101 protein-coding genes, 4 tRNA genes, 1 pseudogene and 1 riboswitch (2 of these 107 cut by a window edge) are annotated in these 115343 nt (G+C 70.7%); of the genes and pseudogenes, 58 read left to right on the top strand and 48 right to left on the bottom strand.

Features of this window, described 5'->3' with window-relative positions; translation table 11 throughout:
* A protein-coding gene (gene xerC, locus ACFQ9Z_RS13700) for a tyrosine recombinase XerC (RefSeq protein ID WP_383015744.1) crosses the window boundary here: on the top strand, positions 1-865 show its 3' portion. 371 nt of this gene lie to the left of the window's left edge; only the last 865 of its 1236 coding nucleotides appear in the window; its start codon lies beyond the left edge, outside the window; the stop codon is at positions 863-865.
* A gap of 257 nt (positions 866-1122) precedes the next feature.
* Positions 1123-1872 carry a hypothetical protein gene (locus ACFQ9Z_RS13695; RefSeq protein WP_383015741.1) on the top strand — a complete coding sequence of 250 codons (750 nt, stop codon included), beginning with the start codon at positions 1123-1125 and terminating at the stop codon, positions 1870-1872.
* A gap of 218 nt (positions 1873-2090) precedes the next feature.
* Here ACFQ9Z_RS13695 and ACFQ9Z_RS13690 read toward each other — a convergent pair.
* Both ACFQ9Z_RS13690 and ACFQ9Z_RS13685 read right to left on the bottom strand, forming a co-directional pair.
* A tRNA-Arg gene (locus ACFQ9Z_RS13690) sits at positions 2091-2163 on the bottom strand.
* 195 nt (positions 2164-2358) lie between these two features.
* Positions 2359-2449, bottom strand: a tRNA-Ser gene (locus tag ACFQ9Z_RS13685).
* A 170-nt stretch (positions 2450-2619) separates the two neighbouring features.
* Between ACFQ9Z_RS13685 and ACFQ9Z_RS13680 the strand changes: the two genes are divergently transcribed.
* Complete coding sequence (locus ACFQ9Z_RS13680; RefSeq protein ID WP_383015738.1) at positions 2620-3222, top strand: SSI family serine proteinase inhibitor; 603 nt, start codon at positions 2620-2622, stop codon at positions 3220-3222.
* Positions 3223-3572: 350 nt separating this feature from the next.
* Complete coding sequence (locus tag ACFQ9Z_RS13675; RefSeq protein WP_383015735.1) at positions 3573-8057, top strand: PAS domain-containing protein; 4485 nt, start codon at positions 3573-3575, stop codon at positions 8055-8057.
* 93 nt (positions 8058-8150) lie between these two features.
* On the opposite strand, the gene ACFQ9Z_RS13670 is transcribed toward ACFQ9Z_RS13675, so the two are convergent.
* Together ACFQ9Z_RS13670 and ACFQ9Z_RS13665 are read right to left on the bottom strand one after the other, a co-directional pair.
* The gene (locus ACFQ9Z_RS13670; RefSeq protein ID WP_383015732.1) at positions 8151-9809 is read right to left on the bottom strand and encodes a long-chain fatty acid--CoA ligase; all 1659 of its coding nucleotides are present in this window, start codon (positions 9807-9809) and stop codon (positions 8151-8153) included.
* 142 nt (positions 9810-9951) lie between these two features.
* Complete coding sequence (locus ACFQ9Z_RS13665) at positions 9952-10509, bottom strand: SigE family RNA polymerase sigma factor (protein ID WP_383015729.1); 558 nt, start codon at positions 10507-10509, stop codon at positions 9952-9954.
* Between the two features lie 574 nt (positions 10510-11083).
* Here ACFQ9Z_RS13665 and ACFQ9Z_RS13660 point away from each other — a divergent pair.
* Complete coding sequence (locus tag ACFQ9Z_RS13660) at positions 11084-11950, top strand: bifunctional DNA primase/polymerase (protein WP_383015726.1); 867 nt, start codon at positions 11084-11086, stop codon at positions 11948-11950.
* Positions 11951-12045: 95 nt separating this feature from the next.
* Here the strand turns inward: ACFQ9Z_RS13660 and ACFQ9Z_RS13655 are convergent, their stop codons facing one another.
* Positions 12046-12312 carry a hypothetical protein gene (locus ACFQ9Z_RS13655; RefSeq protein ID WP_383015723.1) on the bottom strand — a complete coding sequence of 89 codons (267 nt, stop codon included), beginning with the start codon at positions 12310-12312 and terminating at the stop codon, positions 12046-12048.
* A 123-nt stretch (positions 12313-12435) separates the two neighbouring features.
* On the opposite strand from ACFQ9Z_RS13655, the gene ACFQ9Z_RS13650 reads away from it, so the two are divergent.
* A complete protein-coding gene (locus tag ACFQ9Z_RS13650; RefSeq protein ID WP_383015720.1) occupies positions 12436-12846 on the top strand; it encodes a VOC family protein in 411 nt (136 codons plus the stop codon).
* 455 nt (positions 12847-13301) lie between these two features.
* On the opposite strand, the gene ACFQ9Z_RS13645 is transcribed toward ACFQ9Z_RS13650, so the two are convergent.
* Positions 13302-13607: a putative quinol monooxygenase gene (locus tag ACFQ9Z_RS13645; RefSeq protein ID WP_383015717.1), complete on the bottom strand. Its 306-nt coding sequence runs from the start codon at positions 13605-13607 to the stop codon at positions 13302-13304.
* 136 nt (positions 13608-13743) lie between these two features.
* On the opposite strand from ACFQ9Z_RS13645, the pseudogene ACFQ9Z_RS13640 reads away from it, so the two are divergent.
* Both ACFQ9Z_RS13640 and ACFQ9Z_RS13635 read left to right on the top strand, forming a co-directional pair.
* Positions 13744-13926 (top strand): annotated as a pseudogene (locus tag ACFQ9Z_RS13640) (HNH endonuclease); the annotation flags it as partial.
* A gap of 172 nt (positions 13927-14098) precedes the next feature.
* On the top strand, positions 14099-14413 hold the full coding sequence (locus ACFQ9Z_RS13635; RefSeq protein WP_383015714.1) for a YrhB domain-containing protein: 315 nt from the start codon (positions 14099-14101) through the stop codon (positions 14411-14413).
* Positions 14414-15001: 588 nt separating this feature from the next.
* On the opposite strand, the gene ACFQ9Z_RS13630 is transcribed toward ACFQ9Z_RS13635, so the two are convergent.
* Both ACFQ9Z_RS13630 and ACFQ9Z_RS13625 read right to left on the bottom strand, forming a co-directional pair.
* A tRNA-Ser gene (locus ACFQ9Z_RS13630) sits at positions 15002-15088 on the bottom strand.
* A gap of 109 nt (positions 15089-15197) precedes the next feature.
* Positions 15198-16781, bottom strand: a complete 1584-nt coding sequence (locus ACFQ9Z_RS13625) for a S1C family serine protease (protein ID WP_383015711.1) — start codon at positions 16779-16781, stop codon at positions 15198-15200.
* Between the two features lie 326 nt (positions 16782-17107).
* On the opposite strand from ACFQ9Z_RS13625, the gene ACFQ9Z_RS13620 reads away from it, so the two are divergent.
* From ACFQ9Z_RS13620 to ACFQ9Z_RS13610, 3 genes are all read left to right on the top strand, one after another.
* Positions 17108-17935 (top strand): glycerophosphodiester phosphodiesterase, encoded by an 828-nt coding sequence (locus ACFQ9Z_RS13620; protein WP_383015708.1) that lies wholly within the window; start codon positions 17108-17110, stop codon positions 17933-17935.
* Positions 17936-18137: 202 nt separating this feature from the next.
* Entirely contained in the window at positions 18138-18776 is a 639-nt protein-coding gene (locus ACFQ9Z_RS13615; RefSeq protein WP_383015705.1) for an ATP-binding protein, read from the top strand.
* A 144-nt stretch (positions 18777-18920) separates the two neighbouring features.
* Positions 18921-19886 carry a DUF5926 family protein gene (locus ACFQ9Z_RS13610; protein WP_383015702.1) on the top strand — a complete coding sequence of 322 codons (966 nt, stop codon included), beginning with the start codon at positions 18921-18923 and terminating at the stop codon, positions 19884-19886.
* Between the two features lie 244 nt (positions 19887-20130).
* Here ACFQ9Z_RS13610 and ACFQ9Z_RS13605 read toward each other — a convergent pair whose 3' ends face one another.
* Positions 20131-20742 carry a hypothetical protein gene (locus tag ACFQ9Z_RS13605; RefSeq protein ID WP_383015699.1) on the bottom strand — a complete coding sequence of 204 codons (612 nt, stop codon included), beginning with the start codon at positions 20740-20742 and terminating at the stop codon, positions 20131-20133.
* A 55-nt stretch (positions 20743-20797) separates the two neighbouring features.
* Positions 20798-21463, bottom strand: a complete 666-nt coding sequence (locus tag ACFQ9Z_RS13600; protein ID WP_383015695.1) for a bifunctional DNA primase/polymerase — start codon at positions 21461-21463, stop codon at positions 20798-20800.
* A gap of 604 nt (positions 21464-22067) precedes the next feature.
* On the opposite strand from ACFQ9Z_RS13600, the gene ACFQ9Z_RS13595 reads away from it, so the two are divergent.
* The gene (locus ACFQ9Z_RS13595) at positions 22068-23498 is read left to right on the top strand and encodes a PP2C family protein-serine/threonine phosphatase (RefSeq protein WP_383015692.1); all 1431 of its coding nucleotides are present in this window, start codon (positions 22068-22070) and stop codon (positions 23496-23498) included.
* Positions 23499-23723: 225 nt separating this feature from the next.
* A complete protein-coding gene (locus ACFQ9Z_RS13590; RefSeq protein WP_383015689.1) occupies positions 23724-25211 on the top strand; it encodes an aminopeptidase P family protein in 1488 nt (495 codons plus the stop codon).
* Between the two features lie 97 nt (positions 25212-25308).
* Here the strand turns inward: ACFQ9Z_RS13590 and ACFQ9Z_RS13585 are convergent, their stop codons facing one another.
* Both ACFQ9Z_RS13585 and ACFQ9Z_RS13580 read right to left on the bottom strand, forming a co-directional pair.
* A complete protein-coding gene (locus tag ACFQ9Z_RS13585; protein WP_383015686.1) occupies positions 25309-25881 on the bottom strand; it encodes a GNAT family N-acetyltransferase in 573 nt (190 codons plus the stop codon).
* A 44-nt stretch (positions 25882-25925) separates the two neighbouring features.
* A complete protein-coding gene (locus tag ACFQ9Z_RS13580; RefSeq protein WP_383015683.1) occupies positions 25926-26375 on the bottom strand; it encodes an ATP-binding protein in 450 nt (149 codons plus the stop codon).
* 242 nt (positions 26376-26617) lie between these two features.
* Here ACFQ9Z_RS13580 and ACFQ9Z_RS13575 point away from each other — a divergent pair, with 242 nt between their 5' ends.
* From ACFQ9Z_RS13575 to ACFQ9Z_RS13535, 9 genes are all read left to right on the top strand, one after another.
* On the top strand, positions 26618-27448 hold the full coding sequence (locus tag ACFQ9Z_RS13575) for a hypothetical protein (RefSeq protein WP_383015680.1): 831 nt from the start codon (positions 26618-26620) through the stop codon (positions 27446-27448).
* Between the two features lie 174 nt (positions 27449-27622).
* Positions 27623-28363, top strand: a complete 741-nt coding sequence (locus ACFQ9Z_RS13570) for a YcnI family protein (protein ID WP_383015677.1) — start codon at positions 27623-27625, stop codon at positions 28361-28363.
* 90 nt (positions 28364-28453) lie between these two features.
* A complete protein-coding gene (locus ACFQ9Z_RS13565; RefSeq protein ID WP_383015674.1) occupies positions 28454-29107 on the top strand; it encodes an SCO family protein in 654 nt (217 codons plus the stop codon).
* Entirely contained in the window at positions 29104-29580 is a 477-nt protein-coding gene (locus ACFQ9Z_RS13560; RefSeq protein WP_383015671.1) for a copper chaperone PCu(A)C, read from the top strand. Before ACFQ9Z_RS13565 ends, ACFQ9Z_RS13560 begins: the two co-directional genes overlap by 4 nt.
* A gap of 13 nt (positions 29581-29593) precedes the next feature.
* A complete protein-coding gene (locus ACFQ9Z_RS13555) occupies positions 29594-31522 on the top strand; it encodes a copper resistance protein CopC (protein WP_383015668.1) in 1929 nt (642 codons plus the stop codon).
* A gap of 8 nt (positions 31523-31530) precedes the next feature.
* Positions 31531-32829, top strand: coding sequence for an iron uptake transporter deferrochelatase/peroxidase subunit (efeB, locus tag ACFQ9Z_RS13550; protein WP_383015665.1), 1299 nt, complete (start codon positions 31531-31533; stop codon positions 32827-32829).
* Between the two features lie 102 nt (positions 32830-32931).
* On the top strand, positions 32932-33864 hold the full coding sequence (pheA, locus tag ACFQ9Z_RS13545) for a prephenate dehydratase (RefSeq protein ID WP_383015662.1): 933 nt from the start codon (positions 32932-32934) through the stop codon (positions 33862-33864).
* Between the two features lie 563 nt (positions 33865-34427).
* Positions 34428-35705 (top strand): serine--tRNA ligase, encoded by a 1278-nt coding sequence (gene serS, locus ACFQ9Z_RS13540; RefSeq protein WP_383015659.1) that lies wholly within the window; start codon positions 34428-34430, stop codon positions 35703-35705.
* Entirely contained in the window at positions 35702-36505 is an 804-nt protein-coding gene (locus tag ACFQ9Z_RS13535) for an HAD family hydrolase (protein WP_383015656.1), read from the top strand. The genes serS and ACFQ9Z_RS13535 overlap by 4 nt, the downstream gene beginning before the upstream one ends.
* A gap of 66 nt (positions 36506-36571) precedes the next feature.
* Here ACFQ9Z_RS13535 and ACFQ9Z_RS13530 read toward each other — a convergent pair.
* The 6 genes from ACFQ9Z_RS13530 to ACFQ9Z_RS13505 form a co-directional block, all read right to left on the bottom strand.
* Positions 36572-36656: transfer RNA gene (locus ACFQ9Z_RS13530), tRNA-Ser, on the bottom strand.
* Positions 36657-36930: 274 nt separating this feature from the next.
* Positions 36931-37170, bottom strand: coding sequence for a hypothetical protein (locus ACFQ9Z_RS13525; RefSeq protein ID WP_383015650.1), 240 nt, complete (start codon positions 37168-37170; stop codon positions 36931-36933).
* A gap of 91 nt (positions 37171-37261) precedes the next feature.
* Positions 37262-37981 (bottom strand): ABC transporter permease subunit, encoded by a 720-nt coding sequence (locus ACFQ9Z_RS13520; protein WP_383015842.1) that lies wholly within the window; start codon positions 37979-37981, stop codon positions 37262-37264.
* Between the two features lie 10 nt (positions 37982-37991).
* Positions 37992-38903 (bottom strand): ABC transporter ATP-binding protein, encoded by a 912-nt coding sequence (locus ACFQ9Z_RS13515; RefSeq protein ID WP_383015647.1) that lies wholly within the window; start codon positions 38901-38903, stop codon positions 37992-37994.
* Positions 38900-39817, bottom strand: coding sequence for an ABC transporter permease (locus ACFQ9Z_RS13510; protein WP_383015644.1), 918 nt, complete (start codon positions 39815-39817; stop codon positions 38900-38902). The genes ACFQ9Z_RS13515 and ACFQ9Z_RS13510 overlap by 4 nt, the downstream gene beginning before the upstream one ends.
* The gene (locus ACFQ9Z_RS13505) at positions 39807-40772 is read right to left on the bottom strand and encodes an ABC transporter ATP-binding protein (RefSeq protein WP_383015839.1); all 966 of its coding nucleotides are present in this window, start codon (positions 40770-40772) and stop codon (positions 39807-39809) included. The genes ACFQ9Z_RS13510 and ACFQ9Z_RS13505 overlap by 11 nt, the downstream gene beginning before the upstream one ends.
* 239 nt (positions 40773-41011) lie before the next feature.
* Between ACFQ9Z_RS13505 and ACFQ9Z_RS13500 the strand changes: the two genes are divergently transcribed.
* From ACFQ9Z_RS13500 to ACFQ9Z_RS13480, 5 genes are all read left to right on the top strand, one after another.
* Positions 41012-41854, top strand: coding sequence for a M24 family metallopeptidase (locus ACFQ9Z_RS13500; RefSeq protein WP_383015641.1), 843 nt, complete (start codon positions 41012-41014; stop codon positions 41852-41854).
* Positions 41851-43605, top strand: coding sequence for an SDR family oxidoreductase (locus ACFQ9Z_RS13495; RefSeq protein WP_383015638.1), 1755 nt, complete (start codon positions 41851-41853; stop codon positions 43603-43605). The genes ACFQ9Z_RS13500 and ACFQ9Z_RS13495 overlap by 4 nt, the downstream gene beginning before the upstream one ends.
* Positions 43606-44029: 424 nt before the next feature.
* The gene (locus ACFQ9Z_RS13490) at positions 44030-44578 is read left to right on the top strand and encodes an RNA 2'-phosphotransferase (protein WP_383015635.1); all 549 of its coding nucleotides are present in this window, start codon (positions 44030-44032) and stop codon (positions 44576-44578) included.
* A 109-nt stretch (positions 44579-44687) separates the two neighbouring features.
* Entirely contained in the window at positions 44688-45590 is a 903-nt protein-coding gene (locus tag ACFQ9Z_RS13485; protein ID WP_383015632.1) for an LLM class flavin-dependent oxidoreductase, read from the top strand.
* 109 nt (positions 45591-45699) lie between these two features.
* On the top strand, positions 45700-46587 hold the full coding sequence (locus ACFQ9Z_RS13480; RefSeq protein WP_383015629.1) for a Cof-type HAD-IIB family hydrolase: 888 nt from the start codon (positions 45700-45702) through the stop codon (positions 46585-46587).
* A 100-nt stretch (positions 46588-46687) separates the two neighbouring features.
* Here the strand turns inward: ACFQ9Z_RS13480 and cydD are convergent, their stop codons facing one another.
* From cydD to hisC, 4 genes are all read right to left on the bottom strand, one after another.
* Positions 46688-50209: a thiol reductant ABC exporter subunit CydD gene (gene cydD, locus ACFQ9Z_RS13475; RefSeq protein ID WP_383015626.1), complete on the bottom strand. Its 3522-nt coding sequence runs from the start codon at positions 50207-50209 to the stop codon at positions 46688-46690.
* 59 nt (positions 50210-50268) lie between these two features.
* The gene (gene cydB, locus ACFQ9Z_RS13470; protein ID WP_383015623.1) at positions 50269-51273 is read right to left on the bottom strand and encodes a cytochrome d ubiquinol oxidase subunit II; all 1005 of its coding nucleotides are present in this window, start codon (positions 51271-51273) and stop codon (positions 50269-50271) included.
* A 15-nt stretch (positions 51274-51288) separates the two neighbouring features.
* Positions 51289-52797: a cytochrome ubiquinol oxidase subunit I gene (locus ACFQ9Z_RS13465; RefSeq protein WP_383015620.1), complete on the bottom strand. Its 1509-nt coding sequence runs from the start codon at positions 52795-52797 to the stop codon at positions 51289-51291.
* A 282-nt stretch (positions 52798-53079) separates the two neighbouring features.
* Positions 53080-54159 carry a histidinol-phosphate transaminase gene (gene hisC, locus ACFQ9Z_RS13460; protein ID WP_383015617.1) on the bottom strand — a complete coding sequence of 360 codons (1080 nt, stop codon included), beginning with the start codon at positions 54157-54159 and terminating at the stop codon, positions 53080-53082.
* A 430-nt stretch (positions 54160-54589) separates the two neighbouring features.
* Here hisC and ACFQ9Z_RS13455 point away from each other — a divergent pair, with 430 nt between their 5' ends.
* From ACFQ9Z_RS13455 to ACFQ9Z_RS13445, 3 genes are all read left to right on the top strand, one after another.
* Positions 54590-55702, top strand: coding sequence for a LacI family DNA-binding transcriptional regulator (locus tag ACFQ9Z_RS13455; RefSeq protein ID WP_383015613.1), 1113 nt, complete (start codon positions 54590-54592; stop codon positions 55700-55702).
* A gap of 307 nt (positions 55703-56009) precedes the next feature.
* Positions 56010-57086, top strand: coding sequence for a metallophosphoesterase (locus tag ACFQ9Z_RS13450; RefSeq protein WP_383015610.1), 1077 nt, complete (start codon positions 56010-56012; stop codon positions 57084-57086).
* A 181-nt stretch (positions 57087-57267) separates the two neighbouring features.
* Entirely contained in the window at positions 57268-58131 is an 864-nt protein-coding gene (locus tag ACFQ9Z_RS13445) for a hypothetical protein (protein WP_383015607.1), read from the top strand.
* 148 nt (positions 58132-58279) lie between these two features.
* Here ACFQ9Z_RS13445 and thiC read toward each other — a convergent pair whose 3' ends face one another.
* Positions 58280-60064 (bottom strand): phosphomethylpyrimidine synthase ThiC, encoded by a 1785-nt coding sequence (gene thiC / locus ACFQ9Z_RS13440; RefSeq protein WP_383015604.1) that lies wholly within the window; start codon positions 60062-60064, stop codon positions 58280-58282.
* A riboswitch (TPP riboswitch) is annotated at positions 60057-60232 on the bottom strand. (Overlaps the previous gene by 8 nt.)
* Before the next feature lie 71 nt (positions 60233-60303).
* Between thiC and ACFQ9Z_RS13435 the strand changes: the two genes are divergently transcribed.
* Positions 60304-61704 carry a YibE/F family protein gene (locus tag ACFQ9Z_RS13435; protein ID WP_383015600.1) on the top strand — a complete coding sequence of 467 codons (1401 nt, stop codon included), beginning with the start codon at positions 60304-60306 and terminating at the stop codon, positions 61702-61704.
* A 101-nt stretch (positions 61705-61805) separates the two neighbouring features.
* On the opposite strand, the gene ACFQ9Z_RS13430 is transcribed toward ACFQ9Z_RS13435, so the two are convergent.
* From ACFQ9Z_RS13430 to ACFQ9Z_RS13415, 4 genes are all read right to left on the bottom strand, one after another.
* On the bottom strand, positions 61806-62243 hold the full coding sequence (locus ACFQ9Z_RS13430; RefSeq protein ID WP_143630291.1) for an SsgA family sporulation/cell division regulator: 438 nt from the start codon (positions 62241-62243) through the stop codon (positions 61806-61808).
* A 101-nt stretch (positions 62244-62344) separates the two neighbouring features.
* A complete protein-coding gene (locus ACFQ9Z_RS13425; protein WP_383015596.1) occupies positions 62345-63142 on the bottom strand; it encodes an IclR family transcriptional regulator in 798 nt (265 codons plus the stop codon).
* 312 nt (positions 63143-63454) lie between these two features.
* The gene (locus ACFQ9Z_RS13420; protein ID WP_383015593.1) at positions 63455-63667 is read right to left on the bottom strand and encodes a DUF5326 family protein; all 213 of its coding nucleotides are present in this window, start codon (positions 63665-63667) and stop codon (positions 63455-63457) included.
* Between the two features lie 165 nt (positions 63668-63832).
* On the bottom strand, positions 63833-64150 hold the full coding sequence (locus tag ACFQ9Z_RS13415; RefSeq protein ID WP_383015590.1) for a cupin domain-containing protein: 318 nt from the start codon (positions 64148-64150) through the stop codon (positions 63833-63835).
* 57 nt (positions 64151-64207) lie between these two features.
* Between ACFQ9Z_RS13415 and ACFQ9Z_RS13410 the strand changes: the two genes are divergently transcribed.
* The 6 genes from ACFQ9Z_RS13410 (at position 64208) to ACFQ9Z_RS13385 (ending at position 68965) form a co-directional block, all read left to right on the top strand.
* Complete coding sequence (locus ACFQ9Z_RS13410) at positions 64208-64585, top strand: phage holin family protein (RefSeq protein WP_365297558.1); 378 nt, start codon at positions 64208-64210, stop codon at positions 64583-64585.
* Between the two features lie 7 nt (positions 64586-64592).
* Positions 64593-65084 (top strand): low molecular weight protein-tyrosine-phosphatase, encoded by a 492-nt coding sequence (locus ACFQ9Z_RS13405; protein WP_383015586.1) that lies wholly within the window; start codon positions 64593-64595, stop codon positions 65082-65084.
* Positions 65081-66229 carry a cystathionine gamma-lyase gene (locus ACFQ9Z_RS13400; protein WP_383015582.1) on the top strand — a complete coding sequence of 383 codons (1149 nt, stop codon included), beginning with the start codon at positions 65081-65083 and terminating at the stop codon, positions 66227-66229. The genes ACFQ9Z_RS13405 and ACFQ9Z_RS13400 overlap by 4 nt, the downstream gene beginning before the upstream one ends.
* A gap of 214 nt (positions 66230-66443) precedes the next feature.
* Positions 66444-67349: a LysR family transcriptional regulator gene (locus ACFQ9Z_RS13395; RefSeq protein WP_383015579.1), complete on the top strand. Its 906-nt coding sequence runs from the start codon at positions 66444-66446 to the stop codon at positions 67347-67349.
* An 86-nt stretch (positions 67350-67435) separates the two neighbouring features.
* Positions 67436-67918: an NUDIX domain-containing protein gene (locus ACFQ9Z_RS13390; RefSeq protein ID WP_383015576.1), complete on the top strand. Its 483-nt coding sequence runs from the start codon at positions 67436-67438 to the stop codon at positions 67916-67918.
* 180 nt (positions 67919-68098) lie between these two features.
* Positions 68099-68965, top strand: coding sequence for a GNAT family N-acetyltransferase (locus ACFQ9Z_RS13385; RefSeq protein ID WP_383015573.1), 867 nt, complete (start codon positions 68099-68101; stop codon positions 68963-68965).
* Between the two features lie 54 nt (positions 68966-69019).
* Here the strand turns inward: ACFQ9Z_RS13385 and ACFQ9Z_RS13380 are convergent, their stop codons facing one another.
* On the bottom strand, positions 69020-69439 hold the full coding sequence (locus tag ACFQ9Z_RS13380) for a heme-binding protein (protein WP_383015570.1): 420 nt from the start codon (positions 69437-69439) through the stop codon (positions 69020-69022).
* Positions 69440-69563: 124 nt separating this feature from the next.
* Complete coding sequence (locus tag ACFQ9Z_RS13375; protein WP_383015567.1) at positions 69564-70772, bottom strand: MFS transporter; 1209 nt, start codon at positions 70770-70772, stop codon at positions 69564-69566.
* A gap of 144 nt (positions 70773-70916) precedes the next feature.
* On the opposite strand from ACFQ9Z_RS13375, the gene ACFQ9Z_RS13370 reads away from it, so the two are divergent.
* Together ACFQ9Z_RS13370 and ACFQ9Z_RS13365 are read left to right on the top strand one after the other, a co-directional pair.
* Positions 70917-71375: a MarR family winged helix-turn-helix transcriptional regulator gene (locus tag ACFQ9Z_RS13370; protein WP_383015564.1), complete on the top strand. Its 459-nt coding sequence runs from the start codon at positions 70917-70919 to the stop codon at positions 71373-71375.
* 9 nt (positions 71376-71384) lie between these two features.
* Positions 71385-71837, top strand: coding sequence for a GNAT family N-acetyltransferase (locus ACFQ9Z_RS13365; RefSeq protein WP_383015561.1), 453 nt, complete (start codon positions 71385-71387; stop codon positions 71835-71837).
* A 55-nt stretch (positions 71838-71892) separates the two neighbouring features.
* Here ACFQ9Z_RS13365 and ACFQ9Z_RS13360 read toward each other — a convergent pair whose 3' ends face one another.
* Entirely contained in the window at positions 71893-73281 is a 1389-nt protein-coding gene (locus tag ACFQ9Z_RS13360) for a serine hydrolase domain-containing protein (protein ID WP_383015558.1), read from the bottom strand.
* Between the two features lie 85 nt (positions 73282-73366).
* Positions 73367-74845, bottom strand: coding sequence for a replicative DNA helicase (dnaB, locus tag ACFQ9Z_RS13355; RefSeq protein ID WP_199211212.1), 1479 nt, complete (start codon positions 74843-74845; stop codon positions 73367-73369).
* A gap of 459 nt (positions 74846-75304) precedes the next feature.
* Between dnaB and ACFQ9Z_RS13350 the strand changes: the two genes are divergently transcribed.
* Complete coding sequence (locus ACFQ9Z_RS13350; protein ID WP_383015554.1) at positions 75305-76642, top strand: MATE family efflux transporter; 1338 nt, start codon at positions 75305-75307, stop codon at positions 76640-76642.
* A gap of 139 nt (positions 76643-76781) precedes the next feature.
* Here ACFQ9Z_RS13350 and rplI read toward each other — a convergent pair whose 3' ends face one another.
* The 4 genes from rplI to rpsF all read right to left on the bottom strand — a co-directional run bounded on the left by rplI (position 76782) and on the right by rpsF (position 78485).
* Positions 76782-77228, bottom strand: a complete 447-nt coding sequence (gene rplI, locus ACFQ9Z_RS13345; RefSeq protein ID WP_143630260.1) for a 50S ribosomal protein L9 — start codon at positions 77226-77228, stop codon at positions 76782-76784.
* Positions 77229-77246: 18 nt separating this feature from the next.
* The gene (rpsR, locus tag ACFQ9Z_RS13340) at positions 77247-77483 is read right to left on the bottom strand and encodes a 30S ribosomal protein S18 (protein ID WP_003949403.1); all 237 of its coding nucleotides are present in this window, start codon (positions 77481-77483) and stop codon (positions 77247-77249) included.
* Between the two features lie 41 nt (positions 77484-77524).
* The gene (locus ACFQ9Z_RS13335; RefSeq protein WP_383015550.1) at positions 77525-78121 is read right to left on the bottom strand and encodes a single-stranded DNA-binding protein; all 597 of its coding nucleotides are present in this window, start codon (positions 78119-78121) and stop codon (positions 77525-77527) included.
* 73 nt (positions 78122-78194) lie between these two features.
* The gene (rpsF, locus tag ACFQ9Z_RS13330; RefSeq protein WP_004985983.1) at positions 78195-78485 is read right to left on the bottom strand and encodes a 30S ribosomal protein S6; all 291 of its coding nucleotides are present in this window, start codon (positions 78483-78485) and stop codon (positions 78195-78197) included.
* Between the two features lie 284 nt (positions 78486-78769).
* Between rpsF and ACFQ9Z_RS13325 the strand changes: the two genes are divergently transcribed.
* From ACFQ9Z_RS13325 to ACFQ9Z_RS13315, 3 genes are all read left to right on the top strand, one after another.
* Complete coding sequence (locus ACFQ9Z_RS13325) at positions 78770-79087, top strand: hypothetical protein (protein WP_383015545.1); 318 nt, start codon at positions 78770-78772, stop codon at positions 79085-79087.
* A gap of 168 nt (positions 79088-79255) precedes the next feature.
* Positions 79256-80377 (top strand): lipid II:glycine glycyltransferase FemX, encoded by a 1122-nt coding sequence (locus ACFQ9Z_RS13320; RefSeq protein ID WP_383015542.1) that lies wholly within the window; start codon positions 79256-79258, stop codon positions 80375-80377.
* Between the two features lie 84 nt (positions 80378-80461).
* Positions 80462-81493, top strand: a complete 1032-nt coding sequence (locus ACFQ9Z_RS13315; RefSeq protein WP_143630251.1) for an alanine racemase — start codon at positions 80462-80464, stop codon at positions 81491-81493.
* A gap of 102 nt (positions 81494-81595) precedes the next feature.
* On the opposite strand, the gene ACFQ9Z_RS13310 is transcribed toward ACFQ9Z_RS13315, so the two are convergent.
* Both ACFQ9Z_RS13310 and ACFQ9Z_RS13305 read right to left on the bottom strand, forming a co-directional pair.
* Positions 81596-83128: a glycosyltransferase family 87 protein gene (locus tag ACFQ9Z_RS13310; protein WP_383015538.1), complete on the bottom strand. Its 1533-nt coding sequence runs from the start codon at positions 83126-83128 to the stop codon at positions 81596-81598.
* Between the two features lie 131 nt (positions 83129-83259).
* Complete coding sequence (locus ACFQ9Z_RS13305) at positions 83260-85890, bottom strand: transglycosylase domain-containing protein (protein WP_383015535.1); 2631 nt, start codon at positions 85888-85890, stop codon at positions 83260-83262.
* A gap of 363 nt (positions 85891-86253) precedes the next feature.
* Here ACFQ9Z_RS13305 and ACFQ9Z_RS13300 point away from each other — a divergent pair, with 363 nt between their 5' ends.
* From ACFQ9Z_RS13300 to ACFQ9Z_RS13290, 3 genes are all read left to right on the top strand, one after another.
* Entirely contained in the window at positions 86254-86937 is a 684-nt protein-coding gene (locus tag ACFQ9Z_RS13300) for a PadR family transcriptional regulator (RefSeq protein WP_383015532.1), read from the top strand.
* Between the two features lie 43 nt (positions 86938-86980).
* Positions 86981-88063, top strand: a complete 1083-nt coding sequence (locus ACFQ9Z_RS13295; RefSeq protein WP_383015529.1) for an inositol-3-phosphate synthase — start codon at positions 86981-86983, stop codon at positions 88061-88063.
* 110 nt (positions 88064-88173) lie between these two features.
* A complete protein-coding gene (locus ACFQ9Z_RS13290; protein ID WP_383015526.1) occupies positions 88174-89490 on the top strand; it encodes an MFS transporter in 1317 nt (438 codons plus the stop codon).
* Between the two features lie 49 nt (positions 89491-89539).
* Here ACFQ9Z_RS13290 and ACFQ9Z_RS13285 read toward each other — a convergent pair whose 3' ends face one another.
* Complete coding sequence (locus tag ACFQ9Z_RS13285) at positions 89540-91006, bottom strand: CCA tRNA nucleotidyltransferase (protein WP_383015523.1); 1467 nt, start codon at positions 91004-91006, stop codon at positions 89540-89542.
* Positions 91007-91259: 253 nt separating this feature from the next.
* Between ACFQ9Z_RS13285 and ACFQ9Z_RS13280 the strand changes: the two genes are divergently transcribed.
* The 7 genes from ACFQ9Z_RS13280 (at position 91260) to trxA (ending at position 101049) form a co-directional block, all read left to right on the top strand.
* On the top strand, positions 91260-93629 hold the full coding sequence (locus ACFQ9Z_RS13280) for a DUF6049 family protein (RefSeq protein WP_383015520.1): 2370 nt from the start codon (positions 91260-91262) through the stop codon (positions 93627-93629).
* Between the two features lie 46 nt (positions 93630-93675).
* Complete coding sequence (gene murJ / locus ACFQ9Z_RS13275; RefSeq protein ID WP_383015517.1) at positions 93676-96030, top strand: murein biosynthesis integral membrane protein MurJ; 2355 nt, start codon at positions 93676-93678, stop codon at positions 96028-96030.
* A 118-nt stretch (positions 96031-96148) separates the two neighbouring features.
* Positions 96149-97849, top strand: coding sequence for a serine/threonine protein kinase (locus ACFQ9Z_RS13270; protein WP_383015514.1), 1701 nt, complete (start codon positions 96149-96151; stop codon positions 97847-97849).
* 22 nt (positions 97850-97871) lie between these two features.
* On the top strand, positions 97872-98597 hold the full coding sequence (sigM, locus tag ACFQ9Z_RS13265) for an RNA polymerase sigma factor SigM (protein ID WP_383015511.1): 726 nt from the start codon (positions 97872-97874) through the stop codon (positions 98595-98597).
* A gap of 533 nt (positions 98598-99130) precedes the next feature.
* A complete protein-coding gene (locus ACFQ9Z_RS13260; RefSeq protein WP_383015508.1) occupies positions 99131-99526 on the top strand; it encodes a hypothetical protein in 396 nt (131 codons plus the stop codon).
* A 170-nt stretch (positions 99527-99696) separates the two neighbouring features.
* Positions 99697-100668: a thioredoxin-disulfide reductase gene (gene trxB / locus ACFQ9Z_RS13255; RefSeq protein ID WP_383015505.1), complete on the top strand. Its 972-nt coding sequence runs from the start codon at positions 99697-99699 to the stop codon at positions 100666-100668.
* Positions 100669-100716: 48 nt separating this feature from the next.
* On the top strand, positions 100717-101049 hold the full coding sequence (gene trxA / locus ACFQ9Z_RS13250; RefSeq protein ID WP_143630226.1) for a thioredoxin: 333 nt from the start codon (positions 100717-100719) through the stop codon (positions 101047-101049).
* Here the strand turns inward: trxA and ACFQ9Z_RS13245 are convergent.
* The 4 genes from ACFQ9Z_RS13245 to ACFQ9Z_RS13230 all read right to left on the bottom strand — a co-directional run bounded on the left by ACFQ9Z_RS13245 (position 101036) and on the right by ACFQ9Z_RS13230 (position 104247).
* Complete coding sequence (locus ACFQ9Z_RS13245) at positions 101036-101230, bottom strand: hypothetical protein (protein ID WP_383015836.1); 195 nt, start codon at positions 101228-101230, stop codon at positions 101036-101038. The two genes, trxA and ACFQ9Z_RS13245, sit on opposite strands and share 14 nt — an antisense overlap.
* Positions 101152-101769, bottom strand: a complete 618-nt coding sequence (locus ACFQ9Z_RS13240) for a GNAT family N-acetyltransferase (protein WP_383015501.1) — start codon at positions 101767-101769, stop codon at positions 101152-101154. The genes ACFQ9Z_RS13245 and ACFQ9Z_RS13240 overlap by 79 nt, the downstream gene beginning before the upstream one ends.
* Positions 101770-102079: 310 nt before the next feature.
* Positions 102080-103177 (bottom strand): ParB/RepB/Spo0J family partition protein, encoded by a 1098-nt coding sequence (locus ACFQ9Z_RS13235; protein WP_383015498.1) that lies wholly within the window; start codon positions 103175-103177, stop codon positions 102080-102082.
* Entirely contained in the window at positions 103174-104247 is a 1074-nt protein-coding gene (locus ACFQ9Z_RS13230; RefSeq protein ID WP_383015832.1) for a ParA family protein, read from the bottom strand. Before ACFQ9Z_RS13230 ends, ACFQ9Z_RS13235 begins: the two co-directional genes overlap by 4 nt.
* Positions 104248-104703: 456 nt before the next feature.
* On the opposite strand from ACFQ9Z_RS13230, the gene ACFQ9Z_RS13225 reads away from it, so the two are divergent.
* Positions 104704-105051: a hypothetical protein gene (locus tag ACFQ9Z_RS13225; RefSeq protein WP_383015495.1), complete on the top strand. Its 348-nt coding sequence runs from the start codon at positions 104704-104706 to the stop codon at positions 105049-105051.
* A 77-nt stretch (positions 105052-105128) separates the two neighbouring features.
* Here ACFQ9Z_RS13225 and rsmG read toward each other — a convergent pair whose 3' ends face one another.
* The 6 genes from rsmG to rpmH all read right to left on the bottom strand — a co-directional run bounded on the left by rsmG (position 105129) and on the right by rpmH (position 108662).
* Entirely contained in the window at positions 105129-105845 is a 717-nt protein-coding gene (rsmG, locus tag ACFQ9Z_RS13220; protein WP_360665902.1) for a 16S rRNA (guanine(527)-N(7))-methyltransferase RsmG, read from the bottom strand.
* 115 nt (positions 105846-105960) lie between these two features.
* Positions 105961-106473 (bottom strand): R3H domain-containing nucleic acid-binding protein, encoded by a 513-nt coding sequence (locus ACFQ9Z_RS13215; RefSeq protein WP_143630216.1) that lies wholly within the window; start codon positions 106471-106473, stop codon positions 105961-105963.
* Positions 106474-106488: 15 nt separating this feature from the next.
* Entirely contained in the window at positions 106489-107766 is a 1278-nt protein-coding gene (yidC, locus tag ACFQ9Z_RS13210) for a membrane protein insertase YidC (RefSeq protein WP_383015490.1), read from the bottom strand.
* 3 nt (positions 107767-107769) lie between these two features.
* The gene (yidD, locus tag ACFQ9Z_RS13205) at positions 107770-108135 is read right to left on the bottom strand and encodes a membrane protein insertion efficiency factor YidD (protein ID WP_383015487.1); all 366 of its coding nucleotides are present in this window, start codon (positions 108133-108135) and stop codon (positions 107770-107772) included.
* The gene (gene rnpA, locus ACFQ9Z_RS13200; RefSeq protein WP_281295470.1) at positions 108132-108503 is read right to left on the bottom strand and encodes a ribonuclease P protein component; all 372 of its coding nucleotides are present in this window, start codon (positions 108501-108503) and stop codon (positions 108132-108134) included. Before rnpA ends, yidD begins: the two co-directional genes overlap by 4 nt.
* A gap of 21 nt (positions 108504-108524) precedes the next feature.
* Complete coding sequence (rpmH, locus tag ACFQ9Z_RS13195; protein ID WP_003956500.1) at positions 108525-108662, bottom strand: 50S ribosomal protein L34; 138 nt, start codon at positions 108660-108662, stop codon at positions 108525-108527.
* Between the two features lie 396 nt (positions 108663-109058).
* On the opposite strand from rpmH, the gene dnaA reads away from it, so the two are divergent.
* The 4 genes from dnaA to recF all read left to right on the top strand — a co-directional run.
* Positions 109059-110981, top strand: coding sequence for a chromosomal replication initiator protein DnaA (dnaA, locus tag ACFQ9Z_RS13190; RefSeq protein WP_383015482.1), 1923 nt, complete (start codon positions 109059-109061; stop codon positions 110979-110981).
* A 1051-nt stretch (positions 110982-112032) separates the two neighbouring features.
* Positions 112033-113163 (top strand): DNA polymerase III subunit beta, encoded by a 1131-nt coding sequence (gene dnaN, locus ACFQ9Z_RS13185; RefSeq protein WP_383015478.1) that lies wholly within the window; start codon positions 112033-112035, stop codon positions 113161-113163.
* 209 nt (positions 113164-113372) lie between these two features.
* The gene (gene gnd / locus ACFQ9Z_RS13180) at positions 113373-114248 is read left to right on the top strand and encodes a phosphogluconate dehydrogenase (NAD(+)-dependent, decarboxylating) (protein ID WP_383015475.1); all 876 of its coding nucleotides are present in this window, start codon (positions 113373-113375) and stop codon (positions 114246-114248) included.
* Between the two features lie 52 nt (positions 114249-114300).
* On the top strand, positions 114301-115343 hold the 5' portion of the coding sequence (gene recF, locus ACFQ9Z_RS13175) for a DNA replication/repair protein RecF (RefSeq protein ID WP_383015472.1). Its footprint extends 79 nt past the window's final position; only the first 1043 of its 1122 coding nucleotides appear in the window; it begins with the start codon at positions 114301-114303; the stop codon falls past the right edge of the window.

Below are 115343 nucleotides of genomic sequence, written 5' to 3'. Positions count from 1 at the left end.
GACCAAGCTGGCCGGCATCTGCCAGTGCTGCGCCCAGGGCAAGGACGCCAAGCGGGCCGAGCCGCGGCAGCGGTGCTGTGCGGTCGGGGAGTGCTGTGAGGCCTATCCGTCCCGGCGGGTCGTCCAGGCCGCCCGTGACGCCCTGCGGGCCGCTCTCACGCACGCCGTGACCGAGGAGGAGATCAGCAAGAACGTGGCCTCCCTGGTCAAGGTGCCCAAGCCTCGGCGGCGCCGGATCAAGCCGTGGTCCGTGGTCGAGGCGGGGCGCTTCCTGGCCGACTCGGTCGCCCGTGAAGATCCGCTCTTCGCAGCCTGGGTCCTGGTCCTCTGCCTCGGCCTACGCCGTGGTGAGGCGCTGGGCCTGACCTGGCAGTCGATCGACTTCGAGGCCGGTGAGCTGTACGTGGATCACCAGATCCAGCGCGCGGGCCGGCAGATCCTGCACCGGGAGACCAAGACGGAGGAGTCCGACGACTTCCTTCCGCTCCCGGCGTTCTGCCTCCGGGCGCTCCGGATGCGGCGGGCCCAGCAGACCGGGGACCGGAAGGCGGCCGGGGAGCTGTGGCAGGACAGCCGCGGGCTGATCTTCACAACGAAGTACGGGACGCCGATCGAGCCGGGGAACCTCACCCGCATGTTCGCGCTGCGGGCTCGGCGTGCCGGGCTCCGGGTGATCCCGCTCCGGAATACCCGGCACACCTGCAGCTCGCTCCTGGTTGCTCTGAAGGTGCACCCGAAGGTGGCCCAGCGGATCCTGCGGCACTCGCAGATCGCCATGACGATGGAGGTCTACGCCGAAGCCAGCGAGGAAGAGGTGCGGGCCGCGCTCGGCAAGCTCTCCGATGCGATGGGCGGCGCCGGCTGATGCCGTTGCTGTACAGCCTCGAAGTGCCCAAGTCCCCGGATCTCTCCGGGGCCTTTGGCCTGCATGCGCTCTGACCTGCTGGATCGGACACCCCCTCCCGCTACACGCTCCGAGCGCGCCATCCCGCATAAGTCAGACATACCGCCTGACTCGAGCGGACCCATTGCCAAACCGCAGAAGCCTTTGATTCACTGCGCCTCCAAGATCAACTCACAAGATCCACTCGCAAGCTACACACATTCACCACAAGGAGAATCGTGCGGTTCCGTACGGGTCTGGCGCTTGTCGCCGCCACGCTGCTCCCCGTCCTCGCGGCCCCGGCCGCTGACGCGGCGACCACCCCCAGCGTCAATTTCACCTTCGGCAAGGGTGCGCGAGTAGACGCGAGCTCCAAGGTGACGATCAACTACTCGCTCGCCAATCTGCCCAAGGGCAGTCATGTCGAACTCCGACGCGAAACGGGCAGTAGCCACACCTACAAGGTGATCAACACCCTCAAGCCCGTCAACGGCAACGGCTCGGTGACCACCAAAGCCCCGACCCAGGGCAGGTGGGGCTACCGCATCTTCGTCCTGAACTCCAAGGACGAGGTCCTCACCTACCGCGGCCACTGGCTCTACGCCTACAGCAACATCAGCGTCAGCAAGTTCTTCCCGAAGAAGTACTCGTCCGGCACCATCGGTGTCGGCAACCGCCTCCTGGCCTACGACGCGAAGATCCCCACGAACAGGGCGATGGACTTCTTCGCGACCACTCGCAACACCACCTGCCGCTCCATCACCCTCGGGCTGGGCCGCATCAACGGTTTCACCGGCTCGCGCCGCGTGAAGGTCCTCCAGACCAACGCCCCGGCGACCAGCAAGCTTCTCCCCTTCGACACCTACGTCAGCCTGTCGGCCAACCTCACGGGCGCTCCCTTCGCCTTGCACTTCGACGAGGATCCCAGCAACTCGGCGGACACGTACTTCGGTGGAACCGTCAACTGCTACTCGGCTAGCGGCTTCTAGTACTGAAACTGTGCTCGCCGTGACGGGCATGCGGGATGTGCTGAATCGGGAGCTGATCCCCGAAGCCGGCGGCATGACCCGCATGATCACCCTGCGGGCTCGTCGCACCTAGAGCGCCGAGCCCGCTCCGAAGCTCCAGCTGATGCGATTGCTGTACTCGCTGCTGTACGCCCTGAAACGCCAGAGGCCCCGGATCTCTCCGGGGCCTCTGATCTGTGTGCACTCGGCAGGATTCGAACCTGCAACCTTCTGATCCGTAGTCAGATGCTCTATCCGTTAAGCTACGAGTGCTTGTTCTTTTGTTTTCGTCTTCCGCTCCCGGCCCTTCCGGCCCGCTCGCGGCGACAGGAAGAACATTACATGACTGCCGCCGTCATGTGAAATCCGATCCGCACACCCCTTGTGACCTGCGGAAACGTGCGAACAGGGGTCGAGAGCCGACAACGCCGAAGCCCCGGTCCTGGGACCGGGGCTTCGGGATGGGCGCGGAGGCGGAGGGATTTGAACCCTCGATGGGCTTTAAGGCCCAAACCGCATTAGCAGTGCGGCGCCATAGACCGGACTAGGCGACGCCTCCAGCACAACCATTCACGCGAGCGCGCGACTGGTGCGTGCAGATGATGACACAGTCGAGCGTGCTGTCACCAATCGACCCCCACGGTACTAGGAGCGAGGGCCACAGGGCAAAGGGCTTAGCGCGGTGTCGCGGCGCCGCAACGTCCGGGGCCCATGGGCGTTGATCAGGGCATGGTCTCTTTCTTGTCGGTCGTCCCGCGGGGCGTCCTGGTGTCGGCCCTCGCCGCGCTCTCGGTCCCGTCCCTGTCGGCCCTCACCGCCGCACCGGCCACAGGGGCACCCCCAGCATCGGCGGCCCCAGCAACGTCGGCAGCCCTGGCAGCCTCCATCGCCCCGGCAGCATCGGCAGGCCCGGCCGCCACCGCGGGCGGCACGCGGCTCGTGCCCGCCCCGCGGGCCGCGGGCCTCATGCCCCCGCCGGCACGTCCGGAGGACAAGGCCGGCGATCACCTCCGTGTCGTCGTCCGGAACGCGGGTCCTCGGCTCGACGGCACGTACGAGCTGTCCTGCCATCCCACCGCCGGTGATCATCCGGACGCGGCGGGGGCCTGCCGGGCGCTCGACGCGAACACGCAGTGGGGACGGGACACCTTCGCCCCGGTCGCCCCCGACAGCGTCTGCACCATGCTCTACGGCGGGCCGGCCACCGCCCGGGTCACCGGCACCTGGGCCGGGCGCCCGGTCGACGCCGCGTACGACCGGGGCAACGGCTGCGAGATCGCGCGGTGGGACCGGATGGTGCCGCTGCTGCCCGGCCTCGGTCCGACCGCGTAGGCGGTTCCGGGCGCGGCCACCGCTCTCGTAAAGGTCCCGCGAAGGTCTCGCGGAGCCCGGACGACGACGGTGGAACGGTCCCGGAACGGTGCCGGGGCGGGGCCGGCACGACGTCGGCGCCAGGTCGGTGCGGGGTCACCCCCGCGACGGGCGCGTCACGGCCGCACGGCGGACGTGCGACGGACGCGTGCGGTCACATGTTCGCCGTCACTTCGTCGTGCGACCTCCCTCTCATCCGGCGTCGCGAGCGCAACCCGTGGCTTTAGACTCCCTCGCGTGACACCCTGCGGGCCGGTTGGCAAGATGGCCCGAGCGGTCGGCAAGGTGCGGTAACAAGGAGGAAGCGTCTCGTGAGCAGCAGGCCATCCCGAGGCGCTGCTCGCCTCGCAGCCATACTCGACGCGCTGCCCGACGCGTTGGTCCTGGTCAACGCAAACGGAACCGTCGTCAACGCCAACACGATCGCCCTGGAGGCCTTCGAGGCGCCGGGCACCGCCCTCGTCGGGCGCGGGCTGCTCGACCTGCTGCCGCAGTTCGACTCGCGGCTCATCCCCGGCTCCATGCGGCGGCCCGATCACATGGACCCGCGCGGCCGGACGAAGCCCACCCGCATGATCGCCCGGCGGACGGACGGGACGGAGTTCCCGGTCGAGGTCACGAGCGCGAATCTGGAGAACGGGCAGCAGGCGTACGACGGTTACGGCTACACCGGTGACGAGCTGCTGATGCTCGTGGTGCGGGACCTGTCGGGGACCGTGGACACCGAGGCGGAGCTGGCCCGTTCGCAGCGGCAGACCGAGATGATCCTGCGGGCGGCCTCGGAGGGTGTCGTCGGCACGGACACCGACGGGCGGATCGTGCTGGTCAATCCGGCCGCCGCCCAGATACTGGGGTACCGGGCCGGTGAGCTGGGCGGCAAGGAGCTGCACACCCTCGTGCTGCACTCGCGCGCCGACGGCTCCCCCTTCCCGTACGCGGAGTCCCCGCTCGCCGACACCCTGCGCTCCGGTCGCAAGCACCGGGTGCGCGGGCAGGTGCTGTGGTCCAAGAGCGGGGAGCGGGTCGCGGTCGACCTGACCACCGCGCCCGTGCGCGACGGCGACCAGCTCGTCGGCGCCGTGATGACCTTCGCCGACCGGCGGCCGTACGACGTCCTCGCCGAGGAGAAGGACGCCCTGGAGAAGGCGCACGCCGACGAGTTGGAGCGGCTCTCCGAGGAGCACGCCTCCGACCTGACCGCGCTGCGCCAGAAGCACGTCACCGAGCTCGAGGAACTGCGCGAGCAGCACCTGGAGGAGCTGGCGGCCGGCGAGGAGCGGTACGCCGCCCTCGGCGAGCGGGAGAAGGACCGCTACGAGGCGCTCGCCGGACGGCACGAGCAACTGCTCACGCTGCTGGGCCGGTCGCTGCGCGGGCCGCTGGACGAACTGCGCCGCGAGCTGTCCGCCCTCGCCGCCGACGACGCCGGCCAGCTCTGGCCCGAGGCCAACCAGGTGCTGCACCACCTGTCCGCCGGGTACTCGCGCATCACCACGCTCATCGACAACGTCCTCGGCTACCAGCACCTCGACTCCGGCGGCGAGGACATCACCCGGACGAAGGTGATGCTCGACGCCGTCGTGGCGGCCGGTGTGGAGGGGGCGGTCGAACTCATCGGGCCCGGCCGGGTGCAGTTCGCCGTGCACGCGCCGCCCATCGAGGCCGAGGTCGACGCTCAGCGGCTCGCCACCGCGCTCGCGCACCTCGTCGCGGACGTGGCGGGTGTCGACGCCACCGGCAACGCGCCCGTCTCGGCGGGCGGGTACATGGACAACACGGTCGTGGTCGCGGCCGCCCAGCGCGGCGAGGTCGCGCGGATCGAGGTGCGCGGGCCGTACAGCGGGGGAGACCCGGTGCACGAGCCGATCGTGCGCGGGATCGTCCGGGCGCACGGCGGAGTGCTGCAGACCCACGAGGTACCGGGCATGAGCGGCAGCGCCTATGTGCTCGAAGTGCCGCTCGGCGGGGGGGCCGGGGCGGTCGCCGTCCAGGCTCCGGACGCCGGTGCGGCCGCGCCGGAGGAGGCCGGGACGTCGGCCGTCGGCGGCCGGCGCAGGGCCCGCCGGGGCTCGACGGACGCCTTCCTGGAGAGCGACGTTCCCGGTGAGAGCGGCGATCCCGCCGACGGCGGGACGGAGTCGCCCTCGCCGACCGGGCGGCGCCGCAGGCGTGCGGCGGCCGCGGTCGAGGCCGCGGCCACGCCCACGGCCGAGGCCGAGGCCGGTGACGGCGGGACCGGACGGCGACGCGGCCGGGCGGCCGAGTCGGGCGCCGCCGACGGCGAGGGCGTGAGCGAGGGCGCCGTGATGACGGCGGCCGAGCACGCCGCGGGCACCGCCGCGGCGGGCAGCGGACTCGGCGGGGCCGTGCCGCCGCAGGGCGTGCCGGTGCCCACGGGCCGCCGTGCCCGGCGTGACCCGGACGCGCCGCAGGCCGCTCTGCCGCCGGCGCTGCCCGCGGCCGGCGCGGAGCAGGCCCGGGCCGGTGCGGCCGAGGACGCGCAGCCGACCGGTCGGCGCCGACGGGCGCTGGCCGCGGCGCAGGAGCGTGCGGCGGCGCAGGATTCCGGCGCCCGTACGGTCTTCGCCCTGCCCCCCGCCGAGGCCGACCGCTCACCCGGGTCCGCCGACACGGCGGCGGGTGTCGACCCGGTGGCCGGGCAGGCCCCGGTCCCCGGTCGGGCCCCGATTCCCCGCCAGGCCCCGGCGGGTGGCGCGGACGACGTCGGCCGGCACGACGCGATGTCGCTGGACCAGGCCGAGGACCACACCCCTCCGCAGCCGCACCCCACCGGCGCGCCGACCGGCCGCCGGCGGCGGGCCGTGGCGCAGCCGGTCGAGACGGCGGCGGACCCGGTGCGGGGGACCGCCCAGGCCACCGGCGCTCCGGCCCGGACCGTCCCGGCCCAGGCCGGTCACGCGCAGGCGGCTCCGGGGCAGCCCGCTCCGGTGCACGGCATTCCGGCGCAGGGCGCGGCCGCGCCGGCGGGCCCCGCCGGTCAGGACGGCGCGGCTCGGGCCGGCACGCCGGTCCAGGCCGTCCCCGGTCAGCCGATGACGGCGGCGCCGCAGGCCGCCGTGCCCGCGCAGGGCACCGCCGGCCAGGGCGGACCCGTACCCTCCGGCCGGCCGGTTCCCCCGCAGGCGGTCCAGGGCCGGAGCGTGCCCGCCCAGGGCACGCACGGTCAGCCCGTACCCGCCCAGGGAGCCCCGGCCCGGCCCGCCCCCGCCGCCACCGGCCACCCGGTGCCCGCCCAGGACACCAACGGCCAAGGGGCACCCGCGCAAGGCACCCCCGGTCAGGCCGTGCCCGTGCAAGGCACCCCCGGTCAGGCCGTGCCCGTGCAGGGCTCGCCGGCCCACGCCGGGCCCGTGCCGGCCCACGCCACTCCCCCGGCCGCCCAGCCGCTGCCCGCCGAGGCGGGTGGCCAGGCGCCGGTGGCCCAGGCCGGGCCGGCCGCCGTACCGCAGCAGTGGCCCGGTGCCGACGGCACCTCAGGCGCCGGCGTGGCCGTGCCCCCTGCGGGCAGCGCGCCGCAGCCCGGCCCGGCGGTCACCCCCGCCAGCGGCACCCCGCTGCCCCCGGAGCACGCCGCCGGGCAGCCGGCGCGGGCCGCGCAGCCCCTGCCGGCCGAGGCACCGGGGAACGCCGCCGACCCGAACTCCACCCAGGGCCGGGCGATCAGCGTCCGCACGCTCGGGCAGGGTGTGCCGTTCGCGCGGCAGGCCCTCCAGGTGCAGCAGCAGCCGACGGCCACCCCGCCGCCGCACGCGCCCGGCGGTTCCGGCCGCCGGCGCAAGCTGGGCACGCCGCCCGACCCGGCCGCGCGCCAGGAGCCGCAGCCGGAGCAGGGCGCCCGGCCGCATCCGCCGGCCGAACAGCCGCCCGCGCAGCCCTCGCTCGCGGGGCAGTCCCGGCTCGCCCCCGCCACGGAGGGCAGCGGACGGTCGTACGCCATAGGCGCCCCGGACGCGAACGCGGCCGAGGGGCCGGAGCCGCTGGACGGTCCCGGCGGGGCCGTGGAGGTCGCCGACACCCCGCGTCCGCAGCCGCTGGACGACGAGTTGCCGCCGGAGCCGCTGGACAACCCGCGCCGGCTGCTGGTGTGGCCCGCGCCGGACGTGACGACGCAGCAGGCGCTGAGCGACCGCGGCTACCGGCCGGTCGTCGTGCACTCCCGTGAGGAGGTCGACGCGCAGATCGCGGCCTTCCCCGCCGCGCTGTTCGTGGACCCGCTGACCGGTCCGATCACCCGTACCGCGCTGCAGTCGCTGCGCCAGGCGGCGGTCGCCGCCGAGGTGCCGGTGCTGGTCACGGCCGGACTCGGGCAGGCGACACGCGAGGCGGCGTACGGCGCCGACCCCGCCGTGCTGCTGAAGGCGCTGGCGCCGCGCGACAGCGAGCAGCATCCGCCGCGCGTGCTGCTGATCGAGGAGCACGCGGAGATCGCGCTGGCGCTGACCTCGACACTGGAGCGGCGCGGGATGCAGGTGGCGCGGGCCGCGAGCGACGGCGACGCGGTGACGCTGGCGGGGCAGTTCCGGCCGAACCTGGTGGTGATGGACCTGATGCAGGTGCACCGCCGGCAGGCCGGGTTCAGCGGGATCATCGACTGGCTGCGGGCGAACGGGCAGCTCAACCGCACTCCGCTCGTCGTCTACACCGCGGCCGTCGACCCGGTCGACCTGCCCCGGCTGGCGTCCGGTGAGACCGTGCTGTTCCTCGCCGAGCGGTCCACCAGTCCCGAGGTGCAGAACCGGATCGTCGACCTGCTGGCCGGCATCGGGACGAACTAGCGGGACGGCGGCCCCCGTCGCCCTCGCCGCACACGACGGACAGCCCCCGGCGCGTGGCCGGGGGCTGTCCGTCGTACCGGCGGCCGTCAGCCGTCAGCCGAGCCTGGTCACGTCCATGCCGCCCTCCGCGTACTGCCTGCGGAGCACCTTCTTGTCGAACTTCCCGACGCTGGTCTTCGGGACCGTCGCGATGACCGTCCAGCGCTCGGGGAGCTGCCACTTGGCGATCTTGCCCTCCTCGGCGAGGAACACGCGCAGCGTCTCGAAGTCGGCGCTCGCGCCCTCCCGGAGGACCACGGTGGCCAGCGGGCGCTCGCCCCACTTCTCGTCCGGTACGGCGACCACGGCGGCCTCCGCGACGTCCGGGTGGGACATCAGCGCGTTCTCCAGCTCGACCGAGGAGATCCACTCGCCGCCGGACTTGATGACGTCCTTGGCGCGGTCGGTGAGGGTGAGGAAGCCGTCGGGGGAGATGGTGCCGACGTCGCCGGTCTTGAGCCAGCCGTCCTCGCTGAACTTGTCGGCGGGACGCAGCGGTTCGGCCTCCGGGCCGTTGTAGTAGGCGCCCGCGATCCAGGGACCGCGCACCTCCAGCTCGCCCGCCGACTCGCCGTCCCACGGGATGCGTTCGCCGCCGGGGCCGGTGAGCCGGGCCTGAACGCCCACCGCGAAGCGGCCCTGGGTCAGACGGTAGGCGAACTCCTCGTCGGTGCCGATCGAGTGGGCCGGCGGGCGGGCCACCGTGCCCAGCGGGGAGGTCTCCGTCATGCCCCAGGCGTGGCAGACCCGCATGCCGAGCTCGTCGAAGGCCTCCATCAGGGAGGGCGGACAGGCCGAGCCGCCGATGGTGACCTGGGTGAGGGCGGAGACGTCACGGGGGCGGGCGGTCAGCTCGGCGAGCAGGCCCTGCCAGATGGTGGGGACGGCCGCCGCGTGCGTCGGCCGCTCCCGCTCGATCATCTCGGCGAGCGGGGCCGGCTGCAGGAAGCGGTCCGGCATCAGCATGTTCACGCCGGTCATCAACGCGGCGTGCGGCAGGCCCCAGGCGTTGACGTGGAACTGGGGGACCACGACCAGCGAGGTGTCCTGGTCGGTCAGGCCCATCGACTCGGCCATGTTGACCTGCATGGAGTGCAGGTAGATCGAACGGTGGCTGTACACCACGCCCTTGGGGTCGCCGGTGGTGCCGGAGGTGTAGCACATGGCGGCGGCCTGGCGCTCGTCCAGCTCGGGCCAGTCGTAGGCGGTGGGCCGGCCGGCGATCAGTTCCTCGTACTCGTGGACGCGCGCGGTGGCGCCCTGGAGCGGGGTGCGGTCGCCGGGGCCGGAGACGACGATGTGCTCCACGGTCGGGAGCTTGGGCAGCAGCGGCGCGAGCAGCGGGATCAGCGAGCCGTTGACGACGACCACGCGGTCGGCGGCGTGGTTGACGATCCATGCCAACTGCTCAGCGGGCAGGCGCAGGTTGAGCGTGTGCAGCACGGCGCCCATGGAGGGGATGGCGTAGTACGCCTCGACGTGCTCGGCGTTGTTCCACATCAGGGTGGCGACACGCTCGTCGCCCCGTACTCCGAGTCCGTCGCGCAGCGCGTGGGCGAGCTGGGCGGAGCGGGCCCCGATCTCGGCGTAGGTACGGCGGTGCGGCTCCGCCTCGCCGGTCCAGGTGGTCACCCGCGACGTCCCGTGGACCGTCGACCCGTGGGTCAGGATCCTCGAGATCAGCAGCGGTACGTCCTGCATGGTGCTCAGCACGGCGTCCTCCCGGGCGACTTTGCCTACGCGGTGGTCGGGGTTGCGCTGATTCTGCTCACATACCGCGCGGTATGTCACTAGGAGGAGGGAAACAGTTTGACGACGGTGCCCGGGGACCTCCGCGTCCGGGCCTGGACACGGCCTAGCGGACCAGGCCCAGTTCGGGGTCCTCGCGCAGCTTGCCCAGGGCGCGGGAGACCGCCGACTTCACCGTGCCCACAGAGACGCCGAGCACCTCGGCCGTCTGGGCCTCGCTGAGGTCCTCGTAGTACCTGAGGACGACCATCGCCCGCTGTCGCGCGGGCAGTCGGGCGATCGCCCGCCACATGGCGTCGCGCAGCGCCTGCCGCTCGGCCGGGTCCTCGGCGCCGGGCGCGGGCTCGGGTTCGGGCAGTTCGTCGCAGGCGAACTCGTCCACCCTGCGCTTGCGCCACTGCGAGGTACGGGTGTTCAGCAGCGCCCGGCGCACGTAGCCGTCCAGCGCCCGGTGGTCCTCGATCCGCTCCCAGGCCACGTAGGTCTTGGTCAGCGCGGTCTGCAGCAGGTCCTCGGCGTCGCTCGGGTTGGCGGTCAGCGACCGCGCGGTGCGCAGCAGCACCGGCTGGCGGGCCCGCACGTACGACGCGAACGACGGGAACGAGTGGGTCTGCCGCGCCGGTGCGGCGGCGGCCGAGGCGCTGGTGCAGACGGGTGTGGTCATGGCTCCACGCTAGGAGCGGACCGGCCGCCCGCGGATCGGTCGCAGGTCCCGATGCGGCGTCCCCCTCAGGTTGTAGGGGTGGGGCCGTCCCCACCTCCTGAAGGTGGACCGCGGGATGAGGTCCTGTGCGGGTTCTCCCCTGCGGGCCGGCCCGGGAAACGGCCGCGCGGCGGCGCCGAAGCACCGCCGCGCGACCGTCCTACGACCCCGAAGCACGCCCAGCGGGAGCCCTCACCACAGGGGCTCCCGCCCCCGGCTCACCACAGCCGGCCGAAGCGGGCGGCGGTACGGATACTTGCCATGTCGTCCCTTCCAGAACCGGTCGCCTGCCGGCCCGGACGGCCGGAGGTTTCGTGAAGTACGGCTTGCACCTCCAGACTTGCCCGCCGGATCCGGGCGAACCCTTCTCGAAGCCTCATTCGCACGCAAGCGTGATGACAAGTCGATAAACCCCCTTCATCACCTTTCACCACTTCGGGCCACCGGCGACCCCGCGCCACCGACGACTCGGGCCGCCGGTGCGCAGGGCCGGCCACCTCTTCCCTTTTTCGAACGTACGTACGAACATGGATCCATGGCCACCACCGACCGGCAGGCCACGACGCTGGCCCTCGCACACGCCCTGTCAGCCGCCGAGCGCGGCCTGGCCGTCATCCCGCTGTCCCGCAACAAGCTCCCGGCCCTGCGCTCCCCCCACCACGACGACCCCCGGCCCACCCCCTGCCACGGCGAGTGCGGCCGCTTCGGCCACGGTGTGTACGACGCCTCCACCGACCCCGCCCGCATCCGCGAACTGTTCGCCGCCGCGCCCTGGGCCGGCGGCTACGGCATCGCCTGCGGGCTGCCCCCGCACCACCTCATCGGTGTCGACCTGGACACCAAGAACGGCACCGACTCCTCGGCCGCACTGCGGGAACTGGCGCTGCGGCACCTGTTCACGATCCCGGAGACGGTCGTGGTGATCACCCCGAGCGGCGGCCGTCACCTGTGGCTGACCGGGCCGCCGGACGTCGTCGTCCCCAACTCGGCCGGTCGACTCGCCCCGGGCATCGACATCCGGGGCGCAGGCGGCTACCTCGTCGGCCCGGGGTCCCGCACGGACCACGGCGTGTACGCGGCCGCCCCCGGGACCGCCCACCTGGCCCCGGCGGCCTGCCCGACGGCCCTGCTGCGCCTGCTCCTGCCCCCGCAGCGCGCCGCGCACCCGGCGCCGCCGCCGGCGGGCGACCACGGCCGTGGCCTGGTCCACTTCGTCCTCACCGCGCACGAGGGCCAGCGCAACACCCGCCTGTTCTGGGCGGCCTGCCGCGCCTACGAGAACGGCATCGGGCCGGCCCTGCTGTCCCCGCTGCTCGAAGCGGCCCTCGACACCGGCCTGACCGAGCGCGAGGCCCGCGCGACGATCGCCTCGGCAGCCCGCATGACGGGGCACCGGGCCTGAGACGGGGCCGGCCGGGCCGAACCTGGCGGTCCCGGGCCGGGCCGGAAGGGACCGGAGGGGCCGGGCGGGGCCGAGTCGGGCTTGGACGTCCTGTGTCACGTCCGGTCGGTGGCCGTGGGCAGTGGAAGGCCGTCCGGGCGCGTACGGGGGGCGGCCTGGTGGCGTTGCTCCCGCCTGCCCAGTGCCGCGAGGACCAGGGTCACGGCGATCGACCCGGCCGCCATGAGCGTCATCGCCACCGCCGGTGAGGTCAGCTGGGCCAGCGTGCCGGCGAGGGCGGCGCCGACGCCCTGCAGGGCCGCCATGCCGGTGGCGTGCAGGCCGAGGGCCTGGCCGGTGAGGTCGTCGGGGGTGAGGGACATCAGACGACATCGCGCGGGCAGGGCCGTGGAACGCCCGGTTCCTGTGTTTGCGGGGCACGGGCGGGTCCCGCCACTAACGTGACCGGGCATGGACAGCCCGACAGCGCCCGAGGAGCGTGCGGCATGGAGATCGTGACGTCACAGAAGATCACCACGTTCCTGATGTTCGAGGGGAACGCCGAGGAAGCGATGACCTTCTACACCTCGCTCTTCGACGACGCGGAGATCGTCAGCATCACCCGTTACGGTGCCGACGGCCCCGGCGCGGACGGTGGCGTGCGGCACGCGACGTTCTCGCTCGCCGGCGAACAGTTCATGTGCATCGACAGCCCGGTCAAGCACGGCTTCACGTTCACGCCGGCCGTCTCGCTCTTCGTGCAGTGCGCGGACGAGGCCGAGATCGACCGCCTCTACGCAGCCCTCGTCGAGCAGGGCGCCGCGCTCATGCCGCTGGGGAACCACGGCTTCAGCGCCAAGTTCGGCTGGGTCAACGACCGCTTCGGTGTCTCCTGGCAGCTGAACCTGCCGGCGTGAGCCCCAGGGCGCCGCACAGCGGCCGGCGTCCTGACCGGGCACCCGGGGCGGCCGAGGCGCACGCAGAGGGGGTGCCCCGGCGACCGGGGCACCCCCTGGGGGCTGCGCATCTCATGAACTGTGCGGAGGCGGTGGGATGTGAACCCACGGTGACATCGCTGCCACGACGGTTTTCAAGACCTTTTCGCGATCACGGCTGCTGACCGGTGCGCCGCAGGTCAGACGCGTGCGGGCACTCCAGCGGAGCCGTCATCGTCGTCATCGTGCCCCCTGCGTGCCCCTCGGACCTCGTCATGCCCGCTGAACCAGGCGTCGGAGGCTTCGGCCACCTGGTCATCCTGACCGGCAACAGGCCGAGCGTAGTGCCGGGTGGTGATCGATCGTCGCGCTGACCTGCTGCAAACCCGGGTCCTGGGATCAGTCCGACGCGCCAGGCGTGGACCAGTCCGCCTGCTTCAGGGGAGCTTGTGGGCGAGGACGTCGAGGTTCTCGACGGAAGGTGGTTGGGCGAACAGTTCGCTGGCTCGTTCCATCAGGGCGTTGCCCAGGCGACCGGCGAGATGGGCCTGGCGCGCGTCGTCATCGGGAAAGGCGTCGAAGATGGCGAAGGTGGACGGGCTCAGACGCACAGCAAACCAGGCGACGGTACCGGGCTCCTCCTGGACGAAGGCAAGGCCCTTGCGGAGAAAGGCGGCGACCTCTTCCTCCTTGCCGGGCAGGGCCTCGACCTGTACGTGCAGCGCGACATTGATGTCGGCCATGAAGGGGCTCCTTGCTCATGCTCGGCCGCCCGGGAGCGGCAGAGCACCGAAGTGAACGGTGGGATCGAACGGGTCTCCTGTATGACCGCGTCGACACCTCATCCTCCGCCCTTTTGCCCCGGTTCGCGCTCTTGGGCGCGTCAATGATCTCGCGCTGATCTGTGCCAACTGTCACCGGATGATTCACCGCCGCGCGCCATGGCCAACGCCTGACGCACTCCGGAACCTCATCCAAGAGACAACAAACCGAGGCGACGCCCGGATCCCCTCGCAACACGAACCCGAACCGACGACGGCTGAGACCGTCGTAGCCACGTAGGCGATCAGGCTGTGCCTGCGCCATCTGCGCCGTCTCGTCAGGGAAGCCATGGGCGGCCAGACCTCAAAGCCTTGGCCCGGTACGGGCGCCGTCCGCACCATCCGCCGGCGCCTGTCGCCATGGCTCGGTCATTGAGACTCCGCCGACCTGAGGTGCTACGTAGGCTCACGTTGTGATCACAGCCGAGCAAGCCAGAGAGATCTTCGACGCGTTTCTTGCCCAAGTAACGCCCTATCCCCTGGAACCGGGCGTTACTGCAGCGTTCATCAGCGTGCAGGAGCACCGCTTCGGGTGGGAGTTCTGGTATCAGAGCTCGAAGTACGTACAGACGGGAAACCCACGGGACATGTGGATCGGGACCGGGCCCGTCGTTGTAGACCGTCGCGACGGCCGCCTACAGGAACTTGGCGGCAGGCAGTTCGGTGACACAATCGCCGGGTATCAGCGCGTGTACGACCAAGAGACGACCGCTGACGGGGCCCCGTAATCCGTACCAATCCGTACCCCTTCCGTGCCCGGTTGGCCAGGGAGCCACGGACAACACCGGGCGATCGCGGTGTACACAAACGACAACGGCTCGACCAAGCTCGCTGGTCAGGGATGAGGCCGGCGAAGCTGGTGGCGGTACAGCAACCGCGCCAACCGCAGACGACCGGCTCAAACCGCTAACGACCCCGCGACCAGCGCACATAACCTCAGCGACCGCCCCGCCCGCAGTTCGCATCGGAGGGTCAGAGCTTCCAAACCGGGGCCGGCCATCCACGCGACACCACCAGGGGTGGCCTTCCCCTCCGTTCGAAGGTCCCTGGAGGCTCCCTGTGCACACGACTGTTCTCCTGCTGCGGAGCGCTCTGGGCCTCGGGGCCGGGCTGGAGGAAGCAGCGGGTCTTCTCTGCGGCGGGGGCTGTGGTGCTCGCAGAGCTGCTCGCAGTCTAGGGACGGTCAGTCGACATGCCCCTCCCGTGCCCGTTCGGTCGGGAAACAGCGGGGACCCGCGGTCGCTGGCGGACAACGCTCACGAGAACGGCCCCTGACCGAGTTACCAGGTCAGAGGCCGTTCTCACTGCTCATCGTGCGGAGGCGGTGGGATTTGAACCCACGGTGACATCGCTGCCACGACGGTTTTCAAGACCGTTCCCTTAGGCCGCTCGGGCACGCCTCCCCGCGGCCGCCCGTGATCGGCGGCGCGCCTACACATTACCGGCCCGCCGCGCGGACGTGGGTACACAGGGGTGCCACGGGTTCCCCCGCGGCACCCGCTGCGCGGGACGTCAGCTGTCGCCCGCCCGCGAGCCCAGGGTGAGGTCGACCGTGTGCTCCTGGCCGTCCCGCTTGTAGGTGATCGAGACCTTGTCCCCGGGCTTGTGGGTCCAGATCTCGCCGATCAGGGTGGGGCCGCTGTCGATCACGTGGTCGTCGAGCCGGGTGATGACGTCACCGGGCTTCAGGCCGGCCTTGTCGGCGGGGCCGCCGGACTCGACCGCGGCGGAGCCGGCCGCGCCCTGGTCGGTGATCTTCGCGCCGGACGTGGAGTCCTCCAGGGAGACGGAGGCGCCGATCTTGGCGTAGACCGGCTTGCCGGACTTGATGAGCTGCTGGGCGACGTACTTGGCCTGGTTGATCGGGATGGCGAAGCCGAGGCCGATCGACCCGGACTGGCCGGAGCCGAAGCCGCCGCTGCTGCCGGTGGACTGGATCGCCGAGTTGATGCCGATCACCGCGCCGCCGGCGTTCAGCAGCGGGCCGCCCGAGTTGCCGGGGTTGATCGACGCGTCGGTCTGCAGGGCGCTCATGTAGGACGCCTTGCTGGACGAGCTGCCGTCGCTGGAGGCAACCGGGCGGTTCTTGGCGCTGATGATGCCCGTGGTGACCGTGTTGGACAGCCCGAAGGGGGCGCCGATGGCGATCGTCTCGTCGCCGACGGCCACCTTGTCGGAGTCGCCGAGGGCGAGCGGCTTGAGGTCGGAGGGGGCGTTCTTGAGCTTGATGACGGCGACGTCGTACCCCTGGGCGTGCCCGACGACCTCGGCGTCGTACTTCCTGCCGTTCGGGAAGGTGGCGGAGAGCTTGCCGCCGTTCACCGCGTCGGCCACCACGTGGTTGTTGGTGACGATGTGGCCCTGGGTGTCGAAGACGAACCCGGTGCCCGTGCCGCCCTCGCCGCTGGTGCTCTCCGCCTCGATGGTGACCGTGCTGGGCAGCGCCCTGGAGGCCACGTTGGCGATGGTGCCGGGGGCGCGCTTGATCTGGGCGCCGTCGGAGGCGGACACGGTGGTGGAGCCGGAGCCGTCGTTGTCCTTGGCCAGGGTGTAGCCGATGCCGCCGCCGAGGCCGCCCGCGACCAGCGCGGCCACCAGCACCGCGGCGACCAGTCCGCCCCGTCCGTTGCGCGACTTGGGAGCGGGCTGCTGCTGGTAGGACGAGCCCCAGGCCGCGCCGTCCCCGCCGGAGCCGCCGTCGCCGTAGGAGGGCGTGGCGGTGGGCGGCGGCCAGGAGCCGTCGGCCGCGGGGGCGCCGTACGCCTGGTGGGCGCCGGGAGCGCCGTAGGGCTGCGGGGCGCCGGGAGCGCCATAGGGGTGCTGGGCGTCGGGAGCGCCATAGGGGTGCTGGGCGTCGGGAGCGCCATAGGGGTGCTGGGCGTCGGGAACTCCCTGCGGCGGGCCGGCGGGGGCCTGCGCCGCGGGCGCCGGGGGCTGCTCCGGGGCGGCCGGGCCGCCCTGGGGCGCCGGCGGCGGAACCGCCGGCGAGCCCCCGTCGGGCGCGGGGCCCTGCGGGGAAGCAGCGGGAGATGCCACCGGCACGGGAGGTGCGGACGGGGCCGGGGGTACCGCGTTGCCCTCGTTCTCGGTGCTCACAGCTCTTCTCCTCGATCCACGGCTGTTGTTCCAGGTCGCACTCGGACACACTCGCTCAGGCACGCCCGTCGTGGCGTGCGCGCCCGTCGCCCGTGCGGCATGGGCCCGGTGCGACAGCGCTGCATGGTTCGGTGTTCCTCTTGTATGCAGTCAGCTTTTCCCACGGGCCGTCAGAGCACCATAAGCGGTGGCTGTGGGTCCAGGACCACTCTTTATATAGGATTTTTCTCGCAAACATTTCGTGATCTCGCATAACGGATGCCTTCACGTCGCACGGGGCGACCGCCGCCGCCCCGCGTACCCCGCGTCGGTGGCACCATGACGCGGTGACCCACGCACAACAGCACACCATCCAGGTGGTCGCCCACCGGGGGGCCTCCGAGGACGCGCCGGAGCACACTCTGGCCGCGTACAAGAAGGCGATCGAGGACGGGGCGGACGCCCTGGAGTGCGACGTACGCCTCACCGCCGACGGCCATCTGGTCTGCGTCCACGACCGGCGGGTGAACCGGACCTCCAACGGCCGCGGAGCCGTGTCCGCGCTGGAACTGGCCGATCTGGCCGGCCTGGACTTCGGCTCCAGGAAGACCCGCGAGGCCTGGCACGGACGGGACGAGGAACCGGACTGGGAGCACCGGCCGGAGGACCCGGCGGACACCTCCGTGCTCACCCTGGAGCGGTTGCTCGAACTGGTCGCGGACTCCGGCCGGCGGGTGGAGCTGGCCATCGAGACCAAGCACCCCACGCGCTGGGCGGGCCAGGTCGAGGAGCGGCTGCTGCAGCTGCTGAAACGGTTCGGACTGGACTCTCCGGCGACGGCCGCCGAGTCGCCGGTCCGAATCATGAGCTTCTCGGCGCGCTCGCTGCACCGAGTGCACGCCGTGGCGCCGACGCTGCCGGCGGTCTACCTGATGCAGTTCGTCTCACCCCGGCTGCGCGACGGCCGGCTCCCGGCGGGCGTGCGCATCGCGGGCCCCTCGATCCGCATCCTGCGCAGCCACCCGGCCTATGCGGAACGGCTCAAACGAGCCGGTCACCAGGTCCACGTCTGGACCGTGAACGAGCCGGCCGACGTCGACCTGTGCGTCCGGCTGGGCGTCGACGCCATCATCACCAACCGCCCGCGCGCGGTGCTGAGCCGGCTGGGCCGCTGAGCACGGGAAACCCGAGGTCCCGGCCACGGCCGTCCACGGCGGGGCACAAAAGCCGGGTAAGGACCGGTGCGCACCTCTTGACCCCGGGCGGAGGGCTGCAGCATCCTCCCTTCTCGGCCACACCCATGAGATCCAGCCACAGAGTCACCGAATCCTCACAAGGAGTGCTCCGGCGCGTTCGTCGCGTGTGCGGTCGTTGCGAATGCGTCAGCGGAAGAGGACTGGCCGGTTTCCGGTACAGGCCATTGGGGCATCCACACCGTGGCGTGGGGCGAAGGAGGTCTCGGGGGTGGCGTTGGTGGTGGCACAGGAGGTGCCCACGTCGTCGAGCATGGCCGTTCCCCATGGCCCTGCGGGCGTGGGGGAGGCGCGACACCGCATGCGTGCGCAACTGCGCAGTGGCGGGGTGTCCGAGTCGGTCGTCGACGACGCCGTACTGATCCTTTCCGAACTCTTGAGCAACGCCTGCAAACACGGCCGGCCGCTCGGTGACGTCCCGGCCGGGGACGGCGCCGTGCGCGCCGCGTGGAAGGTGGACGCGCGCGGACGGCTCATCGTGGAGGTGACGGACGGCGGCGGCCCGACCCGCCCGGCCCCGGCCACTCCGTCGGTCACCGCGCACGGCGGCCGCGGGCTGAACATCATCACGGCGCTCGCCGACGACTGGGGCGTCCGGGACGACGTCCAGGGCGAGGTGACGGTCTGGGTCGTGGTCCACGACGACGTTCATGATCCGGACGCCGGATGCCGGCGCGGGGGTTTCGCTACGCGCGTCACGGCCTCCCCGGTCCCGGCCATGGCCGAACTCGACTTCGCGGACGCCCTCGACGAACTGGGCTGAGGCCCGAGGGGCCCGCCGGCGGGCCTGCGGCCGTACGACGTCGGCGGCGCCCGCGTGTCCGTTGTCCACAGGTTCCCGTGGGTCAAGGCGCGAACGACTAGGCTCCCGCCCGTACGAGACGAGCCGTAACCGGGAGACCCCACGATGGCCAAGAAGCGACCCCAGACGAAGGCCAAGCGCCCGCAGCAGGCAGACGGGGACATCCCGGTGGTCGGCGCCCGCGAGCCCTGCCCCTGCGGCAGCGGCCGGCGCTACAAGGCGTGCCACGGCCGGGCCGCCGCGCACGCCGTGACCGAACTGGTGCGCCGCCCGTTCGAGGGGCTGCCCGGCGAGTGCGACTGGGTGGCGCTGCGCGAACTGGTCCCCGCCGCCACCGTCGAACTGACCCTGGCCGGCGGCCTGCCCGAGGGCGTCCCGTCGGTCACGCTGGCCACGGTGCTGCCGATGGCCTGGCCGGCGCTGCGCCGCGACGACGGCTCGGTCCTGCTCGGCCTGCAGAACGACACGCCCTCCGGCGACATCAGCCGCGACCTCGCCGACACCCTCCAGCGGGCGCTCGAGGCGGCCTCGGGCTCGCCGGTGGAGGGCCGCCGCGCGCCCGCCGAGGGCCCGAGGCTGCAGGACCTGCTCGACCCGGAAGGCGCGTTCGAGCCGGTCGTGCACAGCGGCTTCGAGTTCTGGGTGCCTGACGCGGAGAACGCCACGCCGGAGGTGGCCGCCTCCCTCGAGCGCGCCAACGCCGCCGCCATCCCGACCGTGAAGCTGTCCGGCGTGGACGCCGCCTACTGGTGCGAGACGCCGGAGAAGAACCACCTGCGCTGGGTCATGCCGCATCCGGAGGAGCAGCTTCTGGACGCTCTCGCCCGGCTGCACGCCGCGGGCCGGTCCAGCCTCGGCGAGGGCACCCGGCTGGTGGGCTCCTTCCGTGCTCACGGGCTCACGGTGCCGGTCTGGGACCTGCCGAGCGGGGTCAAGGCCGAGGACGTGGAGAAGCCGGCCGCCGAGTTCGCCGAGCGGCTCGCCACCGCCCTGGCGTCCGGGGAACCGCTCACGCCCGAGGAGCGCCGGGCCCGCGGCGGACTGACCAACCGGCAGGTCACGCTGAGCTGACGTGCCGTGGCGCCCGTCCCGCGGCTGACCGGTCGGTCAGCCGCGGGAGGGGCGCCGGCATCAGGTGACTCCTGTCACAACTGACCGCCGCGACAGATGGATCGGTGTCCGAATAGCCGAGATCGAATTTGCGAACCGCCGATCTCTTGTTACCGTTCCAGTAGCCCGGTTGCTGGTGCATCCCCCGTCGCCAGCAACCGGGCCTTTCCATGTCCGCGCCCGCCGGACAGTTCGCCGCGAAGCGTCAACTCGCTTTTGTCAGTTCGGAGTTGCTGCCCGAACGCAGAAGCAGCGGCTCGTCCGACCCGCGCACGGCGAACTCGGTGACGGCCGTGTAGGCGTCCAGCGCGCCCCGGGTGTGCTCGCGGGGCGTCTCGCAGGTGGCGGGCTCGTCGTCGGCGCCGGCGGCGCAGTGGATCTGCACGGTCCGGGCGCCGGGCCCCATGATGCTCAGCACGGGATCCACGGCCTCGCCGGTGGCGTTGCGGTAGTAAGTGCGCGCCCAGGTGTCCTCGCCCTGGGTCATCACACAGGTCTGCGCCTCGACCCCGTCCGCGGAGGAGAGCTCCGGACCGCAGCGGGCTGCGGTGGCCAGCCCCAGTCCGAGCAGCAGGGGCGAGCGCGTGGGGGCGGCGGACGGAACCTTCGCGTCGCCGCCCGCGGGCACGCCGGCGGCCCGGCCGCCCGCCCGCCGGGGCGCCGCGGCGTCGCCCACCTGCCCCGTGGACGCCACCGCCAGCGGCAGCGCGAGCACGGCCACCACGATGCCCGCCAGGGCGAACAGACGAAGCCTTCGGGAGTCCGGCTCGCCGCGGTGCGGCGACCGCGTGCCGTTGCCCCCACAAATGCGCAGCATGTAGCGGAAGATAACGACCGCCGGCGGGCCGGGGCCGCGTCCGCGCCGGACACTCCTACAACTCGGGCGCGCTCACACCCGTACGAGTGAGCGCGTCGACCACGCCGTCCACCACGGCCTCCACATCGGGCACCCAGGGCGAGGCCGAACCGGGCAGCGGGGCCCGCTCCCAGCGGACGGCGCCCTGGCCGGTCTCGGACGGCGGCAGGGCGAGATAGCCGCCCTCGCCGTGGAAGCGCAGCGAACCGGGCACGAAGTCCCGGGCGTAGAGCAGTTCGCCGAGCTGCTCCATGGAGTACGGCTTGACCAGCACCGCCCAGCGGGTGGGCGAGGCGACCACCGGGCCGAGCCGCATGCCCCGCCGGTCGAGCAGGTCGAGGGCACGGGCCGCCGCGGGCGCCGGCAGGCTCACCGCGCAGGGCGCCTTGCCGCCGGTGGCGAGGACGATCGGCGCGCCCGGCCGGTTGGTCCACCACCAGCGCACCATGCGCGCGTCGGTGGAGGCCGCGAGCAGACCGGGGTCGAAGGGGTGGGCGCCGGGCACCGTGCACTCCGGGTCCGGGCAGGCACAGCGGGCCCGGCCCTGCGGGTCCGGGGCCACACCCGGGAGTACCGGCCACTGCCATTCCGTCGCGAAGGTCAGGGCCGCGTCGATCGGCTCAGGCCTCCCGTCGTTCCGCCTGGACAGGAGCCTGCGTCGCCTTCCGAGGATCTCGCGCATGAGCGCTCGTTCCTTTCCGTTGCACCGCTGGCAACACCGTGGACCACATCACACCATGTGTCGATCACTGCACTGTGCGTACCTGTTGGCGCATCACACCCCTGCGCACGGCAGGGGGACCCCAGGGGTCGGTCGTCGGCCGCGTCCTCGGTGCGTCCACCGGAAGCACGGGCGCGGCGCGGGGGTGGCGAAGTCTGGCGTTTTGCTGTCGCGCGTGGTTCTCTACGCCTCCGCCACGGGAGGATGGGGCTCGGCCGTCGGTGGTTATGACGTCCGGGTCCGGCGCCAGGTTCCGGGTGGCACCCAACCACCCCTGGCCTTCATCGAGTACGTACCCATCACGACCGTTGTGACGCTCCGTGGAACACCGCCAGTCGACCGCAGCGAGCCGTCACCCGAGGCAGTTTTAGGCCAACTTGGCAGTAAGGCAAGGGTTTCGAGAGAAAGCCACTTCAAACCCATGGACACCAGGAATCCCCGCAGGACAATGCTGGACATCCCCTCACGAGTGCGTGTACATGTGGAGACACTGCTAGCGGTGCAGAATGACATGGGGGTTTGCGATGCTTCTGAGCAATACGCACCGGTCTGAAGGCCGGACGCCATGAGCGCCCCCCATCCTCCGAAAGTGGCTGGAATCGATTCAACGGTTCCCACTCCCGCACACACTGTCGCGCCCGCACCGCCCGCCCCGGAGGCCGCCCACGCCCCGGAGACCACGCTTCCGGTCAGGAACGCCCCCGCCCCCGACGGCCCCGGCACGCTGCTCCAGGACCGGCTGGCGGGCTGGGTCTCGGATCTGACGACCCTCCACGAACTGACCGAACGCCTGTCCGCGACGAACGCGCTCGAACCCGCCCTGCAGGAACTGCTGAGCGCCGGCTGCGCCCTCGTGGGCGCCCGCCGCGGCCTGGTCGCCCTGGAACCCGGCGACGGACTCGGCCCCCGCACCACCGCCGGCCTCGGTCTCGGCCGCGCCGATCTCGGCCACCTGGAGACCGTGCCCCGCGAGGCCCTGCCGCACGGCGCCTTCCTCGACGCGGGCCGGAGCGCCGGCGCGCACGACGGCATCGCCCACCCGGACCTCTTCGCCGAGGACGGCCTGGACCCCCGCCACCGCGAGGTGGCCGCCCGCCTCGGCTACGCCGCCAGCTACGCCCTGCCCCTGTCCACGGAGTCCGCCGGTCACCTCGGCGCCGTCGGCTGGCTCTACGACGAACCCGCCGAACCGGACGAGCGCCGCCGCCACCTGGCCGGCCTGTACGTCCGCCACGCCTGCGAGCACCTGGCCCGGCTGCTGGAAGTGGAGCGCACACGCGCGCGCATGGCGACCATCACCGAGGAACTGCTCCCCTCCCGGCTGCCCCGGATGGCCGGCGTCCAGCTCGCCGTCCGCCACCGCACCTCCCCGCGCGGCGGCGGCGACTGGTACGACGCGCTGCCGCTGCCGGACGCCGCCCTGGGCCTGTCCGTCGGCTCCGTCACCGGCTCCGGGCCCAGCGCGGTGGCCGCCATGGGCCGGCTGCGGGCCTCCCTGCGGGCCTACGCCGTGATGGAGGGCGAGGACCCGGTCGCCGTGCTGTCCGACCTCGAACTGCTGCTGCGGCTGACGGAGCCGGCGCGCTCGGCCACCGCGCTGTTCGCCTACTGTGAACCGGCGCTGCGCCGCATCACCCTGGCCGGTGCCGGACACAGCCCGCCGCTGCTGATCGGCGAGCGGCGCAGCGAGTTCGCCGAGACCTCCGTCTCCGCGCCGCTCGGCATGCTCGCCTGCTGGGAGGCGCCCAGCGTGGAGGTCCAGGCCGAGGCGGGCGACACCGTCCTGCTCTACACCGACGGGCTGCTGCACCGCACCGGCGACCCGATGGACCGCGCCTTCGCCCGGCTGCACGCGGCGGCCGCGAGCATCCCGCGCGCGCTGCGCCACGACCCCGAGGCGGTCGCCGACCACGTGCTGCGCACCGTCCTGCCGGACGGCCGGGACACGGCGGACAGCCCGGAGGACGTGGTCCTGCTGGCCGCCCGCTTCGACTGAGCACCGTCCGCCGCCTGGCCCGGCGGTCCCCCGCCGTCCGGCACCGCCCGCGGCCGGCCACCCGGCGTGACCGGCCGCGAGCCGTCTGGCATGACCGGCCATAACAGGTCTTCCCGCCCCGGTCCGCCCGCGGTGCGACCGTACGATGATGGAGGTCCCCGCTCGGCCACAAGCGGAGCGTCGCGGGCCCCGGGGGAGATCACATGGCGTATCGAGGAGGATCACGTGGCCGACGAGCTCAACCCGGCTGTCCCCGACGAGGCTGCTACCGCAGCGGATCCGGAAGCCGAGGCCGAGGAGCCCATCAAGCAGCGGAAGAACGGCCTGTACCCGGGCGTCTCCGACGAGCTGGCCGAGAACATGAAGTCCGGGTGGGCCGACACGGAGATGCGTGACCTGCGGCCCGTCCCGCAGGCCGCCGAGACCGCGCGCCGCCGCGCCGCGCTCTCCGCGCGCTTCCCCGGCGAGCGTCTGGTCGTTCCCGCGGGCAACCTGAAGACCCGCTCGAACGACACGGAGTACGCCTTCCGCGCCTCCGTCGAGTACGCCTACCTCACCGGCAACCAGACCGAGGACGGCGTCCTCGTACTGGAGCCCACCGCCGACGGGCACAAGGAGACGATCTACCTCCTGCCCCGCTCGGACCGCGAGAACGGCGAGTTCTGGCTGTCCGGCCAGGGCGAGCTGTGGGTGGGCCGCCGCCACTCGCTCACCGAGTCCGAGGCGCTGTACGGCATCCCGGCCGCCGACGTGCGCGAGCTGGCCGACCGGCTCCGCGAGGCCACCGGCCCGGTGCGGGTCGTGCGCGGCCACGACGCGGGCATCGAGGCCGCGCTGACCGACAAGGTCACCGCCGAGCGCGACGAGGAGCTGCGCGTCTTCCTCTCCGAGGCGCGGCTGGTCAAGGACGAGTTCGAGATCGGCGAGCTGCAGAAGGCCGTCGACTCCACGGTCCGCGGCTTCGAGGACGTCGTGAAGGTCCTCGACAAGGCCGAGGCGACGAGCGAGCGCTACATCGAGGGCACGTTCTTCCTCCGCGCGCGCGTCGAGGGCAACGACATCGGCTACGGCTCCATCTGCGCGGCCGGCCCGCACGCCTGCACGCTGCACTGGGTGCGCAACGACGGCCCGGTGCGCTCCGGCGACCTGCTCCTGCTGGACGCCGGTGTGGAGACGCACACGCTGTACACCGCCGACGTCACGCGCACGCTGCCCGTCAACGGCACGTACAGCGAGATCCAGAAGAAGATCTACGACGCGGTGTACGAGGCCCAGGAGGCCGGCATCGCGGCGGTGCAGCCAGGCGCCAAGTACCGGGACTTCCACGACGCCGCCCAGCGCGTGCTCGCCGAGCGGCTCGTCGAGTGGGGTCTGGTCGAGGGCCCGGTCGAGCGGGTCCTGGAGCTGGGCCTGCAGCGCCGCTGGACGCTGCACGGCACGGGTCACATGCTCGGCATGGACGTCCACGACTGCGCCGCCGCGCGCACCGAGACGTACGTCGAGGGCACCCTGGAGCCGGGCATGGTCCTCACGGTCGAGCCGGGCCTGTACTTCCAGGCCGACGACCTGACCGTCCCGGAGGAGTACCGGGGCATCGGCGTCCGCATCGAGGACGACATCCTCGTCACCGAGGACGGCAACCGGAACCTCTCGGCGGGCCTGCCGCGCCGCTCCGACGAGGTCGAGGCGTGGATGGCGTCCCTGAAGGACTGATCCCTCAAGGGCTGGACGCGCTCACGAGCCGCCGATGGCCGGGCACCCGCGCGGGTGCCCGGCCATCGGCGGTCGCGGCGGCTACGGCGGGCGGACTTCAGGGAAGGGGAGCGTGGTCGTGGAGCACGCGCTGGAAGAGCCGGCAGTCCCGCCACGCGCCGTTGATGTGCAGGTACCGGGGCGCGAGCCCGATCGGCTCGAAACCGCACTTCGCCAGCACCCGCTGTGAGCCGGTGTTGCCGGTCAGCGTGGACGCCTCGATCCGGTGCAGCCCGACCGTGTCCCGGGCGATCCGGCAGACCTCTCGCACCGCGGCGGTGGCCAGCCCCCTGTTCTGCTGGTCGGCGGCGACCCAGTAGCCGAGGTAGGAGCTGCAGAACGGGCCGCGGGATATCCCGGACAGGGTGACCGCCCCGACGATCCGGCCGTCCGGGGCCTCCAGCAGCCACGGCGCCACGGCGCCCTCGGCGAGCTGCCGCAGCAGCCCGTCGACACGCTCCGCCTGGCCCTCGGCCGTGAAGAAGGCCTCCGGCCGCACCGGCTCCCAGGGCTCCAGGTGGGCGCGGTTGCGCACGTAGGCCGCGGCCAGCGCGGGGGCGTCGTCCGCGGCGAGCGGGCGCAGGACCGCCCCGCCCGCCAGCTCCGCGCCGTCCAGGTCATCGACATGCATGCGCGCACCCTAGGCCCGGGGCCGGCGGGCCGCACCGGCCGCTGTCACGCCGTGAGCAGGGAGGGGTCCTTCTTCCACTTGAGGATCTTGTCGAAGCTGACCACGGTCCCGCCCCGGCCGGGCTTGCCGCCGATGTGCACGTGGTCGGCGAGCTCTCTGATCAGACAGAGCCCGCGGCCGTGCTCCGCGTCGGAGCGCACGGGCCTGACGTCCTGCAGCAAAGGGGCGAAGCCGGGCCCGGAATCGGCCACTTCGATCCGGCACTTCTCGCCGTCCAGGTAGGCGGTCACCCGGTACGCCTCCGAGCAGCCCGCGTGCGTGCCGTCCCCGCCGTGCTCGACGGCGTTCGCGCAGGCCTCGCTGAGGGCCACGGACAGGTCGTAGGAGACGTCCGGGTCGACGCCCGCGGTCTCCATCGTGCCGATGAGCAGGCGGCGGGCGAGCGGGACGCTAGCGGCCTCGCGGCGCAGATGGAGTGACCACCAGATGCTCATGCTCCAGCCTCCTGGCCGCGGCTCGACATACCGTTACGTATTGCCGCGCGTGCCCGGTCGTAAGCACGCAGTTCCGATGACGCCGCCCGTACGGACGGTGCGGCGTGAACGGGAACGGTGTACGGAAGATCCGATTCCGGCGGAAGGGGATCTTCCGGTCACTCCGGCGGCGTCGGCACGGTGACCGAATCGGGCGACCTGCCGCGGGGCGCGGGCGGGTCCAGTGCGATGATGACCCCGCCATGACTGCCCCCCACCCCCGCACGGCACGCCACGGAGCCGGGCTCCGGATGCTACGGGCCGCGGTGTTCGCCGCGGTCTGCGTCGTGCTGGCCGCGGCCGGGCACACCATGGCCTCCTGCGCGCGCGTACCCCTGTGGACGCTCGGCGCGGGATTCGCGGGCTCCCTGCTGCTCGTGGCACCGCTCGCCGGGCGCGTCCGCTCGCTGCCGGGCATCGCCGCGCTCCTCGCGCTCGGCCAGACCGTGCTGCACACGCTGTTCGGACTGGGCCAGCACGGAACCGCGGGCGTGATGTCCATGGGCCCGATGACCACGCCGGACAGCGACGGCGTGCTCGTCGAGCGGGCCGCCCGGCTGCTGTGCGGGTCCAGCGCGTCGGCGCTCACCCCCGGGCACGCCTACCGGCTCCTGCTCGACGCGCATCTCATCGACTCCTCGGGCCGGCCCGAGGGCGCCATGCCGGTCATGCACCACATGGCCGCCGGCTCCGGCGGCTCGCCCGCGTCGCTGCTGCCCTCCCTGCCGATGGTCCTCGGCCACGTCCTCGCGGCCGTCGTCGCGGGCTGGCTGCTGCGCCGGGGCGACCTGGCCGTGCTGCGGCTGATCGAGCTGTCGGCGCACGGAGTCACCGAGGGGGCGCTCGTGCGTTCCCTGCGCGCGGCGCTCGCGCTGACCCGCGCCCTGTGCGCCGGGCTGCTGCCCGCGGCCGAGCCGCACCGGCGCACCCGCCGGGCCGCCCGCGACGAACCGCCCGCCCCGCACACCACCGCACTTCAGCACACGGTGATCCGGCGCGGCCCGCCCGCCGCCGCCTTCCTCCTCGCCGCCTGACACGACGCGAGCGCCACCCCACCGGAGCCGGAAACGGCCGAGCCGGACGGGAGGGGCCGCCGTCGTGCGGCACACGCGCGCGCGATCACCCAGTGGCACAGCGAACGGCACCGCCACGCGCACGCGTACTCCCGATCACCACCGGAACTCACTCGAAGTGGAGTGCTCCCTGCCATGAAGGCTTCTCGTATCGCCGCCGCCACCGCCGTCGCGGGCACGGCCGTCCTCGCCCTGTCCGGCACCGCCTTCGCGCACGTCAGCGTGCAGCCCGAAGGAACCGCGGCCAAGGGCGGCTACGCGGTCATCGACTTCAAGGTCCCGAACGAGCGCGACGACTCCTCGACCACCAAGCTCGAGGTGAACTTCCCCACCGACCACCCGCTGGCCTCGGTCATGCCCCAGCCGCTGCCCGGCTGGAGCGTGAAGGTCACCAAGTCCAAGCTCGACAAGCCGCTGACGATGCACGGCGAGAAGATCGACGAGGCCGTCACCAAGGTCACCTGGACCGCCGACGGCAAGGGTGTCGAGCCGGGCTACTTCCAGAAGTTCCCGCTCTCCGTCGGCGCCCTGCCCGAGGACACGGACCAGCTCGTCTTCAAGGCGATCCAGACGTACTCCGACAAGGAGGTCGTGCGCTGGATCGAGGTGCCGCGGGAGGGCCAGGAAGAGCCCGAGAACCCCGCCCCGGTGCTGGAGCTGTCCGCCGCCACCGACGACCACCACGGCGCCTCGGCCGCCGCGGACAAGACCGACGCCAAGGCCGAGGCCGACGGCAAGACCGGGCAGAGCGCCGCCGGTGAGGACTCGAAGGGCGGCGACGACACCACCGCGCGCGTGCTCGGCGTGGCCGGCATCGTCCTCGGAGCCGCCGGGGTGGCCTACGGCGTCCTCGCGGGCCGCCGCCGGGCCGCCTGACCACCGTTCCGCACACGCGCCGGGGGTCGTGCGACCCTTTCGTACGACCCCCGGTGCGCGCCGGATTTTTCACATCTGGGAAATTTTTCTATGCGCAAGAAGACGTTCGCAGCGGCCGCGCTGCTCGCCGCCGCCACCCTGACCCTCTCCGCCTGCGGCAACGGCGACGACGCCAAGTCGCCGGTCTCGGTGGTCTCCGAGGAGTCCGACTCGGGCAAGGCCGCGACCATCCTCGACCAGCCCTTCGAGAAGCCGGACCTGGTCCTGACCGACACGCACGGCAAGAAGTACGACCTGCGTGCCGAGACCAAGGGCCACCCGACCCTGGTCTACTTCGGCTACACCCACTGCCCCGACATCTGCCCGACGACCATGAGCAACATCGCCGTGGCCAAGAAGGCGCTGCCCAAGGCCGAGCAGAACGATCTCAGGGTCGTCTTCGTCACCACCGACCCCGGCCGCGACACCCCCGCCGAGCTGGGCAAGTGGCTCAAGGGCATCGACCCGCAGTTCACCGGCCTGACCGGCGACTTCGCCACCATCCAGGCCGGTGCCCGTTCGCTGGGCATCTCCATCGAGCCGACGACGAAGGACAAGAACGGCAAGGTCGTCTCGGTGCACGGCACCCAGGTCATCGCGTTCTCGCCGAAGACCGACGGCGGCTACGTCCTCTACGGCGAGGACACCACCGTCGACGACTACACCAAGGACCTGCCCGAGCTCGTCCGCGGAGCCAGGCCGTGAGGCGTGCCGTCCTGCCCGCGGCCGCCCTCGTCGGCGCCCTTGCGCTCACGGGCTGCGGATCCGGCGCCGGCACGGGAGCGGACGCGGGGGGCGCCTCGAAGGCGGAGCTGTCCGTGAGCTCGGCGTACATGCCCCAGCCGGTCTCCCCGGACATGGCCGCCGGGTTCCTGACCATCACCAACCAGGGCGGCGCCGGGGACGCGCTGACCTCGGTCGGCAGCGACGTCGCCGGCAAGGTCACCATGCACAGCACCGTCGGCGGAGCCATGCGGGAGAAGACCTCCTTCGCGATACCCGCCCACGGCCGGCTGGTCTTCAGAAGCGGCGCCAACCACCTGATGTTCGAGGAGCTGAAGCGCTCGCCGAAGCAGGGCCAGCACGTGACCCTGAAGCTCACGTTCGCCGAGTCCGGGCCCCTCACCGTAGAGATGCCGGTGAAGTCCGCCACGTACAACCCGTCGACCGGACACTGAGGGAGGGACCACCTTGACGCGGACCATCACCCCCCGCCTGCGCACCCTGGTGCTGCTGCTCATCGCCGTCACCGGCGCGCTGCTCGCGGGCGCCGGTCCGGCCTCCGCGCACGCCGCGCTGACCGGCAGCGACCCCGCGCAGGGGGTGGTGGTCGACAAGGCGCCCACCCAGGTGTCGCTCACCTTCTCCGAGAAGGTGGCCATGAGCGACGACTCCCTGCAGGTGCTCGACCCCAGGGGCAGGAAGGTCCAGGCCGGCCCGCCGGTCAACGTGAGCGGCACCACGTACGCCGTGAAACTCAAGGGCGGCCTGGCCAAGGGCACCTACACCGTCGGCTACCAGGTCGTCTCGGCGGACAGCCACCCGGTCGCCGGCGCCTACACCTTCTCCATCGGGGCGCCCTCGCAGACGGTCGTCTCCGGCGTCGCGACGGCGGCGGGCGACACGGCCGTCGGCCGGCTCTACTCCGCGGGGCGGTACGTCTCCTACGCCGGTTTCATCGTGCTGGCGGGCGGCGCCGCCTTCGTACTGGCCTGCTGGCAGCGCGGCTCGGGCGTACGGCCCCTGCAGCGGCTGGTCGTCGGCGGCTGGCTGGCGCTCACCGCCTCCACCCTCTGGCTGCTGCTGCTGCGCGGCTCCTACACCTCCTCGGGGAAGTTCGGCGACGTCCTCGACCTGAACCTGCTCGGCCAGGCGCTGCAGACCAAGACCGGCGCGGCGCTGGTCTCACGGCTGCTGCTGCTCGCCGCCGCCGCGCTGTTCATCGCCGTCCTCTTCGGCGCCTACGACCGGCGCGAGGAGGAAGCGGAGAAGCGCGACCTGACCTTCGGGCTGGCCGTCGGTGGGGTGGTCGTGGCCGCCGGGCTCGCGGCGAGCTGGGCCATGGCCGAGCACGCCTCCACCGGGCTGCAGCCGGGCCTCGCCATGCCCGTCGACGTGCTGCACCTGCTGGCCGTCGCCGCCTGGCTCGGCGGACTCACCGCCCTGCTCGTCGCCCTGTACCGGGCACCCGCGGACACCCCGGTCGAGGCCACCGCCGTCCACCGCTTCTCCCGGCTCGCCTTCGGCTCCGTCCTCACTCTGGTCGCCACCGGCGCCTACCAGTCCTGGCGCCAGCTCGGCTCCTGGTCGGCGTTCACCGAGACCCGGTACGGACAGCTGCTGCTGGTCAAGATCGCGCTGGTGGCACTGCTGGTCGGCATCGCCTGGATCTCGCGGCGGTGGACGGGCCGGCTCGCGGACCCGGCCGCCGACGCCGGACGGTCGGAGCAGCCCGAGGAGGAGGCCGTTCCCGCACCGGCGTCCGCCGGCCAGGAATCCGTCTCCGCACCCGCCGCCGGCCAGGAGGCCGCCCCCGGTGACGGCGAACGCGCCGCCCAGCTCGCCCGGCAGCGGGCCGCGGTGGACGCCGCCCGGCAGAAGCGGCTGCGGGACGCCGACCCGAACCGCTTCGGGCTGCGGCGCTCGGTGCTCGTCGAGGCCGGGGTCGCGGTCGTGCTGCTCGCGGTCACCACCTGGCTGACCCAGACCGAGCCGGGCCGCACCGAGCTGGAGGCCAAGGCGGCCTCCTCGTCCTCCGGTTCCTCGTCGTCCTCGTCCGGCGCACTGACCCTGGACATGCCCTTCGACACCGGCGGCACGGACGGCAAGGGCCTCGTCCGGATCGACTTCGACCCCGCACGGGTGGGCGGCAACGAGATGCACGTCTACGTCCAGCGGCCCAACGGACGCGCCTTCGACGTCCCCGAGGTGAAGGTCGCCCTCACCCTCGCGGCGAAGAGCATCGGCCCGCTCCCCGTGACCCCGGACCACATCACCACCGGCCACTGGGCCGCGAACGGAGTGCAGATCCCCATGGCGGGCGACTGGAAGGTCGCCGTGACCGTGCGGACCTCCGACATCGACCAGGCCACCGTCTCCAAGAACGCGCAGATCGGCTGAACCGCACCATGCCCGACCAGACCACTTCCGAGACCCGTGCCCCCGGCTCCCCGGCACACGTGCTGGGGGACCGCGGCGGCACCGCGGGAGACGACCGGGGCGTCTCCCGGCGCGCGCTGCTCGGCACCGCCGGTGCCACCGGGCTGGCGCTCGGCGCGGCCGGCGGGGCCGTGGGATACACCGCCGCGCCCGCCGGGGCCGCTCCGCTGACCTCGGTGGGCGCCGGCCGGGCGATGTTTCACGGGAAACATCAGCCCGGCATCACCGAGGGACTCCAGGCCCGCGGCCACCTCGTCGCCTTCGACCTGGCGGCGGGGGCGGGCCGCAGGGAGGCCGCGGCCCTGCTGCGCCGGTGGTCGGCGACGGCCGAACGGCTGATGGCGGGCGAGGCGGCACCACACGGCGACACCGGTGTGGCCCGGGACGCGGGTCCGTCCTCGCTGACGATCACCTTCGGCTTCGGCCACGGCTTCTTCGGGCGGACCGGCCTGGAGAAGCAGCGGCCGGCGGCGCTCGACCCGCTGCCCGACTTCTCCTCGGACCGGCTGGACAGGACACGCAGCGACGGCGACCTGTGGGTGCAGATCGGCGCCGACGACGCGCTGGTGGCCTTCCACGCCCTGCGCGCGATCCAGAAGGACGCCGGGCACGCGGCCCGCGTCCGCTGGCAGATGAACGGCTTCAACCGCACCCCGGGCGCCACCGCCCACCCCATGACGGCCCGCAATCTCATGGGCCAGATCGACGGCACCCGCAACCCCAAGCCCGCCGACGCCGACTTCGACCGGCGGATCTTCGTGCCCGCCTCGGCCGAGCCCGCGTGGATGGCGAACGGCTCCTACGCCGTCGTACGCCGCATCCGCATGCTCCTCGACGACTGGGAGGCGCTGTCGCTCTCCGCCCAGGAAGCGGTCATCGGACGCCGCAAGGACACCGGGGCGCCGCTGTCGGGCGGTGACGAGACGACGCCGATGGACCTGGAGAAGACCGACGCCAACGGCGAACCGGCCGTGCCCGTCAACGCCCACGCCCGGATCACGCGGCCGGACCGCAACGGCGGCGCGGCGATGCTGCGGCGCCCGTTCTCGTACCACGACGGCATCGGCCAGGACGGGACGCCGGACGCCGGACTGCTCTTCGTCTGCTGGCAGGCGGACCCGCTGCGCGGCTTCGTACCGGTGCAGCGCAAGCTCGACCGGGGCGACGCCCTGTCGAGGTTCATCCGGCACGAGGCAAGCGGCCTGTTCGCGGTGCCCGGCGGAGCGGCCGAGGGAGAGTACGTGGGACAGCGGCTCCTCGAGGGGTGAATCCGGCTGGAGAACCACCCGTCCGGGGTCTCAAACCACCCGGTCGGGTGGCGTCGATGAGACACGGAAGCCGCCCGCCCCGGCGCCCATTAGGGTGAGGACATGCCAGCGAGCTATGCGTATCTCGGTCCCGAAGGCACCTTCACCGAAGTCGCCCTGCGCACGCTCCCGGAGGCGGCCACCCGGGAGCTGGTGCCCTACGTGTCGGTGCAGTCGGCGCTGGACGCGGTCCGGGCCGGCGAGGCCGAGGCAGCGTTCGTGCCGATCGAGAACTCCGTCGAGGGCGGCATCACCACCACCCTGGACGAGCTGGTCGCCGGCGAGCCGCTGACGATCTACCGCGAGGTGCTGCTGTCGATCACCTTCGCGCTGCTGGTCCGGCCGGGCACCCGGCTGTCGGACATCAAGACGGTCTCCGCGCACCCCGCGGCCCAGCCGCAGGTGCGCAACTGGCTCAGGAGGAACCTGCCGGACGTCCACTGGGAGTCGGCCGCCTCGAACGCGGACGCCGCGCGGCTGGTCCAGGAGGGCCGGTACGACGCCGCCTTCGCGGGCGAGTTCGCCGCCGCCCGGTACGGCCTCGAGGCCCTGGAGACGGGCATCCACGACGCGGAGAACGCGCAGACCCGCTTCGTGCTGGTCGGCCGCCCGGCCCGGCCCGCGGCGCCGACCGGTGCCGACAAGACCTCGGTGGTGTTGTGGCAGCGGGACGACCACCCCGGTGGTCTGCGCGATCTGCTCGGCGAGTTCGCCACCCGGGGCATCAACCTCATGCTGCTGCAGTCCCGGCCGACCGGTGCCGGAATCGGCAACTACTGCTTCTGCGTCGACGCCGAGGGGCACATCTCCGACCGGCGCATGGCCGAGGCGCTGATGGGCCTGAAGCGGATCTGCCTCCAGGTGCGGTTCCTCGGCTCCTATCCGCGCGCGGACATCACGCCCGCCGAGGCCCAGGCCACTTCGCCGGGAACCTCGGACGAGGAGTTCGTGGCGGCCGCCGAGTGGGTGGCGCGCTGCCAGGACGGCCGGTTCTGAGGCGTCCGTAGGCTGGTTTCGGTCAGTCCTACCTGCATATCTTCGTTATCCACAGAAGTTATCCACAGGCCCGCTTCTCGACCTGGGGACAAGTCGACAAGGGTGGGCGACCTCATCGACAAATCGCCCCGGAAGCCCCCCTTGCGGCCACCGACCGGCACGTCACCCTTCGTCCACCCGTTTCCTTTGGTTCATCTTTTGGGGCGACCCCTTTCCACCCGAAAGTGGGCGTCATCCCTGCGCGTGCCAGTAATTCCTCCACCTGGCCGAAACTTCCGGAGTGATCAATTCCGGAATCCACAGACTTTCCACACAGCCTGTGGATAACTCTTCCGGCAGAGCGGATCGCTGTGGACAACGGCCTGCCGACGGGCTCTCCAAGTCCCGCCCTCCACAAGGAAATCCGGTCAACCGGAAATCCGCCGTCTGCCTCGTTCCAGGGATCGGGCCATTCTTTCTTGACACCACCCACCACTCTGCGCAATTGCCCCGAAACGGCATGTAAGGCGCGAGTCGCGATAGTGAGTCGTGACCTGCGAGCTCGCACCGGTAGCCTTGTTCGCGTGATTGACCTTCGCCTGCTCCGTGAGGACCCCGACCGTGTGCGCGCGTCCCAGCGCGCCCGTGGAGAGGACGTCGCGCTCGTCGACTCCCTCCTGTCTGCCGACGAGCGGCGCAGGTCCTCCGGCGTCCGCTTCGACGAGCTGCGCGCCGAGCAGAAGTCGCTCGGCAAGCTGATCCCCAAGGCCACCCCGGAGGAGAAGGCCGAGCTGCTGGCCCGCGCCGAGCAGCTCAAGGCCGACGTCAAGGCCGCCGACGCCGAGCGCGACGAGGCCGACGCCGAGACCCAGCGGCTCCTGCAGCGGCTCGGCAACCTCGTCCACCCCGACGTGCCCGTCGGCGGCGAGGAGGACTTCGTCACGCTGGAGACGCACGGCACCATCCGGGACTTCGGCGCCGAGGGCTTCGAGCCCAAGGACCACCTGGAGCTCGGCCAGGTGCTCGGCGCGATCGACGTCGAGCGCGGCGCCAAGGTCTCCGGCTCCCGTTTCTACTTCCTCACCGGTGTCGGCGCCCTGCTGGAGCTGGCCCTGGTGAACGCGGCCATCGCCCAGGCCACCGCGGCCGGCTTCACCCCGATGCTGACCCCGGCGCTGGTGCGTCCGCAGTCCATGGCGGGCACCGGCTTCCTCGGCCAGGCGGCCCAGGACGTCTACCACCTCGACAAGGACGACCTGTACCTGGTCGGCACCTCCGAGGTCCCGCTCGCGGCCTACCACATGGACGAGATCATCGACGCCGACCGGCTGCCGCTGCGGTACGCGGGCTTCTCGCCCTGCTTCCGCCGCGAGGCCGGCTCGCACGGCAAGGACACGCGGGGCATCTTCCGCGTGCACCAGTTCGACAAGGTCGAGATGTTCTCCTACGTCACCCCCGAGGACTCCCAGGAGGAGCACAAGCGGCTGCTGGAGTGGGAGAAGCAGTGGCTGACCTCGCTGGAGCTGCCGTTCCGCGTCATCGACGTCGCCTCCGCCGACCTCGGCGCCTCGGCCTCGCGTAAGTACGACTGCGAGGCCTGGATCCCGACCCAGGGCAAGTACCGCGAGCTGACCTCGACCTCGGACTGCACCGAGTTCCAGTCCCGCCGCCTGTCGATCCGCATGCGCGACGGCAAGCAGGTCCGCCCGCTGGCCACCCTCAACGGCACCCTGTGCGCCGTGCCGCGCACCATCGTGGCGATCCTCGAGAACCACCAGCAGGCCGACGGCTCCGTCCGGGTCCCCGAGGTGCTGCGCCCGTACCTGGGCGGCCGGGAGGTCCTGGAGCCGGTCGCCAAGTGAGCGCCGGATTCCCGTACCGACTGATCGCGACCGACCTCGACGGAACGCTTCTGCGCTCCGACGAGTCGATCTCGCGGCGCACCCGTGACGCGCTCGCCGCGGCCACCGCGGGGGGCGCGGCCCACATCGTCGTCACCGGCCGCGCGGTCCCCTGGACCCGCCACATCCTGGACGACCTCGGCTACGACGGTCTCGCCGTCTGCGGCCAGGGCGCCCAGGTGTACGACGCCGGCACGCACCGCCTGCTGACCTCGGTCACCCTCGACCGGCAGCTCGCGGGCGTTGCCCTGGCCAAGCTCGAGGCCGAGGTGGGTCCGCTGTACCTGGCGGCGAGCCGGGACGGCCTGGACGGCGAGGTGCTGGTGGGCCCGGGGTACGCGGTCACGGGCAACCTCCCCGCCACCCCGTTCACGGACGCGGCCGACCTGTGGTCGGCGCCGCTGAACAAGGTCTACATACAGCACCCGACGCTCGGCGACGACGAGCTGGCGGACGTGGCCCGGCGCGTGGCCGGCGGTTTCGTCACGGTGGCCATGGCGGGCGCGGGCATCGTGGAACTGCTGCCGCTCGGCCTGTCCAAGGCCACGGGCCTCTCCCTGGCCGCCCGCCGCCTGGGCCTGAAGGCGGCCGACACCATCGCCTTCGGCGACATGCCCAACGACATCCCGATGTTCGCCTGGGCCGCCCACGGCGTGGCCATGGCCAACGCCCACGAGGAACTGAGGGCGGTGGCGGACGAGGTCACCGCCTCCAACGAGGAGGACGGCATCGCGACGGTCCTGGAGCGGTTGCTGCCGTAGTCCGCTCCGGGGTTCCGCCCCGGTCCCGGTGACGGCGCATCCCCGGGTCCCGGTGACGGCGTCTCGCGGAGGATGCACGGATCGAACGTGCGCGGGTCTCCACCCGACCATGGCTCAGCAAGCCAGTGCCTTACCGCTCGGCCAATCCTCCGGGTGGGCGGCCCACGCGAGAGCGACATCGCGTGCTCGAAGCGGCCGCCCCGGGCAGCTCCCATGAGCTCCACGGAGTCGTGGCGATCACTCCGGAGCCCGCCTCGGGCTGCCCTGACGGGAGCTGGACGTACTGTCGTGCATGGACATCGCCCGGCTCCTCTCCCGGTCCGTGCCGCCGGGTCCGTCCCGGCGGGTGGGGCACGACCACTGTGCCCCGGCCGGGATCCGGACGCCACCGAATAAACCGGGCACGGGCGGCGCGGCGTCCGTGTCTACCGCCGGCGCCACCGGCGCCGGCGCGCCTTGCTGAAGAACCACCCCGCGGGCGGCTCGTCCGACCGCCATGGCTGCGGCTCGGGGGACTCGGCGCGCCAGCGGGCGGCCAGCATCCGGGCCCGCGCCGACGGCTCGGAGGTCTCCGCGGCCCGCACGAACGCCTCGTCCAGGACGGTCTCGTCCCAGTCGTCGCCGGTACGCCCGGCTCCGGCGTCCTCCGGTGTCCGCTCAGCCATCCGGGCCTCCCAGCCGTGGTCCCGCCGCGTCCAGTGTGCTCCGGCGGAGGTGAGGGCCCCGTCAAGGACTGCCGGGGCCCTCCCGGGCCTACTACTCCTCGCCCGCCAGCTTCAGCGCCCGCAGCTTCTGGCCGGCGTACCAGGTGGCCAGGACGGTGACGGCGACGAGCAGCACCGTGGCCGTCGTCAGCCCGACGTCGGAGGTCACCAGGTCCCCGCCCGCCACCTTCTGGGCGACGGCGAGCGACCACTGCTGGACGCTCAGCGTGCGCGCGCCCGGCACCAGGGAGCCGAACAGCGCCTCCCAGACCAGCGCGTACACGAGCCCGAGGACCACCGCGTGCCGGGACACGGTGCCAAGCAGCAGGAACAGCGCCGAGTAGGCGATGGAGGAGACCAGCGCGGCCACCGTGTAGGCGACGGCGATCTGCTGGCCGTTGCCGTTCAGGATCAGGCCCGCGAGCATGGTCGGCACGGCGGAGAACACCATGGTGACCGCGATGGCGACGATCAGCTTGGTCAGGATGATCGTCGGCCGCTTCAGCGGCTTGGACAGCAGGTACACCACGGAGCCGTCGTCGATCTCCGGGCCGATCGCGCCCGTGCCCGCGATGACTCCGATGATCGGCACCATGGTGGCGAGCGCGAAGCCGCCCAGGACGTCCGCGGCCGTCTGGTCGTCGGCGCCGGTCAGGGCGCGTACGGCCACGGAGATCACGAGCAGCAGCAGCGGCAGCGCGCCGAGGATGAGGGCCCGGCGGCGGCCGAGCAGGGCCCGGTAGGTGAGCCGGGCGACGGTGGGGTCGTACATCATGGGCCTCCTACGCCGCGACCAGGTACGAGAAAACGGACTCCAGTGACTCGTCCGACGGCGAGACCGTGAGCAGCCGGATGCCGTGGTCCCTGGCGACCTTCGGCAGCAGCGCGGTGAAGCGGCCGAAGTCGACGGCCTGGACGCGCAGCGCGCCCTCGGCCACGTCGACCTCGATGCCGGCCGTCGACGGGTCGGCGATCAGCGCGGCCGCGAGAGCCCGGTCGTCGCTGGAGCGCACCAGGTAGCGGTGCGGCCGGTCGGTCATCAGGCGGCGGATCCGGCGGAAGTCGCCGCTGGCCGCGTGGCGTCCGGCGACGACCACCTCGATGTGCCGGGCGAGCTGCTCGACCTCCTCGAGGATGTGCGACGAGAACAGCACCGTGCGGCCCTCGTCGCCCATCCGCCGCAGCAGTTCCATGAGCTGCATGCGCTGGCGCGGGTCCATGCCGTTGAACGGCTCGTCGAGCAGGAGCAGGGAGGGCTCGTGGACCAGCGCGGAGGCCATCTTCACCCGCTGGCGCATGCCCTTGGAGTACGTGGAGATCTTCCGGTCCTGCGCGTACTCCATCTCGACCGTGGCGAGCGCCCGCTGGGCGGCCTTCGCGCCGAGTCCGTGGAGCTCGGCGTTGGCGACGACGAACTCGCGGCCGGTGAGGAAGTCGTACATCGCCTCCCGCTCGGGGACGATGCCGATGTGCTTGTAGATGGCCTCGTTGCGCCACACCGGCTGCCCGTCGAGGGTGACCGAGCCGGTGGAGGGTGCGAGGAAGCCGCCCATCATGTTGATGAGGGTGGACTTCCCGGCGCCGTTCGGACCGAGCAGACCCGTGACGCCGGGGCCGATGGTCATGGTGATGTCGTTGACGGCGACCACGTTGCCGAACCAGCGGGAGACGTGGTCGATGTTCAGGGTCGTCACAGTCCGACCTTCCGGTAGCGGCGGATCAGCAGGCCGTAGCACGTGGCGACCACGCCCAGGAGGACCAGGACGTACACCGCGCCCTCGCCGCTGGACGGGCCGGTCCCGCCGGGGAAGCCGGAGTCGCCGCCGAGGAACGCGGACTGGACGCCGTCGATCAGGGTGACCGGCGAGAACAGGCCGATCCACGGCACGGCACCGGTGTTGCCCTGCACGTCGGCGATGGCCTGGAGTGTGGAGACGGCGCCGTAGGAGATGGTCAGCACGGCGATCACGGCGGCGATGCCGAAGCCGCGGCGCGGTGTGACGGCGGCGATGACCAGGCCGATGCCGGCGAACAGCACCGACAGCAGGGCCACGGACAGCAGTCCCTGGGCGAACTCCTCGGTCTGGTGGGCGAAGCCCATCTTGGCCAGCAGCGCGCCCGCGTACATCACCACGAGGGGCGCGCCGGTGAGGACGAACAGGGCCGAGGCGAGCGCGGCGAACTTAGCCCGCACGTAGTCCGCGGACTCGATGGGCCGCGAGAAGTACAGCGGCACGGTCTTGAAGCGCAGGTCGCGGGAGACGGACTGGGGCGCCTGCGAGGCGACGTACAGGCTGATCACGGCCTGCATGACGATCGCCCAGCGGGTGTAGGCGTGGGCGAGCGGCAGTTCGTGGGCCTTGGTGGCCACCGCGACGGCCACCATGATGGCCGCGGGCACGCACATCACCACGAACAGCAGCATCGGCAGCACCTTGGACTTCACCGAGCGGCCGAGGCCGTAGGCACCGCGCAGGGACTGCGAGTACAGCGAGCGCACGGCGTAGCCGCGGCCGAGGCGGGGCCCGTCGTAGCCGCGGTAGCCGATGTCGTGGATGCGGGACTGGTCGCCGCCGGCGGTCACCGGCGCGGGCTGCTCAACCGCCATGGCCGACGGCCTCCTTCTGCTGCTCGTCGCTGCTGGTGAACACCTCGGAGATGTGGTGCCGGCGCTGTTCCATGCGCACCAGGCCGAGACCGAGGTCGGCGACGACGTCGCGCACCAGGTCGTACGTCTCCTCCCCGGGGGCGGTCAGCAGCAGGATGTGTCCGGCGCCGGGCAGGCCCCCGCCCTCGTCGTGGGTGTCCACCCCGCGCGCGGAGAGCGCCTCGCGGACCGCGCGGGTGCCGTCCGGGTGGCTGTCGCTGTCGGTGACCTCGATCGCGAGGGTGGTCGTGGTCTGGGTGAAGTCCGTGGTGGAGCTGGAGCGCAGCAGTCTGCCGCCGTCGACGACGACGACGTGGTCGCAGGTGCGTTCCAGCTCGCCCAGCAGGTGCGAGGTGACCAGGACGGAGATGCCGAAGTCGGTGTGGATGCGGCGGATCAGGCCGAGCATCTCGTCCCGGCCGACCGGGTCGAGGCCGTTGGTCGGCTCGTCCAGGAAGACGAGCTGCGGGTCGTGCACCAGGGCCTGGGCAAGCTTCACCCGCTGCTTCATGCCGGTGGAGTAGCCGCCGATGGGGCGGTAGCGCTCCTCGTACAGGCCGACGTGGCGCAGCGTGTCCGCGGTGCGCTCGCGCGCGGCGGTGGGCGGCAGCCCGGACATGCGCGCCATGTGCACGACGAACTCGGTGGCCGAGACGTCGGGCGGCAGGCAGTCGTGCTCCGGCATGTAGCCCACGCGCTCGCGGATGGCGGCGCCCTCGGTGGCCACGTCGAGGCCGAGCACAGCGGCTCGGCCCTCGCTGGCCGGGGACAGACCCAGCAGGATCTTGATCAGGGTGGACTTGCCGGCGCCGTTGGCCCCGACGAGTCCGGTCACACCGGGTCCGATGTCCACGGACAGCCGGTCGAGCGCGGTCACCCGGGGGAACCGCTTGCTCAGGCTTTCGGTCGCGATCACAGTCACGCTTAGAACGTAGTGACACGGGCCACGCCGGTCGTCAGACCTCAGAGCCGTCTTGACATCAGACTCGAGTAGGACAGGACCCCGAGCCACCCCCTGCCCCGGACCTACCCGGCGGCCGCGCGCCGGCCGTCGTCCACAGGTCGTGATCCACCCTATTGACGCCACCTCTAACAAGTGTCACATTCACCAGTGTCAAGTTACGGACACGTACCGCAGTCGACGGACGGGGCGGCATGGCGACGGCAGTGAGCATCGACCTCTCCGCGGAGCTGCGGGGATTCAGGCGGGTGCAGCGCCTCGCCTACGAGTGCGCGGAAGCGGTCGCCGCGCGCCTGGAGCCGGGCGTCACCGAGCGTGACGCGGCCCGGATGCAGCGCGAGTGGCTGCGCCGGCGCGGCGTGCGGGACTGGTTCCACCTGCCCTTCGCCTGGTTCGGCGACCGCACGGCGTTCACCGGCTTCCGCCTGCCGCTGCAGTTCTTCCCCACCGGCCGCCGGCTGGAGCGCGGGATGCCGTTCATCCTGGACATGGCCCCGGTGTACGAGGGGTGCACGGCGGACATCGGCTATTCGGGCTCGCTCGGCGTCAACCCGGTGCAGGACCGGCTGATGGCGGACCTGGAGGCGCACCGCGGGCTGATCCTGCGGGAGGTGCGCGAGCGGCGCCCGCTGCGCGAGATCTATCAGGACGTGGACCGCCTCATGGTCCGCCAGGGCTACGCCAACCGGCACCGTGCGTATCCCTTCGGGGTGATCGCCCACAAGGTGGACCGGGTGCGGGCCCGCCGTTTCTCGCCGCACCTGTTCGGGTTCGGCGCGCGGTCCCTCAAGGGGCTCGCCGCCGACGCCCTGCACGGCCACCGCGAGGGCTGGTCGCCCCTGTGGTCGCCGTACCGCTTCTCCGACCACCCGCCGCAGCCGGGGCTGTGGGCGGTCGAACCCCACCTCGGGTTCCGGGGTACCGGCGCGAAGTTCGAGGAGATCCTGGTGGTCACCGACTCCCGGGACCCCGCGGAGAGCGCCTTCTGGCTGGACGACGATCTGCCGCACGTGCGGCGCTGGGCGGAGGCGAAGTGACACTGGAAGGGGCGCGTGAGCGCCGGGTGCACACCGGCGGGGTCGAGTTGTGCGTGGCCGAGCTGGGCGATCCGCAGGCGCCCACGGTGGTGCTGGTGCACGGCTATCCGGACAGCAAGGAGGTCTGGTCGGAGGTGGCCGCACGCCTCGCCGACCGCTTCCACGTGGTGCTGTACGACGTCCGTGGCCATGGCCGCTCCACGGCGCCGCGGCCGCTGCGCGGCGGTTTCACCCTGGCCAAGCTCACGGACGACTTCCTGGCCGTGGTGGACGCGGTGAGCCCGGACCGGCCGGTGCACCTCGTGGGCCACGACTGGGGCTCGGTGCAGTCCTGGGAGTTCGTCACGGTGGGCCGCACCGAGGGCCGCATCGCGTCCTTCACCTCCATGTCCGGACCGTCCCTCGACCACTTCGGGCACTGGATCGACGCGCGCGTGAAGCGCCCGACGCCCCGCCGGGTGGGCCAGCTCCTCGGCCAGGGCGCCAAGTCCTGGTACGTCTACCTGCTGCACACCCCGGCACTGCCGGAACTGGCCTGGCGCGGCCCCCTCGGCAAGCGCTGGCCGAAGATCCTGGAGCGGACCGAGAAGGTACCGGCCGGCGACTACCCGACCCCGTCCCTGCCGTCCGACGCGGCGCACGGCGCCTGGCTGTACCGGGACAACGTCCGCGCCCGCCTGCGCAGGCCCCGCCCGGACGCCTTCGCGCACGCGCCTGTGCAACTCATCACGCCTCTGGGCGACGCTTTCCTGTCGGAGCGGCTCTACGACGACCTGGACGCGTGGGTCCCGCGGCTGACCCGCCGCACGCTGCCCGCCAAACACTGGATCCCGCGCACCCGGCCCGACCAAGTGGCCGCCTGGATCGCTGAGTTCGTCACGAGCGTCGAGGGCGGCCGGCCCGGTGCTCAGGCCGACGGACGCCATGCCGACCGGTTCGGCGGCCAGTTGGTGCTGGTCACCGGCGCGGGCAGCGGCATAGGACGGGCGACCGCGTTCGCCTTCGCGGAAGCGGGGGCGCGGGTCGTCGCCGTCGACCGGGACGCCGAGGCGGCCGCCCGCACCGCGGAAATGTCCCGGCTGATCGGCGCCCCCGAGGCCTGGGCGGAGACGACGGACGTCTCGGACGAGCAGGCCATGGAGGAACTGGCCGAGAAGGTGCACCACGCGTACGGCGTGGTGGACGTGCTGGTCAACAACGCGGGCATCGGCCTCTCGGGCTCCTTCTTCACCACGACCACCGACGACTGGCGCAAGGTCCTGGACGTCAACCTGTGGGGCGTCATCCACGGTTGCCGGCTCTTCGGTGCGCGCATGGCCGAGCGTGGACAGGGCGGCCACATCGTCAACATCGCCTCGGCTGCCGCCTATCAGCCGTCCCGGGCACTGCCCGCCTACAGCACTTCCAAGGCGGCGGTGCTGATGCTCTCCGAGTGCCTGCGGGCCGAACTCGCCGGGCAGGACATCGGAGTCACGGCCATCTGCCCGGGGCTGGTGAACACCGGCATCACCGCCACGGCCCGCTTCACGGGCGTCGACGAGGCGGAGGAACGCCGCCGCCGGCAGAGCTCGGCCCGCCTTTACGGGCTGCGCAACTACCCACCGGAGAAGGTCGCTAACGCGGTCCTGGACGCGGTGACCCACAACAGAGCGGTGGTCCCGGTGACGCCGGAAGCCCGAGGCGCCCACTTCCTGTCCCGCTTCCTGCCGGGAGCACTGCGCAGGCTCGCCCGCGTGAATCCGAAGCTGTGATCACCGGCAACCAACGCCGCAATCCGCCGCGTTCACAGGTGTCAGCCCACGAGGGGGCTACTTGGTAGCCGAGTTGCGATGACGAGGACAGTCGGCACGGAACTCATAGGCGGGCAGTGGGCGTTCGCGGTGGGTGCAGCTACTTGCCCACTTACTCGATCAGCGGGTCGATGGTGCTGACGGGCCGCGAGTGAAGCGTCCACTTTCGTCCCGCCGGCCAACGAACTCGGTTTGTGCGTGACGACGTTGAACAAGCCGATCGCAACACGGCACCAGAGACCATTGGTTGATCAACCCGCGCCAAACGGCCGCGCGTTGTCCACAGGTCGCCCAAGTAGTCTGTGGATAAGGGGTGTTGGCTGTGGACCAAACCCTCCGCCGAAAACAACCTGCGTGATCCGTGTCTCTCCCACACCCTGGAGCCATGGATGAAAGACGCACCGTGAAGGTGTCGAAGTACCTCTCGAAACACCTCCGCCACCAGCCCGAACGCATCGGTCTGACGCTGGACCCGGCCGGCTGGGTGGAGATCGACACGCTGATCGCCGCTGCCGCCGCGCACGGATTCCGCTTCACCCGGGAGGAACTCGACCACGTGGTGGCCGCCAACGACAAGCGGCGCTTCGCGGTCGAGGGCACCCGTATCCGAGCCAGCCAGGGACACAGCGTCGAGGTCGACCTCGGCCTGCCCCCCGCGACCCCGCCGCCGTACCTGTACCACGGCACGGTCGCCCGCAGCCTGGACGCCATCCGCGCCGAGGGGCTGCGGCCCATGGACCGGCACGACGTCCACCTGTCCGCGGACCGCGAGACCGCCGCCCGGGTCGGCGCCCGCCGCGGCCGGCCCGTCGTGCTCTCCGTGGACGCGGGCGCCATGCACCGCGACGGCCACGTCTTCCACGTCAGTGCCAACGGAGTGTGGCTCACCCGGGCGGTGCCACCCCGCTACCTGCGCTTTCCCACCGTGCACTGACCTTCCGGCCGGCGCCGCCCGCCCCAGGGCCCGGTCGCACCGTCGCGAGGCGGCCGCGCACGGTGATCGATTTCGGCCATTGCCGGGGCGCCCCCGTACGCTCGGACGCATGAGTCTGCATCTGAGCACCGTGATCCTGCCCTACCGCCGCTGGAGCGAGGGCGGCCGCGCGGCCTGGGTACGGGCCGAGGAGCTCGGTTTCCACACCGCGTACACCTACGACCACCTGTCCTGGCGCACCTTCCGCGACGGCCCGTGGTTCGGTGCCGTGCCGACGCTGACCGCGGCCGCGGGAGTCACCGAGCGGCTGCGCCTCGGCACGCTCGTCACCTCGCCGAACTTCCGGCATCCGGTGACCCTCGCCAAGGAGCTGATCTCCCTGGACGACGTCTCCGGCGGCCGGGTGACCCTGGGCATCGGCGCGGGCGGGACGGGCTTCGACGCCACCGCCCTCGGCCAGGAGCCCTGGACGCCGCGCGAGCGTGCCGACCGGTTCGCCGAGTTCGTACCGCTGCTCGACCGGCTGCTCACCGAGGACTCGGTGTCCCACGAGGGCCGCTTCTACTCGGCGTTCGAAGCCCGCAACATCCCCGGCTGCGTGCAGCGGCCGCGGCTGCCCTTCGCCGTGGCGGCCACCGGCCCGCGCGGACTGCGGCTCGCCGCCCGGCACGGGCAGGCCTGGGTGACCACCGGCGACCCGAAGCTGTACGAGAACGGCACCCCGGAGCAGTCCGTCGCCGCGCTGCGCGGGCAGGTGGAGAAGCTCGCCGCGGCCTGCGCGGAGCCCGGGCGGGACGTGGCGGGGCTGGACAAGGTGCTGCTGACCGGCTTCACCCCGGACCGCGGCAGGCCGCTCGAGTCGGTGGACGCCTTCGTGGACTTCGCGGGCCGTCACCAGGAGCTGGGTTTCACCGAGATCGTCCTGCACTGGCCGATCCCGGACTCCGACTTCGCCGCCGACGAGAAGGCCTTCGAACGGATCGCCATGGAGGGCCTCGCCCAGCTCCCGTGATCCGGTGCCGGAGGTGTGGCCCACCGGCGGGCGCAGACGTCGTCCGTCGGCCGACCTCGGTGTGTCGGCGGACTCATCTGTGCGGACTCCCGCACGGGCGTGCGGGCATATGCGCCAGAATGGCCCGGTGACCTCAGCGACCAGACAGCCCGGGACCCCGGCCGCCGCCTTCCGGCCGCGGCTGATAGCCACCGACCTCGACGGCACTCTCCTGCGCGACGACAAATCGGTCTCCCCGAGGACGGTCGCCGCGCTGGCGGCCGCGGAGGAGGCGGGCATCGAGGTCTTCTTCGTCACCGGCCGCCCGGCCCGCTGGATGGACGTGGTCAGCGACCATGTCCACGGCCACGGCCTGGCGATCTGCGGCAACGGCGCCGCCGTGGTCGACCTGCACGGCGGTCCCGGCTCCCACCGGTTCGTGAAGGTGCGCGAACTGGCCCGCCGCAACGCGCTGGACGCCGTGCTGCTGCTGCGGGAGGCGGCGCCCGGCACGGTGTTCGCGGTCGAGCAGACGTACGGCTTCCACCAGGAGCCGGCCTATCCCAAGCTGCACATGGAGACGCCGGACAACCTGCTGCCCGCGGAGGACCTGCTCGCGGCCGACGGCCCGGACGCCGACCAGCCGGTGCTCAAGATCCTCGCCTACCACCCCGAACTCGACCCGGACGCCTTCCTCACGCTGGCCCGGCTGGCGGTCGGCGAGCGCGCCAACGTCACCCGCTCCAGTCCCAGCGCCCTGCTGGAAATCAGCGGCCCCGGCGTCTCCAAGGCCAGCACCCTCGCCCTGTGCTGCGCGGAGCGCGGCATCTCGCACGAGGAGGTCGTCGCCTTCGGTGACATGCCCAACGACGTCGAGATGCTGACCTGGGCGGGCCGGTCGTACGCGATGGGCAACGCCCACCCGGACGTCCTGGCCGCCGCGTCGGGCCGTACGGTCGCCAACAACGAGGACGGCGTGGCCATCGTCATCGAGCGGATGCTCGCCGAACGCGGCTGACACCGGACGGGGTCCGGCCGCAGCGGGCTGTTACGCGTCTCAGCGGGCCGGCCTGGTGCCCTCGCACCTCTGAGCGGGCGGGACATGGTGCCCGCGTCGCTCAGCGGGCCGCCACCAGCGCCTCGGCGGCCGCCTCCCGCCGTGCCATCGCCCGCAGCGGCCCGGCCACGGCGGCCAGCTCCGCGTACGGCCCCCGCTGCACCACCCGGCCCTCGTCCAGCACGAGGACCTCGTCCACCGCGTCGAGTCCGGCCAGCCGGTGGGTGATCAGCAGCGTGGTACGGCCCTCGGTCGCGGCCAGCAGATCCGCGGTGAGCGCGTCGGCCGTCGGCAGGTCCAGGTGTTCCGCGGGCTCGTCCAGGACGAGCACCGGGAAGTCGGCGAGCAGCGCGCGGGCCAGCGCGAGGCGCTGCCGCTGTCCGCCTGACAGCCGTGCCCCGTGCTCGCCGACGAGCGTGTCCAGCCCGTCCGGCAGTCCGTCCACCCAGTCCAGCAGCCGGGCCCGGGACAGCGCGTCCCGCAGATCGGCCTCGGTGGCGTCCTTCCGGGCCAGCAGCAGGTTCTCCCGCACGGAGCTGTCGAAGAGGTGGGCGTCCTGGGCGCACAGCCCGACGAGCCGCCGCACGTCGTCGCCGCCCAGGGCGCACGCGTCCACACCGGCGAGCGTGTACGAGCCCGCCCCGGGGTCGAGGAACCGCAGCAGCACCTGGGCGAGCGTCGTCTTGCCGGAGCCGGACGCACCGACCACAGCGATCCGCCGGCCCTGACCCAGGGTGAGGTCCAGCCCGGCCAGGGCGTCGCGCCGCTGCTCCGGATGGCGGGCGGTCAGGCCCCGGACCACGAGCGGGAAGGGCGAGAGGGGGGCCTGCCGCGGACGGTCCGGCTCGGTGACGGCATCCGGGGCGTCCAGCACCTCGAACACCCGCTCCGCGCTCCGGCGCACCCGCTGACGATGGCGCACGGCGAGCGGGAGCCCCAGCACGGCCTCGAAGGCGGCCAGCGGGGTGAGGACCACCACGGCCATCGCCACCCCGCCGAGCCGTCCCGCGGCCACCGCCTGGGCGCCCAGCAACGCGGTCGCGGCGACGGTCAGGCCGCAGACCAGTGCGGTGAGTCCGTCGCCCAGGGCGGTGGCGCCGGCGCCGCGCGCGGCGATCCGGGTGAGGATGCCGTCGGCCCGCCGGGCCGCCTCGGTGCGGGCCGGCAGCGCGCCGGCGACGGTCAGTTCGGCGGTACCGGTGAGCAGGTCGGTGACCCGGGTCGCGAGTACGCCGCGGGCCGGTGCCAGCCGTCGCTCGGCGCGTCGCGCGGCGGCCGCGGTGACCACGGGGACGCCGGCGCCGGCCACGAGGAGCCCGGCGGCGAGGGCGGCCCCGGCCTCGGGCAGCAGCCAGGCCGTGAAGGCGACGGAGACGGTGGATACGGCGGCCGCGACCCCGGCGGGCAGCAGCCAGCGCAGCCAGTAGTCCTGGAAGGCGTCGACGTCGGCGACCAGCCGGGTGAGCAGATCGCCGCGGCGGGCCGTGCGCAGCCCGGCGGGCGCCAACCGCTCCAGCCGCCGGTAGACGGCGACCCGGGTGTCGGCGAGCATCCGCAGCACGGCGTCGTGCGAGACGAGCCGCTCGGCGTACCGGAAGACGGCCCGCCCGATCCCGAAGGCCCGCGTCGCCGTCACGGCCACCATCAGGTAGAGCACCGGCGGATGCTGTGAGGCCCGTGAGATGAGCCAGCCGGAGGTGGCCATCAGACCGACCGCGCTGCCCAGCGCCAGGCCGCCGAGCAGGAGCGCGAGCAGCAGCCGGCCGCGCCGTGGGCCCGCCAGGGCCCGTGCCCGGGCCAGGCTCCGGCCACGCGGAGCCGGCACACCGGTCTCCGGCTCCGATCCGGCGTCGGCAGGGCCGCCCGGCTCGACCGGCCGGGTGCCCGCTTCGGCGCTCCCGGTGGCGGCCGAGGCGGAGGCGACGGCTGCGTGCGCTTCGACGGCCGCCGGAGCCGGAAGCTCCAGCCGGACCACCCGGTCCGCCACCTCCAGCAGCGCCGGCCGGTGCACCACCAGCAGGACCGTGCGGCCCACCGCCAGCCGGCGCACCGCCGCCACGACATCGGCCTCCGTCGCCCCGTCCAGCGCGGCCGTCGGCTCGTCCAGCAGCAGGACCGGCCGGTCCGCGAGGAAGGCACGGGCCAGCGCGACCCGCTGGCGCTGACCGGCGGACAGCCCCGCGCCGTCCTCGCCGAGCACGGTCCCCGCGCCTTCGGGCAGCGCCTCCACGAACTCAAGCGCGCCAGCGTCCCCCAGTGCCCGGCGCACTGCGGCGTCGTCCGCGTCGGGCCGGGCCAGCCTCACGTTCTCCGCGATGGTGCCGGCGTACAGGTGCGGCCGCTGCGGCACCCATGCGATCCGTGAACGCCACTGCTCGAGGTCGATGTCGGCGAGGTCGGTCCCGCCCACACGCACCCGGCCCTCGGCGGGCCGGACAAAGCCCAGCAGGACGTTCAGCAGGGTGGACTTGCCCGCGCCACTCGGGCCGACCAGGGCCACGGTCTCACCGGGCGCGACGGTGAAGGACACGCCTGTCAGGGCATCGGCCGAACGCTGCGGGTAGCGGACCGTCACCGCGTCGAAGGCGATGGCACCCGGGCCCGCGGCAGTGGTGCCCGACTCCGGCGCCGGCGTCTCCAACACGTCGAAGAGCTCCTCCGCGGCAGCGAGCCCCTCCGCCGCCGCGTGGTACTGCGCCCCCACCTGACGCAGCGGCAGATAGGCCTCGGGCGCCAGGACCAGGATGACCAGGCCGGTGTACAGGTCCATGTCGCCGTGGACGAGGCGCATGCCGATCGTCACGGCGACCAGCGCGACCGAGAGCGTGGCCAGGAGTTCCAGGGCGAAGGAGGAGAGGAAGGCGATCCGCAGGGTCCGCATGGTGGCCTGGCGGTACTCACCGGTGATCCGCCGGATGGATTCGGCCTGTGCCTTGGCCCGGCCGAACACCTTCAGTGTGGGCAGTCCCGCGACCACGTCCAGGAAGTGACCGGACAGCCGGGACAGCAGCCGCCACTGGCGGTCCATGCGGGACTGGGTGGCCCAGCCGATCAGCATCATGAAGAGCGGGATGAGCGGCAGCGTGCCGACGATGATCGCCGCAGACACCCAGTCCTCGGTGACGATGCGCGCCAGCACGGCGACCGGGACCACCACCGCGAGCCCCAGCTGCGGGAGATAGCGGGAGAAGTAGTCGTCCAGGGCGTCGACTCCACGCGTGGCCAGAGTGACCAGCGAGCCGGTCCGCTGCCCGTCGAGCCAGCCGGGGCCGAGGTGAACGGCATGCTCCAGGACGCGCCCTCGGAGTTCCGACTTCACGGCCGCGCTGGCCCGGTGCGCCGCGAGTTCAGTGAGCCACGCGACGATCGACCGACCCACGGCCACGGCGGCCAACAGCAGCAGGGGGGTGCGGAGTTCGGTGACCGCCTGGCCGCGCTGGAACGCCCCCGTGACCACCTCGGCGATGAGCATCGCCTGGGCGATGACCAGCCCGGCTCCGACGGCTCCCAGGCCGACGGCCGCCACCAGGAAGAGGCGGGTGGCCCGGGCGTATCGCAGCAGACGCGGATCGATTGGTTTCACGTGAAACATGCCCTTCCGTCCGGAGGGAGTGTTTCACGTGAAACACTCCCTCGGCGGTCTCAGTGCGCAGGTTCGGCTATGTGCTGGGTGCCGATCCGCTTGCGGAACACCCAGTAGGTCCAGCTCTGGTAGAGCAGCACGAGCGGAGTGGCGACGGCCGCACACCAGGTCATGATCTTCAGGGTGTACGGGCTCGACGAGGCATTGGTGACAGTGAGGCTCCAGTCACCGTCGAGCGTGGACGGCATGACGTTCGGGAAGAGCGACAGGAAGAGCATCGCCACGGACGCCACGATGGTCACGCCGGACAGCGCGAACGACCATCCCTCGCGCCCCGCCTGGTTGGCCACCAGCGCGGCCACCAGGGCGGCAACGGCCACGATCAGCGCCACCAGGCTCTTGCCGTCACCGCTGTGGGACTGCGTCCACAGCAGGAAGGCGAGCGCCACGACGGCGGTGACGAGCCCGACCTTCAGTGCCAGCTTCCGCGCCCGCGCCCGGATGTCTCCCACAGTCTTCAGTGCCGTGAACACCGCACCATGGAAGGTGAACAGCGTCAGCGTCACCAGACCGCCGAGCAAGGCGTAGGGGCTGAGCAGGTCCAGGACGCTGCCGACGTACTCGAAGTGCCGGTCGATCTTCACGCCGTACACGATGTTCCCGAAGGCCACGCCCCACAGGAACGCCGGGACGAGCGAGGTCCAGAAGATGGCCGTCTCCCAGTTGCGCTGCCAGTTCTCCTCGGGCCGCTTGGCCCGGTACTCGAAGGCGACGCCCCGGACGATCAGGCAGACCAGGATGGCCAGCAGCGGAAGGTAGAAGCCGGAGAAGAGCGTGGCGTACCACTCCGGGAAGGCGGCGAAGGTCGCGCCGCCCGCGGTGAGCAGCCACACCTCGTTGCCGTCCCAGACGGGCCCGATGGTGTTGATGAGCACCCGGCGCTCGGGCCGGTCGCGGGCCAGCAGCTTGGTGAGGATGCCGACCCCGAAGTCGAAGCCCTCGAGGAAGAAGTAGCCGGTCCACAGGACAGCGATCAGGACGAACCAGACGTCGTGAAGTTCCATGACTTTTCCCTCGGCCTAGTAGGAGAAGGCCATCGGCTTGTCGGCGTCACGGGTGTCGCCGCCGATCTTGGTGGGCGGGTTGAGGTCGGCCTCGGTCAGCTCGGGCGGGCCGGCCTTGACGTACTTCGCGAGCAGCTTGACCTCGACGACGGCGAGGATCGCGTACAGCGCGGTGAAGACGAGCATCGAGGTGAGGACCTCGCCCTGGGAGACACCGGGGGAGACCGCGTCGCGGGTCTGCAGGACGCCGTAGACCGCCCACGGCTGCCGTCCCATCTCGGTGAAGATCCATCCCCAGGAGTTGGCGATCAGCGGGAAGGCCAGGGTCCAGACCGCGATGCGCCAGTACCAGAAGGTCAGCTTCGGGCCGAGTGCCTTGTTCCGGAACAGGACCAGGTGCGGCACCTCCTCGTCGCCCACCCGCAGGTGCTGCGGCAGCAGGAACTTCTTGCGGGTCAGCCAGAGCCCGGCGAGACCGATGGCGAAGGATGCCATGCCGAAGCCGATCATCCAGCGGAAGCCCCAGAAGGTGACCGGGATGTTGGGCCGGTAGTCACCGGGTCCGAACTTCTGCTGCTCCGCCTTGTTGACGTCGTTGATGCCGGGCACGTACGAGGTGAAGTCGTCGTTGGCGAGGAAGGACAGCAGACCCGGCACCTCGATGGCCACGCTGTTGTGGCCCTTCTCCACGTCGCCGTAGGCGAAGACCGAGAACGGCGCCGGTTCCTGGCCGTCCCACAGTGCTTCGGCGGCCGCCATCTTCATCGGCTGCTGCTTGAACATGACCTTGCCGAGCACGTCACCGCTGACCGCGGTGAGCAGACCGGCGATCACCACGGTGATCAGGCCGAGCCGGAGCGAGGTCTTCATCTCGCGGACGTGCTTCTTGCGGGTCAGGTGGTAGGCGGCGATGCCGACCATGAACGCGCCACCGGTCAGGAAGGCTGCGGAGAGGGTGTGGAAGGCCTGGCTGAGTGCGGTGTTCTGAGTCAGCACGGCCCAGAAGTCGGTCAGCTCGGCCCGTCCCCGTACCTTGTCGATCTTGTAGCCGACCGGGTGCTGCATCCAGGAGTTGGCCGCGAGGATGAAGTACGCCGACAGGACCGTGCCGATCGACACCAGCCAGATGCAGGCCAGGTGGATCTTCTTGGGCAGCTTGTCCCAGCCGAAGATCCACAGGCCGATGAACGTGGACTCGAAGAAGAAGGCGATCAGGGCCTCGAAGGCGAGCGGGGCACCGAAGATGTCACCGACGAAGCGCGAGTAGTCCGACCAGTTCATGCCGAACTGGAACTCCTGCACGATGCCGGTGACCACACCCATCGCGATGTTGATCAGGAAGAGCTTGCCCCAGAACTTCGTCGCCCTGAGGTACTTCTCCTTCTCCGTGCGCACCCAGGCCGTCTGCAGCCCGGCCGTGAGGGCGGCCAGGGAGATCGTCAGGGGGACGAACAGGAAGTGGTAGACGGTGGTGATGCCGAACTGCCAGCGCGCCAGTGTCTCCGGCGCCAGAGCCAGGTCCACGTCGTCACTCTCCTTACTGCGCCGTGGTACAGCGGCGGTTTGCTCCTTTTGTCAGGCACATACGGGAGCAATCGGGACGCGCTTGTGAACGCGTTCACATTCACAAGCCATTATGACGCACTGGCATTCGGCAACCGCACGGGGGTACCCCTCCGGGTCCGTGCCGGACCGGACCGGACCAAGAGGCGGGCCCGTCGGAGAGAGTTGGGCCCGGCAACGAGAAGGGCCCCGCACACGGCGGGGCCCGGTCCAGACCGCCGGCGTCCGCCCGGCGGCCCGCTCTCAGCTCTCCTTGTGGAACGCCTCGGCGACCTTCAGGAAGATGTCATTCGCCTCGTTCTCCCCCACCGTCACCCGCACGCCCTCGCCCGGAAACGGCCGGACCACCACGCCGTGCTCCTCGCAGGCCGCGGCGAACGCGGCCGTGCGCTCCCCCAGCCGCAGCCACACGAAATTGGCCTGGGTCTGCGGCACCGTCCAGCCCTGGGCACGCAGCGCGTCGACCACGCGGGTGCGCTCGCACACCAGCGAGCCGACCCGGCCCAGCAGCTCGTCCTCGGCCCGCAGCGAGGCGATCGCCGCCTCCTGCGCGAGCTGGCTGACACCGAACGGCACCGCCGTCTTGCGCAGCGCCGCCGCCACCGGCTCATGGGCGATCGCGAAACCGACGCGCAGGCCGGCGAGCCCGTAGGCCTTGGAGAACGTGCGCAGGACGCAGACGTTCGGCCGCTTCCGGTACAGCTCGACGCCGTCGGGCACCTCGGGGTCGCGGATGAACTCGCGGTAGGCCTCGTCGAGCACCACCAGGACGTCCCTGGGCACCCGGTCGAGGAACCGTTCCAGCTCGGCCCGGCGCACCACGGTGCCGGTCGGGTTGTTGGGGTTGCAGACGAAGATCAGCCGCGTCCGCTCGGTGATCGCGTCCGCCATGGCGTCCAGGTCGTGCACATCGCCCGGGGTGAGCGGCACCTGGACCGAGCGCGCGCCGCTGATCTGCGTGATGATCGGGTACGCCTCGAAGGAGCGCCAGGCGTACATCACCTCGTCACCGGGCCCGCTGGTCGCCTGGATCAGCTGCTGGGCGACGCCCACCGAGCCGGTGCCGGTGGCGAGGTGGGCGAGCGGGACGCCGAACCGCTCCGACAGCTCCTCCATCAGCCCGCTGCAGGCCATGTCCGGGTAGCGGTTGAAGTTGCAGGCGGCCGCGGACACGCTCTCCAGCACGCCGGGGAGCGGGGGGTAGGGGTTCTCGTTGGAGGACAGCTTGTAGGCGACCGGCCCGCCGGCGGCGGCCGGCTTGCCCGGCTTGTAGGTGGGGATACCCTCCAGCTCGGCGCGCAGCTTGGGGCTCGTCTCGCTCACCGCAGTCCTCCTCGCGACCACCGGCGGCCCGTCGACGCCGCCGGCTTCCAATACTCCACACCTTATGAGGATTCGGCCTCGCTGCGTACAGGTGCGGGAGGACGGAAGTCCGGTCTCTTCGGCCGCGCGGGCATCGGGGGGCATCACCGTACGAAGGCGTACGTACCAGGGGGCGTGCCACACATATATCTACGCGCCGGTGGCTCGCGCCCTGGCGCGCATCCCTCGTGCAGGTGAGTTGAGACCTCTTCGAGACATGGGCCTCTTGGCAGGCCCACGCCCGTCGGCACGTCACGTCCTGCCATTGGATCGTTCAACTTCCTTGCTTTCCAAGGAAGTTGTGGGCTGTTCGCCATGCAGAAACGTGCCTGTCAACGCGTGCATATGCGTCCGCCCTACCCCACCGCATGAGCCCTACTATCGGCTCGCCATGACAGCAGCAGGGAAGCACCAGGTGAGCCGCGCGGAAACCTCACGTCGAGGCAGCCGACCGGGCCGGGCTGGCATCAGAGACGTGGCCGCCGCCGCCGGGGTCTCCATCACGACCGTGTCCGACGCCCTCAACGGCAAGGGCCGGCTCCCGGACGCCACCCGGCGCCACGTCCGCGAGGTCGCCGACCGGCTGGGGTACCGCCCCTCGGCCGCCGCCCGCACCCTCCGTACCGGCAAGTCGGGACTGATCGGCCTGACCGTGACGACGTACGGGGATGAACCTTTCACCTTCACGGAGTTCGCGTACTTCGCCGAGATGGCCCGGGCCGCCACCTCCGCCGCGCTCGCCCGCGGCTACGCGCTGGTGATCCTGCCCGCGACCTCCCGCCACGACGTCTGGTCCAACGTCGCCCTGGACGGCACGGTCGTCATCGACCCCTCCGACAAGGATCCGGTGGTCAGCGAGCTCGTCCGCCAGGGCCTGCCGGTCGTCTCCGACGGGCGCCCGGCCGGCTCGCTCCCGGTCACCGCCTGGGTCGACAACGACCACGAGGCCGCCGTCCTCGACATCCTCGATCACCTCGCCGACGCCGGCGCCCGCCGCATCGGCCTCCTCACCGGCACCACGACGGACACCTACACCCATCTGTCCACCACCGCCTACCTGCGCTGGTGCGAGCGGGTCGGCCAGGACCCGGTGTACGAGGCATACCCCGCGCACGACCCCTGCGCGGGCGCCGTCGCCGCCGACCGGCTGCTGGCCCGGCCCGACCGGCCCGACGCCGTCTACGGCCTCTTCGACCCCAACGGCACCGATCTCCTCGCCGCCGCCCGCCGCTACGGCCTGCGCGTCCCCGAAGATCTGCTGCTGGTGTGCTGCAGCGAGTCCACGGTGTACGCCAACACCGAGCCGCCCATCACCACGCTCTCCCTGAAGCCGCGCAGGATCGGCACGGCGGTGGTGCAGCTGCTCATCGACGCCATCGAGGGCGTCGACTCGGATCAGCCCGTCGAACAGGTGATACCGACCGAACTGATCGTGCGTACCTCGTCCCAGCGACGCCCTCCGCGCACCACCGTCAGCCCGCCGCGGGCCCCGGAGGCGGGGTAGCGGACGGGCACCGCGCCCGGCGGACGACCACGGAACACGCGGTGGCCGCCGCCGGGCGGCAGGCCGCTGAAGGTGCGCGGGGCGCGGGGCCGGCCCGTGTACGCTCCCACCGGGTGTCCGGCAACCGGTCGAACACCTGCCCAAACGGGATGAAAGCCGCGGTGAACCGGAGTCTCGCTCCGATTGACTACCCCTGGGTCACCACACGGAACGACGCGCATTCCTATGATGGGCCCACGACACCGCGGGCCGCTGCGACCAGGCAGTCCGAAGCGGTGCAGCTGCGGCGCGATGGTGGAGGGGTCTGATGACTCAGGGGGCCGGTCAAGGACCCGAGGTGGAGCGGACGGCGACGGTGCGCGACTTCCGGGTGCCCGCATACGTCAACGAGACCGGTCCGTACGTCCGCACCCACCCCGGTGACACCGTGCCCCTCATGGACGAGGCCTACCCCGACGGCTACACGCCCACCCAGCGCGACCTGCCCGTCATCAACCGCGGCGACACGCCGCAGGTCTCCGTCGAGCCGGGTCCGGCGGCCCCGGACCCGCAGCCGGCGACCGGGCCGGGCCCCCTGTACGTCGTCGGTGACGTCCACGGCTACCTGGACGAACTGCTCGCCGCCCTGCGGGAGAAGGGGCTGGTCGACGACGCCGGTCAGTGGAGCGCGGGCACCGCCCGGCTGTGGTTCCTCGGTGACTTCACCGACCGCGGCCCCGACGGCATCGGCGTCATCGACCTGGTCATGCGGCTGTCCGCCGAGGCGGCCGCGGCCGGCGGCTACTGCAAGGCCCTCATGGGCAATCACGAGCTGCTGCTGCTCGGCGCCAAGCGGTTCGGCGACACCCCGGTCCACAGCGGCGCGGGCACCGCCACCTTCCAGGCGGCCTGGCTGCTCAACGGCGGCCAGAAGACCGACATGGACCGCCTCCAGGACCACCACCTGCAGTGGATGTCCCGCCTCGACGCCGTCGAGGAGGTCGACGGCCACCTGCTCATCCACTCCGACACCACCGCCTACCTCGACTACGGCGACTCGATCGAGGCGGTCAACGACACCGTCCGCGAGACCCTGACCCGTAACGAGGCGGACGAAGTCTGGGACCTGTTCCGCAAGTTCACCAAGCGCTTCTCCTTCCGGGACGAGGGCGGCGCGGAAGCCGTACGCTCCCTCCTCGATACGTACGGCGGCACCCGCGTCGTTCACGGCCACAGCCCGATTCCCTATCTGCTCGGCGAAGTCGGCTCCGAGGAGACCGAGGAGGACGAGCGTCCCCCGGTGGAAGGACCGCACATCTACGCCGACGGGCTCGCCATCGCCATGGACGGCGGCGTGACCATGGCCGGCAAGCTGCTGGTCCAGCAACTTCCCCTGGGTGCCTGAGCGTTCGCGGCGCTGATCGGGTCCGACCGGATGCGCCCAGGTCGGCACGCAATTTCCGGCAACCCCCTGTCACCGCGTGGCGTCGCGGCTCTACCATCGGCTTATCCGTAGCAGGCTCCCCTCCGTTTCTGCCCGACGGCTCGCCGGCGTGCGAGCCCCAAGCCCTACGGAGCATCGGGGGATGCACATGAACAGCGTTCCGCAGCACCTGCTGAGCGAGGACCGCCAGGAATTCGAGCGGGTCCTCGATGAGGCGCTGCGCTCCGCACCCCAGCGACCCGAACTGGCCGCTGTGGGACAGCGGCTCAACCCGGAACAACTGCGCACCATGGCACTCAACGCCACCGCGCTCATCACGGCGGCCGCGGCGAGCGAGTACCAGCACTACGTGAAGGTCCGAGAAGAACTGCGCCGCCCCGCGCCGGCCGTCGCGTCGGCCGCCGACGACACCGCTTCCATGGAGCCGGGCGCGGACCCGGTCGGGCTCGCCACCGCCCTCGGCGAGGCCGCCGAGACCACCGGCGCGGGCGCCGTGGCCGTGATCGCGGTGCTGGCTCCCGTCCTCGCCGGGACCGCCGCGGCGATCTTCCTGCTCGTCGGCTACATCCTGAAGATACTGGCCCCCGGCCAGGCCTTCGCCCAGACCATGCTCACCGCGGGCTGGGTGTTCGGCGCCGTGACCTCCGCCGCGATCCTCGTCGCCGGCGCCGGGCTGCTGCTCACCGCCCTGCGCAACAGCGCCGCGGCGGAAGCCGGATCCCATGCGGCGGCCGACGCGGAGGTGACACGGGCCAGAGAGGCCTGGCGGGAGGCCCTGCTGGAACGCGGCGTGCTGCCGTTCCTGCGGGACGCGCTCGCCCAGCCCGGTGCGGCGCCGCTGCACCGCACCGCGCCCCCGGCCCCGACCGGCCGCATGCCGCGCCTCGGCTACGGCCGGCCCGGCTTCAGCAGCCCGGACGACGGCTCCGGCTCCGACCGCCCGAGCTTCAGCAGCCCCGACTACACCAGTCCCGACTTCGGCGGCCCGGAACACCAGCCGGAGTAGCCGGCCTGCGCCCCTTCACGGGGCGCCTGCCCGGCCCGGGCCGCCGCGAGGCGGGAACGCGTGCCCGCGGGCGGGCCGCCGCGTCGCTCCTGCCGCACGGGGCCCGGGGCTCGGCACCCCCGGGCCGGCGGTCCTCACCACGAGGTGATCAGTCGGCGATCGGCAGGTACACCCGATTGCCCGACGCCGCGAACTCCCTCGATTTCTGAGCCATGCCCTCCTCGGCCTCGGCCCGGGTTCCGCCGTGTTCGCGGCGGATGTCCTGGGAGATCCTCATGCTGCAGAACTTCGGCCCGCACATGGAGCAGAAGTGCGCCGTCTTCGCGGGTTCGGCCGGCAGGGTCTCGTCATGGAACTCCCTCGCCGTGTCGGGGTCCAGGGCGAGGTTGAACTGGTCCTCCCACCGGAACTCGAAGCGGGCGTCGGACAGCGCGTCGTCCCACTCCTGCGCGCCGGGGTGACCCTTGGCGAGGTCCGCCGCGTGGGCGGCGATCTTGTAGGTGATGACCCCGGTCTTGACGTCGTCGCGGTTGGGCAGGCCCAGGTGCTCCTTGGGCGTGACGTAACAGAGCATCGCCGTGCCCCACCAGGCGATCATCGCGGCGCCGATGCCGGAGGTGATGTGGTCGTACGCCGGCGCGATGTCCGTCGTCAGCGGGCCGAGCGTATAGAACGGAGCTTCATCGCAGATCTCCTGCTGAAGGTCGATGTTCTCCTTGATCTTGTGCATCGGGACGTGTCCCGGGCCCTCGATCATGGTCTGTACTTCGAAACGCCTGGCGATCCGGTTGAGTTCCCCGAGCGTGCGCAACTCCGCGAACTGCGCCTCGTCGTTGGCGTCCGCGATCGAGCCGGGCCGCAGGCCGTCGCCCAGCGAGTAGGTGACGTCGTACGCGGCGAGGATCTCGCACAGTTCCTCGAAGTTCTCGTACAGGAACGACTCCTTGTGGTGCGCCAGGCACCACGCGGCCATGATCGAGCCGCCTCGCGAGACGATGCCGGTCTTGCGGTTGGCGGTGAGCGGCACGTACGGCAGGCGCACGCCCGCGTGGACGGTCATGTAGTCCACGCCCTGCTCGGCCTGCTCGATGACGGTGTCCTTGTAGATCTCCCAGGTCAGTTCCTCGGCCCGGCCGTCGACCTTCTCCAGCGCCTGGTAGAGCGGGACGGTGCCGATGGGCACGGGGGAGTTGCGCAGCACCCACTCGCGCGTGGTGTGGATGTTCCGGCCGGTGGAGAGATCCATGACCGTGTCGGCGCCCCAGCGGGTCGCCCAGGTCATCTTCTCGACCTCCTCCTCGATGGAGGAGGTGACCGCCGAGTTGCCGATGTTGGCGTTGACCTTCACCAGGAAGCGCTTGCCGATGATCATCGGCTCGATCTCCGGGTGGTTGACGTTGGCGGGCAACACCGCGCGCCCTGCCGCTATCTCGTCCCGGACCACCTCGGGGTCCACGCTATCCCGGATGGCCACGTACTCCATCTCCGGTGTGATCTCGCCCCTGCGCGCGTACGCGAGCTGTGTGACCGCCTGGCCCGCACGGCCACGGCGCGGCTGGCGCGGGCGCCCGGGGAACACCGCGTCAAGGTTGCGCAGCCCGCCGCGCGGCGAGGTGTGCTTGATCCCGTCGTCCTCGGGGCGGACGGGTCGGCCCGCGTACTCCTCGGTGTCGCCGCGGGCGACGATCCAGTTCTCCCGCAGCGGCGACAACCCCCTGCGGACATCGGTGTCGACGAGCGGATCGGTGTACGGGCCCGAAGTGTCGTACAGCGTGACCGACTGCCCGTTGGTGAGGTGCACCTGTCGGACCGGCACCTGCAGATCGGGGCGTGAACCCTCGACGTACGCCTTGTGCCAGCCGATGGACTTCCCGGCCTCCTGGGACTTCTCGTCCTGAACGGAGGCAGGCGTGCGCGCGTCCTTGTTGGTCATGAGACCTACTCCCTACGCCGGCATTACCCGGTAACAGGTTCGGCGGTCGACGCAGCGGTTCTCCGGTCGCGGATGTCCCCTGTGAAAACGTCGTTCCACGTGAAACATCGCGTGTACGGAGGTCAGCGCCCTCTCAGCCCGGTGCTCCGAGCTCCCGCGTGTGCAAAGGTGTCTCCACGCTAGCGTCAGTTCGGGCGCGGTGAACAGAGGGCCTACTTCGTTCTTGGGATGATCGGGCGGTGACCACGACGGAGCAGCACCCCTACCCACCCTCCGAGCCGCCGCGCCAGGGCGGCTCCGCACCAGGCGACGGCCACGGCCGTGGGCCCGGCCAGTCACACGGTCACAGTCACGGCCACGGTCCTGCCGCGCCCGTCTCGAAGCATCTGCGCAAGGTCATCGCGGCGATCCTGGTCCCGTTCACCGCCGCCGTCGTGGTCGGCCTGGTGGTTCTCTGGCCGGGAGGAGCACCGCCGCACGAGCGCACCGGCGTCGGCTTCGACCGCCAGACCCAGCAGGCCACGGTGGCTCAGGTGGTCGAGCTGAGCTGCAAGTCGGTCAACGCATCGGGCGGCACGGCGGTGGGCGGCACCTCCACTCCAGGCGACGGCTCGGCACAGCACGAGGCGAAGGGCACCTGCAGAAAGGCGACCATCAGGGTCGATACGGGCAGGGACCGGGGCCGGACCTTCACCGAGATCGTGCAGCCGGACCAGTCACGGCAGTTGCACCAGGGTGAGAAGGTCGTGGTCGCCTACGAGCCCTCGGCGCCGAAGGACCTGCAGTACTCGGTGACCGATGTGAACCGGAAGTTCCCCATGGCGCTGCTCGCCGGCGTCTTCGCGCTCGCCGTCGTGGTGGTGGGCCGGATGCGCGGGGTCATGGCCCTGGTCGCACTGGCCGTGAGTTTCCTGGTGCTGACGTTCTTCATCCTCCCCGCGATCCTGCAAGGCTCGAATCCGCTGCTGGTGGCCGTCGTCGGCTCGAGCGCCATCATGCTCATCGCGCTCTACATGTGCCATGGGCTGTCCGCGCGCACGTCGGTCGCGGTGCTCGGCACCCTGGCCTCCCTGCTGCTGATCGGCGTTCTCGGCTCCGGCTTCATCGGCTGGGCCGCGCTGACCGGCAACACGGACGACAGCACGGGTCTGATCCACGGGTTGTTCCCGTCGATAGACATGAGCGGCCTGCTGCTGGCCGGAGTCATCATCGGTTCGCTGGGCGTCCTGGACGATGTGACGGTGACCCAGACGTCCGCGGTCTGGGAGCTGCACGAGGCCAATCCTGCGATGGGCCGGCGCGACCTGTACCGGGCGGCCATCCGGATCGGCCGCGACCACATCGCCTCGGTCGTCAACACCCTGGTGCTCGCCTACGCCGGTGCCGCGCTGCCGCTGCTCCTGCTGTTCTCGATCGCGCAGAGCAGCGTGGGCACGGTGGCCAACAGCGAGCTGGTGGCCGAGGAGATCGTGCGCACGCTGGTGGGGTCGATCGGCCTGGTCGCCTCGGTCCCGGTCACCACCGCCCTCGCCGCCCTGGTCGTCGCGGCCGACCGGCCCGGACCGGATGGTGCGGTGGGCGCCGGGACGCAGCACGTCCCCCCGGCGCGGGGCGGCCGGGGCCGGCGGCGGAAGCGCTAGCGGACGTGAGGCCCCCCCCGGGGAGCGTCGCTGAAGAAGCGTTCCTGCGGTGTCCCGAGCGGCAGTGCCCGAGCGTCCGGCGCCCGGCTGCCCCCAAGGCCTCAGCCGGCGCTCTGCTCCTCGGCCAGAATGCGGTCGAGCGCCTCGTCGAGGTGGGCGTCGAAGTCCGCGAGGGCACCCTCCTGGCCGAGCGGCACCAGCTTGTCCGTGCGGTCGAGGAAGGCCACGAGCGGCGGCGTCGAGGAGCGGAACAGTGCCTGGTCGCTGCCGACCTGAAGCCGGATCAGCACCTCGCCCAGCACCTCGGTGTCGGCGGGAGCGATGTGCACATCGCCCTCCCCGCACGGCCGCCCCACGCCGTCGATCAGCAGTTCCCGCCCGAAGGCCCAGGTGACCGGGGCGTCACCGGGCAGATGGAACGTGAGCCGCACGGCATAGGGATCACAGGTCTCGTAGCGCAACTCCACCGGGATGCGGAAGGAGAGCTCCTCGGAGACGAGAAAACTCATCATGACTTCTGCCTGTACGGATTCGCGCATCGCCTACCCCGTCATATGACGTCGACTGGCCGAGATTGATCCCCCTCGACTGTGCCTCAAATCTTGCTCAACGTGCATGCCGAATCACAAGGAGTGAGTTTTCAGATACTGATAGAGAGTGACAGCGCGCCCAGATGCCGCCCGATCCCGGCCTGCAGGCGACGGGCCGCCGGCAGCAGCCGTTCGCTCTGATGTACGGGGAGTGAAATGGCCATCGTGGCCGCCGTCGTGCCGACCGTGATGGGGACCGCCGCGCAGACCGTCCCGAGCGCGTACTCCTGCCGCTCCACCACCGGCTCCATCCGCGGTGTCCTGGCCAGCCGGCGCAGTAGGGCGTCGTCGTCCCGCACCGAGTAGGGCGTGAGGGACCGCGCCGGGTAGCGGCTCAGATGGTCCCTGCGGGCTTCCTCGTCCAGCTGGGAGAGCAGGCACTGTCCGATCGCGTGGGCGTGCCCGGTCTCGCGGAAGTCGGCCCACTCCTCGACCGCGGGGGTCTCCCGCGAGTCGGAGACGCAGACGACCTCGATCTCACCGGCCCGGTACATGGCGTAGTAGACCGGGACCCCGATGGAATCCCGCCAGTACGCGAGGGTGTCCGCCACCACGCCGCGACGTTTCTGCCGCGCTCCGCTGCCGCTCAGCTGCTCGGCCGCTTCACCGAGGAAGAAGAGCCCCTTGTCCCGGCGCAGATAGCCCTCGTGCACCAGGGTGCGCAGGAGGTGGTAGGCCGTGGGCAGGGCGAGGCCGGTCTCCCGGGCGAGTTGTTTGGCGGGGGCGCCGTAGTCGTGGGACGCGACCGTCTCCAGCAGGCGCATCGCCCGCTGGACGGAGCCGATGAGGGTCGCCGCCTGCGGTTGCTCCGGGACCCCCGGGGAGCGCCCGCGTCCAGGACCGCTCACGGGACGCGGTTGCCCCGGGACGGCCGCCGCGCGGGGCCGCTGCACCTGGGGCACGCGGGGACGCGGCGGAGTCGGCGGTGCGGGGGATTCTGCCGGTGCGGTGTCAACCGTGGCCAAGGGTCACTCCGGGGGCGCGAGGTGGGGCAGCCCGTGCGGTGGAACACGGGTGGGGTGTGTGCCGCTGGCGGGGCCCGGCCCCGCGTGGGTCCGAACCTAACCGCCCGCCCCCGTGTGCGGACGGTCCGCCGGGGAAACTTCCCTCCCCCGAGGGAACCGGCGGCCCCCGTTACCGGTCACCGGCTCCCGCGCCGCTCACCAATCGCTGCGCGACGAGGAGTTCGACATGAACTTGCGCACGATGTAGATCAGCCCGCCGACCAGCGCGACGAAGACCAGCGCCTTGAAGAGCAGGCCGATCACGAACCCGATGACGGTCGCTATCAGGCTGCCGAACACGACCAGGGCGATGACCGGCACCGCGACCCACTTCACCCACCACGGCAGCCCCGCGAAGATCTGTCGCATCGCCCTCGTCCTTTGCGTTTTGTTGCGTCCACGACGTCCTGTGCTCCGTCCTGGACCCAGTCCCGATGTCTGCCATCGATGCTAGGGCCGGGACGGGGGCCGGCGGGCGCCTCGCATCCCTTGTCCTCCCCTGAGCCGCCCCCTAGGGAACCCCCGTCCCGGGGCTCACGCCTCAGGCGGAGAGAAGACGACCAGTACCCTCAGGTCCTCGCTGATGTGGTGGAACTTGTGGGCGACGCCGGCCGGCACGTACACCACGCTGCCCCGCGCCACCTGGGTGGTCTCCAGGCCGACCGTGATCGACGCGCGTCCGCTGACGACGAAGTACACCTCGTCCTGGCTGTGCGGCTTCTGCGGGTCGTGCTCGCCCGCGTCGAGCGCGTACAGGCCCACCGACATGTTCCGCTCCCGCAGGAACTGCAGATAGGCCCCGTCGTTGGAGGCGCGCTCCGCCTCCAGTTCGTCCAGCCGGAATGCCTTCATAGCCGTCGTCCGCCCTCGCCCCTGCTCGCCCTGATCCGGTCTGCCACGATCAGACACATGAAGAATTTCGTAGTCAAGACGATCGCCAACGCGGCCGCGCTCGCGGTCGCCGTGTGGCTGCTCGACAAGATCACTCTCACAGGTGACAGCACGGGCAAGAAGGCCGGGACGCTGATCGTCGTCGCGCTGATCTTCGGGTTGGTCAACTTCCTGGTCAAGCCGATCGTGAAGGTGCTCACCTTCCCGCTGTTCCTGCTGACGCTGGGACTGATCACCCTGGTCGTCAACGCGCTGATGCTGCTGCTGACCTCCTGGGTGTGCGGCAAGCTCGACCTGAGCTTCCACGTGGAGGGCTTCTGGACGGCCGTGCTCGGCGGCCTGATCATCTCCGTGGTCTCCTGGGCGCTGAACCTCGTCCTGCCCGACGAGGACTGAACCCGTCATGACCTACCGCGTCTGTTTCGTGTGCACCGGCAACATCTGCCGCTCCCCGATGGCCGAGTCGGTCTTCCGCGCGCGCGTGGAGGAGGCGGGCCTCGAGGACCGGGTGGAGATCGACAGCGCCGGCACCGGCGGCTGGCACGAGGGGGAGGCCGCCGACCCGCGCACCGTCTCGGTCCTCGACGACCACGGCTACCGCACCGAGCACGTGGCACGGCAGTTCCAGCCCTCCTGGTTCGCCCGCCTCGACCTGGTGGTAGCCCTGGACACCGGCCACCTCAAGGCCCTGCGCCGTCTCGCGCCCACCGAGGAGGACGCCCGCAAGGTCCGTCTGCTGCGCTCCTACGCCCAGCCCTCGCCCGACGACCTCGACGTGCCGGACCCGTACTACGGGGGCCCCGAGGGCTTCCAGGAATGCCTTGAGATGGTGGAGGAGGCGAGTACTGGTCTGCTCGCCGCCGTACGGGAACAACTGGAGGGACGGATCGCATGAGCGAATCCACCAAGGGCGCGGACCACACCGGCGACGGCACGCGCGCGGTACGGGCCGGGCTCCCCGAGCCGGTCAAGCACGAACCCACCCTGCCCGGGCCCGTGTTCGCCGCGCACTTCCACCTGCCGGGCGAGGTGACGGGACCGTACTCCTACGGCCGTGACGACAACCCCACCTGGACCAACCTGGAGCGCGCCATCGGCGAGCTGGAGGCCCCGGGGCGGGACGACGTCGAGACGCTGGTGTTCGCCTCGGGCATGGCGGCGATCTCGGCGGTGCTCTTCTCCCAGCTGCGCGCGGGCGACGTGGTCGTCCTGCCCTCCGACGGCTACCAGGTGCTGCCTCTGGTCCGCGCCCAGCTCGAGGCCTACGGCGTCGAGGTGCGCACCTCGCCCACCGGCGGGGACGCCCAGCTGGAGGTCCTCGACGGCGCACGGCTGCTGTGGATCGAGTCGCCGTCGAACCCGGGGCTCGACGTGTGCGACATCCGGCGGCTGGCGGAGGCCGCGCACGCGCGCGGTGCCCTGGTCGCCGTCGACAACACGCTCGCCACCCCCCTCGGCCAGCGCCCACTGGAGCTGGGTGCCGACTTCACCGTGGCCAGCGGCACCAAGCAGCTGACCGGGCACGGAGACGTCCTGCTGGGCTACGTGGCCGGGCGCGAAGGCGAGGCGATGGCCGCCGTGCGACGGTGGCGCAAGATCGTCGGAGCGATCGCCGGGCCGATGGAGGCCTGGCTCGCTCACCGCTCCATCGCCACGCTCCAGATGCGCGTCGACCGGCAGAACGCCACCGCGCTCGCCGTCGCCGAGGCCCTGCGGCAGCGGCCCGAGGTCTCCGGGCTGCGCTATCCGGGGCTGCCCGACGACCCCTCGCACAAGATCGCCTCGCAGCAGATGCGCCGCTACGGCTGTGTGGTCTCCTTCACGCTGCCCACGCGCGCGCGTGCCGAGCGTTTCCTCGGGGCGCTGCGCCTGGTCGAGGACGCGACGAGCTTCGGCGGGGTGCGCTCCACGGCCGAGCGCCGTCGTCGCTGGGGCGGGGACGCGGTCCCGGAGGGATTCATCCGCATGTCCGTGGGCGCGGAAGACCCCGAGGACCTGGTGGCGGACGTGCTGCGCGCGCTCGACGAGTCGGCCGAGTGAGCCGGTCGACGGCCCCTCCCCGATCGGCGGACGGTCCGAGCCTCCCCCCTCGTGGCTCGGACCGCCCTCGGTTCCGTGCGTGAAGAACCGCGCGACCAAGGCTAGTTGACTCTGCGTCAGTGTCCAATCACGGTAGCGACAGAGACCTATCGACTTATTTATAGTTGGTGCCTGCCCTAGGCCCGAGGAGGGCCGGGAAGGGGGAGGGCGCACCATGGACCTGGCCTTGCTGCGCACTTTCGTCACCGTGCACCGGGCCGGCTCCTTCACCCGTGCCGCGGCCCTGCTGGGCCTCTCCCAGCCGGCCGTCACCTCCCAGATACGCACCCTGGAGCGCCAGCTCGGCCGTCCCCTGTTCCTGAGACAGGCCCGCGGGGTGACGCCGACGGCCATCGGCGACGAACTCGCCCACAAGGCCGCACCCCATCTCGACGCCCTGGTCGAGATAGCCGAGAGCTCCCCCGAAGACGGGGACTCGTCACGAACGCTGCACCTCGCCGGCCCGCCGGAGTTCACCGCCGAGCGTGCCCTTCCCGCCCTGACGGAGCTGACCGGCGACGACGGCCAGGGCCTGGCGCTGCGGGCCACCTTCGGCACCGCGGAGGAGGCTCTCGAGGGGCTCGCCGCCGGACACCATGACCTGGCCATCACCACCGCCCGCCCGCGCGGCGCCCTGCTGACCGCCACCCCGCTCTGCGACGAGGAGCATGTGCTGGTCGCCGCTCCCCGCTGGGCCGAGCGGATCGGCCCGGGAGCCCTGGACCTCAAGGGGGCAGCGGCCCTGGAGGGCCTGCCCGTCGTGGAGGTCCACGAGTCCCTGCCGTTCGTCTCGCGCTACTGGGCCTCCGTCTTCGACTCCCGACCGGCCGCCTCGGGGACGGTCATCGTTCCCGACCTGCGCGCGGTGCTCTCCTGCGCGATCTCTGGCGCCGGGCTCGCCGTAGTGCCCCGCTATCTCAGCGCCTCCGCCCTCGGCCGCGGTGAGATCACGACGCTGTACGACCCGGCGGTCCCACCGCTGCGCACCTACTTCCTGGCCGTGCGTACCGGCGCCCTCGCCATGCCGCACATCGCCCGGGCGCACGAGTGGCTCCAGCGGGCGGCGTCCGGCTGGGGCTGAGGCAGCCGTACCGCTCCACGGCTCGCACTCGAACGGCGTCGCAGGCGGGAGGTTTCACGTGGAACGAGCCGGGCCACATTTCCTCCATGACCGTCCGACCCGTGGTCAAGCGCACCGCCCGTGCCGTCCTGCTGGACGGTGACGACCTGATCTTGATCAAGCGCACCAAGCCCGGCGTCGATCCCTACTGGGTCACCCCCGGTGGCGGGGTGGAAGCCGCGGACCCGACCGTCGTCGACGCCCTCCACCGAGAGGTGTACGAGGAACTCGGCGCCAAGATCACCGATGTCGTGCCCTGTTTCGTGGACACCGTGGAGCACATCGGCGAGGACGGCGGCGCGACCGGGGTGAAAGTGCAGCACTTCTTCGTCTGCCGACTGGAGTCCATGGACCCGTCACTGCGTCATGGGCCCGAGGTGGAGGAACCGCTGGGCGAGTACGAGATCGTCCGTATCCCCTTCACCCGGGTCGGCATCGCCTCCGTCCATCTCGTACCGCTGTCCCTCCGGCACTACCTGGACGGCAACATCGAGGGCGTTCGCGCCATGCACGCCCCCGACCTCGGGTAGGGACGTACGACACGATCCGGAGTGCCGCCGTGGCCGCGCGGTCCAGGGCTCACCGGTGTTTCACGTGAAACCTTCACGACCCCGGGCCCTGCGTGAACGGGCCACGACGTGGTCAAAAGCGTCCACGTCCGCGTCGAAACCGGTGGACGGACAGGGCCCTGGTCGGACAGCCTGACCTGCGTGCCGACTCCATCACTCGCCGTCCTGCCCATCCGGCCTCTGACTCTCCGCGATCTCACCGCCTGCGCCGACCTGTCCGAGGACCGGGGGTGGCCACGCGAGGAGCACAAGTGGGGCTTTCTCCTCACGGCCGGCAAGGGCTACGGCATCGACGACCCCGACGGCGGACTCGTCGCGGCGTGCGTCGTCACCGAGTACGGCTCCTGGGAGCGCCCGGCCCTCGGCGCCATCGGCATGGTCCTCGTGGCAGGACGCCATGCCCGCCAGGGCGTCGGGCGCCGCCTGATGCGGCATGTCGTGTCACTCATGGGCCCCACCCCGCTGACCCTGTACGCCACTCCCTTCGGGCGCCCGCTCTACGAGGAACTGGGCTTCAAGGTCATGGGACGGTCGAAGATGCTGAGGGGGCGGTTCACCACCGGTGAACCGGAGCCCCGAGTGGCGACACGTCCGGCCACCGCGGAGGACCTGCCCTCGATCCTCCGGCTGGACGAGGAGGTGTTCGGCGCCGATCGCACCCCCCTCATCGCACGTCTCCCCTCCTTCGCCGACCAGCTTCGCGTGGCCGAGGAGGACGGCCGGATCATCGGCTACACGGCCGCATGGCCCAACATGGACACCCATGTCGTCGGACCACTGATCGCTCGGGACACGGAGACGGCCAAGGCCCTCATCACCTCGCTCGCGGCCCACACGCACCGCCCCCTGCGCACCGACATCGATGTACGGCATGAGGAGCTGCTGGCCTGGGCCGAGGCCCGGGGACTGGCCCCCGTGACCGACAACGCGGTCATGACCTACGGCATCACGGACCTGCCGGGGGACTGGAAGCGCCGGTTCGCGCCGCTGACGGTGGCCGCTGGCTGAGCGCCGGCACCGCTTCTGGGCGGCGTCGGCGCTCAGCCGGAAAGGGGCGTGCGGTCAGACGAGTGCCGCGACGGCCGCAGTGGCGAAACCGTGGTCCTGCTCGGGCGCACCGCCACCGACACCGATCGCGCCGATCAGACGCCCGTCCCGGTGGACCGGGATACCGCCCGCGATGAAGAGCAGGGGCCGGTCCAGGGCGGTGGGCAGCGTGTGGAAAAGGCCGCCCGGCTGCACCGCGTCCACGAGGTCGGCCGTGGGCGCGTCGAGCTGGAGCGCCGTGTAGGCCTTGCGGGTACTGGTCTCACCGGAGATCAGCACCGCACGGTCGTCCCGGCGGAAGGCGAGCAGGTTGCCGCCTGCGTCGAGGACGGTGACGCTGACGGCGACCCCGGCCTCTTCGGCCGCGCGGCGTGCCGTGGCGACGAGCGACTCGGCGTCCTCGATGGTGAGGGGGGCGACGGTGGTGGTGCTCATGTGGAGCGTTCTCCTTGTGCGTGGTGCGTGAGGTGACGTGGTGACCGCACGGGCCGGGGCGTTTCCACCCCGGTGTTCCGGGCGGCGACCGGGTGCGGACGTGCTGTCCGGGACCTGGGTGGACTCAGTGGTGGACCGAGGTCCGCCGGGCGGTGGACGCCGCCGGGGCGACCGCGGTGCCGCGCGTTGCGTGACGGCGTTCGAGGCCGGCCGAGAACACGGCCAGGACCAGGGCGGCCGCGGCGAGGACGGCGCCGACCCAGTTGGGCGCCGTGTAGCCGAACCCGGCCGCGATGACCATGCCGCCGAGCCAGGCGGAGAGTGCGTTGCCCAGGTTGAAGGCGCCGATGTTGACGGCCGACGCGAGCGTCGGCGCCCCGTGTGCCTGGTCGAGGACACGCTTCTGCAGCGGCGGGACGGTCGCGAAGCCGAGGGCGCCGATCAGGGTGATGGTCACCGCGGCGGCGATCTTGTTGTGCGCCGTGAGCGTGAAGAGCGCGAGGACCACGGCCAGGGCGCCCAGGGAGACGTACAGCATCGGCATCAGCGCGCGGTCGGCGAACCTGCCGCCGATGAGGTTGCCGCCGACCATGCCGAGGCCGAACAGGACCAGCAGCCAGGTGACCGAGCCGTCGGCGAAGCCGGCGATGTGCGTCATCATCGGCGCGATGTAGGTGATGGCCGCGAAGACCCCGCCGAAGCCGAGAACCGTCATCGCCATGGCGAGCAGCACCTGGGCGTTCTTGAACGCGGCCAGCTCATGTCGCAGGTGTACGCCCTCCGGCTTCGGCAGGTCCGGCACCAGCCGGGCGATGCCGGCCAGACCGACGACACCGAGGGCCGCGACGATGCCGAAGGTGACGCGCCACCCGACGTTCTGGCCGATCAGCGTGCCCAGCGGGACACCGACGACGTTGGCGACGGTCAGGCCGGTGAACATCATCGCGATGGCTCCAGCCTTCTTGTCGGGAGCCACCAGTTCCGCAGCAACGACCGAACCGATGCCGAAGAAGGCGCCGTGGGCGAGGGACGCGACCACGCGTCCGATCAGCATGACCGCGAAGGCGGGGGCCACCGCGGAGAGCAGGTTGCCGAGGATGAAGAGCCCCATGAGGAGCATCAGCATCCGCTTGCGCGGGACCTTGGTGCCCAGCACGGTCATCAGCGGAGCACCGAGCACCACGCCCAGGGCGTATCCGGTCACCAGCAGGCCGCCCGTGGGGATGGACACCCCGAAGTCGCCCGCGACCTGGGGCAGCAGACCCATGATCACGAACTCGGTCGTCCCGATTCCGAAGGCCCCGATCGCGAGGGCCAGAAGCGCGAGAGGCATGTGTGGGTACACCCTTCCCAGACGATTGCAGGAGCGCTTTGCGTGCGTTGACAATAGTTGCAGACGCGGGTTACATGCAAACGAAGACTATTGCACTGATGCTCTACTCTTGAGTCAGTCGCTCCGGGACGGAGGAAGACGCCAATGACAGCGACGGACCCTGCGCTCACCGCCCTCGCCCAGGGCTGGTGCGCCCTCTCCCTGCTGCACGGGAGGATCGAGGCGCACATCGAGCGGGCACTGCAGGCGAAGCACGACCTGAGCGTGCGCGAGTACTCCCTGCTCGACGTGCTCAGCCGCCAGCACGAGGGCGAGGGCGGCCATCTGCAGATGAAGCAGGTCGCCGACGCCGTCGTCCTCAGCCAGAGCGCGACCACGCGGCTGGTGACCCGCCTGGAGGACCGCGGCCTCCTGGAGCGCTACCTGTGCCCCACCGACCGTCGCGGCATCTACACCAACGTCACTGAGGCCGGACTGCGGCTGCTGGACGAGGCGCGGCCCACCAACGATGCGGCTCTTCGTGAGGCCCTGGACGAGGCGGCCAGGAACCCCGAACTGGCGCCGCTGGTGAAGGTCGTGGAGTCCGTGAACGTGCCCGCATAGGGTGCGGGCATGGGAGATCTTGAGATACGCCGGGCGACCGCGCCCGACCTGCCGGCGATCGTGGCCATGCTCGCCGACGATCCACTCGGAGCCCAGCGCGAGTCGCCCGACGACCTGTCGCCGTACCGGGCAGCCCTGGAGCGGCTGAACGCGGACCCGAACCAGCGGCTCGTCGTCGCGGTTCGCGAAGCCCGGGTCGTCGGAACTCTCCAGCTGACGATCATCCCCGGCCTCTCCCGCAGGGGAGCCACTCGTTCGATCATCGAAGCGGTCCGCATCCACGCCGGCGAACGCGGCAGCGGCCTGGGTACGCAGCTCATCCAGTGGGCGATCGACGAATCCCGGCGGCAGGGCTGCCAACTGGTGCAACTGACCTCCGACAGCAGCCGCACGGATGCCCACCGCTTCTACGAGCGGCTCGGCTTCACCGCCTCCCATGTGGGCTTCAAGCTGCCGCTGTGAGAATGGCCGTGGGCGGGCGTTTCACGTGAAACGCCCGCCCACGGTCCCATTCGATTCAGTCCGCGATCCCTCGCCAGCCCGCCGGGTCCACTCCGCCGGGCACCCCGGTGCCCTCCTCGTAGGGCTGCCGCGTGAACACGAACGACCCGAGGTCCAGGTGGCTCACGGACCCGTCCGGACGCCTCACCGCGCGCAGGACCTCTCCGGCGTAGTAACCCTCGAGCCCGGTCCAGGTGCCGTCTCCGTTGGGCCGCAGCCGTGTCCGACGTCCGGCGCCGGTCAGCGGCCCCAGGGAGACGAGGCCGTCCGCCGTCGCCCGCAGGGCGAAGGCATACGTTCCCCAGTACCACTGTCCGGCCAACTCCAGCACAGCCGGATCGACTTCACCCGACGGGCGCCAGGGAGCGGGGATCCGGGGCTCCGCCTCGGCGACGATGCGGACGAGATCGGCGCCCACCGCTGACACCGCCGGGCCTGATGTGCAGTTGGTCAGCACCACGGCGGCCACATCGTCCTCCACGCTGATGCTGAGGTTCGCGAGGAACCCCGGCAGCGAGCCTGAGTGCCCCACGATCAGCCGGCCGTCACGCTGCTGGATCTGCATGCCGAGGCCGTAGGTGGCACCGTCGACGACGTCCGAGGCTTCGGCCGGGGCCGCCGGAGTACGCATCTCCCGGACCGATTCCGCGCTCAGCACACGATCGTCCCCGCCTGCCAGAAACACGGCGAAGCGCGCCAGATCCGCCGTGGTGGACCAGAGCTGTCCGGCCGGCGCCATCCGGCCCAGGTCCTCCAAGGGCTCGGGCAGTAGCGCGTCGGCCCACGGGTGTACGGCCCAGCCACCGGCGTGGGGCGCCTGCGGCTGCGCACTGGTGCGGGTCAGCCCCAGGGGCTCCAGCACCTCCTTGCCGAGCACGTCCGTCCAGGCAGCGCCACGCAGTCGCTCCACCAGGGCACCGAGCAGCGTGTAGCCGGGATTGGAGTAGTGGTGCCGTCGGCCGACGGGATGCAGCACCGGCCGCTCTCCCAGTACGTCACTCAGCTCGGGACGCAGCGAACCGGGGGTGCGCTCCCACCAGGGCGCCGGTGACTCCGCCGCGATCCCACTGGTGTGCGCCAGCAGCTGCGCGATGGTCGCCTCCCCCGCGCCCGTACCCGGCAGGTGCTTCTCCAGCGGGTCGTTGAGGTCGAGCAGCCCCTCGTCACGCAGTCGCAGCACCAGGACGGCGGTGAACGTCTTGGTGATCGAACCGATCCGGTACTGCACGTTCTCGTCCGGCGCGTGCCCGTCGACCGAGGAGCGCGAGCCGTGCCAGACGGTCCGTCCGTCCCGGACGACCGCGGCGACCAGCGAGGGCGTCCGCCCTTCGGCCTGAGCGACGGCGATTCGGTGCAGCAAGGCACGCCGGGTACCGGGGAGCAGCTCTTCCTGGGATGTCGTCATGCGCCCAGTCCAACGGCTGGACCGACGCACGTCGAGTCCTTTTCACCGGCCCAGCGCGTGTCGGACGTGACCGCTGAGCCGCAGGTCAGGTCTGGGCCATGTCCACGAAACGGGAGTAGTGGCCCTGGAAGGCGACCGTGATCGTCGCCGTGGGGCCGTTTCGGTGCTTGGCCACGATCAGATCGGCCTCGCCCGCGCGCGGGGACTCCTTCTCGTACGCGTCCTCACGGTGCAGCAGGATGACCATGTCGGCGTCCTGCTCGATGGAGCCGGACTCACGGAGGTCGGAGACCATCGGCTTCTTGTCGGTGCGCTGCTCCGGTCCACGGTTGAGCTGGGAGAGCGCGATGACCGGGACCTCCAGTTCCTTGGCGAGCAGCTTGAGGTTACGGGACATGTCCGAGACCTCCTGCTGACGGCTCTCGGCGCGCTTGGAGCCGCCGGACTGCATGAGCTGGAGGTAGTCGATGACCACCAGTTTCAGGTCGTTGCGCTGCTTGAGCCGCCGGCACTTGGCGCGGATCTCCATCATCGACAGGTTCGGGGAGTCGTCGATGTAGAGCGGGGCGGCGGACACGTCCGGCATGCGCCGGGCGAGCCGGGTCCAGTCCTCGTCGGTCATCGTGCCGGACCGCATGTGGTGCAGGGCGACGCGGGCCTCCGCCGACAGCAGGCGCATCGCGATCTCGTTGCGGCCCATCTCGAGGGAGAAGATGACGCTGGGGAGGTTGTTCTTGATCGAAGCGGCCCGGGCGAAGTCCAGCGCGAGGGTGGACTTACCCATGGCGGGGCGGGCCGCGATGACGATCATCTGGCCCGGGTGCAGGCCGTTGGTCAGTGAGTCGAAGTCCGTGAAGCCGGTCGGCACACCGGTCATCTCGCCGCTGCGCGAGCCGATCGCCTCGATCTCGTCGAGGGCGCCCTCCATGATGTCCCCCAGCGGGAGGTAGTCCTCGCTGGTGCGCTGCTCGGTGACGGCGTAGATCTCGGCCTGGGCGCGGTTGACGATCTCGTCCACGTCGTCGTCGGCCGCGTATCCCATCTGCGTGATACGGGTGCCGGCCTCGACCAGACGGCGCAGGACCGCGCGTTCGTGGACGATCTCCGCGTAGTACTCGGCGTTCGCCGCCGTGGGCACGGTCTGCACGAGGGTGTGCAGGTACGACGCGCCGCCCACCTTGTTGATCTCACCGCGCTTGGTCAGCTCGGCGGCGATGGTGATCGGGTCGGCCGGCTCGCCCTTGGCGTAGATGTCGAGGATCGCCTGGTAGATCGTCTCGTGCGCGGGTTTGTAGAAGTCGTGGCCCTTGAGGATCTCCACGACGTCGGCGATCGCATCCTTGGACAGGAGCATGCCGCCCAGCACGGACTGCTCGGCGTCCAGATCCTGCGGGGGCAGCCGCTCGAACGAGGAGCCCCCGCCGTCCCAGCCGCCGCTCTCCCGGCCTCGGTCGTGCTGCTCGTCACGGCCCCGGCCACCGTCGCTCCGCCGCCGGGAGGCCGGCAGACGATCACTGGGCCCGGCCTCGGCCCACGGATCGTCCAAGGGCTCGGAAATGCTCACCGAGCCACCTCCTCCCGTCCGCACGGCGGACCTAGCCGTGTCCTCTGTTCTACGGCACGGCACTGACAACTAAGAGGCCCAACTCCGGTTCACGCGCGTCGGGTTTGTGACGTTTCCCGGGTCGGGGGGAAGGAGCGGGCGCCGGACAACGTTAGGCCTGTCGGCAGCGTCAGCCAATCTGGTTATCCACAGGCCATGTGGACGACGGCCCAGATGCTGTGGAGAACTCCCCGAAACCTGTGCACGGCCCGGTGGACAGCCCTGTGAACAAGCCCTCCCTGCGATCCACACCATCGCTCTGAACTGGTGCTTTACCGTCCACTGGCTGTGCAGAAGAAAAACTTCCCCAGTCGGATCAAGATCGCTTCGAACGGTGCGCACAGTCACATGACCGACGACCACAAGTAAGGGTCGTTAGTCAATTGCATCTCTTACCTGTGGACGATTAGATTGGTGCTCATGACACAGGCTCCCGCGATCCCCAAGGCCACCCGCCGCCGGCACGACCAGGAGATCATCGCGCTGGCCGTTCCGGCCTTCGGTGCGCTGGTCGCCGAGCCCTTGTTCGTCATGGCGGACAGCGCGATCGTCGGCCACCTGGGTACCGCCCAGCTCGCCGGTCTGGGCGTGGCCTCGGCTCTCCTCACCACCGCGGTGAGCGTCTTCGTCTTCCTCGCGTACGCCACCACGGCCGCTGTGGCCCGGCGGGTCGGCGCGGGCGACCTCCAGTCGGCCATCCGCCAGGGCATGGACGGCATCTGGCTCGCGCTCCTCCTCGGTGCGGCGGTCATCGCCACGGTTCTCCCACTGGCCCCAGGCATCGTGGACCTGTTCGGCGCCTCGGACACCGCGGCGCCCTACGCCACGACGTACCTGCGCATCTCCGCACTCGGCATCCCGGCCATGCTGATCGTCCTGGCGGCCACCGGTGTGCTGCGCGGCCTGCAGGACACCAGGACGCCCCTGTACGTCGCCATAGCGGGCTTCGTCGCCAACGCCATGCTCAACGCGGGCCTCGTCTACGGCGCCGGGCTCGGCATCGCCGGATCGGCCTGGGGCACCGTCATAGCCCAGTGCGGCATGGCGGCGGCCTATCTGACCGTCGTCGTCCGCGGGGCCCGGCGGCACGGGGCCTCACTGCGGCCCGACACAGCCGGTATCCGGGCCTCGGCACAGGCCGGAGCCCCTCTGCTGGTCCGCACTCTGTCGCTACGGGCGATTCTCATGATCGCCACGGCGGTCGCCGCCCGCCTCGGCGACGCCGACATCGCCGCCCATCAGATCATTCTCTCCCTGTGGAGCCTGCTGGCCTTCGCGCTCGACGCGATCGCCATCGCCGGGCAGGCGATCATCGGTCGCTACCTCGGGGCGAACGATTCCGAGGGCGCCCGGCTGGCCTGCCGCAGGATAATCCAGTGGGGCATCGCCACCGGGACCGGCCTCGGCCTGCTGGTGGTGGCCGCTCGGCCCCTGTTCCTCCCGCTGTTCACCAGCGATTCCGTGGTGAAGGACGCTGCACTGCCCGCCCTGCTGATGGTGGCTCTTTCACAGCCCATCTGCGGCATCGTGTTCGTTCTGGACGGTGTTCTGATGGGCGCCGGCGACGGACCCTATCTGGCGGGGGCGATGGTCGTGACCCTGGTCGTCTTCGCACCGGTGGCGCTGCTCGTGCCTGCGGTCGGCGGCGGCCTCACCGCTCTTTGGGTAGCCATGACGCTGATGATGACGGTCCGGATGCTCACCCTGTGGCTGCGGACGCGCTCCGGCCGATGGATCGTGACGGGCGCGACCCGCTGAGCGGAGCAGCGGGCCCGCGATGGCCCGGTTTCACGTGAAACACGCGCTACGCGCCTGCGTCTGGCGAGCCGCAGCCCATACGAAGAGGGGCCACCCCACTGGGGTGGCCCCTCTCTCAGCTCTACAGCTGACCGCAGCGTCAGGCCGCGACGACCTCGATGTTGACCTTGGCGGCAACCTCGGGGTGCAGACGCACGGACGTCTCGTGGGCGCCCAGCGTCTTGATCGGCGCACCCAGCTCGATGCGGCGCTTGTCGACCTCGGGGCCACCGGAAGCCTTGATCGCCGAAGCGACGTCGGCCGGGGTGACGGAACCGAAGAGACGACCGGCGTCGCCGGAGCGGACGGCCAGGCGGACCTTGACGCCCTCGAGCTGGGCCTTCACAGCGTTGGCCTGCTCGATGGTCTGGATCTCGTGGATCTTGCGAGCACGACGGATCTGCTCGACGTCCTTCTCGCCACCCTTGGTCCAGCGGATAGCGAACTTCCGCGGGATCAGGTAGTTGCGAGCGTAACCGTCCTTGACGTCGACGACGTCGCCGGCGGCACCGAGGCCGGACACCTCGTGGGTGAGGATGATCTTCATTAGTCGGTCACCCTTCCCTTAGCGCGCGGTGGACGTGTAGGGCAGCAGCGCCATCTCACGGCTGTTCTTCACGGCCGTGGCGACGTCACGCTGGTGCTGCGTGCAGTTGCCGGTCACGCGGCGGGCACGGATCTTGCCGCGGTCGGAAATGAACTTCCGCAGCATGTTCGTGTCCTTGTAGTCCACGTACGTGACCTTGTCCTTGCAGAAAGCGCAGACCTTCTTCTTCGGCTTGCGCACAGGCGGCTTCGCCATGGTGTTTCTCCTGTGTGATCAAGAAGTGGGGATTGCGAGCCCTAGAAGGGGGGCTCGTCCGAGTAGCCGCCACCGCCGCCAGAGCCGCCGGAGCCGCCGGAGCCGCCGCCCCAGCCGCCACCGCCCTGGTTGCCACCGGCGGGAGCGCCGGTCGCCCACGGGTCGTCGGCAGGAGCGCCGCCGCCCTGCTGGCCGCCACCGGAGCCGCCGCCCCAGCCGCCGCCACCCTGGCCGCCACCGCCGCCGTAACCGCCCTGGCCACCGCGGGCGCCACCGGAGGTCTTGGTGACCTTCGCCGTGGCGTTGCGCAGGCTGGCGCCGACTTCCTCGACGTCCAGTTCGTAGACCGTGCGCTTGACGCCCTCACGGTCCTCATAGGACCGCTGCTTCAGCCGGCCCTGCACGATGACGCGCATGCCTCGCTGGAGCGACTCGGCGACGTTCTCCGCCGCCTGGCGCCAGACCGAGCAGGTCAGGAACAGGCTCTCGCCGTCCTTCCACTCGTTCGTCTGGCGGTCGAAGGTGCGGGGAGTGGACGCGACGCGGAACTTCGCGACCGCCGCACCGGACGGGGTGAAGCGCAGCTCGGGGTCGTCGACAAGATTGCCGACGACCGTGATGACGGTCTCGCCTGCCATGGGGGAACCTCTCGGCGGGTTTGCTGCTGGCTGCTTGCTGCTACTCGAATCCCGAGATCAGCTGAGCGGAAGCTCAGTGGGTCTCGGGACGGAGGACCTTGGTCCGGAGGACCGACTCGTTCAGGTTCATCTGGCGGTCGAGCTCCTTGACGACCGCAGGCTCGGCCTGCAGGTCGATGACCGAGTAGATGCCCTCGGGCTTCTTCTTGATCTCGTACGAGAGACGACGACGGCCCCAGGTGTCGACCTTCTCAACCTTGCCGCCGCCATCGCGGACGACGGACAGGAAGTTCTCGATCAGCGGGGAGACAGCGCGCTCCTCGAGATCGGGGTCGAGGATGACCATCACCTCGTAGTGACGCATGTGGAACCCACCTCCTTTGGACTCAGCGGCCACGGTCGTTCCGTGGCAGGAGGGTCGTGATGCGTTCGCAACGGTATCGGCCGCCACTGACAGTCGAGGGCTTCCGCCGGATCCCGCAGTGCTGGCCGCCGATTTTTCTGGCAGGCCTGGGCAGACACCGGTGCAGACGGTACAGACTACCTGCACACCGGCTTCCGGTTGAAATCCGGCGGTGGGCACCGTCAGTCTGTACACATCGGGTGTGTATGGCGCTACAGTGCGCCGCGATCCGCAGGAGGTGCCCCATGGCACAGCAGGCATTGCGACCCAACACCGCCGGATCCCTCTTCGCCACGGACGGCAAGCCCCATCCGCTCCAGGACGCCCTCATGGCCGTGACGCTGGTCCTGGGCGTACTGGCCTTCATCACGGGTTTCTTCTCCGGTCTCCACCTGATCGCCTCCTGGGCCGGCCTGGTGGGGCTCGTGATCGGGGCGTACGGCCAGTGGATCTCGGTGACGACGCGTGAAAGGTTCGGCCTGATCCTGGGTCTGGGCGCCTCCGGCGTCGGCTTCATGCTCGGCATGGCGAACGGCGGACTGTTCGGCGGGCTCATCGGCTGACACCGCCGACCCGCCCCGCGAACACCATGCGAACGCCCCGGCGACCGCCTGGCCGGGGCGAAGGTGCCGTACGCCCAGTCGGGGCGCCCGCGAGGCGCAGTAGGCTTCGGCGCGAGAGCCGGAGCCCCTGAACCCATGGGGACACACCAGCCCGAGGAGCGCCCCGACATGAGCCTGACCCTGAGGACCATCAGCCGCGAGCAACATCTGGCCTACATCCAGAGCCTGCCGTCGGCGAGCCACATGCAGGTCCCGGCATGGGCCGACGTGAAGGCGGAGTGGCGCTCGGAGCACCTGGGCTGGTTCGACGAGCGCAGCGGCGAGATGGTCGGCGCTGGCCTGGTCCTGTACCGCCAGCTGCCCAAGATCAAGCGCTACCTCGCCTACCTGCCCGAGGGCCCGGTCATCAACTGGTTCGCGCCGAATCTGGACGACTGGATCCAGCCGATGCTGGCCCACCTCAAGCAGCAGGGCGCCTTCTCGGTGAAGATGGGCCCGCCGGTGATCATCCGCCGCTGGAACGCGGAGACCATCAAGAGGGGCATCCAGAGTCCGGACGTGAAGCGCCTGCGCGACATGGAGGCCGACTTCATCGAGCCGCGCGCCTTCGAGGTCGCCGACAAGCTGCGCCGCATGGGCTGGCAGCAGGGCGAGGACGGCGGCGCCGGCTTCGGCGACGTCCAGCCCCGCTATGTCTTCCAGGTGCCGCTGGCCAACCGGTCCCTGGAAGAGGTGCACAAGAACTTCAACCAGCTCTGGCGCCGCAACATCAAGAAGGCCGAGAAGGCCGGCGTCGAGGTCGTCCAGGGCGGCTACCAGGACCTCGCCGAGTGGCAGCGGCTGTACGAGATCACGGCCGTGCGCGACCACTTCCGGCCGCGGCCGCTGTCGTACTTCCAGCGCATGTGGACGGCCCTCAACACCGAGGACCCCAACCGCATGCGGCTGTACTTCGCCCGCCACAACGGCGTGAACCTGTCGGCCGCGACCATGCTGATCGTCGGCGGCCACGTCTGGTACTCCTACGGCGCCTCCGACAACATCGGTCGTGAGGTCCGGCCCTCCAACGCGATGCAGTGGCGGATGCTGCGCGACGCCTACGCGCTCGGCGCCACCGTCTACGACCTGCGCGGCATCTCCGACTCGCTGGACGAGACGGATCACCTGTTCGGCCTGATCCAGTTCAAGGTCGGCACCGGCGGCCAGGCCGCCGAGTACCTCGGCGAGTGGGACTTCCCGCTGAACAAGCTGCTCCACAAGGCGCTCGACATCTACATGTCGCGCCGCTGATCGCGGGGCGTTTGATTGCATAGGCTCCACAGCTCTCCACCTCACTGACACACGGCAGCCACGAGAAAGGGTCCGGGTCCGGCCATGGCGCTCACGCTCTACGTCGACACCGCGCGCTGGCGGGCGCACCACAAGCACGTGCAGGAGCAGTTCCCGGGCCTCGTCCCGGTCTGCAAGGGCAACGGCTACGGCTTCGGACACGAACGGCTGGCGGAGGAGGCCACCCGGCTCGGCTCGGACATCCTCGCCGTCGGCACCACGTACGAGGCCGCGCGCATCAAGGACTACTTCGGTGGCGACCTGCTGGTGCTGACGCCGTACCGGCGGGGCGAGGAGCCGGTCCCGCTGCCGGACCGGGTGGTCCGCTCGGTGTCGTCCATCGACGGCGTCTACGGCCTCGTGGGAGCGCGTGTCGTCATCGAGGTGATGTCCTCGATGAAGCGGCACGGCATCAGCGAGCAGGACCTGCCGCAGTTGCACGCCGCCATAGAGAACGTCCGGCTGGAGGGCTTCGCCATCCACCTGCCGCTGGACCGCACCGACGGCTCGGACGCCGTCGAGGAGGTCATCGGCTGGATGGACCGGCTCCGCGCGGCCCGGCTGCCGCTGCACACGATGTTCGTCAGCCACCTCAAGGCGGATGAACTCGCCCGGCTGCAGCAGCAGTTCCCGCAGACCAGGTTCCGCGCCCGCATCGGCACGCGGCTCTGGCTCGGGGACCACGAGGCCACCGAGTACCGCGGCGCCGTCCTGGACGTCACCCGGGTGACCAAGGGCGACCGATTCGGCTACCGGCAGCAGAAGGCGGCCTCCGACGGCTTCCTGGTGGTCGTGGCGGGCGGTACGTCGCATGGGGTGGGCCTGGAGGCGCCGAAGGCACTGCACGGCGTCATGCCGCGCGCCAAGGGCGTCGCACGGGCCGGACTGGCCACGGTCAACCGAAACCTGTCCCCGTTCGTCTGGGGCGGCAAGCAGCGCTGGTTCGCGGAGCCGCCGCACATGCAGGTGTCGATCCTCTTCGTCCCCTCGGACGCCCCCGAGCCGCAGGTGGGCGACGAACTGGTGGCCCACCTGCGGCACACCACCACCCAGTTCGACCGGATCGTGGACCGTTAGCCGGACCGCCGGACAGCAAAGGCTCCGAACCGGGAAGGCCGTACACGCTTCGTGCGTGTACGGCCTTCTTCGTGTGCGTCCAGGCCCCGGGCCCCCGTTCGCTCAGAGCGAACCCTCCCCGGTCGGCAGCGGCTCGGGCCTGCCCCAGTCCACCTGGGGCGCGTCCAAGTGGGCGGCGTGGCGGGGCGGACGGGCCGCCGCCCCGAGCACGAAGACGTCCTCGGCGCCGTCGAGCACTCCGCCCGAAGGGTCGTCGTCACCGGACTGGCGCACCACGTCCCGCTCGGGCGCCAGGATGTCCCGCACGACGACGGCGCACAGGTACAGCGTGCCGAGCAGATGGACCGCGATCACCCAGTCGTACCCCAGCGTGGGCAGTCCCTTGTGGGCGTCCCCGCTGGTCGTGTAGGCGAGGTAGAACCAGATGCCCAGGAAGTACGCCACCTCGCAGGCCTGCCAGATGAGGAAGTCCCGCCACTTGGGGCGTGCGAGGGCGGCCAGCGGCACCAGCCACAGGACGTACTGCGGCGAGTAGACCTTGTTGGTCAGGATGAAGACCGCGACGATCAGGAAGGCCAGCTGGGCGAAGCGCGGCCGGCGCGGGGCGGTGAGCGTCAACGCGGCGATGCCCAGCGAGCACAGGGCCACCAGCACGACGGCGGCGTTGTTCACGAAGTCGGTGGAGGGCGGGTTGCTCGAGTTCTGCGCCCAGATCAGCCACAGGGAGCCGAAGTCGACGCCCCGGTCGTGGCTGAACGTGTAGAACTTCGACCAGCCCTCGTAGGCGAAGAGCATCACCGGCAGGTTCACCACCAGCCAGGCGACGGCCGCGCCGCCCACGGCCTGGAAGAACTCCCGCCACTTGCCGGCCCGCCAGCACAGCACCAGCAGCGGGCCGAGCAGCAGCACCGGGTAGAGCTTGGCGGCGGTGGCGAGGCCCAGGAGGACACCGAAGGCCAGTGAGCGGCCCCGCGACCACATCAGCATCGCGGCGGCCGTCAGGGCCACCGCCAGCAGGTCCCAGTTGATGGTGGCGGTGAGGGCGGCGGCGGGCGCCAGGGCGACCAGCAGGCCGTCCCAGGGACGCCGGGCGTGGGTGCGGGTGACACAGACGGCGACGACGGCCGCGCACGCCATCAGCATTCCGGCGTTGACGAACCAGTACCACTGCTCCTGGTGCTGGATGCCGCCGCTGCCCGGCGTGAGCCAGGCGGCCACCTCCATGAAGACACCGGTCAGGACCGGATATTCGAGGTAGTCCATGTCACCGGGGAGCCGGTCGAAGTACGGGACCAGCCCGTCGGCGAAGCCGCGTCCCTGGTAGAGGTGCGGGATGTCCGAGTAGCAGGCGTGCGTGTACTGCGAACTCGCACCGAAGAACCAGGCGCTCTGGTAGCAGGGCGCCTTCTGCACCAGGCCGAGGGCGAACATGCCGATCGCCACGAGCGCGATGACCCGTACCGGGGTCCACCAGGTCGTCCCGAGCAGGGCGCGCCGGCCGATGGGCCCGCCGATCAGCTCACTGCCGGCCGCGGCGACCTCGTCCTCGCGGGTCGGCCGCACCGGCTCCGCTCCGGCGGGCCGTGGGGGCTCGGGCTCGTGCACGCCCGCGGGCGTCATCTCTGCACTGGGCATGGGGCACATCCTGCCGTACATGTCTGGGAATACGTCGAGGGCCGCCGCACTCGGTGAGTGCGGCGGCCCCGTGTTTCACGTGAAACGTGACTTGGCGGGCGAAATGACCGCCAACCGGTCAGACCTGAGGTCTAGCCGTTCTGGCCACCGAAGAGGCCTCCGTTGCCGTTGCCATTGCCTCTGGTCGTGCCCGTTCCGGTCGTGTCCGTGGCTGTCGGCGAGGGTGTCGTCCCTCCGCCCGTGCCACCCGTGTTCGTGCCACCGTTGGCGCCGTTGCAGTTGTTGCCCCAGCCCAACTGGCAGGTCTCGCTGGCCGACGGGGACGGGGACGGGGACGGCTCGGTCACGCTCGGCGACGGGCTCGGCGACTCGCTCGGCGTCTGGCTCGGGGTGATGGTGATCGACGGGGTCGGAGAAGGCGCACCGGCCTCGTCATTGACCTTGCCGATCTTCGCAGCGGCCGGGAAGCCCGGGTCGTTCGCGTTCTTCAGCGCCGCCCTCATGTACTCGGTCCACACCTGCGTCGGGATGTCACCGCCGTGGATGGAGTCCTTGCCCGCGGTGCCGTTCATGGAGAGCAGCTTGTGGTTCTTGGGGTTCTCCCGGAACATCGCCACCGACGTCGAGAGCTGCTGGGTGTAGCCGACGAACCAGGCCGACTTGTTCTTGTCGGTGGTACCGGTCTTGCCCGCCGCCGTACGGCCCAGCGCCTTGGCGTTCTGCGCCGTGCCGTTCTGGATGACGTTCTCCAGGACGTCCGTGACGTTGTTGGCGATGTTCGACTGCATCGCCTGCTTGGGCTTGGGCTTGGCGAAGCCGGGCTGCTCCTGGCCGTCCTTCTTGACGGCGGTCACCGAGTACGGATCCGTCTGCTTGCCGGAGGCGGCGAAGGTCGCGTACGCGTCGGCCATGCGGATCGCACTGGGGGTGGAGGTACCGATCGCGAACGACGGGTTGAGGTCCACCGACATGCTCTGGTCGAGGATGCCGGCCGAGCGGGCGACGTCGCGGACGTGCGACATGCCGACGTCGACGCCCAGCTGCACGAAGGGGGTGTTGATGGACTGCTCCATCGCCTTGCGCAGGGTGATGTACCCCCACTTGTGCGGGCTCTCGTTCTTCTGGAAGAAGAACGAGTTGTCCTTGTTGAGGTAGTACGACCCGTCGGGTTTCTTCACCTTGAGGTGGTCGTCGCCGTTGTACTTGCTCAGTGGGGAGATTCCCTCGCCACCGGAGTCGTAGGTGCCGTACTGCATGGCCGCGGCCAGCACGAACGGCTTCCACGTCGAGCCGACGGGGACACCCTGGGTGTCGGCGTTGTTCGTGAAGTGGCCGTTCTCGTAACCGTCACCGCCGTAGAGAGCGACGATCGCACCGTCGTTGGGGACCACCGACGCCGCGCCGAACTGGACGTACTTGTCGAGTTCGCGCTTCGGGTTGAGGCGCTCCTTCTGGATCTTCTTGACGGCCGCGCTCAGGGCGTTGACCTTGTCCTTCTTGAAGGTCGTGTAGATCTGGAAGCCGCCCCTGTCGAACTCCTGCTCAGAGATGTTCGAGTGGTTGAGGACGTACTTCTTCGCCGTGTCGGCCAGGTAGCTGATCTGGCCGGTCATGCCCTTGGTCGCCTTGCGGTCCTGGGGCATGGGGTACTTCTTGATGGCGTCCTGGTACTGGGCGTCCGAGAGGTGCTTGTCCTTGTGCATCTCGCCGAGGATCCAGGACCAGCGCTCCTTGGACCGCTTGAGGTTGGCACTGGCCGTGGCCGCCTTGTCGAGGCTCTCGTTTCCCGCCGGGTCGTAGTACGTCGCTCCCTTGAGCAGCGACGCGAGGAAGGCGCACTCGCTGGGCTTGAGATCGACGGCGTCCTTGTTGTAGTACGTCCGCGCGGCGGCCTGGATGCCATAGGCGCCACGTCCGTAGTACGAGGTGTTCAGGTAACCCTGGAGGATCTGCGGCTTCTTGAGCTTCGTCCCCACCTTGATGGAGATGAACATCTCCTTGAACTTGCGGGTGATGGTCTGGTCCTGGCTGAGGTACGTGTTCTTGACGTACTGCTGGGTGATCGTCGAGCCACCCTGCGTCTGACCGCCTCGGGCCATGTTGGCCAGGGCTCGCGCGATACCCATGGGGTCGACGCCCGAGTCCTGGTAGAAGCTCTTGTTCTCGGCCGAGATCACCGCGTACTGCATGGCCTCGGGGATCTTGTCGATGGTGACGTTCTGACGGTTCACGCCCGTGCCCGTCGCGACCATCTGCGAGCCGTCGGCCCAGTAGTAGACGTTGTTCTGGGACTTGGCGGCGTCGTTCTCGTTGGGGATGGAGACCATCGCGTAGCCGACGCCCACCATGGCCACAACGCTGCCGACGAAACCGATGAACAGCCCCGTGACGAGCTTCCAGGACGGCACCCAGCGGTGCCACCCGTCCTTGTCGTGGCGCGGGTAGTCGATGAGACGCTTCTTGCCGGGGTCGGCCGCACGGCCTCTGCCGCGCCCCGGGCCGGCCGGGTCGGCGGCCCTGCGCCTGCCGCCGCCTTTCTGCGCCGCCCGGCGGGCGTCGGCACGGCCGCTGTAGGCACGTTCCTCACCCCCCGGGCCGTGGGAGTACGCCCCATAGGAAGTCGACCCATAGGAGTCGGCAGGGGACCCGGTGGCGCCTCGCGGTGCCGCGCGGCGGCCGGAGGCCGAGCCGGACTGGCCGCGTCGGGCCGCGGCACGTCCGCCTCCCTGCGGCTGCGGCGGTTTGCGACGGTGCTCGCTCATCGAACGACTACTCCTCGGGCAGGCGCACCCTTGCGCGCCTGGAAACGGCGGCTGGTTTCCGGTCCCCCCGAAGTACGGATGTGGTCGGTTCCGCATTCACCCGTACTGCTCCAGGGACGAGGACGCCCCCAGACGTCACTCGGTTCCCGGTGATGTGCATGCCGCACAGACTACGCACCGCCAAAACCCGCCGAGTCCCGAAGTTCACCCCAAACCAGGCAACTTGCCTCCTACGAATCGGTGATGTGATCCCGTTCACCGTCCCCCCTCTTGTCGCGTGCGGGAGGCCGTTCTATCGTCATGATGTATCGAGTCGATACATCAGCGTGAGATAAAGACGCGGCGGACCGAGAGGAGGCGATCATGAGTCGGCGTTCCGGCATCCTCGAGTTCGCCGTCCTCGGCCTGCTGCGCGAGTCCCCGATGCACGGCTACGAGCTGCGCAAACGACTCAACACGTCACTGGGTGTGTTCCGGGCGTTCAGCTACGGGACCCTGTACCCCTGTCTCAAGACGCTGGTCGCCAACGGCTGGTTGATCGAGGAACCGGGCAGCACCCATGAGGACGCCCTGGCCGCTCCCCTCACCGGGCGCCGCGCCAAGATCGTCTACCGGTTGACGGCAGAAGGTAAGGAGCACTTCGAGGAGCTGCTCTCGCAGACCGGGCCGGACGCGTACGAGGACGAGCACTTCGCCGCCCGGTTCGCCTTCTTCGGGCAGACCTCGCGAGATGTGCGCATGCGTGTGCTGGAGGGCCGGCGGAGCCGCCTGGAGGAGCGTCTGGAGAAGATGAGCGCCTCCCTGGCGCGCACCAGGGAGCGCCTCGACGACTACACACTCGAGCTCCAGCGCCACGGGATGGAGTCCGTGGAGCGCGAAGTGCGCTGGCTGAACGAGCTCATCGAGAGCGAGCGGGCCGGACGGGACCTGAAGGGTTCCGCGTCCGGGGGGTCCGCTCAGCAGGACACCACCACTGGATCGACGGGCGGCCTGCCCCGTGCCGGGGAGAACCCCGGTACGGATACGCCCGGCGACACCGCCACGTGAGTCCCACTCAGGGCCTCACTCGTACACACAGGGAGCAACCGGAATGGGTTCGGTTCGCGTAGCCGTCGTCGGCGTGGGCAACTGCGCCGCGTCGCTGGTGCAGGGAGTCGAGTACTACAAGGACGCCGACCCGGCGTCGAAGGTCCCCGGCCTGATGCACGTGCAGTTCGGTGACTACCACGTGCGGGACGTCGAGTTCGTCGCCGCGTTCGACGTGGACGCCAAGAAGGTCGGTCTCGACCTGGCGGACGCGATCGGCGCCTCCGAGAACAACACCATCAAGATCTGCGACGTGCCGAGCACCGGTGTCACCGTGCAGCGCGGCCACACCCTCGACGGCCTCGGTAAGTACTACCGCGCCACCATCGAGGAGTCCGACGCCGAGCCGGTGGACGTCGTCCAGATCCTGAAGGACAAGCAGGTCGACGTCCTGGTCTGCTACCTGCCCGTGGGCTCCGAGGACGCGGCGAAGTTCTACGCCCAGTGCGCCATCGACGCCAAGGTCGCCTTCGTCAACGCCCTCCCGGTCTTCATCGCCGGCACCAAGGAGTGGGCGGACAAGTTCACCGAGGCCGGTGTGCCGATCGTCGGTGACGACATCAAGTCCCAGGTCGGCGCCACCATCACGCACCGCGTCATGGCGAAGCTGTTCGAGGACCGCGGTGTCATCCTGGACCGCACGATGCAGCTGAACGTCGGCGGCAACATGGACTTCAAGAACATGCTCGAGCGCGAGCGCCTGGAGTCCAAGAAGATCTCCAAGACGCAGGCCGTCACCTCGCAGATCCCCGACCGGGACCTCGGCGAGAAGAACGTCCACATCGGCCCGTCCGACTACGTCGCCTGGCTGGACGACCGCAAGTGGGCCTACGTCCGCCTCGAGGGCCGCGCCTTCGGTGACGTCCCGCTGAACCTGGAGTACAAGCTCGAGGTCTGGGACTCCCCGAACTCCGCTGGTGTCATCATCGACGCCGTGCGCGCCGCGAAGATCGCCAAGGACCGCGGCATCGGTGGCCCGATCCTGTCCGCGTCCTCGTACTTCATGAAGTCCCCGCCGGTCCAGTACTTCGACGACGAGGCCCGCGAGAACGTCGAGAAGTTCATCCGCGGCGAGGTCGAGCGCTAAGCACGCGGGCTCGGCCGCCCGGCGCGCCGAAGAGAACGCTCCTGCCAGGGCTGCGAAGGGTCCCCGGGTCTCCCGACCTGGGGACCCTTCGCATATGTGAGGGTGGGGCCATGTCCGTCGTCCGTGACCTGCGCGTCCTGCTGCGCCTGCGGGACTTCCGCCGCCTGTTGTCCGTGCGCCTGCTGTCCCAGGGGGCCGATGGCGTCTACCAGGTCGCTCTGGCCGCGTACGTCGTCTTCTCCCCGGAGAAACAGGCCTCGGCGGCGGCGATCGCCTCGGCGATGGCGGTCCTGCTGCTGCCCTACTCGCTGGTCGGGCCCTTCGCCGGCGTCCTGCTGGACCGCTGGCGGCGCCGCCAGGTCTTCGTGTACGGCAATCTGCTGCGCGCCCTGCTGGCGGGGGCGACCGCCGTCCTGATGGTCGGCCATGTGCCGAACTGGCTGTTCTACGCCTCCGCGCTGTGCGTCACCGCCGTCAACCGCTTCGTCCTCGCCGGATTGTCCGCGGCCCTGCCACACGTGGTCGACACCGAGCGCCTGGTGCTCGCCAACTCCTTGTCACCCACTGCCGGAACGCTCGCGGCGACAGCCGGGGGCGGCCTCGCCTTCGCCGTCCGGCTGGTGGCGTCGGACTCCGACGCCGCGGTGGTACTGCTGGGGTCCTTCCTCTACCTGTGCGCGGCGCTCACCGCCCTGAGCATGGCTCCCGCTCTCCTCGGTCCCGACCGGGAACCCGTACAGCCCCACCTGCGCACCGCGCTTCTGGACACCGCACGCGAGCTGTTCGCGGCCGTCCGGCACCTGGCCGCACCTCGACGCCGTGAGGCGGCCTGGGCGCTGACCTCCATGACCCTGATGCGCTTCTGCTACGGAGCGCTCCTCGTCCTGCTGCTCATGCTGTGCCGCTACGCACTCTCCACCACGCCAGAGGACGGACTGAGGCTGCTCGGACTCGGTCTGGCCGTGTCCGGCGCGGGCTTCTTCGCCGCCGCCGTGGTGACACCGTGGACGGTGGGACGGATCGGGCCGGGCCGCTGGATCGCGGTGTGCGCCGGCACGGCCACCGTACTGGAGCCCGCACTCGGCCTCCCGTTCGCCACCGGCCCGCTTCTGGCGGCCGCGTTCGTCCTGGGCGTGATCACCCAGGGAGCCAAGATCGCCACGGACACCGTCGTGCAGTCGTCGGTGGAGGACGCCTTCAGGGGCCGGATCTTCTCGCTGTACGACGTCCTCTTCAACATCGCCTTCGTCGGCGCCGCCGGAGTCGCCGCACTGATACTCCCGCCGGACGGGCGCTCCGCGCTGCTGGTGGTCCTCGTCGCACTGGTCTATGGCGCCGTGGCCCTGGGCATGGCCCGCTTCGAGCGCCGCCGCACCCGGAACAGCCGAGGGGGCGATGTTTCACGTGAAACATCGCCCCCTCGGTAGGGCAGCGGGGTCGTGTTTCACGTGAAACACGACCCCGCCCCGGCGCATCTCAGTCCTGCCCGGCCCACCATTCCTTGAGAGCCGCGACCGCCTCGTCGTGCACCATCGGACCGTTCTCCAGGCGCAACTCCAGCATGTGCTTGTACGCCTTGCCGATCACGGGACCGGGGCCCACTCCCAGGATCTCCATGATCTCGTTGCCGTCGAGATCCGGGCGGATGGCGTCGAGCTCCTCCTGCTCCTGAAGCTGGCCGATGCGCTCCTCGAGGCCGTCGTAGGCTCGCGACAGCGCGACCGCCTTCCGCTTGTTCCGCGTCGTGCAGTCGGACCGAGTCAGCTTGTGCAGACGCTCCAGCAGCGGGCCCGCGTCACGGACATAGCGCCGCACGGCGGAGTCCGTCCACTCGCCGGTGCCGTAGCCGTGGAACCGCAGGTGGAGCTCGACGAGCCGTGAGACATCCTTCACCAGCTCGTTCGAGTACTTCAGGGCGGTCATCCGCTTCTTGGTCATCTTCGCGCCGACCACCTCATGGTGATGGAACGAGACGCGGCCGTCCTTCTCGAAACGCCGGGTGCGCGGCTTGCCGATGTCGTGCAGCAGCGCGGCCAGGCGGAGCGTCAGGTCCGGGCCCTCCTGCTCCAGCGCCATCGCCTGCTCCAGCACGATCAGCGTGTGCTCGTAGACGTCCTTGTGCCGGTGGTGCTCGTCACTCTCCAGCCGCAGAGCCGGCAGTTCGGGCAGGACATGGCCGGCCAGCCCGGTGTCGACCAGCAGCGCCAGGCCCTTGCGCGGCTGCGCGGAGAGGATCAGCTTGTTCAGCTCGTCCCGGACCCGCTCGGCCGAGACGATCTCGATCCGCCCGGACATCTCCGTCATCGCGGTGACGACCTCGGGAGCGACATCGAAGTCGAGCTGGGCGGCGAACCGGGCAGCCCGCATCATCCGCAGTGGATCGTCCGAGAAGGACTCCTCGGGCGTGCTGGGAGTGCGCAGCACTCGGGCCGCGAGATCCTGAAGGCCGCCGTGCGGGTCGATGAACTCCTTCTCCGGCAGCGCCACGGCCATCGCGTTGACCGTGAAGTCGCGACGGACGAGGTCCTGCTCGATCGAGTCGCCGTAGGACACCTCGGGCTTGCGCGAGGTGCGGTCGTACGCCTCCGACCGGTACGTGGTGATCTCGATCTGGAACTGCCAGTCGGTGTCCGCGACCCGGGCGTTCTTCTGCGCGCCGACCGTCCCGAAGGCGATCCCCACCTCCCAGACGGCGTCCGCCCACGGTCGCACGATCTTCAGTACGTCCTCAGGACGCGCGTCGGTGGTGAAGTCCAGGTCATTGCCGAGCCGGCCGAGCAGCGCGTCCCGGACCGAGCCGCCCACCAGGGCGAGCGAGAACCCGGCCGCCTGGAAACGGCGGGCGAGGTCGTCGGCGACGGGGGCCACTCGCAGCAGCTCGCTGACCGCGCGGTGCTGCGCCTGGCTCAGGGCAGTGGGAGTGTCTTCGTTGGCGTTCGGCACAACAGAAGAGGGTACGTGTCCCCGGCCGCCCGGGTCGCCTCCATCGAGCGGTGTGGACGCCTCCGGTCATACCCGCACAAGCGCTGTGCTTACGACGTACAACCGCTCTCCGCTCGATACTGGATATAGAGGGCGTGCCGCCGCCGCTCCCTGGTCTTGCGGAGCAGACCGCGGCACTTCCACTCTGCGCGCCTCGTTACCATGCGTGGACGCACATTCCGACGACCACTGACGACGAGGGACGGGCGAGCGCGTGGCCGAGGCGGCTGACTTCCAGGGGACCAGTGCCTCCTCACCTGCCCGCCGCTGGCTGCGGCGCACCGGAGCGCTGTTCGCCGGTGCGCCCCTGCTGGCGGGACTCCTCCAGTTGCCCGCCGCGGCGCCCGCACAGGCCGCGTCGTCCAGCCCGGTGTCCGTCTCCCTCGACTCGCTCAGCCCCAGCGCCCCCACGGACGGGGACACGGTGACCGTGTCCGGCACGGTGACGAACACCGGCAAGCAGAACGTCACCGGCGCCCACGTGGGCCTGCGGGTGGGCCCCCTGCTCAACACCCGCTCGGCGATCGACGCCGTCGCCCGGCACCCCGACGATCTCCGCGCGCGCACCGGCTCCGAGGTCGGCGACAAGTACGAGGAGAAGTTCTCCCAGCTCGCGCCCGGAGTCGCACAGCACTTCAGCATCTCCGTCCCGGTGGACCAGCTCGACCTCGGCCAGGACGGCGTCTACGAGGTCGGCGTGGCCTTGTCCGGCCAGACCTCCGCCCGGCCATGGGACCAGGTGCTCGGCGTCCAGCGGACGTTCCTGCCGTGGCAGCCGTCCGACGCGGACACCAAGACCAGGACGACGGTCCTGTGGCCGCTGCTCTCCACGTCCCACATGACGGCGAGGACGGGCGCCGGTGAGCTGCAGACGCCGGTCTTCAAGGACGACGACCTGGCCAAGGAGATCTCGCCCGGCGGCCGGCTGGCGCAGATGCTGGCTCTGGGCAAGGACCTCGACGTCACCTGGGTGATCGACCCGGACCTGCTGGCCTCGGTGGACGCCATGGCGGGCGGCTACCGGCTGCAGAACGACGACGGCACCACCAGGGCCGGCTCGCACCAGGCGGTCGCCAAGCAGTGGCTGGCCGAACTGCAGAAGGCCGTCGTGGGCAAGGAGGTCGTCGCGCTGCCCTTCGCCGACCCTGACCTGGCCTCCCTGGCGCACAGCGGTACCAGTGTCACCGGCTCGCTCAGCCACCTCAAGGACGCCACCGACGTCGCCGCCACCACCGTGAAGACCGTGCTTCACGTCACACCGACGACCGACTTCGCCTGGCCCGTGGACGGTGCCGTCGACCCGTCGATCATGAAGGTCGCCACCTCCGCCGGCGCCGACCGCGTACTCGCCCGCAGCGACAGCCTCCAGGAGACCGCCGGACTGGCGTACACCCCGTCCGCGGCCCGCCCGGTCGGCGGCGGTACGACGGCGGTGGTCTCCGACGCACGGCTGTCCACCGCGTTCGAGGACGACCTGACCAAGGCGGGCTCGGCGACGCTCGCCGTCCAGCAGTTCCTGGCTCAGAGCCTGGAGGTGAACGCGCAGACCGACGAGCAGCGGAGCATCGTCGTCGCCCCTCAGCGCATGCCCTCGGCGAGCCAGGCCCAGGCGATGGCCAAGGCGGTGCAGGCCCTCCAGGGCGGGACCTGGTCCCAGGCGCAGAACCTCACCGCGGCCGCCAAGGCCAAGCCGGACCCGGCCGCCACCACGCGCATTCCGTCGACGTCCTCCTACCCCTCCTCGCTGCGCAAGCGGGAACTGCCGAGGACGGCGTTCGAGCAGATCGCGCGCACGCAGGACAAGCTCGACAACTTCAAGGTGGTCCTCAGCGACCAGTCCCGGGTGATCACCCCGTTCGGGCGGGCCATAAACCGTGAGATGTCCACGTCCTGGCGTGGCCGCGGCGGCGAAGCGGACAGCTTCCGGGGCGACGTCGAGGCCTGGCTGGACGACCTGACCGACCAGGTCAAACTGATCGACAAGTCCGAGACCAAGCTCTCCGGGCGCAGCGCCACCATCCCGGTGACCGTCCAGAACAACCTCGTGCAGCCCGTGAGCCACCTCGTCCTGCGGCTCACCTCGACGATGCCGACCCGGCTGAAGATCGGCGGCAAGGCCTACGAGGAGCAGCACGTCGAGGTCTCCGGCGGCCACAGCCAGTCCGTGAAGTTTCCCACCGCGGCCAACGCCAACGGCCGGGTCACGGTCATCGCCCAGCTGTACACCCAGGACGGCCAGGAGTACGGCGACCCGGTCAGCTTCGACGTGAAGGTCACCGAGGTCACCCCCACCGTCATGCTGGTCATCGGCGGCGGCGTCCTGCTGCTGGTCCTGGCCGGGTTCCGGATGTACACCCAGCGCAAGCGCGCGGCGGCCCGCCAGGCGGACGACGACGGCCCCGGCCCGGACGGCGGGGAGAACGACGGCGAACCGGGGAACCCCGGCGCCCCCTCGGACCGTCTCACCGACCAGTCCGACGCCCCGCCCGGTGCCGAGGGCCCGGAGCAGCCGAGTGACCCTGCGCCGGACACCGCATCGGAAAACGCCGACCCGTCCGGGACGGGTGAGAGAGTGGACCGTTGAGCGATGTCGTGGCCGGTGTGGCCCGGGACGATGAGGTGGGGTAACCATGAACGCGCCGTACGACGGTGACCGCGGCCAGGGCGCGGCCGGCTCGGGCTACCCCGAGTCGCCGCCGGAGCCCGGCCAGGTGCCGCCGCAGCACGACATGTACCTCCAGGACGCCTACGACCAGGACCCGTACCGGGCGCAGGACCTCGCCGCCCAGGACCCGGTCGCCGAGGCGCTGTACGACCGTGCCGCACACCCGCCGCCGCCCCCGGGCACGTACGAGCAGCAACAGCCGCTGTACGCCCCGCCGCCTCAGTCGCCCCACGCTCCGGACCCGCGGGTCTGGGCGCAGACGCCGGCGCCGGAGCCGGACCGCGCCGCTCCCTACCTGCCCTACGGCGACGATCCCCGGAAGACCCAGTTCGTGGGGGTGGACGACCTGGTCACGCACTCCGGTGAGGAGCACCACGAGCCGGACGCCTTCGCGCACCTCTTCAGGGACCAGCAGCAGGGCGGTGGGCCCGCGCCGATGGATCCCCCGGCCGTCCCCGGCCCGGCCTCGGGGCCGGGCCCCGGTCAGAGTCCCGCGAACCCGTACCCGGCTACGCCTTACGCCCAGGGCCCGCAGCAGCCGAACGGGTACGCGGACGCCTCGTACCAGGCCGGGCCGTCCGTTCCCGGCGGCTCCGTGCCGTCTTCGGTGCCGTCCCCGGCAGTGGCTCCGGAGCCCGCCGGTGCGGCCGCCGCCACGGCCACCGCGCCCGCGCCCGCCCCGAAGAAGGGAGGCAAGGCCGCGGGGCTGCTGAAGTCCAGCGCGGTCATGGCGGCGGGGACGATGGTCTCCCGGCTCACCGGGTTCATCCGCTCCGCGCTGATCGCCGCCGCCCTGGGTCTCGGCCTGCTGGCCGACTCGTTCCAGGTGGCCTACCAGCTGCCCACGATGATCTACATCCTCACCGTCGGCGGTGGCCTCAACTCCGTCTTCGTGCCCCAGCTGGTGCGCTCCATGAAGGAGGACGAGGACGGCGGCGAGGCCTTCGCCAACCGGCTGCTGACCCTCGTGATGGTGGCCCTGGCCGCGCTGACCGGCCTGGCGATGTTCGCTGCGCCGCTGCTGGTGCGGCTGCTGTCGCCCACCATCGCCGACGACCCGGCGGCCAACGAGGTCGCGGTCACCTTCACCCGTTACTTCCTGCCCTCCATCTTCTTCATGGGCATCCACGTGGTGATGGGTCAGATCCTCAACGCCCGCGGCAAGTTCGGCGCGATGATGTGGACCCCGGTCCTGAACAACATCGTCATCATCATCTCGCTCGGCATGTTCATCTGGGTCTACGGCACCGCCGCCAACTCCCACCTGGCCGTCGAGTCCATCCCGCCCCAGGGCCAGCGGCTCCTCGGCGCCGGTGTGCTGCTCGGACTGGTGGTGCAGTCGCTGGCGATGATCCCCTACCTGCGGGAGACCGGCTTCCGGATCCGGCTGCGCTTCGACTGGAAGGGTCACGGTCTCGGCAAGGCCGCGATGCTCGCCAAGTGGACGGTGCTGTTCGTGCTCGCCAACCAGTTGGGCGCCATGGTCGTGACCCAGCTGTCCACCGCGGCGGGCGACGACTCCGGCGTCAAGGGCACCGGCTTCGCCGCCTACGCCAACGCCCAGCTGATCTGGGGCCTGCCGCAGGCCATCATCACGGTGTCCCTGATGGCGGCGCTGCTGCCGCGCATCTCACGCTCGGCCTCCGAGGGTGACGGCGGGGCCGTCCGCGACGACATCTCCCAGGGGCTGCGCACCACCGCGGTCGCCATCGTGCCGATCGCCTTCGGGTTTCTCGCCCTCGGCATCCCGATGTGCACGCTGATCTTCGGTTCCGCCGGCATCGGCTCGGCCACCAACATGGGCTACATGCTGATGGCCTTCGGCCTCGGCCTGATCCCGTACTCGGTGCAGTACGTCGTCCTGCGCGCCTTCTACGCGTACGAGGACACCCGCACCCCCTTCTACAACACCGTCATCGTGGCGGCGGTCAACGCGGCCGCCTCCGGACTCTGCTACTTCCTGCTGCCGGCCCGCTGGGCCGTGGCGGGCATGGCAGCCGCCTACGGCCTCGCCTACGCCATCGGCGTGGGCGTCGCCTGGCGGCGGCTGCGCAAGCGGCTCGGCGGCGACCTGGACGGCTCCCGGGTGCTGCGGACCTACGCTCGGCTCGGCATCGCCTCGGTACCGGCGGCCCTGCTCAGCGGTGCGGCCTGCTACGGCATCGGGCACACCCTCGGCCAGGGCGTGGTCGGTTCGTTCGCCGCGCTGGTCGCCGGTGGCGTGGTCCTGCTCGGCGTCTTCTTCGTCTCCGCCCGCAGGATGCGGATCGAGGAGCTCAACTCGCTCGTGGGTATGGTGCGCGGGCGCCTGGGGCGCTGAGGCGGGGGTAGGCGCACAACCATCGTCCGCGGCTGTGTGTCGTGCATAGCGCCGGACTGTGGGCACAATTGGTTTCGGCGTCGGACAGCGTGCAACGGATGGGGAGGCAGGGACGACGGTGGCGGAACGGAGCACGGCTGCCGTCGACGTGGCAGACAACAGCGGTGATGAGCCGCTGACCGCGAAGGCGGACCAGTCCACGGCCGACGGGGTGGCCCATAACCCGGAGCGGGACCCGGACAGCGACGAGGCGCAGGGGAGTGGCGGGACGGAGGTCCCCGGCAAGAAGGCTTCGCCACCCGAACTGCACAGCGGTCACAAGCTCGCCAGACGCTACCGTCTCGAGGAGTGCGTCACCCGTCTGGACGGATTCAGCAGTTGGCGTGCGGTGGACGAGAAACTGCGTCGTGCCGTCGGCGTCCACATCCTGCCCGCGGACCATGTGCGGGCACGATCGGTGCTGGCCGCCGCCCGTTCCTCCGCGCTGCTCGGCGACCCGCGCTTCGTCCAGGTCCTCGACGCCGTCGAGGAGAACGACCTCGTCTACGTCGTGCACGAATGGCTGCCCGACGCCACCGAACTGACCGCTCTGCTCGCGGCCGGCCCGCTGGAGCCGCACGACGCCTACCAGATGGTCAGTCAGGTGGCGTCCGCCATGGCCGCCGCCCACCGTGAAGGCCTCGCCCACCTCCGGCTGAACCCGAACGCCGTCCTGCGCACCTCCACCGGCCAGTGGCGTATCCGCGGTCTCGCCGTGAACGCGGCGCTGCGCGGCATCAGCTCCGACACCCCGCAGCGCACGGACACCGAGGCCATCGGCGCCCTGCTGTACGCGGCGCTCACCCAGCGCTGGCCGTACGAGAACGACGCCTACGGCCTGTCGGGGCTGCCCAAGGACATCGGCCTGATCGCACCGGACCAGGTGAGGGCCGGTGTGCACCGCGGCCTGTCCGAGCTGGCCATGCGGGCCCTGGTCAATGACGGCGCCACCGCCTCCCGCCACGAGGCCGCGTGCATCACGCCGGAGGAACTGGTCAAGGCGATCGGTGAGATGCCCCGCATCCGCCCGCCGGAGCCGGCCTTCACAGCGCCCCCGGAGTACCAGCGCACCACGTACCAGCAGGGCTCCTACGGTCGCCCCGCGCCGCACCCCGGAGTGACCCAGCCGCTCACGCCCCCGCCGCCCCCGCTGCAGAGCCGCACCGGCAAGGTCCTGAAGTGGGCGGTCTCCGCCCTGCTCATCGCCGCGCTGGGCCTGGGCAGCTGGCAGCTCGCGGACGCCCTGATGGGCCAGGGCGACAACTCGAACGACACCAACAACACCCAGACGCAGGACAGCGGCGACAAAAGCCCGAAGAAGCCCACGGCCGGTCGGCCCATCGGCATCAAGGGCGCCCGTGACTTCGACCCGTTCGGAACCGACCAGTCCGAGAAGCCGGCCGACATAGACAAGGTCTACGACGGCAACACGGCTTCCTACTGGCAGACGGACTACTACCTGAGCCCCGAGTTCGGCAATCTGAAGTCGGGCGTCGGCGTCAGACTCGACCTCGGCAAGGTCCAGCAGGTCGGCAAGGTGACCGTCACCTTCGTGGGCGAGACCTCGGTAGAACTCCGTGCCGCCGACGCGAACGCGGGATCCGAACCGTCGACTTTCAACGCCTACAGCAAGGTTGCCGACGGCTCGGGCACCACGGTGACGCTCAAGCCCGGCAAGTCCCTCAAGACGCAGTACCTCCTCGTGTGGTTGACCAAGCTGCCCGCGGACAACCAGGGCCACTGGCGGGGCCGAGTGGCAGACATCAAGGTGACCAGCTGAGGTCTCCACTCGGGAGGGGCCGATGGGAGATGGCGCCGGATACGGCGACGCACGGGACGAGGACCTGCTCGCCCGACACGTAGAAGGCGACCCCGATGCCTTCACCGAGATCGTCCGACGGCATCGGGACCGGCTCTGGGCCGTGGCGCTGCGGACCCTGGGTGACCGCGAGGAAGCCGCTGACGCCGTCCAGGACGCCCTGGTGTCCGCCTACCGGGCCGCGCACACCTTCCGTGGACAGTCGGCCGTCACGACCTGGCTGCACCGGATCACCGTGAACGCCTGCCTGGACCGGGCGCGGAAGGCGGCCACCCGGAAGACCGCCCCGGTCGACGACACCGAGCGCCTGGAGCAGTTGCTGGAGCCGCACGAGTCGGCCTCGGCTCCCGCCGAGCGGAACGATCTGCACCGGCAGCTCCTGGAGGCGCTCGGCACGCTTCCCTACGAGCAGCGTGCGGCCCTGGTCCTTGTGGACATGCAGGGCTACCCCGTCGCCGAGGCCGCCCGGATGCTCGATGTGCCGACCGGAACGGTGAAGAGCCGCTGCGCCCGGGGCAGGGCCAGGCTTCTCCCGTTGCTGGGCCATCTGCGGCCCGGAACCGACAGCGATGAAAAAGAACCCGGTGCCGGACGGAACCGGGTGCAGGGGACATCCGTCCCATCTGCATCGGACCTTCGTGGCGCAGACGCCGACGGTGCGGGTCCAACTGATCCAGCCGTAGTGAAGGGCGGAGGTGGGCGAGCGTGAGTTCCACGACAGACACGGCAGGGCACCCGGACGTCGCGGAGATCGCCGATCTCACCGAAGGCCTGCTCGCGTCGGACCGAGGCACGGAGGTACGCCAGCACCTGGAATCGTGTGAACTGTGTGCGGACGTGCACGCCTCTCTGGAGGAGATCCGCGGGCTGCTGGGCACTGTCGAAGAGGCCCCGCGCATGCCGGCGGATGTCGTCGGCCGCATTGACGCCGCTCTCGCCGCCGAGACGCTGCCCGCGTCCACCGCACCGGGAACCGGGGGCGCACCAGCTCTGGTTACCGAGGTGGACGGGCCGGGCGAGGAGGCCGGTGGCCATGTTTCACGTGAAACATCACTCCCTTCAGGTCGCCCTGCTGGACGGTCAGCTGCGCCCACAGGGCCGGGGCGCAAGGGCTTCCGGCGTGGGCGACGCCGAAGGACCGTCGTCCTGGGCTCCTTGCTCACCGCCGCGGTCCTCGGTGCCGGTTCCCTCGTTCTGCAGTCACTGGGCAGAGATGGCTCCGGAACGACGGCTCAGGGCACGATGACACCGTCTGCCGGCCGCTTCTCCGGCGACAGCGTCCGGAGCCAGGTGAAGGGTCTGCTGGCCGCGGACACGGCCCGGAAGCCCGCTTCCCACGAGCCGCGGTCCGGCGTCGGGACCGAGCAGACCAGCCCCGGGTCCACTCAGAGTGCCAACACGCTGCTTCAGTCCCAGCCCCCGGTTCCCGACTGCGTCCGCCAGGCGCTCAACAGCCGCGAGGATGTCCTGGGCTCCAAGACCGGTGTCTACGCCGGTAAGAGCGCCTATCTGGTCGTGGTGCCCGATGCCGACGACAACACCCGCGTCACCGCCTATGTCGTCGACGCCGAGTGCGTCCATCAGCAGCCCGGCTCCGCCGGCGAAGTACTGATGAAACAGTCGTTCCCCCGGTCCTGAGTTCGCCGGAGGAATCCCCGGCGCCTGCGCGGTCATCCGTACCCTGTGTGATGCCCGTGCGCCCGAACACACCGGGAATGCGAACCCCCTAGGATCCGTTGGGTGGGGTGAGAGCTTCGAAAGGGGCTCCACCGGTCGACTGACAGAGACCAGAGACGAGGAATCAAGCCGTGAGCGACGTCCGTAACGTGATCATCATCGGCTCCGGGCCCGCAGGCTACACGGCGGCGCTCTACACCGCGCGCGCGTCGCTGAAGCCCCTGGTGTTCGAGGGTGCCGTCACCGCCGGTGGCGCCCTGATGAACACCACCGACGTGGAGAACTTCCCGGGCTTCCGCGACGGCATCATGGGTCCCGACCTGATGGACAACATGCGTGCCCAGGCCGAGCGCTTCGGTGCGGAACTGATCCCGGACGACGTCGTCTCCGTCGATCTGACCGGTGAGATCAAGACCGTCACGGACACCGCCGGTACGGTCCACCGCGCCAAGGCCGTGATCGTCACGACCGGCTCCCAGCACCGCAAGCTCGGACTGCCGAACGAGGACGCCCTCTCCGGTCGCGGTGTCTCCTGGTGCGCCACCTGTGACGGGTTCTTCTTCAAGGACCAGGACATCGCCGTGATCGGCGGTGGCGACACCGCGATGGAGGAGGCCACCTTCCTCTCCCGGTTCGCCAAGTCGGTCACGATCGTCCACCGCCGGGACACGCTGCGCGCTTCCAAGGCGATGCAGGAGCGTGCCTTCGGCGACCCGAAGATCAAGTTCGTCTGGGACAGCGAGGTCGCCGAGGTCCAGGGCGACCAGAAGCTCTCCGGGCTCAAGCTGCGCAACATCAAGACCGGCGAGCTGTCGGAGCTCCCGGTGACCGGTCTGTTCATCGCGATCGGCCACGACCCGCGCACCGAGCTCTTCAAGGGCCAGCTGGACCTGGACGAGGAGGGGTACCTGAAGGTCGCCTCTCCGTCCACCCGCACCAATGTGACCGGAGTCTTCGGCGCCGGTGACGTGGTCGACCACACCTACCGACAGGCGATCACCGCGGCCGGCACCGGCTGCTCCGCCGCTCTCGACGCCGAGCGCTTCCTCGCCGCCCTCGCGGACGAGGACAAGGCAGAGCCCGAGAAGACCCCTGTCGTCTGATCCTCGCCTTCTCCCGCCTCACCGCACGAACAAGTTAAGGAGCCCGCCGTGGCCGGCACTCTGAAGAACGTGACCGACGCTTCCTTCGAGCAGGACGTCCTCAAGAACGACAAGCCCGTCCTGGTGGACTTCTGGGCAGCCTGGTGCGGTCCGTGCCGCCAGATCGCCCCGTCGCTGGAGGCGATCGCCGCCGAGTACGGTGACAAGATCGAGATCGTCAAGCTCAACATCGACGAGAACCCGGGTACGGCTGCCAAGTACGGCGTCATGTCCATCCCGACGCTGAACGTCTACCAGAGCGGCGAGGTCGCGAAGACGATCGTCGGCGCCAAGCCGAAGGCCGCCATCGTGCGGGACCTCGAGGAGTTCATCGCCGAGTAGCCGGTGGATGGCGTCGAACCGGCGGCGCATGTTTCACGTGAAACACGAATGGGCCAACCCCAACGGGTTGGCCCATTCGCATGACGGTGCACTGGCTTCCTGTTACAGCGGCCGCAGTGCGGGTTCCTTCTGTACCGCCCCCAGCAACCGGTCCAGCGCCAGTTCCACGTCTTCCTTCCAGGAGAGCGTCGAACGAAGCTCCAGCCGCAGACGCGGATGCGTGGGATGCTGCCGGACCGTCTTGAAGCCCACGGCCAGGAGGTGGTCAGCGGGCAGCAGGCAGGCGGGCTCCTTCCAACGGGCGTCGCCGAACGCCTCGATCGCCTTGAAGCCTCGGCGCAGCAGATCCTTGGCGACCGTCTGGACCATCACCCGCCCCAGCCCCTGACCCTGGTAGCCGGGCAGGATGAACGCCGTCATGAGCTGCACAGCGTCCGGTGAGAGCGGACTCGTGGGAAAGGCCGTGGAACGCGGTACGTAAGCAGGCGGCGCGTAGAGCACGAAGCCGACGGGAAGGTCGTCGACGTACACCACCCGGCCGCAGGACCCCCAGTCCAGCAGCACGGCGGAGATCCAGGATTCCTTCTCCAGCGCGGACGTGTCGGCCTTCAGCGCGGCTTCGCCGCTGACGGGATCCAGCTCCCAGAAGACGCACGAACGGCAGCGCCGGGGAAGGTCCTCGAGGTTGTCCAGCGTGAGCGGTACGAGCCGACGCCCCATGAAGCCTGATCCTCGCTTCCTTCGCTCGCCGCATCGCGAGCTGCCGTCAGGACGCTTCGTTCCCTGAGCAGGCTGCCGACGAATCCGCCGACCACTCCGATACCCAGACCCGCGCTCATCAGTCCGGTGCGGCTCATCGATCGCATGGCCCCTGTCTTCCCACTCAGAGATCCGCAAGGTGGATGCGCCATACCCATCGCATCGTAGCCACGATGCGATGACCTCGATACCGCCTCAAAGCAAAGAGCGGACCGCCTTCCGGTAGAACCGGACGCCGTCCGCTCTTCAGCTCAGTAGGCGCTGGTGCCGATCAGTCGTCGGCTTCGTCGGCCGCTCCACCCTGCAGGCTCTGCTGGAGAGCCAGGCGCTCACCGGGGGCGAGCGTGTTCAGGATGCGCTCAAGATCCTCCGGGGAGGCGAACTCCACGGTGATCTTGCCCTTCTTCTGGCCCAGCTCGACCTTCACCCGCGTCTCGAAACGGTCCGACAGCCGCGTCGCCAGTTCGTTGAACGCCGGCGAGACCCGAGCGCCGGCCCGGGGGCCCTTGGACCGCGTGGCCTTCTGAGGCCGTGAGCCCATCAGGGTCACGATCTCCTCGACGGCCCGGACGGACAGCCCTTCGGCCACGATGCGGTGCGCGAGCCGGTCCTGCTCCTCGGAGTCCTCGACGGACAGCAGCGCCCGTGCATGACCGGCCGAAAGGACACCAGCGGCGACCCGCTTCTGCACGGCCGGTGAGAGACGCAGCAAGCGCAGGGTGTTGGAGACCTGCGGGCGCGAGCGCCCGATCCGGTCGGCCAGCTGGTCATGGGTGCAGTTGAAGTCCTTCAGGAGCTGGTCGTAGGCGGCCGCCTCTTCCAGCGGGTTGAGCTGCGCGCGATGCAGGTTCTCCAGGAGTGCGTCGAGAAGGAGCTTCTCGTCGTCGGTGGCCCGGACGATCGCCGGGATCGCTTCGAGGCCCGCCTCACGGCAGGCCCGCCAGCGTCGCTCGCCCATGATCAGCTCATAGCGGCCGGGCCCGAGCTGCCGCACGACGACGGGCTGGAGGAGACCGACCTCCCTGATGGAGGTGATCAGCTCGTGCAGCGCGTCCTCGTCGAAGACCTCACGCGGCTGGCGCGGGTTCGGCGTGATGGAGTCCAGCGGAATCTCGGCGAAGTGGGCCCCCACAGGAGGCGCGGGCGCCTCTGCGGCAGGACGTCCCGAGGACTCCTCAGTCTCGTGGGAAACAGGCGGCAGTGTGGTCACCTTCGCCGCGGCCACCCCACGGTCCGACATCAGCGGCACCGCAGCCGGGGACGTGGAAGCAGTACCCCCCAGTGCGGCCGCAGCCGACTCCTTCTCGGTCGGGGCAGCGGGGATCAATGCGCCGAGCCCGCGGCCCAGCCCCCTCCGTCGCTCGCTCACTGCATCCCCTCCACCATGTTCGGATCATTCTGGGCACCGATGTGGGCCTGGCTGGCGTCGTAGCTGATGCCAATCCCCTTCAGCGCGATTTCTCGGGCGGCCTCAAGGTAGGAGAGGGCGCCGCTCGATCCAGGATCGTAGGTCAACACCGTCTGGCCATAACTCGGCGCCTCGGAGATACGGACCGAACGCGGAATGCTCGTGCGCAGCACCTCGTCACTGAAGTGGGTACGCACCTCCTCCGCGACCTGCGAGGCGAGACGCGTCCGGCCGTCGTACATGGTGAGCAGGATGGTCGACACGTGCAGGGTGGGATTGAGGTGGCCCCGCACCAGGTCGACGTTCCGCAGCAGCTGGCCCAGCCCCTCCAGCGCGTAGTACTCGCACTGGATGGGGATGAGCACTTCCTGGCCGGCGACGAGAGCATTGACCGTCAGCAGACCCAGTGACGGCGGGCAGTCGATGAGGATGTAGTCCAGCGGCTGCTCATACGCCTGAATAGCCCGCTGCAGCCGGCTCTCCCGGGCCACCAGGGAGACCAGCTCGATCTCCGCACCGGCGAGATCGATGGTGGCCGGGGCGCAGAAGAGACCTTCGACGTCCGGCACCGGCTGGACGACATCGGCGAGAGGCCTGCTCTCCACCAGTACGTCGTAGATCGACGGGACCTCGGCGTGGTGATCGATCCCCAGCGCGGTGGAAGCGTTTCCCTGTGGGTCGAGGTCGATCACCAGGACGCGGCCGCCGTGCAGAGCCAGCGAAGCGGCGAGGTTGACGGTCGTCGTCGTCTTGCCGACGCCGCCCTTCTGGTTGGCGACCACGATGACTCGGGTCTGCTCGGGGCGTGGCAGGCCTTCACCGGCCCGCCCCAGAGCCTCCACCGCCAGCTGAGCAGCACGACCGATGGGAGTGTCGTCCATCGGGGGCGGTGTTTCACGTGAAACATCCGTCCCCATCGACTCGGTACGGGGGCCGGGGACCGGATCGGTCATCGGTCCCGCGATGTTGGCGTCGGACCGCAAGGATTCACTCTCCTCGACTTCAGGCTCGCAATGAACAGAGCCTCCCATGCCTTCGGGGTCGCGAACCAGTGAGGCCTGTTGTTCTGTGGAGAAATCCACCTCTGTGGACAACTCCGCCGCCTTCCCGAGCGAACCAAGGGGCTTGCGGTCTCGAGGTTCGGCCGCAGCGCGTCCCCGACTGATGATGCCGTGCAGCAGTGAGCGACGTTTCACGTGAAACACGATGACAACAATCCGTCTCCTACGAGAGCGACACTCCGCTGGAGTCTCACCGCGGAGACATTCATCCCTCACTCACAGCACAACGTGACCCACCAGTAGTCACCGACCGCCTACGCTGCCCGCACCCTCGCCCCACCGCCCAAGATCGACAACTGCTAGAGTCGACGACGTACGGGGGACGGGGGCTTTCACCGCATGACCAGCGGTGCACATCACATCCCTTTGTCGGTTCGCCGTGCCATTTATGCCAACGGATTCGACCAGCGAAGGAAGTAACACTCCATGAAGACCAAGACGATAGGCCGTCTCGTGGCCGTGACGCTGGGCCTCAGCGTTCTGGCCACTGCCACCCCGGCCTTCGCCGACCAGGACATCAAGGTGATCTGGGGTCACGGTTACCGCACCGACAGCGACCACGGTGTGGCTGCGGTCAAGGACCTCGCCGATGACGGCAACGAGGTGTACGTGCAGTACACCCGCGCGGGCCACGGCAGCGAGATCTTCACGTTGTGGAACAAGAAGGGCAAGGGGACGACGACGTACAGCGGCCACGGGGGCACCGTGACGATCAAGAAGGTCTGCCGCTCCATCTCCCTGCGTCCGGACGTCTGCTTCACGGAGACGCCGTAACGAGAGAGCACACCGCAGGAGGCGGCCACCCGATACCGGGTGGCCGCCTCCTGTGGCGTTTCGCACGGACGACGCGGTCAGCGGCGTCGTCGTGCCCGTCCCGTTCGCGCGGCCTTGGCGCGCTTGGCGGCGAACCGTACGCCGCCCGGGCTCTCGCCGACCTCCACCCGGACCACGGTGGACGCGGGATCCACCACGCCCTCACCGACGTGGAGGATGGACGTCGACACCGCGCCGAGCTTGCTGAGGGCCGTGGCGGCCGACTTCAGCTCCTCCTCGGCGGTGTCCCCCTTGAGCGCCAGCATCTCGCCGTACGGACGCAGCAGGGGAATGCCCCAAGTGGCCAGTCGGTCCAGCGGGGCCACGGCGCGGGCGGTCACCACATGCACGGGCGGCAACTTGCCCATGACTTCCTCGGCCCGGCCCCGCACCACGGTGACGTGGTCCAAGCCCAGCAGTTCGACCACCTCGGTGAGGAAGTTGGTGCGCCGCAGCAGCGGCTCCAGCAGGGTGATGTTGAGGTCGTCCCGGACCAGAGCCAGCGGGATGCCCGGCAGGCCGGCTCCGGAGCCGACATCGCACACCGTCACCCCCTCGGGGACCGCCTCCGAGAGAACCGCGCAGTTCAGCAGGTGCCGTTCCCACAGGCGGGGCACCTCGCGCGGGCCGATCAGGCCGCGCTGCACTCCCGCCTCGGCGAGCAGCTCCGCATAGCGAACCGCGTCGGCGAAGCGCTCACCGAACACTTCCCGCGCCTGTTCGGGCGCGGGGGGAAGCTCCGCTGCCTCCGTCACGGGGACCGTCCTTCCGTACAGCGCCGGGCTTCGCGCACCGGCCACCAGAACTACCAGGCTGACAAAGTTCGGCCCCGCCTGCAGGCAGACGGGGCCGGGGAACGAGAGGTGCCGATCAGGCGGGCAGCACGACGACGAACCGCTGGGGCTCCTCGCCCTCGGACTCGCTGCGCAGACCGGCGGACTTGACCGCGTCGTGCACGACCTTGCGCTCGAACGGCGTCATCGGCTTGAGCTTCACGGGCTCACCGCTGCTCCTGACCTCGGCGGCGGCCTTGGCGCCCAGCTCGGACAGCTCGGCACGCTTCTTGGCGCGGTAGCCCGCGATGTCCAGCATCAGCCGGCTGCGGTCACCGGTCTCCCGGTGCACGGCCAGGCGCGTGAGCTCCTGGAGCGCCTCGAGCACCTCGCCGTCCCGGCCGACCAGCTTCTGCAGGTCGCGGCTGCCGGCGTCGCTGATGATCGACACAGAGGCGCGGTCCGCCTCGACGTCCATGTCGATGTCGCCATCGAGGTCGGCGATGTCGAGCAGGCCCTCCAGGTAGTCCGCCGCGATCTCGCCCTCCTGCTCGAGGCGGGTGAGGGTGTCTGCACCCTCGGCGGCGGCGGAGGTGGTGCCTTCCGTCACGGGATGGGCTCCTTCTTACTTCTTGGACGGGGACTTGGGCCGCTGCGGGCCACCCTTGCGCTGCCCGGACTGGGCCTTGCTGCGGGTGCCGGAGCCGGGCTTCTGGGGCTGCTTGGCAGCGGCGGGCTTGACGTCCTGAGGCTCGTCGTCGGACTTCTCCAGCGAGGGGCCCTCGCCCTCGCCCGGCTGCTTGGTCGTGCCGGACTGACGCTGGGCCTTGGTCTGGCGCTTGGGCTGCTGGCGCCGCGCGGCGGTGGCAGTGGTGGTGGTCGTACCGTCCTCGGCCTGTGCCAGTGCCTGGCTCTCGCTCTTCACCACGGTGCCGTCGGTCTGGGCCGTGAGGCCCGCCTTGGTCAGGCCGTTGATGAACTTGCGCTCGAACTCGTTGCGGTCGCGGCCCTTGGCGACGATCGCCTTGACGATGGTCTTCTCGCTCCGCCGGCGGACCTTGCCGTGCTGCGTCACGTGCTTGGTAAGGCGCTCGAGGTAGGCGGCCTGGGCCTTGGAACCCGGGGTCGGGTTGTTGTGGATCACGTACATCTGCTGGCCCATGGTCCACACGTTGGTGGTCAGCCAGTAGATGAGGACACCGACCGGGAAGTTGATGCCGAAGACGGCGAACATGATGGGGAAGACGTACATCAGCATCTTCTGCTGCTGCATGAACGGCGTCTTCACCGTGGTGTCGACGTTCTTCGTCATCAGCTGACGCTGCGTGTAGAACTGCGACGCCGACATCATGACGATCATGACCACGGTCACGATCCGGACATCGGTGACCGAGGCGTTCAGCGCGTGGATCGTGTCGGCGCTGTCCTTGAACTTCGCGGCGAGCGGAGCCCCGAAGATGTGCGCCTGACGGGCGCTCTCCAGTAGCGACTGGTTGATGACGCCGATGGTCTGGCCCGAGGCGATGCCGTTGAGCACGTGGTACAGCGCGAAGAAGAACGGCGACTGCGCCAGGATGGGAAGGCACGAGGAGAGCGGGTTGGTACCCGACTCCTTGTACAGCTTCATCATCTCTTCGGACTGACGCTGCTTGTCGTTCTTGTAGCGCTCCTGGATCTTCTTCATCTCGGGCTGGAGCGTCTGCATGGCCCGGGTCGCCTTGATCTGCTTCACGAAGAGCGGGATCAGGCAGATGCGGATCAGGATCACCAGGGACACGATCGACAGGCCCCAGGCCCATCCGGTGTTAGGGCCGAAGATGGCGCCGAAAACCGTGTGGAACTGGACGATGACCCATGAGACGGGTGTCGTGATGAAGCTGAAAAGACTGGCAATCGTGTCCACTAATCATGCTCCTTGGGCATGGGACGAAGTCTCTGCGGCCGGGCTCGAAGGAAGCTCGGATCGAGTCTTCTCCTCGGTGGCCGGTCCGACGGCGGAGGTTCCGCCCTTGCGTGCGCGCCAAGCGTTGCGCAGCAGTTCGTGCCACCGCGGGCGCTTGCGCGGCGGGACATGGTCCACCCCGCCGAGCGACCACGGATTGCACCGGAGGATGCGCCAGGCGGTGAGTGCTGTTCCCTTGACCGCGCCGTGCCGGTCGATGGCCGTAAAGCCATAGTGGGAGCACGACGGGTAGTACTTGCACACCGGCCCAAGGAGTGGACTGATCGTCCACTGGTACAGCTTGATCAGGGCCAGCAGTGGGTACTTCATCGCGCGCCCCCTCCCAGCAGCCGCTCCACGGCGGCGTCCAGGTCTCGGGCCAGCTGTGCGTGGTCTGCGTCGCCCGCTCCGGGCAGCGCTCGTACGACTACCAGGCTACCGGGGGGGAAAAGGGCGACTCGGTCACGCATCAGGTGGCGCAGTCTGCGCTTGACTTGGTTGCGCACGACCGCTCCACCCACTGCTTTGCTCACGACGAAACCCGCACGCGTCGGGGGAGCGCTCTCCCCAGGCGCGTGCGGGTCCGTGGCACCGCTACGAAGGTGGACGACGAGGGTCGGGCGGCCTGCCCGGCGACCTCGTCGTACTGCGGTCGCGAAGTCCTCGCGCCGCCTCAGCCGGTTCTCGGTGGGCAGCACGACGTCATGACCTGATCGGGATCAGGCGGACAGACGGGCGCGACCCTTGCTACGGCGGGACGCGAGAATCGCGCGGCCGGCACGGGTGCGCATACGCAGCCGGAAGCCGTGGGTCTTCGCGCGACGACGGTTGTTCGGCTGGAAGGTGCGCTTGCTCACTCGGGGGCTCCAGAAAAGAATCGGTGGTGGCGGGGTGCCGTCCTGGCTGTCACCGTGCGCCCACGAGTAGCTCGCGTCACGCCCGAGTGCACCGCTTCCCGATCACCTGAAGTGATCTGTGCCCATCGGAGGCAGGCGGCAGCAGCCATCGACAACTCGACCTGGTTACGGTACGCGCGGCTGCGCCATCCGGTCAAACCGGCGGCAGTGGGGGACACTGTCCACAGGCTGGGGACAACGACTTGAACCGTAGCCGCCGCGCTGACTACCGTGGCTGGACTCCGATTCGTTCCCTTGTCCCCGCCCGAGCGGGATTGCCCGACCCGTCCACCCGATTTTCATCCCGACCCCGTCCCCGAACCACTCGTTCGTGGGACCTGCGAGAGAGCGTGCCCTGTGGCTGACGTACCTGCCGATCTTGCCGCAGTGTGGCCACGAGTACTGGAGCAGCTCCTCGGCGAGGACCGCGGTCACGGTGTCGAGGCGAAGGACGAGCACTGGATCCGGCGCTGCCAGCCGCTGGCGCTGGTCGCGGACACCGCCCTGCTCGCCGTGCCGAACGAATTCGCGAAGGGCGTGCTGGAAGGCCGTCTCGCGCCGATCGTGAGCGAGACCCTGAGCCGCGAGTGCGGTCGCCCCATCCGCATCGCGATCACCGTCGACGACTCGGCGGGTGAGCCGCCGGCCCCCAAGGCGCCCCAGCCGCAGCCGCGCTACGAGGAGCCCGAGCTGCCCTCCGGCCCGTACGAGGGCTACGGCCGCCACCGTGCGTCCGACCCGCTGCCGGGTGGCGAGCCGCCGTCCCGTGGCGACCAGCTCCCCACGGCGCGCCCCGCTTACCCCTCCGAGTACCAGCGGCCCGAACCCGGCGCCTGGCCGCGCCCCGCGCAGGACGAGTACGGCGGCTGGCAGCAGCCGCGGCTCGGCTTCCCCGAGCGCGACCCCTACGCCTCTCCGCCGCAGGACTACCGGGCGCCGGGCCGGGAGCGCCCGCCGTACGAGCCGCAGCGCGGTGAGTACGACGGCCCCCGTTCCGAGTACGACCGCTCCGACTACGACCGGCCGGAGTACGACTCCCGGCAGGACTACGAGCGCAAGGACCGGCGGGACTACGACCGCCCCGACTACGACACCGGCCGCCCTGACTACGACCAGCGCGACCCGGTCCGCCGTGAGCTGCCCGACCAGCCGGGCTCCGGCCACGCGCACCGCGGCCCGGCCGGGGCGGGCGGCGCCCCCGGTCCCCTGGCCGCGCAGCCCGCGCCGGCGAGCGGTCCCGGCGAGCCGACCGCGCGGCTGAACCCGAAGTACCTCTTCGACACGTTCGTCATCGGCGCCTCGAACCGGTTCGCGCACGCGGCCGCCGTGGCCGTCGCCGAGGCGCCCGCGAAGGCGTACAACCCCCTGTTCATCTACGGGGAGTCGGGGCTCGGCAAGACGCACCTGCTGCACGCCATCGGGCACTACGCGCGCAGCCTCTACCCGGGCACGCGGGTGCGGTACGTCAGCTCCGAGGAGTTCACCAACGAGTTCATCAACTCCATCCGCGACGGCAAGGGCGACAGCTTCCGCAAGCGCTACCGCGAGATGGACATCCTGCTCGTCGACGACATCCAGTTCCTGGCGGACAAGGAGTCGACGCAGGAGGAGTTCTTCCACACCTTCAACACGCTGCACAACGCCAACAAGCAGATCGTGCTGTCCTCCGACCGGCCGCCCAAGCAGCTGGTCACGCTGGAGGACCGGCTGCGCAACCGCTTCGAGTGGGGTCTGATCACCGACGTCCAGCCGCCCGAGCTGGAGACGCGCATCGCGATCCTGCGCAAGAAGGCGGTGCAGGAACAGCTCAACGCCCCACCGGAGGTACTGGAGTTCATCGCCTCCCGGATCTCGCGCAACATCCGTGAGCTGGAGGGCGCGCTGATCCGGGTGACCGCGTTCGCCTCGCTCAACCGGCAGCCGGTGGACCTGGGCCTCACCGAGATCGTCCTGAAGGACCTGATCCCCGGCGGGGAGGACTCCGCCCCGGAGATCACAGCGCCGGCCATCATGGCCGCCACCGCCGACTACTTCGGGCTGACGGTGGAGGACCTGTGCGGCACCTCGCGCGGCCGCGCACTGGTCACCGCCCGGCAGATCGCCATGTACCTGTGCCGTGAGCTGACCGACCTGTCGCTGCCGAAGATCGGCGCGCAGTTCGGCGGCCGCGACCACACGACGGTCATGCACGCCGACCGCAAGATCCGCGCGCTGATGGCCGAGCGCCGCTCGATCTACAACCAGGTGACCGAGCTGACGAACCGCATCAAGAACGGCTGAGCCGGCCGTACAGGCGCGCTGAGGGCGCCCTCGGGAGGAAGATCCCCGGGGGCGCCCTCCGCGTTCCCGTACGGGCGGGGAAGCGCGTCGTGTGCCCCCGGGCCGTCTCCGTCGCCGTTGCCGGTCTCCGCATCGGCCGCCGCGGTGCCGGGGTGCCCCCTGGGTCCTCCCAGCGGCGCCGGGACGCCGCTGACGCCCCGCAGGGGGCTCCCAAAGGCTCCGAGCGGCACGCCGGGGCCGCCTGCCGGCCGGCCGTCGCCGCTCACGGCGTTCCCTCACCGGTCACCGGGTGTTCGAATACCTGCCTGGTTACGGCCTCCCTCCACAGATTCGGCGACTTTCCTCCTTCCACATCCTGGGGACTGTGGAGTTGTCCCGAGCCGTGTCCACAGGGACCCTGGGCGAGCGACGTCTACGCAGTTCAGCGGCCTGTGGGATCGTGGACGAAGGATCTCCACAGACTGTGGACGAAGGCGCGATCCACAGGCTGTGCACGAAGTTGTCCACGGGCAGCCCACAGCTCCGCGCCGGTTGTCCCCAGCGATCACCGCCTTCTCCACACCGCTGTCCACTGTTCGGCAACGCGACGCCCCCGATCACCGCGTCGAGTGAAAGCCGTCACACGAGGCTGCCGGATTGGGGTGTGGGAAACGTGGGTAAACCTGGGGACACCGCTGGGGAGAAGTCGGCTCGGTCTGTGGGCGGGGTGTGCAGAACTTTCCGTTCTCCACAGAACCCCTGAGTTGTCCACCGCCGCCGCCCACAGGGGCAGTGGACAAAATTCCGGCTCTGAGCTGGGCAAACGTGGTTATCCACGGTATCCACAGGCCCTACTACTACTCCCGACTAGAGAGAGCTGGGAATCCGTTTCGAAGCGGGGCCTGTGCACAACTCGCCGTCTCGAGCCCGGCTGCCCCTCGGAGCGACTTGACCCCGACAGGCACCTACTGTCAGTGCGGTGCGTCAGACTGGTCCCCGGTGTCCTTCCCGTCGCAGTGGGCGGTGACACCGAGTCGGAGGACTCAGTAGCAACAGCAGGAGGCGGCTTACGGTGAAGATCCGGGTGGAACGCGACGTACTCGCGGAGGCAGTGGCCTGGGCGGCACGCAGCCTCCCGGCCCGTCCGCCGGCGCCTGTCCTCGCCGGCCTGCTGCTGAAGGCCGAGGACGGCCAGCTGAGCCTGTCGAGCTTCGACTACGAGGTCTCCGCGAAGGTCAGCGTCGAGGCCGAGGTCGAGGAGGACGGCACCGTCCTCGTCTCCGGCCGGCTGCTCGCCGACATCTCCCGCGCCCTGCCCAACCGGCCGGTGGAGATCTCCACAGACGGTGTACGGGCGACCGTGGTCTGCGGTTCCTCGCGGTTCACCCTCCACACCCTGCCTGTGGAGGAGTACCCGGCGCTGCCGCAGATGCCCAACGCGACCGGCACCGTGCCCGGCGAGGTCTTCGCGGCCGCCGTCTCCCAGGTGGCCATCGCCGCCGGCCGTGACGACACGCTGCCCGTCCTCACCGGCGTGCGCATCGAGATCGAGGGCGACACCGTCACCCTGGCCTCCACCGACCGCTACCGCTTCGCGGTCCGCGAGTTCCTGTGGAAGCCGGAGAACCCGGACGTCTCCGCGGTCGCCCTGGTGCCCGCCAAGACGCTCCAGGACACCGCCAAGGCGCTGACCAGCGGTGACAGCGTCATCCTCGCGCTGTCCGGCTCGGGCGCCGGTGAGGGCCTGATCGGTTTCGAGGGCGCCGGGCGGCGTACGACGACCCGTCTCCTCGAGGGCGACCTGCCGAAGTACCGCACGCTGTTCCCGACCGAGTTCAACTCCGTCGCGGTGATCGAGACCGCCCCCTTCGTGGAGGCCGTCAAGCGCGTGGCCCTGGTCGCCGAGCGCAACACCCCGGTGCGGCTGAGCTTCGAGCAGGGCGTGCTGATCCTGGAGGCCGGCTCCAGCGACGACGCACAGGCTGTGGAAAGGGTGGACGCCCAGCTCGAGGGCGACGACATCTCGATCGCCTTCAACCCCACGTTCCTGCTGGACGGCCTGAGCGCGATCGACTCCCCGGTGGCGCAGCTCTCGTTCACGACGTCCACCAAGCCGGCGCTGCTCAGCGGCAAGCCCGCGCTGGACGCCGAGGCGGACGAGGCCTACAAGTACCTGATCATGCCGGTGCGACTCAGCGGCTGAGGCCGTCCACAGTCTGTGCACGGTGCCGGGCGCTTCGGCGGCGCCCGGCACGTGACCGGGTGACGAGCCCCGCGGCAGGCTGGGATTCCGCAGGTCAGGCTGTGCGTATGAGCGCGTATGCCCACAGCTGTGCGCGCGCGTCCGGGTTTAGGCTCGGCTCGGCACTCAGGTGCCTGTCACGGCACACACCGACCTAAGGAACACAACTGATGGAGCTCGGTCTCGTCGGCCTCGGCAAGATGGGCGGCAACATGCGCGAGCGGATCCGCCGCGCCGGCCACACCGTCATCGGATACGACCGCAACGCGGACCTCGCGGATGTCCACAGCCTGGAGGAGCTTGTGGGCAAGCTCTCCGCTCCCCGCGTGGTCTGGGTGATGGTCCCGGCCGGCGAGCCCACCCAGACCACGATCGACCAGCTCGCCGAGGTGCTGGAGCCCGGTGACGTGGTGGTGGACGGCGGCAACTCCCGCTGGACGGACGACGAGAAGCACGCCGAGGAGCTGGCGGCCAAGGGCATAGGCTTCGTCGACTGCGGCGTCTCCGGCGGCGTCTGGGGCCTGGAGAACGGGTACGCGCTGATGTACGGCGGCGACGCCGAGAACGTCGCCAAGGTGCAGCCGGTCTTCGACGCGCTCAAGCCGGAGGGCGACTTCGGTTCGGTGCACGCCGGCAAGGTCGGCGCGGGCCACTTCGCGAAGATGGTCCACAACGGCATCGAGTACGCGATGATGCAGGCCTACGCCGAGGGCTGGGAGCTGCTGGAGAAGGTCGACTCCGTCACGGACGTGCGCGAGGTCTTCCGCTCCTGGCAGGAGGGCACGGTGATCCGTTCCTGGCTGCTGGACCTCGCGGTGAACGCGCTGGACGAGGACGAGCACCTCGAGGCCCTGCGCGGTTACGCGCAGGACTCCGGTGAGGGACGCTGGACTGTGGAGGCCGCCATCGACAACGCGGTGCCGCTGCCCGCGATCACCGCGTCGCTGTTCGCCCGGTTCGCCTCCCGGCAGGAGGACTCGCCGCAGATGAAGATGATCGCCGCGCTGCGCAACCAGTTCGGCGGCCACGCCGTAGAGAAGAAGTAATCCACAGGGTCGCCTCGCGATCCACAACCCTGGGGGAGGTCGGCGGACGACCATGCACGTCACGCATCTTTCGCTGGCCGACTTCCGCTCGTACGCCCGGGTCGAGGTCCCGCTCGACCCGGGCGTCACCGCCTTCGTCGGCCCCAACGGGCAGGGCAAGACCAACCTCGTCGAGGCCGTCGGCTACCTCGCCACCCTCGGCAGTCACCGGGTCGCCTCCGACGCGCCCCTGGTCCGCATGGGCGCCGAGCGCGCGGTCGTCCGGGCGCAGGTCAGGCAGGGCGACCGGCAGCAGCTCATCGAGCTCGAGCTGAACCCGGGCAAGGCGAACCGGGCCCGCATCAACCGTTCCTCGCAGGTCAGGCCGCGGGACGTGCTGGGGATCGTCCGGACGGTGCTGTTCGCGCCGGAGGACCTGGCGCTGGTCAAGGGCGACCCCGGTGAGCGGCGCCGGTTCCTGGACGAGCTGATCACCGCGCGCTCCCCGCGCATGGCGGGGGTGCGCTCCGACTACGAACGCGTGCTGAAGCAGCGCAACACGCTGCTGAAGTCCGCGGCGCTCGCGCGCCGGCACGGCGGACGCTCCATGGATCTGTCCACCCTCGACGTGTGGGACCAGCACCTCGCGCGCGCGGGCGCCGAGCTGCTGGCCCGGCGCCTGGACCTGATCGCGGCGCTGCAGCCGCTGGCGGACAAGGCGTACGAGCAGCTCGCTCCCGGCGGCGGCCCGGTGACGCTGGAGTACAAGCCGTCGGCGCCCGGTGAGGCCCACACGCGCGAGGACCTCCACGGCCAGCTGATGGCGGCCCTGAGCGAGGCGCGCAAGCAGGAGATCGAACGGGGCGTGACCCTCGTGGGGCCGCACCGGGACGACCTGGTTCTCAAACTCGGTCAGCTGCCCGCCAAGGGGTACGCCTCGCACGGCGAGTCGTGGTCGTACGCCCTCGCGTTGCGGCTGGCCTCCTACGACCTGCTGCGTGCCGAGGGCAACGAGCCGGTGCTGGTCCTGGACGACGTCTTCGCCGAGCTGGACGCCCGACGCCGGGAGCGGCTGGCGGAGCTGGTCGCGCCCGGCGAGCAGGTGCTGGTCACCGC

Origin of the sequence: Streptomyces sp. NPDC056580, from assembly GCF_042793175.1 — a bacterium.
In the GTDB taxonomy this organism is placed as follows: Bacteria; Actinomycetota; Actinomycetes; order Streptomycetales; family Streptomycetaceae; genus Streptomyces.
The sequence above is the reverse complement of the archived record's forward strand: the minus strand, read 5'-3'. Positions and strand labels throughout refer to the sequence as shown.

Coding starts and splice junctions, on each gene's coding strand:
- ACFQ9Z_RS13680 (WP_383015738.1), top strand. CDS start 2,620: ATGGTCTCTTTCTTGTCGGTCGTCCCGCGGGGCGTCCTGGTGTCGGCC.
- gnd (WP_383015475.1), top strand. CDS start 113,373: ATGGAGCTCGGTCTCGTCGGCCTCGGCAAGATGGGCGGCAACATGCGC.
- ACFQ9Z_RS13520 (WP_383015842.1), bottom strand. CDS start 37,981: ATGTACGACCCCACCGTCGCCCGGCTCACCTACCGGGCCCTGCTCGGC.
- ACFQ9Z_RS13605 (WP_383015699.1), bottom strand. CDS start 20,742: ATGCTGCGCATTTGTGGGGGCAACGGCACGCGGTCGCCGCACCGCGGC.
- ACFQ9Z_RS13395 (WP_383015579.1), top strand. CDS start 66,444: ATGGACCTGGCCTTGCTGCGCACTTTCGTCACCGTGCACCGGGCCGGC.
- yidD (WP_383015487.1), bottom strand. CDS start 108,135: ATGAAGTACCCACTGCTGGCCCTGATCAAGCTGTACCAGTGGACGATC.
- rplI (WP_143630260.1), bottom strand. CDS start 77,228: ATGAAGATCATCCTCACCCACGAGGTGTCCGGCCTCGGTGCCGCCGGC.
- ACFQ9Z_RS13575 (WP_383015680.1), top strand. CDS start 26,618: ATGACTGCCCCCCACCCCCGCACGGCACGCCACGGAGCCGGGCTCCGG.
- ACFQ9Z_RS13365 (WP_383015561.1), top strand. CDS start 71,385: ATGGGAGATCTTGAGATACGCCGGGCGACCGCGCCCGACCTGCCGGCG.
- ACFQ9Z_RS13525 (WP_383015650.1), bottom strand. CDS start 37,170: ATGGCTGAGCGGACACCGGAGGACGCCGGAGCCGGGCGTACCGGCGAC.
- ACFQ9Z_RS13455 (WP_383015613.1), top strand. CDS start 54,590: ATGACAGCAGCAGGGAAGCACCAGGTGAGCCGCGCGGAAACCTCACGT.
- ACFQ9Z_RS13415 (WP_383015590.1), bottom strand. CDS start 64,150: ATGAAGGCATTCCGGCTGGACGAACTGGAGGCGGAGCGCGCCTCCAAC.
- ACFQ9Z_RS13500 (WP_383015641.1), top strand. CDS start 41,012: ATGGCGACGGCAGTGAGCATCGACCTCTCCGCGGAGCTGCGGGGATTC.
- ACFQ9Z_RS13490 (WP_383015635.1), top strand. CDS start 44,030: ATGGATGAAAGACGCACCGTGAAGGTGTCGAAGTACCTCTCGAAACAC.
- rpsF (WP_004985983.1), bottom strand. CDS start 78,485: ATGCGTCACTACGAGGTGATGGTCATCCTCGACCCCGATCTCGAGGAG.
- ACFQ9Z_RS13600 (WP_383015695.1), bottom strand. CDS start 21,463: ATGCGCGAGATCCTCGGAAGGCGACGCAGGCTCCTGTCCAGGCGGAAC.
- ACFQ9Z_RS13225 (WP_383015495.1), top strand. CDS start 104,704: ATGAAGACCAAGACGATAGGCCGTCTCGTGGCCGTGACGCTGGGCCTC.
- ACFQ9Z_RS13335 (WP_383015550.1), bottom strand. CDS start 78,121: ATGGCAGGCGAGACCGTCATCACGGTCGTCGGCAATCTTGTCGACGAC.
- ACFQ9Z_RS13445 (WP_383015607.1), top strand. CDS start 57,268: ATGCACATGAACAGCGTTCCGCAGCACCTGCTGAGCGAGGACCGCCAG.
- thiC (WP_383015604.1), bottom strand. CDS start 60,064: ATGACCAACAAGGACGCGCGCACGCCTGCCTCCGTTCAGGACGAGAAG.
- ACFQ9Z_RS13660 (WP_383015726.1), top strand. CDS start 11,084: ATGGCCACCACCGACCGGCAGGCCACGACGCTGGCCCTCGCACACGCC.
- ACFQ9Z_RS13400 (WP_383015582.1), top strand. CDS start 65,081: ATGAGCGAATCCACCAAGGGCGCGGACCACACCGGCGACGGCACGCGC.
- ACFQ9Z_RS13290 (WP_383015526.1), top strand. CDS start 88,174: ATGTCCGTCGTCCGTGACCTGCGCGTCCTGCTGCGCCTGCGGGACTTC.
- ACFQ9Z_RS13565 (WP_383015674.1), top strand. CDS start 28,454: ATGCGCAAGAAGACGTTCGCAGCGGCCGCGCTGCTCGCCGCCGCCACC.
- ACFQ9Z_RS13260 (WP_383015508.1), top strand. CDS start 99,131: ATGACACCGTCTGCCGGCCGCTTCTCCGGCGACAGCGTCCGGAGCCAG.
- ACFQ9Z_RS13410 (WP_365297558.1), top strand. CDS start 64,208: ATGAAGAATTTCGTAGTCAAGACGATCGCCAACGCGGCCGCGCTCGCG.
- ACFQ9Z_RS13405 (WP_383015586.1), top strand. CDS start 64,593: ATGACCTACCGCGTCTGTTTCGTGTGCACCGGCAACATCTGCCGCTCC.
- rpsR (WP_003949403.1), bottom strand. CDS start 77,483: ATGGCGAAGCCGCCTGTGCGCAAGCCGAAGAAGAAGGTCTGCGCTTTC.
- pheA (WP_383015662.1), top strand. CDS start 32,932: ATGCCAGCGAGCTATGCGTATCTCGGTCCCGAAGGCACCTTCACCGAA.
- ACFQ9Z_RS13510 (WP_383015644.1), bottom strand. CDS start 39,817: ATGGCGGTTGAGCAGCCCGCGCCGGTGACCGCCGGCGGCGACCAGTCC.
- ACFQ9Z_RS13655 (WP_383015723.1), bottom strand. CDS start 12,312: ATGTCCCTCACCCCCGACGACCTCACCGGCCAGGCCCTCGGCCTGCAC.
- ACFQ9Z_RS13580 (WP_383015683.1), bottom strand. CDS start 26,375: ATGAGCATCTGGTGGTCACTCCATCTGCGCCGCGAGGCCGCTAGCGTC.
- ACFQ9Z_RS13380 (WP_383015570.1), bottom strand. CDS start 69,439: ATGAGCACCACCACCGTCGCCCCCCTCACCATCGAGGACGCCGAGTCG.
- ACFQ9Z_RS13485 (WP_383015632.1), top strand. CDS start 44,688: ATGAGTCTGCATCTGAGCACCGTGATCCTGCCCTACCGCCGCTGGAGC.
- ACFQ9Z_RS13370 (WP_383015564.1), top strand. CDS start 70,917: ATGACAGCGACGGACCCTGCGCTCACCGCCCTCGCCCAGGGCTGGTGC.
- ACFQ9Z_RS13360 (WP_383015558.1), bottom strand. CDS start 73,281: ATGACGACATCCCAGGAAGAGCTGCTCCCCGGTACCCGGCGTGCCTTG.
- ACFQ9Z_RS13230 (WP_383015832.1), bottom strand. CDS start 104,247: ATGGGAGGCTCTGTTCATTGCGAGCCTGAAGTCGAGGAGAGTGAATCC.
- ACFQ9Z_RS13430 (WP_143630291.1), bottom strand. CDS start 62,243: ATGCGCGAATCCGTACAGGCAGAAGTCATGATGAGTTTTCTCGTCTCC.
- ACFQ9Z_RS13350 (WP_383015554.1), top strand. CDS start 75,305: ATGACACAGGCTCCCGCGATCCCCAAGGCCACCCGCCGCCGGCACGAC.
- ACFQ9Z_RS13595 (WP_383015692.1), top strand. CDS start 22,068: ATGAGCGCCCCCCATCCTCCGAAAGTGGCTGGAATCGATTCAACGGTT.
- ACFQ9Z_RS13570 (WP_383015677.1), top strand. CDS start 27,623: ATGAAGGCTTCTCGTATCGCCGCCGCCACCGCCGTCGCGGGCACGGCC.
- ACFQ9Z_RS13315 (WP_143630251.1), top strand. CDS start 80,462: ATGGCGCTCACGCTCTACGTCGACACCGCGCGCTGGCGGGCGCACCAC.
- ACFQ9Z_RS13615 (WP_383015705.1), top strand. CDS start 18,138: ATGCGTCAGCGGAAGAGGACTGGCCGGTTTCCGGTACAGGCCATTGGG.
- ACFQ9Z_RS13325 (WP_383015545.1), top strand. CDS start 78,770: ATGGCACAGCAGGCATTGCGACCCAACACCGCCGGATCCCTCTTCGCC.
- ACFQ9Z_RS13390 (WP_383015576.1), top strand. CDS start 67,436: ATGACCGTCCGACCCGTGGTCAAGCGCACCGCCCGTGCCGTCCTGCTG.
- ACFQ9Z_RS13305 (WP_383015535.1), bottom strand. CDS start 85,890: ATGAGCGAGCACCGTCGCAAACCGCCGCAGCCGCAGGGAGGCGGACGT.
- ACFQ9Z_RS13665 (WP_383015729.1), bottom strand. CDS start 10,509: ATGACCACACCCGTCTGCACCAGCGCCTCGGCCGCCGCCGCACCGGCG.
- ACFQ9Z_RS13450 (WP_383015610.1), top strand. CDS start 56,010: ATGACTCAGGGGGCCGGTCAAGGACCCGAGGTGGAGCGGACGGCGACG.
- ACFQ9Z_RS13610 (WP_383015702.1), top strand. CDS start 18,921: ATGGCCAAGAAGCGACCCCAGACGAAGGCCAAGCGCCCGCAGCAGGCA.
- efeB (WP_383015665.1), top strand. CDS start 31,531: ATGCCCGACCAGACCACTTCCGAGACCCGTGCCCCCGGCTCCCCGGCA.
- ACFQ9Z_RS13420 (WP_383015593.1), bottom strand. CDS start 63,667: ATGCGACAGATCTTCGCGGGGCTGCCGTGGTGGGTGAAGTGGGTCGCG.
- ACFQ9Z_RS13375 (WP_383015567.1), bottom strand. CDS start 70,772: ATGCCTCTCGCGCTTCTGGCCCTCGCGATCGGGGCCTTCGGAATCGGG.
- sigM (WP_383015511.1), top strand. CDS start 97,872: ATGGGAGATGGCGCCGGATACGGCGACGCACGGGACGAGGACCTGCTC.
- ACFQ9Z_RS13300 (WP_383015532.1), top strand. CDS start 86,254: ATGAGTCGGCGTTCCGGCATCCTCGAGTTCGCCGTCCTCGGCCTGCTG.
- cydB (WP_383015623.1), bottom strand. CDS start 51,273: ATGGAACTTCACGACGTCTGGTTCGTCCTGATCGCTGTCCTGTGGACC.
- ACFQ9Z_RS13310 (WP_383015538.1), bottom strand. CDS start 83,128: ATGCCCAGTGCAGAGATGACGCCCGCGGGCGTGCACGAGCCCGAGCCC.
- ACFQ9Z_RS13320 (WP_383015542.1), top strand. CDS start 79,256: ATGAGCCTGACCCTGAGGACCATCAGCCGCGAGCAACATCTGGCCTAC.
- ACFQ9Z_RS13645 (WP_383015717.1), bottom strand. CDS start 13,607: ATGGCCGACATCAATGTCGCGCTGCACGTACAGGTCGAGGCCCTGCCC.
- ACFQ9Z_RS13650 (WP_383015720.1), top strand. CDS start 12,436: ATGGAGATCGTGACGTCACAGAAGATCACCACGTTCCTGATGTTCGAG.
- ACFQ9Z_RS13240 (WP_383015501.1), bottom strand. CDS start 101,769: ATGGGGCGTCGGCTCGTACCGCTCACGCTGGACAACCTCGAGGACCTT.
- ACFQ9Z_RS13295 (WP_383015529.1), top strand. CDS start 86,981: ATGGGTTCGGTTCGCGTAGCCGTCGTCGGCGTGGGCAACTGCGCCGCG.
- ACFQ9Z_RS13585 (WP_383015686.1), bottom strand. CDS start 25,881: ATGCATGTCGATGACCTGGACGGCGCGGAGCTGGCGGGCGGGGCGGTC.
- murJ (WP_383015517.1), top strand. CDS start 93,676: ATGAACGCGCCGTACGACGGTGACCGCGGCCAGGGCGCGGCCGGCTCG.
- ACFQ9Z_RS13480 (WP_383015629.1), top strand. CDS start 45,700: ATGCGCCAGAATGGCCCGGTGACCTCAGCGACCAGACAGCCCGGGACC.